This window comes from Paraburkholderia sp. GAS41, assembly GCF_050436545.1.
Lineage (GTDB): Bacteria > Pseudomonadota > Gammaproteobacteria > Burkholderiales > Burkholderiaceae > Paraburkholderia.
The window spans coordinates 1-115,343 of sequence record NZ_JBNDMK010000026.1; the positions used below are offsets into that span (position 1 = coordinate 1).

Consider the following 115,343-nt stretch of genomic DNA (forward strand, 5'->3'; position numbering starts at 1 on the left):
CTTTCCACGATTTGCCTAGGCTTGAAACTAGTCACAAGACTCCCTCTTATTTTAATGGGTGTCTCGTGTCCTGAGAATCAAGGGGCTACTCCACTCTGGATCAACGTCCACCCAATGCTGCGCAGGTCGATGTCATCAAACAAACGGCCACGTTACAGGCGACAGACGGAGACATCGAAACTCTGCGGTAAAGAAAGCCGCTCACGCTTCTGAAGGAGTGCGAGTCATCCGTATGCCTGTCGCGATCGCGGCGGCAGAACGCGTGCTGGGGAGCGTTTTACTTTCCGACGTCGTTTGCTTAAAAAGGCGATATTCATATGATAATCGGCAGGGAGGCACAAATCCCTATTACCGGCCATCGTGGAGAACGCCGACCCACACGAACCTTTGAGCCAACGTGGCCGGCGTTTGATGTTTAGGGTAAATCGGACGCTTGCTGGCGCCGTCAGCCAACTGCTCGGCCTGATCAGGCCTTCGCGCTGTACTAGGGGCGATCAATCGTGAATGGTCCATTGCGATCGTCACGACTGCCGCCTGAGGAGTGCGGTGAGAGCGACGGTGAGTTGATAGCATCTCCCTTTCTCTTGACAGGGTTTGCAATGGGTCCACCCTAAATATGAGTAATCTTGTATATTGGACGGAATAGTTGCGTGGCTTGATCAACGCCTCGCCATTAACTGTCCGCGTGCTCTCGCAGTTGCAGACAGGTCGAGTGTCTACGCGCATTTGAGTCCGATCGACAACGGTGCTGAGCAACCACGGGGAGCAAGCATGAAGAAGACCGCCGCTCTCTTGTTGATCGTAGGGTGCCACTTTGCAAACGCGGAAGGACCTTCGCAAGTAATTCTTCAGTGCGACGGAGAGCAATGGGGAGAAGGTATTAGCGCCCCCAAAGACGCGTATGTTCCTTCGAGAGAGTCAAACGTGGATGGCGTGTACACCATGCAAGGCGACGCCTTGGTCGAAAGCCTTGGTGGCAAATTTCCCGACCAGCGATATATGCTAAGTAGCGCCACAGGGACGAATTACGTCTTTTCCAGCGACTACACGGTAGCGCGTCGGCAGTACGTTAGCGACTGGCTGGCATCGACCGACGTTGATCCATCGACCGGACCATTTTCCAAGAAGTATCCAAATAGCGTTTGGGGATTGCAGACCGTCACGGTTAACCGCGTGAGCTTGCGATTGGAAGAGGAGTTACTCATGGGGTACGTCCGCTCCCATTACGACCAAAAGTTGAACAGTTTCGTCTATGCGCCGTTTTTGGTTTCAACCCGGTATGCGGCTGGTTGCAAACTAGAAAAGCCTAAGATCTAGCACGGTGGAGAGCCGGACCGCACCGCGCAGGATAAACCGCTAGCGCCAGCGTCGTGCACCGGCAGAGCGCCAAAGGACCGGTAAGTATCCCGATTTCAGGCGAGCTTGTATCGCCAGCTCATGAACGTACACAAGCACTCCGTGTCTGGGAAAAGCGTTCGGCGACTGATGCCATGACGATATAGAGAGTCAAGGATAAGTGAGCGCCTCTTGGCGGGAATACGTATCTCGGTGAGATGCTTGACGGTCGTGGGATTGGTATCGAGCGGGACAAAGGCCTTGGATCGTTGCGAAAACCGGTGGAGTGTGAACCAACCGTGCTGCGCCAGAATGCGTGGATTGTTTAGGCGGGGTTGAAAGGCGCGGGTCACGTCTACCTTGAATGGATCCCTGCTATAGAGGCCCTCTTTTTGCAGAGTGTCCGCCTCAAGCGCGTACACGAATGCGTCGCCGGTTTGTCTGTCTTGACACGCGAACCACAGCACCACAAGTGGATTGCTGGTCCAATCGAGCAAGCGGGTCTTGAGTCCGAAATGTTGCGCGACCACGAGACGATCGAGTTCAGTGGGTTGCTGCATTTCGGGAAAGGAAGCACCCAACAGGCTCAGTTGGCCAAGCACCATACGTTCTTGCTCGGTGGTACCCAGTCCCATGGCACTCCTGATCCATCTGTTGCAGGAACAGGCGGAGGTACTCGTCGGCATTGTGCGCACGGCAGCGCAAGCCGCCAACGACGTGGATGAAACGCTGCTGGCCGGCAGACTGCCAACCCGTTCGATCCTCGGTGGCATTCGCCACGATCTGGTGCGCCTGCAGCGCCTGCTGGCACCTGAACCCGCCGCGCTTTTCCGACGCGTCAATCGGCCGCCGCACTGGGTTGTGGAAGAAGACGCCCAATCGTTCAGACAGTCCGCCGAAGCATTTTCCCTGACGGTGCTTGATATGGCCGGACTTCAGGAGCGCATTAAGTTGCTCGAAGAGGAAATCGCCGACCGGGTCGCCGAGCACACGAACCGCAGCGTGCTGATTCTCACCGCCGTTACGGTTATCGCGCTGCCGGTCAACCTGATCTCCGGTTTGCTGGGTATGAACATAGGTGGCTTGCCGTTGAAATACGACAGCCATGGATTCTGGATCGTCGCTCTTATCGCGCTGCTGTTGACTAGCGTGGCCGCCTGGCTGATTTTCCGCCCACGTAGTGACTGATGCACATCAACTCGCGAACGGCAAAGAAGCGGACGTGGCTCATTTTGCGCGCATAGGCGCCACGCCCCGGCGCGATCGCGCAGAACGTCGGATTGCCGGGCGGGCAGCGCGCTTGAGATCGAGAGGCTGCCTGGCAGCCTTTGGAATAAGCAACCCAAGGTCCGCGGAATGGCCTTCAATAAGCCAGGGTGCGTCGCCCTACGCGCACCCGGCCCCGTATAGCCAGCTGATATTGAGCTAGCTGATCTCCAGGCGCTTCTGTGGCGAAGCCGCCTTCTTCGGCAAGGTCAGCGACAGCACGCCGTCCTGATACTGCGCCGCCGCCGTCGCTTCATCAACATCGCTCGCCAGCGAGAACGACCGGCTGATTGCGCCCGAATAACGCTCGCGTCGCAGGACCCGCTCGCCTTCCTTCAATTCCTTGTTGCGCTCCACCTTCGCGCTAATCGATACAGTGTTGCCGTCGATCTTCACGTCGATGTCCTTTTTATCGACGCCTGGCAGTTCTGCTTTGACCATGTACGCCGTGTCGCTTTCCGTCACATCGAGCTTCATGTCCGCCAGCGGTGCGTCATCGCCCGTTGCGATGCTGCGCAGGGGGCGGAACAAACCATGAAACAGATCCGGTACCGCTTCCATTGAGAACGGCTCATAACGTGTCAAGTTGCTCATCGTAGCTACTCCTCAAAAAGTCCACGATCGCCATGGATGTCACACAGCTTCAAATGACTACTTCATCAACGACTTTAAGTCTCTACGCAGAACGTCCGTTGATATGTATCAATTGCCGCGCGTAAGCGGAGCGGCTCGCAAAACACTGACCTCCATCAATTCCACAAGCCGGAGTCTGCTTATGCTGGAAGTGCCCGCTTGAATCTGCGGAGTCATCTATGCTTACCCGATCAACGGCGTCCATTCACCGGCCGCTCGCCCGCAGGCTCTATTTGGGCGTGGTGCCCGTCGTACGCCTCGGGCGCATTCGTAAGATCGGCGCGCGAGGGACGCCCGTCGAGCATGCGGTCCGGATGAAGCGGTTCGACGAAGGAGAATTGTTTTCGCATCTGCTCACGCGCGACGAACTGGGTGTCGCGCAGATCGACCGGGTGGCCGAACGTCTGGCAGCGTTTCACCGCTGCGCCGCCACGCCCTCACCGCGCAGCATGCTGGGGACGGCAACTTTCGCGCGCACACAGATGGAGACCGTGCTGACGTCGCTCGAGCAGGAAGCCCGCTCGCTCGTGCCCGCTGGTTTGCGTCAGTGGTGCGAAAGAGAAGCGGCGCGGCTTGCCGGGCATTTTGAAGCGCGTCGCGCAGGTGGGTTCGTGCGCGAATGCCACGGTGATTTACACCTCGATAACATCGTGCGCAAAGGAAACGACGCTGTCATGTTCGACTGCATCGAATTCAGCGACGCCTTGCGCTGGATCGACGTCGCTAGCGACCTCGCTTTTCCGCTGATGGACTTGCAGGCACATGGCCGCGACGATCTCGCGTCGGCGCTCCTGAACGGCTGGCTGCAACAGACTGGCGACTTCGGAGCACTCCCGGCGTTGCGTTTCTACATCGTCTACCGGGCGCTGGTGCGGGCGCTTGTCGAAGCGCTGAAGGCACGCGGGCCGTCCGCCGTGAACGGTCTCGCGCGCGCCCGGAACTATGTGGCCTGCGCCGCCGGATCACCACGCCGTGCCCGCTATCGCTTATTCGCGCAATGTGGTCGACTCACACTACGATGCGCTGCTAGCGATTACGCGCCGCGTGCTCGAAGCAGGCTATCCAGTACTCGTGGACGCGACGTTCCTGAAACAGCGGCATCGTGTGTCCTTCACCGAGTTGGCATGCGCGTTCGACGTGCCGGTGTTCCTGCTGGATTTCCACACGCCTGTGCGGCAGCTGGCCGAACGCGTACGCAAACGCGCAATGGACCCAGGGCAGTCGTCTGACGCCAATGCAGTTGTGCTGGTCAGGCAACTCGCGAACGAAGAGCCGCTCACGCCCGACGAACCCGCTTTGACGGTTGCTTTCGATACGGACGTGCCGCGTGGCGCGTTTCAGCGCGCGACGTACTGGAAGCCGCTGTTGATCCGCCGGCACCCAGAAACTCCGGTAGAGCACGCTGTTCGCAGCGATACGACCCATTGGCAGACGAGCGGCTGGGACGCGGTTGGTTACCAGAGCCCCGCGTGATCGACAGGCAAGCGCTTGCACAAATTCGTGCCTGGCGATCCCGTTAGCGGATTGCCAGCACCGCAGCCCCCGTCAGCTTTCCCTCGCGCAGATCGGCGAGCGCCTGGTTGGCCTCACCCAGCGGATAACGCGTCGTTTCTATGTCGAGCGGAATCTCGGCGGCCAGACGCATAAACACAAGGCCGTCTTCCCGCGTGAGATTCGCCACCGACACCACGCGACGCTCGCCCCATAGAAAGTCATAGGGAAAAGACGGGATGTCGCTCATGTGAATTCCGCCGCACACCACAATGCCGCCTTTCACCACTGCCTTCAGGGCGATCGGCACGAGCCCGCCGACTGGAGCGAATAGCAGCGCGGCGTCGAGTTCGTCCGGCGCCGCTTCGTTGCTGCTGCCGGCCCACGTGGCGCCGAGCCGCAGCGCGAGCTGTTGAGCCGCCACGTCGCCGTCACGCGTGAAGGCATAAACTGTGCGCCCCTGATGAAGCGCGACCTGGGCGACGATATGCGCGGCTGCACCAAAGCCGTAGATGCCAATCCGTTGCGCGTCGCCTGCCATGGCCAGAGTCCGATAGCCGATGAGTCCCGCGCACAGCAGCGGCGCCGCTTCCACGTCCGAATATCGGTCAGGCAGATGAAAGCAGTAACGGTTGTCTGCAACCGTGAGCTCGGCGTAACCGCCATCGATCGTATACCCGGTAAATCCCGGTTCATCGCACAGATTCTCGCGACCGGAGAGACAGTAACGGCAGTGGCCGCAGGTATGGCCTACCCATGGCACGCCGACCCGTTCCCCCACACTGAAGCCGCTCACTCCCGGCCCCACTGCCGCAACAGTGCCGACGATTTCATGCCCCGGGATCACCGGCCGCTTCGGATGGGGCAGTTCGTAGTCAATCAGATGCAGGTCGGTACGGCAAATACCGCATGCGTGGACATCGATCAGCAACTGGCCCGCAGCCGGCACAGGATCAGGAAGCAGCACGTCGCGCAGTGGCCCTCCGGTGTCATCGAATACCATTGCGCGCATCTCACCCCTCCCTTGCGTGACGGTTGGCGTTGGCACAGTTGTGGGAGGCGGTCTGCCTCACTTTGTCGGTTACGCACTTGATCGCAATCACCTGAATATAGTCGCGAACACGCGCACCGGCCGACAGACGACTGATTTCATCGCCTACCATACGTGCCAGATCGCCTTCGCTCAGTGCCGTCCCTTGTGCGATCTCAAGCAGCGGAACCAACAGTTTATCGCGAAGCATGACGGAACTCCCGGTGGGAAAAGATACGGCGCGCAGATCACTCGCAGAAACGGATATAGCCGCTATGCAACAGGACCGGCTTGCCGCCGAGTTCACCCAGCATCCGCTGCGCGGCGTGTTCGATCGCACCCCGATGGGCCTCGAACGCACCGATCAGGTCGTCTTCGCGCAGCGATGCAGCGCTGAAATGATCTTCCAGCGCTTCAGCCGTGATCGCGCACCGGATCCGTTCACCATTGATCATGGCAGGGAACACCAGAACGGGATCCGGCCCGCCATACTGCGGGCGCTCCTGAGGAAAAGTGATGTTCATCATGTCGTACCTCGGTTCGTATGCGGTCCTATGCTCACCTGCCCGGCAAGGCCGAGCGACCGCGCAATGGAGGTGTTACTACATTGCTGGCAAAGCCATGGGAAATTCAATGTAACTCCTGACTGCCTTGGCCCCATGCACGCTCTCCGCTGCGACACAGATTGCACGTCGTTCTTCCTCCGACTGGACAACGGCCCACAAATGCACGATACCTTGCTTGACAATCACATTCTGACTGGGCTGCGCCCAACGACGATTGCTGCGTTCGCCAGGTGCTGCAACCACAACCGCTGGGGTCATCACGTCGATGGCATGCATAAGTCTCTCCTTAAGGAAATATGGTGACCGTCACTGCACTTCACCTACTACCCCGCGAAAACCTATCTCGGCACGCCTGATCTGATCCGCGCATATTCCGTAAGTCCACGCCGGGTCGCCATTACTCGCGTACATGCCGCGACACATGCCCTTCAGCCGGACTGTCGTCGTGCCGCTCACATCGGTGCTTCGCTCGGCCCAGAAATAGGCAATGCCCGATTCGTGGGGCACTTCGGTCTCGATGAGCGAATCGTTGAGGCGGCTGATCGGCGTTCTCGAGTAAAGATGCACATAAAGCCGGGTGCTGTTCCATATCTGATCGGACGCCGCGCGTGAACTACAGGTCACCCAGGCCTGTTCTCGCGCCTCTTCAAGCTGCGTTTCGGTATTCCGGAACGCAATCATCTGGCTTGCCGTGGTACAGGCCGCAAGACTGACCGTCATCAGCAGGAATAGCGCCTTGATCAAGTCGACCGGCAGGCGGATGCATTTCATATCAGCTCGCTTAGCGCCCAAATTGGTTGGATCGAGTTTCGCGCTGACAGTCGTCGACGCAGCAAGGATTTCCGGGAAAACAGGCGGACTGGAAGCATAAACCGGCTGCGGAATAGCCCTGGTCTTTTAGCGCGTGTCAGCGACCTATATGACCGCACAGGTGGCGCTCGCCTGCGTATATCGTGGAAACCAGTCTATGTCCAGGTTCGTCGCCCGAATTGACCAAGATCAACCGCACCGCGTATGAATGGCATCGGTTCGTCGGTAACGCGGATGGGCCACCTTCTTGATCTGACTCGATAGCACCAATAGCGCCTCTCGCGAATAGCTTACCTATCGGCAGCGGCTCGCGGCAAAGCTCAACCGACTCGTAAAGATAAGAGGCTGCCGCGCGTGAGTCGATTGACTCAGATCAATCACGACGGCCATCGGAAAGCTACAGTCCTCTACGAAAACCATTGCTGGTGCGCAAAATTCAGATCGAAGCGCCGCAACAAGGTGTGTCGAAGCCATCCACTGAAACACCTCGCCGCCGGCGCCCTGCGTCCCGTGAAGGTTGTCGCACCGGAAGTGCGTTCTACGCCAGGAGCGACCGCGTCGACGCAGCCGTTTCATCGTAAGCCACGCGCCGTAGAACCCTGAGGAACCTGAAATGGACGCCCGCTCCACGCCGGCTATCGTTGAAAATCCCACGCTTATGGACAGGACTGCGGTATCCGCCGCCACCGAATCCTTCCGCGCGCGCGATCATGCGAAAGAAGCCATGATCGCGCGCATGGCCGGGGGCCTGTCGCCCGCGTCGCTGCGAGCAGCGCTTGCCGACTGGCTCATTCATCTCGCGGCGGCGCCCGGCAAGCAACTTGAACTGGCTTCGCTCTGCGCGCAGAACGCGCAGCGCATCACTGAATGCATGGTTCATTCCAGCTATTGCAATCAAATGACCTCATCTGGTCGCGCATCGTCCACGTCTATTTGCTGGGCGAGCGCGCACCGATGATCGACCTGATGGCATGGAACGCAGATACCACGCGCATGCCGTACCGGATGCATTCCGAGTACCTGCGCCGCCTCTTCCTGAACAACGATCTGGCATGCGGCCGGTACGAAGTCGACGGCCGTCCGGTATCGATCCGCAACATTCGCGCGCCGCTGTTCGTGGTTTCGACGGAGCGTGACCATATCGCGCCGTGGCATTCGGTCTACAAGATCCACACGCTGTCGGATACAGAGATTACATTCGTCCTCACCAGTGGCGGCCACAATGCCGGGATCGTCAGCGAGCCTGGGCACGCACATCGCTATTTCTGGATCCATCGCACCGCCGCGGACGATCTGCGCGTGAGCGCTGACGAATGGCTTGCTGCGAGTGCATCGCAGCAAGGCTCATGGTGGCCCGCGTGGACCGACTGGCTGAAGGCTCATTCAAGCCCGCAGCGCGTCGCGCCGCCCGTTGCCGCGTCCGATGCGCGCGGGGGGCCACTCGGCGATGCGCCCGGCACCTATGTCTTCCAGCACTGAGGGGCTCACATGAACGACATCCTGTTGCGCAATCGAACCTTCGACCAGCTTGAAATCGGCGAGTCCGCTTCGCTCGTCAGGCTAGCCGAGCAAACCGACGTCGACCTGTTTGCGGCCATGTCAGGCGATGTCAATCCGGCCCATACCGACGCCGTCTTTGCATCGGGCGATCTGTTCGGGCACGTGGTCGTGCAGGGGATGTGGACAGCCAGCCTCATTTCGGCCGTGCTCGGCACGAAACTGCCAGGTCCCGGCACCATCTACCTCGATCAGAATCTGCAGTTCAAGCGTCCGGTCGTGCCAGGCGATGTCATCACCACCACGGTTACCGTGAAGGAGAAACGCGTCGAGAAGCACATCGTCCTGCTCGATACACGCTGCGCCAACCAGAAGGGACAGGAGGTGCTGCTCGGCACCGCCACCGTGATCGCGCCGAGTACGCCGGTTGCCTGGCCGCAAACACTCCGTCCGGATATCGCGGTGCGCCGTCACGACCGGTATGAGGCATTCATCCGCAACGCCCGATCAAGTCCCGCGCTACGCACGGCGATTGTGCATCCGTGTTCGGTGGATGCGATCAGGGCCGCCATCGAGGCACGTGACGAAGGCTTGCTCGATCCGCTGCTGATTGGGCCGGAAGCCAGGATCCGTGCCGCCGCTGAGGCTGCTCACATCAGCCTCGAAGGTGTAACGATCGAAGCCGTCGAGCACAGCCATGCAGCTGCTGCGCGCGCGGTCGAACTGGGCGCCGCCGGTAAGGTCGACGCGTTGATGAAAGGCAGCCTCCACACTGACGAACTGCTTTCCGCAGTGGTTGCATCATCGTCGAACCTGCGAACCGGACGAAGGATCAGTCACGCGTATGCGATGGACGTCCCGGCGTATTCGAAGCCGCTGATCGTCACCGACGCGGCCATCAACATTGCACCGTCGCTGGAACAGAAACGCGATATCTGCCAGAACGCGATCGACCTTTTGCATGTGCTGGCCGTTGAAGTGCCGCGCGTCGCCGTGCTGGCCGCCGAGGAAACGGTCAGCCCCAGAATGCCGACGACACTCGACGCCGCCGCACTCACAGTGATGGCCGCGCGCGGACAAATCACCGGTGCGCTGGTCGACGGGCCGCTCGCCTTCGACAATGCGATCAGTATGGCCGCAGCACAAGTCAAGGGCATCAACTCGCCCGTGGCCGGTCAGGCTGACATCCTGCTTGTCCCCGATCTGGAAGCCGGCAACATGCTGGCCAAGCAATTGATGTACTTCGCCGGCGCCGACGGCGCCGGCGTTGTGCTTGGCGCGCGTATTCCCATCATCCTGACCAGCCGTGCCGACACCCTGCGAGGGCGTCTGGCCTCTGCAGCCCTTGCCAAGCTGATGGCGGCACATAACCGGCGACGGCTTGTCCGATCATGAGCACCCCGGTGCCGCTTACGTTCAAACCAGGCTCGTCCAGGTTGGGCTTTTGCCATCGCCGCTGATCGGGAGCTTATCCCCTGAAGATATCGAACGGCTCGATCATCAGGACCTTCCGCACGCCGATATAGCTGGAGATGGCGGCAGTCAGCACAACCATGCCTTGCGCTGCATGCCGAAGACAAAGGCACCCACCAGCCCCGCCAGGATGCCGAGAATCGAAAGGGCAAAAATGATCCTGGTTCCCATTCTGTGCCCTTGTCGAGACCGGTGATGCGCCCGTCTTCCATATGGATGATCCGGTCAGCGTATTCGTTGATGTGCGCATCATGCGCCACGATGACGATGCAACGATTCTGATGCGGGATATTCTCCTTGACGAAGGCGATGATCATCCTTCCTGTGTCGCCGTCGAGCGACGCGGTGAGTTCGTCGAGAATCAGGATCTGCGCACCGCTCACGATCGCACGCGCGATCGCCACACGCTGCTGTTCGTCCCCTGAGAGCTTGACTGGCAATATCTCCCTGCGGTTTTTCAGGCCGACTTAAGTCAATCAGGGGCATAGGAATCATTCCCTCGCGGGATCCCCTGAAATCTATGAGCTGGCGTCGCCCCGAAAGTAAAACGCCCAGCGATACACGACGAGAAGTTGTATATATGCTGGATCGCGCAACGACGCTCGACGCCGCCGTGCGGGCCCTTGCACTTGCGCTCGAGGCTCCGAACGAGGACGCGAGATTTGCACTTAAAGGCATCGAGTACAAGGCATTGCGCGACAAGCACGGCTTTACCGTCACGCTTCACGGCCTCACGCTTTTCGCCCGTATACGAACACGTGCTGGACCGATCCGGCGAATGTCCCGATCTCTTCGCACGGATTCATCTGTGCCTGCCAGATGATGGCGGGAAGGCGGGTGAGCCCATCATCAATCTTCTGATCGCAGACACCGGCGATTATTCGGACGATGGCAGCACAAGGTTGGGCTACAGCACTTTCGATGTCACCGGCAAACCCAGCGATCTCAACCGATATCGGCTTTCGGTCTCCATTGCGCAAGCCTTGCAGGCTACTTTGCCAGTGCTCTCTACGGTAGACGGCGCGCTTTCCTCTGCGAAGACCGAACACAGTCCAGCGCCAACGGAACCACTGCGCGCCGCAAGAACGCTTCCGCAACGCTGCCCAGCAACGATCGCGCTATCCCATGCCGGCCTTGAGTGCCCATCACCATCAGGCCGGCACCCTGGCGTTGCACGCAACGCGCGAGGCAGTGAGGGATATCGTCCGCTGCATCCTTGGTCTCCTCGATTTCCGTGTCACCGGGCACGCCACGCTCAGCCATAGCGCGGCGCGCCTCCTCGAGGGCAACGCGGCCGTCTTCACGCAGCACTTTACGAAGCTCGTCCGGATCGAAGTAGCCCGCGTACCGGGACATGCACCAAGGATGGACGACATAAACCACGTGAAGCCGCGCTTGCGTGAGCTGAGCAAATTCGAGCGCCTCGTACAGCGCCCATCTGGATGAGTCACTGCCATCCAGAGCCACGACAATTTTCTGATACATGACCTGGTCCTCACAGACGTTGCAGGCAGCCCTCTCGACGGCTCGATGCTGCTTGCCGTGGCGCAGGTAACTGGAGCGGCGCCTTTCACACTCGCATCGAGCCGCGCAACGAGCCGAAATCGGTGCGAGGCTGCCGCGTCGTCGTCCCCGCAGCAGGACCGAACTCAGGCCGCTCGTGCACAGCCAGGATGCGCGCCTCAACGTCATGCGGGAAGACATTCAGGCTGGCGTTATATCGGTCAACTGCCTCGTCGTACGCCTGTCGTGCGACGTTGATCTGCCTGTCGACGCCCCCCAGTTGCCTCGCCAGCGACCGGAAGCGGGGATCTTTGTGAAAGCGCCTGTCATTGCCGGACTCGACCAGAAGACCTGATAGCGCGTCGCCCAATTGTCGTTGTGCGATCTTAAACCGCTCGAATGCGACCCGATCAACCATCGTTTCCGGCGCTGTCCGGATGCAGTCCAGGTCGGCTTGCGCGTCCATCACTGCCGCGACCAGTGCATCGGTTCGATTCGACACGGGCTGTACCAGCGTGATCAGTTCCCTCGCGAGCTCGGCACGCTTCTGGTAATGCTGAAGAACCTCCTTCAGAGCCGCGCTTACCTCTGCATCGTCCGCCGGCACAAAGCGAGGCAGGCAGCCACCGAGCAAAGCGACGGCCACGAGCGACATGACAGCCCATGCGATAGCTTTCCTCATGTCTTAACCTCGATGCGAGTCGGCACAGTCAGGTCTCTCGCTGCAGACCACATCAGGGTCGTAGTAACCGGCGCACGGAGAAGCGCACCAGGGATTGACGATATAGACGGGATGAAGTCGCCCTGAGAAAGCGCAGCGACGCAGAGGCGCTTCGTGCCAGACCTTTTATATTCCCGGCATCACCGGATAAGGTTCCGTATGGTCTTCCACCCGCTTCACGCCGGGAATGCTCTCTGCCGCAACGCGAACGGCCTCGACTGCCTCCATCGAGTGAAAGATGCCCCACAGGTGCACAACGCCGTCGTTCACGACAATGTTGCGTCCGGCGAAGGCCCATTTGTGGCCGGCCAGCTCGCCCATCAGCGTCGCACGGATATCCGCATCCGAGAGGACCTCGTCCGCCACCGGCTCTTCGGGAATACTGGCCAATGCCTGAACCAGATTGGCACGGCTCACGATACCGACAAGCCGACCCGCCCTGGTCACGGGAACCCGCTTGATATGCCGTTTTTCCAGAATGCCGGCCACTTCGCCCAGAGGCGTGTCTTCGCTCACGGAAACGACTTCGACAGTCATCACGTCTCTAACTTTCGGCGCATGTGTCTTGATGTAGTCCCTGGCGTCATCAGTCGACGAAAAAAGCTCAAGCCACGACGAACGCTGATGTGCGTCGGTGCCGAGTTCTACCCGGCGCAGCAGATCGCCTTCGCTGATCATGCCTGCGACGCGCCCTCCCGCATCTATAACCGGCGCGCCGCTGATTCGTTTATCGACAAAAATTCTGGCAACTTCGCGCACGGTCATGTCAGGCATGACGGATATCACGTTGCTGGTCATTACATCGGATGCACGCATGGCTAGTCTCCTGAACGGTCTCGTTCCTGATTTCCCGACGAGGCCAGATCGTCGCTACACTGCGCTGGCAGGTAGTGCAGTCGCTTGCCATATCGTAGGCGCGAGGCGCCGTGACATTCGACAGGCGATCTGGCTTCGTGTGTATTCAGGTTATGCGCGGAAGCGGTCCTGCCATTTGACATGGATCATTCACGCGGCTAAACCGATAGCGTCTTCGACATCTTGAGCTGCACCCAGACCATGCCTTCGCGCAACCCGGCGAGCACCGCGTCACACTCGGACGGGAAAATTCTGCTGTGTGTGAACGCGTGTTTGAAAACGCCCTCAGGCGTATTGTGGCTAAGCTGGATCACGCAGTCGAAGCCGCCGTCTACCCGATGTGCAACCGCCGACACCGACCAATCGCTGTCGCAGACGTTACCCGAAAGTGCCATGAGTCACTCCTGTTTGCCCGGCCGCGCGAAGCCCAAGCCGCCCTAACGAGGCGCGCCTGGCCCCTTGCGGCAAGTTAGCCAACCGTCAGATCGTCGACGACCGCATGCACCCCCGGCGCCGACCATGCCGCCCCGCGCACGGCCGACCGCTCGGCGAGGGAATCGACCTTACCCGTCAGCGTTACCGTGCCTTCATGTACCTTGATAGTGATGTGTTTTGCCTCGCGTTCGGCATGACGCTGGAGCGCCTCGCTAATCTGCTTGCCGATATCCTGCGCGGCGGCGTCACCGCCGATACGCATCATGTTCGACACGCCCGTCACACCACGCATGTGCGAAACGGTCCGCGTGGCGACATGGCTGTGATAGGCACAATCCACCTCGCCGCTCAACGTCACCCAGCCCTTCTCCACCTGAACCTTGACAACGTCTTCATACAGACCGACGGTCCAGCGCAAAATGGTACGAACGGCATTGGCGATGTCCTCATCGGTCCGTACGTCCGCATGCTGCAAGCGGATGTCCATCTCTACCACGACCGCTTTCACGCCGGCCACCCGTTGTGCAGCCTTTTCCGCCGCGAGTTTCTCAGCGTAGCTGGTTGGGTGCCCGGACAGCGTCACCACACGGTCACGCACTTCAACCCCGATATCCGTGATATCAACTGCCGGATCCCAGACGAGTTCGTCCTCGACCTGCCGTTTCAACTCCGTGTCCGACTTCATTGCCTGCTCCTTGATGGGTTGCAAAGGCTTCTAAAAATACGGCCGCGCCTCTGCGTGCAGCCGCCGGCGTGACGCGGCACCGAAGCGACGCGGCCTAGGCGAACTCAATGATGACCTTCAGCGCATGCGTCTCGGCCGCGCGGCTGAACGTGTCGTACGCGCTGGCGACATCCTCGAGCTGGAAGCGGTGTGTAATGAGTTTCGCCGGATCGATGCGGCCGGCCCGAACGGTCTTTAGCAGCATCGGCGTGCTGACGGTATCGACGAGGCGCGTCGTAATTGCGATGTTGCGATCCCACAGCGTTTCGAGGTGCAGATCGGCCTTGACGCCGTGCACGCCGACATTCGCGATCACGCCGCCGGATGCGACTATCGCCTCGCACAGCTCGAACGTTGCGGGTATGCCAACCGCCTCGATCGCACAATCGACCCCCGTCTGCTCCGTCAGCTTCATCACTTCGGAAACCGGATCGGCGCGGCCAATGTCGATACATGCAGTCGCGCCGAAGCGGCGCGCGACTTCAAGACGGTTCGGATCACGATCGATCATCACAATCTGTGCGGGCGAATAGAACTGGGCGGTCAGCAACGCTGCAAGGCCGATCGGTCCCGCCCCGACGATCGCCACCGTGCTGCCAGGCTGCACCTTGCCATTCAGAACACCACACTCGAAACCGGTTGGAAGGATGTCCGACAGCATCACCAGTGCCTCTTCGTCGGCACCGGCGGGAATCGGGTACAGGCTGGTGTCGGCGTGCGGAATACGCACATATTCGGCCTGAGTGCCATCGATCCTGTTACCGAGAATCCAGCCGCCGGTAGTGCAGTGTGAATACATGCCCCGCCGGCAATAATCGCATTTGCCGCACGACGAAATGCACGAGATCAACACCCGATCGCCCGGCTTGAACGACGAGACCGCCGAGCCGACCTGCTGCACGACTCCGACTCCCTCATGGCCGAGTACGCGCCCCGGCTCGCAGGTCGGCACATCGCCTTTCAGAATGTGCAGATCGGTGCCGCAAATCGTCGTGCGTGTCATCTTGATGATGGCATCGGTAGGCGCAACGAGCTGCGGAACGGGCCGTTCATCGAGTGATTTCTTGCCGGGACCGTGATACACAAGCGCTTTCACGTACTGCCTCCGTTAATCGAAACGAGCATGCTGTATGACAGACTTTAAGAGAGCGAATGCTGCATGTGCCGATGGTGTCTCCCAATCGCATCATCGTGCGGATTTCCACAGTCATCGCATATGCATGCCGCCGTTGATCGCGAAATCTGCACCCGTGACGAAAGCCGCGTCGTCCGAACAGAGAAACGCGACGAGCGCCGCGATCTCATCGGGCTGGCCGAGTCGGCCAACTGGAATTTGCGGCAATATTTTTGTGTCCATGACGTCCGTGGGAATCGTGGCGATCATCGCAGTCGCCAGATAGCCGGGCGACACCGTATTGACCGTCACTCCATGTTTCGCGACCTCTAGCGCAAGCGACATCGTGAAGCCGTGAATGCCAGCCTTGGCCGCCGCATAATTGGTCTGACCGAATGCGCCGCGAGCGCCGTTCACCGAACCGATATTGACGACACGTCCGAACCGTTGCTCGACCATTCCCTTTAGCAATGGCTTGGTCATATTGAATAGCGAATCGAGATCGGTGCGCAGCACCGCGTCCCAATCGTCCTTGTTCATCTTGGCGAAGGTCGAATCGCGCGTGATACCTGCATTGTTGATAAGAACATCGATCGTGCCAAACTCGTTGAGCACACGTTCGGCGCAATGCGCGCATGAGTCGAAGTCGGTCACGTCCGCCTCGTATGCCTGAAAGCGACGTCCCGCGTCGCGTTCATGCATGAGCCAGGTGGCAACGTGATCGTTGCGCTCGGAATGCGACATGGCAACGACCATGCCGGCATCATGCAAGCGCCGACTGATGGCGGCGCCGAGCCCGCCCATTCCGCCGGTGACAAAGGCGACTCGCTTAGCCGACATGGTGTTCTCCTTGCGTTGAAGTTCATTCAATCTACGCGACGCTCCCAGAGACCGATTGATGTGTATCAAGCGTGCGGCGCTCCGCGGCACATGTTGAAAGTGAACGGCTACCACGCCTGCCAGAACGACATTCAGGCACCGGTCCAGGTCTCCCTGATCAGCAACACGGGACACGTCGACTGCCGTACGAAACGCTCCGCGACACTGCCGATCACCATGCGTCGCATGCCGCGCCGCCCATGCGTGCCCATCACGACAAGGTCGGCGCGGAGCTGATCGGCGCAGCGAGCGAGGCAAGTAGCAACGTCCTCGCCGATACCTTGCGTCTCGATGATCTCGGAATCACCCGTCACAGCGAGCTCCTGCATCTTTGCGCAAGCCTTGTCGAGGAACCCGCGTCCGACCTGCCGCGCCGTGTCGGTCAGCAGATGCGGATCGCAGGCACCCGCGAACGTGAACGCCGCCGACTGGTCCAGCACATGGACCGCCGTCAGCTTGCCGCCCGACAGCCTGGCGATCCGGATGGCTTCGTTCACCGCATACTTCGACGCTTCACTGCCGTCCACCGCCACCAGAATATTTGCGTACATGACTCCCCTCCTCATTGAGGCGACAGGAAAGACAGGCATAGCGCCGCAACGGACACAAGCTTTCCTGACGCCGTGATTAACCCGGGCGTCGGTCGAGTTTCCGCTCAGCGACATCGAATGCGGTCCGGACCGCTATGTTCGGATCGGCATTCAGGCAATGCTCGATCGGGACGAGTTCTCCGTTACGCATGATCAGGTCAAGCCGTGCGTCGAAAACCGGATGGCGAATCCCGGCAGCGGGCGCGCTGGCTCCGGCAACTCCCGACCGTTCACGAATGGCCTCGATCGCCAGGTGACAACCCGCGATAGACCTGCTGAACCGTTCGAGGCGCACCAGTTGGGTAGCCGCCTCGCCCTCGATCTGCGACGTCCCGGCAAAGCCGAGATACACGATTTGCATGCCGACACCCATCTCTGTTCTCCCAGACATGCCGCGATTTCTCTGGTGAGGCCGGCCTCTTTCGCGACTACAGGAAGATCGGCGGTACATCGTTGCCGGCAATGTCCGGCGGCGCTGTTGATTCCACGGCTTCTTTGCGGAACTTCAGTTTAGTTCGTCGGATGTGCGCGGCCGGTCGGGCTTGCAACTCTTCGCAATCAGGTCGCCCCGATAGCCACGTATGCCTGACGGCATGATTGAATGATCGGCGCGAACGGCGCGTGACAATTGACTTGTGTCAACGCATTGCTAGCTGCACACCGGGCTGCCACATGTTCCGAGCCTTCGGCTGGCAAACGGCAAACAGCGTAAGCTAGCAGGGCTACGCTGTCCCGCCGGTCATCGGTGACTTACAACGTTCGTCTGGAGATGCCGGTGGATTTCGAATCGAACGATGCGAAGCGCAAAACTGGCACGCCAAACGACTCCGACGTCCTAGTGGAGGATCGCTATCAGTTACTGATCGATGCTGTACAGGATTACGCGATTTTCATGCTCGGTCCGGCGGGCCGTGTAGCGAGCGGGAACAACGGCGCCCGCAAGATCAAAGGGTATTCCGCCGACGAAATCGTCAGGCGCCATTTTTCGCTCTTCTATACGCCGGAAGACGTCGCCGCGGACAAGCCGGGCCGTGAACTGACCCTTGCTGCGGCGCGCGGCAGGGCGGAAGATCAGGGCTGGCGCGTACGCCAGGACGGATCGCGTTTCTGGGCGGACGTCACGATCACCGCAGTCTATGACCCGTCCGGCGCGTTACTCGGCTTTGCCAAGGTCACGCGCGATATGACCGAACGCGTGCGGCTTGCCGAACTCGAGCATGCCATCGAGCTATCCGCGCAGATTCAGAGTACGCGCGAAGACGAGCAAAAACGCATCGCCCGCGAATTACACGACGATCTGGGCCAGCAACTCACGGCGCTAAAAATGGGCATTGCGGCGTTGGAAGGACAACTGACAGCCAGCAACGAGAGCCCTGCCGCGCTCGCCGCAACGGGCGACCTGCAACGGCAGATCGACACCATGATGGCATCGCTGTGGCGGATCGCCTCCAACTTGCGCCCGCCGATGCTGGACGACCTCGGTCTGGCCGCTGCGCTTGAGTGGCTTGCTGACGACTTCACGCATCGCTACGACGTGAAGACCACCGTTCAGGTTCACGTTGACGATGCCACACTCACGGAATCTGCCTCCACCGCGATTTTCCGCATCGTGCAGGAAGCGCTGACAAACGTGGCGAGGCATGCCCACGCAAACGAAGTGCGGATTGCCATTTACGCGGGCGCGGATACCTGCACGGTACGCATTGAAGATGACGGCCACGGCGCCGAGATCGACGGCGAGCGCAAACCACGCTCGTTTGCGGCTCAGATGCACCATCCAGGCCAGCGAAACGGCGAAGCCGGCCACCATGCATACGTATAACGCCCGGCCCATCTGATGAAGCATGGGCGAGTCAACGGCCAGTTCGAGATAAAAGGCGGGAATGGCGAGCAGGCTGGAGCCAAACAGGATCCACTGCAACCACCGCCATGTGCGCACCGACCGTGCGTCGTCATGCGGATCGACACCACCCAAGCCGGCTACGCGAAAACCATCGTTCATCTCGCCAACGCCTCCGAGGTTACAACGCTCAATTGCGACGCCAATCCCGTCCGGCCCCCGTTCATGACATCGCCGCTTCGGTAATCGGAAAAACGCCACCTGCTGCTCCAGCGTATGAGTTCGGCCCCGGCGGACTTTGATACGGATCATAAGGTTTCGAGATGTGCCGACACACAGCCTGCAAACGCCAGCAGCACGCGAACCAGGTCGCGCGATGTAAGGCAATCGGGCACGCCCTGATGACCGCTGCTTGATCCAACTCAATCCGATCGCCGGCGCCGCGGGTATGTTGGATCGATGTCCGGTGTGCACATTCGGGCAGCCCGCGACATTCGGTTGGCGACGAACATGAAAAGGAACATCGACGTGCAAAACTCTGACCCGATTCCCGAACGGTCCCTCACCGCTGAAGTTGATAGCTACGATGCAGAGGACGGCAAGTTCTACCTCGTCGGTGGCGGCATCGCTTCATTAGCGGCGGCGGCCTTCCTTATCCGCGATGGGCACGTACGCGGTTGCGACATCACGATTCTGGAAGCGCTCGACAAACCTGGCGGTAGCCTCGACGGCTCGGGTTCGGCGGAAAGCGGCTACATCGTGCGCGGCGGCCGCATGCTCGAAAGCAAGTATTTGCGCACCTATGATCTTTTCTCATCGATACCGGCGCTGGACGGCAGCAAAAGCGTCACGCAGGAAATATTCGAATGGAACGAAACCATCAGCACCTCGTCCAGGTCGCGGCTCGTCAGAAACGGAAAACGCGAAGACACGCCCTCTTACGGGCTGGATGAACATGACCTGCTGACGCTGGGCCGCCTGTCGATCGAACCAGAAGTGATGCTCGGCAACAGCCGCATTTCCGATCATTTCGATGTGTCTTTCTTCGAAACCAATTTCTGGTTGATGTGGTGTACGACGTTCGCGTTCCAGCCGTGGCATAGCGCGGTCGAGTTCCGGCGCTATCTCCTGCGCTTCGCCCATATGTGCTCCGGATTCAACCAGTTGCACGGCATCATGCGCACGGTCTACAACCAGTACGATTCGATGATCCTGCCACTGCGCCGCTGGCTGGACGAGCATGGCATTGCGTTCCGGCCGAACACTCAGGTGACCGATCTGCTGTTCGACGAAAGCGGCGCGGAGAACCGCGTCCGCGGCATTGTCTGTGAAACCGCGCATCAGCGCCTCGAGATACCGGTCGCGACAGCAGACAAGGTCATCGTCACACTAGGATCGATGACCGCCGGCTCCAGCCTGGGCAGTATGGATCACCCCGCGCCTTTGACTACCGTCGACAGCACGGGCGCCTGGCCCTTGTGGAAGACGATCGCCGCGGGCCGGCCCGAATTCGGTCACCCGTCCGTTTTCGCGGATCATATCGACGCGTCGAAGTGGCTGTCGTTCACGGTCACCTTGCGCGACCCGGCGCTGTTTCGGCGGATCCGCGACCTGACCGGCAATATGCCGGGTGAAGGCGGCCTGATTACCTTTCCCGAGTCAAGTTGGCTCGCGTCCATCGTTTTGCCGCATCAGCCGCATTTCATCGGTCAGCCTGCGGACGTGCAGGTGCTGTGGGGCTACGGATTGCGGGTCGACCAGCCCGGCGATTTCGTCGGGAAGCCCATGTCGGCATGCACCGGCCGCGAAATTCTGATCGAAATTCTTGGTCATTTGCGGATCGAAGCAGACGCAGCGCGCATTCTCGAACACGCCAACTGCATTCCCTGCCTGATGCCGTTCATCACGAGCCAGTTCATGCCACGCAGCCAGGGCGACCGGCCGCATGTGAGCCCTGACGGCTGGCAAAATCTTGCGTTCACGGGGCAGTTCTGCGAGCTGCCCGACGATGTTGTCTTCACCGTCGAATACTCGGTTCGTTCAGCGCAGAACGCGGTGTACGCGTTACTCGGACTCGATCTTGCCGCGCCAGACGTCTACAAAGGCCAGCACGATCCGCGAATCGTGTACAAGGCGTTTTCAGCGTTGCGTGATCGCTAGCGTTCGCTACCCTGCTTCCCGCTAGCATCGTGTGGCCCAGGTGCGCCGCTCTCGAAGAAAACCGCGTCAACGTCTTTCAGCGAGGTCATGCAGTGGACATCGACGGATCGCCGCAAATCAAAGGCCTTCGTGCGCTTCTTGGGCGTCTGAAGGAGCATCCGCTGGCACGCGTCGGTCCGGGTCTCATCACCGGTGTCGCCGATGACGATCCGAGCGGCATCGCCACCTATTCGCAGGCAGGCGCGCAGTTCGGCCTGAACATGCTCTGGACGATGCCGCTCGCCTTCCCGTTGATGGCAGCCGTCCAGGCGATGTGCGCGAACCTTGGCCGGGTAACCGGAAAAGGACTCGCCGCCAACATCAAGAGCGCATTTCCGCCGGTCGTGCTTCAGGGTGTCGTGTTGTTGCTGCTCGTCGCCAATGTCCTGAATATCGCTGCCGACGTCGCCGCCATGGGTGAAGTCGCGGAACTCGTGAGCGGCATCGACCGCCATCTGATGACGGCCTGCTTCGTGTCCGGAACACTGCTGTTGCAGGTATTCGTCCCCTACCACCGGTATGTCTTCTTTCTAAAGTGGCTGACCTTCTCGCTGCTCGCCTATGCCGCCGTGCTATTCACGGTTCACGTGCCGTGGAGCGAAGTCGCGCTGCGCACGCTATGGCCGCACCTTACGCTGAACGCCAACGCGGCGGCGGTGATCGTTGGCGTGTTCGGCACGACGATCAGCCCTTACCTCTTTTTCTGGCAGGCGTCCGAAGAGGTCGAGGAGATGCAGGCGCATGGCGGCAGCGCCGCGCTAGTGAATGACGCGGGCGCGGCGCCCACAGAGCTTCGCCGCATTCGCTGGGACACCTGGACCGGCATGTTCTATTCGGACGTCACGGCTTTTTTCATCATTCTGGCGACCGCTGTCACGCTGCATGTGGCCGGTGTGACCGACATCACCACCGCAGCGCAAGCCGCGAGCGCGCTGCGGCCGCTTGCCGGTAATTTTGCCTACATCCTTTTTGCGCTGGGTATCCTCGGTGTCGGCCTGATCGGCGTGCCGGTGCTCGCCGGCTCCGGCGCTTATGCGCTCTCCGAGGCGATGGGATGGCGCGAAGGTCTGGAGCGTAAGGTCCGAGATGCACGCGGTTTCTACGCCATCATCGCCGTCAGCGTGCTGGCGGCACTCGCCATCCAGTATTCGCCGATCAGTCCGATGAAGGCTTTGTTCTGGAGCGCGGTCATCAACGGCGTCGTGGCCGTGCCGTTGATGGTCGTGATTCTGATCCTCGTGTCCAGAAAGTCGGTCATGGGCGCGTTCACCGCCAGCCGGCCGCTCGTCGTTCTCGGCTCGATCGCTACGCTGGTGATGGGCGTGGCCGCTGTCCTGATGCTGCTGCCGTCTTAGACAGTCCGATCGCCTTTGCTTCCCTTCCAGAACTATTCAAACGCCGGCCCCGGCACCCGCCGCGAGCTCCACGATATCGGCCGTGATCTCGTCCTGACGAACCTGCCGGTAGCGTTGCGTAAGGTCGGCAAGGGTCTCCTTCACATTGGCGCGCGCGGCCAGCATCGCGCGCACGCGTGCCTCGATTTCGGCGAGTTTTCCGCTCATGGCGTGTTCGCGCTGCTTGCCGTGCCGCTAGCGGCTGCTGGCGCGAACTGCTGCACCAGTTCGCTAACTGCAGCAACCAGCACCGCTTGAACGTCGGCGCTCAATGGCATGCGCGAGGACCGCGAAAAGCCCGCCGCGATCTGGCTTTGCAGGCGCTGGCTCGCCAGAGGTCCGGCCAGTTGCGTTCGCACTTGCACGACAATTTCGCTCGGCACTGAATCGAACACCCCTTCCGCCAATGCTGACAATTAGAGCGATCTCTTCGAGCGTGCTTAGCGTGCTTAGCGCGCTGAAGCGCGGCTGCGCGATCAACGCACGGATACGTTCCCCGCGGGCTATCTTGCCGGCGACATGCGCATCCGTCAGCCCACCGAAGCGGCTGAACATCTCCAGCTCCAGAAACTGCGCGTAATCGAGGCGCAGCGCATCGACGAGAAGTACACCCGTTTCGACGGGCTCACTGACCAGATCGCGCTCGATGTCTTTCCCGGCCGGCTCAATGGGGCCGAAGGTCGAGGCGGCGTGCGAGTTCGTCTCGCGCACTGGCCGGCCGGCAGTCATCGGCTCGCTCGATCACATCGAGGCGATGGCAAACGGCACGGCAGGTACGCGCGTCGTGTGCGCGTAAACAACGTTTGGCGATCGGGTAACCCGTGATCGAACCGGTTAATGCGGCGCTCGAATCGAGCGTCCGCTATCTCGCCGCCTATCTGGCTGGGCGTCGCATTCCCGTCCGGATGAAGTATCACGCGCTACCGCGCCGTTGATCTTGATCAACGCCGGCAACGACCCGGCTCCTAGACTCAGATCACGCGTTCAAGCGCCACTCACCCACTTCTGGAGCACTGCAATGACTTACAAGACCATCGTCGTTCACCTGGATACAAGTGAGCGCGCGCACCCCAGGCTCGAATTCGCCCTGCGGCTCGCCAAGCAGTTCGGCGCCCATCTGACCGGCGTGTTTGCCGTGTTCACGCCCGATCCGCGCTCGCTCTACGTTATGGCCGGAACCGCCGAATACTACGGTGCGCACGAACAGTTGCGCGCGGAACGCCGCGGCGCGCTCGAACGGCTCTTTCGTGCGGAATTGAGCCGTGCGGGAGTTGCCGGCGAGTGGATCGCTGTCGACGCCCCGGCTAGCCTCGCCGTGCCGCAGCGCGGCCGGTGCGCAGACCTGATCATTGCCAGCCAGGACGACCCGCACGATCCGGAATCGTACGTCGGCGATTTTTTCCCTGAAAACCTGATCATGTCCGCAGGCCGGCCGGTGTTGCTGGTGCCGTACGCCAGCAACGTCACGTCATCCGGCGCGCACCTGATGGTCGCCTGGGACGGTAGCCGCGAAGCCACCCGCGCGGTACACGATGCACTGCCGTTCATGCGCGCGGCGAAGACCACCACGGTCGTCACCGTCAACGGCGAGCGGAGCGAGCCGCGCGTGCGCATTCCGGGCGCGGATATCGCCACGCTCATCGCGCGGCACGGCGTGAACGTCGAGGTCAAGGATATTGAGGTCGGCCGCGATGCCTCGATCGGGGACGCGCTGTTGTCACAGGTATCCGCGATCGGCGCGGATCTGCTCGTGACGGGTGCTTACGGACACGCCCGCTGGCAGGAACTGGTGATGGGCGGCGCGACCCGCACGATCCTTAGATCAATGACCGTGCCGGTACTGATGTCGCATTGATGAACCGGAACGTCGAGTCAGTTCCATTCAGGAGAGAATTCACCATGTATCAACAGATTCTGGTTGCCGTCGACGGCAGTGAAGCGTCCGGACGCGCCCTGGACGCAGCCTTGCAACTCGCGCGCGATTCCGGCGCAAAATTACAACCCCTGTTTGTCGTAGACGTCCCGTTGATGTCATACGACGTACCCGGTTACGACCCTTCCTACGTCCGCACGGCGCTGCTCGAGGAAGGCGCGCAGGTGATCGAGGACGCAGTGGCGAGCATGAAGCGGGCCGGTGTGGAGGGCACGCCACGCATCGCCGAAACCGACCTGGCGGGCGACGACATCGCCCATTGCATACTGCACGCGGCAAGCGATTTCAAGGCCGACCTGGTGGTCATGGGCACGCATGGACGGCGGGGTTTCCAAAGGCTGGTGCTTGGCAGTGTCGCAGAACGTTTCCTGCGCATCGCGCAGTGTGCGGTGCTGATGATCTCGGCACACAGCGCCAAACCTGTGGCAAGCGACGCCCATGTAGCTGAACCGATCAGGGAGCCGTCATGACCTGCAAAACCCTGCTGGTGCATCTCGACGACAGCATCCATAGCACCGCGAGGATCGAGTTCGCACTTGAACTGGCCGGCCGGCACAACGCGCATCTGATCGGCCTGTATGTGGTTTGTCAGGATCTGACGCAGCCGATGTTTCTCCACGGCGAACGCGCACTGGTCGCGATTCGCGAAGCGCAACACGAGGCCAATCTTAAAGACGTGCAGGCGCGCTTTCTGGCGGCGGCCGAACGGGCCGGGCGCGGTGTGGAATGGCGGGCGCCGGGCGGGCCGGCGGTGGAAGCAGCGGTCTTGCACGCACGCCACGCCGACCACCTGATCCTCGGTCAGGATGATCCCGACGATCCCTCATCCTATATCGCACGCCACTTTGTCGAGGACGTGTTGATGAGCTCGGGCCGCCCTGCCATTGTGCTGCCCTATGCCGGGGCCGTCCGTTCGTTTGCCGAAAACGTGCTGATCGCGTGGGACGGCAGCCGAGAGAGCGCCCGGGCGATGGCCGACGCCTTGCCGCTGATCAAACGCGCGAAATTCGTCACCGTGATGACCCTGCAGCGTCACCCGGACAGTGAAGCCTCAGCCGGCATCGACGTCGCCGCCTGGCTTGAACGGCACGACATCCAGGCGGGATTCGCGGCCGCGCCCAAGGTGGCCGGGGTCCCCACGGGTGCGCTGCTGTTGAACATGCTGGCCGATCATCATATCGATCTAGTGGTGATGGGTGCATATGGGCATACGCGCGTGCAGGAACGGCTGCTCGGCGGCGTCACACGGACCATGCTTCAGTCGATGACCGTGCCGGTGCTGATGTCGCACTGATCTGGCAATTCAGGAATTGCGCGAAAAAAGCCCTCGCACAAATTAAAGCGCCCGGTTTTCAGGGCGCTTCTTTTTTTGGCGCCTCGGCCCCCGGCACGGCTCCCATCGCGAGGTGACTGCATACTGGCACGATCCGTGCAAACCGCGCACAATGGGCGACGCATACGTTGTTCCGGCAGGCCGCAGTTAACAAAAATCACCGTGATTTTTCCCGATCCGCGCCGCGCTTGCGCCATCAGTCAGCGCGGCGGATTGCCTACCATCCAATGAGGCGCACATGCCCTCTCGCGGTAGCACGCCATTCGCTAGAAAATCGCCTTTATCCACGCGGGTTGTCCCGCCTGAGCGGCGTCCCATGCTTGCCGCGACGGTCACATTCGCTGTCGTTATTGTGACCGCGCTCGGTGCATGGCGCTGGGTCGGCGAGCACTCATTGCGCGCCGCCAACAGCCGCTTTGAACAGAATACAGTGCATATCACCGCTGATCTGCAGCGCGAGTTCGCCTCCGGCGAATCACTGCTGCGCGGCGCGCGCGGCATGCTCTCAGTCGCGCCGGCGGCCGATGCCGACGCCTGGCGCCGATATGTCGCACAACTCGATCTGGACGAAGCGTCGTCGGTGGTGCGCTCACTTGGCTATGCCGATGTTGACGCCGCGGCTATCGCCCGCCTGACGGGCGGCGCCGCTAACGCTGCCGGACCAGCCGCCGCGCCACAACCGGTCGCGCCGGTGATCCAGATGGCGCCGGCCGCCGTCGATGCGATGCCTGTCGGCTACGACCTGGCTAGCGCTCCCGCGAGCCGGGCGGCGTTGCTACACGCCATCGATACAGGAGCAAGCGCGCTCGACGCGGACGCAGCGCCGTTCGGCGATACCGGCTCGAGCCCTCACCCTCGTCTCTACGTCTATTTTCCAGTGTATTCGGACACCGGATTGCCGTCGACCCCACAAGCGCGCCGCGCGGGCATCAAACGGCTGCTGATAGCGGCGCTCGACACCAGCCGTGTATTCGACAACGCCCTCGCCCGGCAACGGCGCATTGATTTGCAGGTATTTAGCGGAACCCCTGCTACGCTGCGTTATTCGTCCGCCGCAGCGGACGATGACCTGATGGAGACGGGTCCTGTCTTCCGTAAAACCGATACCTTGCGCGTCGGCGGCGCACCGATCACGCTGTCGTACACCGCGAGCGGCCGCTATCTGCGAGCCGAGGACGAATTCGCAGAAACCGCGGTGCTGATAGCCGGCGTTGCGGCAGCGTGCCTGCTCAGTGCCATGGCTTTCCTGATTGCTAACGAACGCGGCGGCGGATCGATAGCGACGAGCAAGGCGCGCAGCCAGTCGACCCTGAACGAGGCACGCATGATGGGGATCATTCGCTCGTCGATGGAAGCCATCATTACCGTCGACGAACGGCAGAACATCGTCATTTTCAATCCAATGGCCGAGCAGGTTTTCGGATGCACCGCAATGGAAGCGGTCGGCGCCTCCCTGTCGCGCTTCATTCCAGAGCGCTTTCGCGCGGGACACGCGCGGCATGTCGAACAGTTCGGCGTAACCGGCGTTTCCGACCGCCAGATGGGCAAGCAACGCGTGCTGTTCGGCTTACGGAGCAACGGCGAAGAGTTTCCTATTGAAGCGTCGATCTCACAGATCCGCGATGGCGATGGCAAGCTGTACACAGTTATGCTGCGCGACATCACTGAGCGGGTAAAAGCGGAAAATGCGCAGCGGCAATCGCGCGAGGAACTACGCGAGCTCTCGGCGAATCTGCAGAAGGTTCGCGAGGAAGAAAAAACCCGCATCGCACGCGAGCTGCACGACGACCTTGGGCAGCAATTGACTGCCCTCAAGATGGACATTTCGTCGGTCGAACAGGAGCTCGAAACCACTGCTGAACCGCGCCTGCTGCAGCAACTGCGTGGGATGCGCCGGTTGATCGATGCGACGGTCGCGTCAGTGCGCCGGATCGCTGCCGATCTGCGCCCGGTCATGCTCGACGATCTCGGTCTGATTCCTGCGATCGAATGGCTCGCCAATGACTTTACAAACCGCTACGGCATCGATGTGGAGCGCCGGATCGAAGTCGGCGACACCAGCTTTACGCCAAATGGCGCGACGACGATATTTCGTATCGTCCAGGAGGCGTTGACCAATGTCGCCCGGCATGCGGAAGCGACGCTCGTCACGCTGACTGTGCGCATCGAAGGAGGTGCTTGCGTGTTGCAAATCGCGGATAACGGTCACGGCGCGAACCGCTCGCCCACCTCCGCCGAGAAATCATTTGGCCTGCTCGGTATCCGCGAACGTGCACATATGCTGGGCGGCACGGTCGACATCCACAGTTCCAATGGCAACGGCTTTGCGCTGACCGTCACCTTTCCGGTCACGGCGGTGCAACAGCAGGAGATGCAAACATGATTCGAGTGCTGATAGCCGACGACCATGCCCTCGTACGCGATGGCCTGCGGCATATCCTGCAAAACGCGAGTGGCTTCGAAGTGGTCGGCGAGGCCAATGATGGCATCAGCACGATCGCGCTGACCCGCTCGAACGCTGCCGACGTGCTCGTACTCGATCTGTCGATGCCGGGCAGAAACGGCGTCGAACTGATCAAGCAGATCAAGGAGGAAAAGCCGGCACTGCGGATCCTCGTGCTCACCATGCACGCGGAGCAGCAGTACGCGGTACGCGCTTTCAAGGCGGGCGCATCAGGGTATCTAACCAAGGAAAGTGCCAGCGCCGAGCTGGTCTCCGCCGTCACCAAAGTCGCATCCGGAGGTGTTTACGTGAGCCTCGCGATGGCCGAGCGATTTGCGCAGAGCCTGAACGAGCCTGCCGATACATTGCCGCATCAACGCCTGTCCGACCGTGAATTCGATGTGTTCCGCCGCATCGCCACGGGCCAGACCCTGACCGAAATCGCTGCGGAGTTGTGTGTCAGCAGCAAGACGGTGAGCACCTACAAAACGCGCATCCTCGAAAAAATGCAGATGCCGCACGAAGCCGCGCTGGTGCGTTACGCGCTGCGCCACAAGCTGCTCGGAGAAGACGACGAAATCTAGATCGGTATCCGGGACGGCGCGCAGGCCGTCGGGTTAGCGCCAATCGTCACATCAATTCGTCGCTCACGCGGCTACATCTACTTCCGCATTTACCGTGTGTAGGAAATCCCCTACACGTCTTCGCGCTCGCCTACCTGAAGTTCGTTCGCCGCCGATTTTTAATTGAGACAGCGCGGCCGATACTTCGAGCCATGAACTCCAGCCCGTCCCAGCAAACACTGCGCGTTTTCCTCGTGGAAGACACGATCCCGATCAGACAACGGATGGCGGCCCGCTTCGGCGCCATCGACGGCGTCGAGATTGTCGGCGAAGCCGAAGAATCCGATGCCGCGCTCGCCGGTATCGACGCCACCGGAACCGATGTCGTGGTCGCGGATTTTCGCCTGACCGGCGGCACCGGCATGGAACTGCTGCAGAGCATCGCGCGCAGCACGTCGCCGGTAATCACGATCGTACTGACGAATCATTCGAGCGCGGCCTTCAGGCAGGCGTGCCTCGCGGCCGGCGCTCGGTACTTCTTCGACAAGACGAGTGAATTCGATCTTGCATGCAACACGATCAAGCGGATTGCCCACGAGCACAGCGCACGTGGCCTCAACTACACAGGAGCACACCATGTCTGACGTCGCCGAATACAGTGAAATCATGCCGCTGCAGCGCGTCCCACTGCCGGCGTCAGGCCATTCCCCGCTCGCGCCGTCAGTACCGGCCCGCCCCGCCACGCGCTGCTCGACCTGCTCGATGCTCTCGATCTGCATGCCACAAGGCTTGACGCCGGCCGAACTGGAGCGCATGGAGTCGCTGATGTGCGTTTCGCGCACCATCAAACAGGGTGAATCGCTATACCGCGCCAACGATTCGTTCCAGAGTATCTATGCGGTCCGCGCCGGTTCGTTCAAGACCGTCGTCATGCATCGCGACGGTCGCGAACAGGTCACCGGTTTTCATCTGGCCGGCGATTCACTCGGCCTCGACGGCGTATGTTCAGGCAAACACAGCTGCGACGCGATCGCCATCGAGGACAGCAACGTCTGCATCATCCCGTTCCATTTGCTCGAAGTCATGTGCCGCGAGGTGAAGGTCGTGCAACAGCACGTCCATCGCCTGATGGGCGGTGAGATCGTTCGCGAGGCGACACTGATGATGCTGCTCGGCACGATGTCCGCCGAGCAGCGGGTCGCCGCATTCCTGCTGAACCTGTCAGGAAGGCTCAAAACACGCGGCTACTCCCCGGCCACGTTCAATCTGCGCATGACACGGGAGGAGATCGGCAGCTATCTTGGGATGAAACTCGAAACCGTCAGCCGCATGTTTTCGAAATTTCAGAAGGACGGCCTTGTCGATACGCACGGCAAACAGATCAGGATTCTCGACCTCGAAGGCCTCGCGCGTGTGTAGCGCCAGACGAAAAGGAGGAGACCCTAAATGAACGCACTTCCCCAGAACAGCGCCTGGTCCATCGACGAACATCAATTCGACCCGAATGCCGGCATCGAAGAAAAACTGCGGTTTGCACTGCGATACGCGGTGCTGGCGCCATCCAACCATAATACGCAACCGTGGCATTTCATTGTCGACGGTGACCGCGTCACGCTATGCGCGGACCGGATGCGGGCACTATTCGACGCCATGCCGCGGCGCGTCACGACCCGTGAAACCTTCGCTGACGAACCCGTCCCTGTCGAGCTTCAGTTGCGGCTCGAGGAAGCCGGCGCCGCCGAGGGTGCCGACATTGTCTGCGTCGGAAACGCGGCCATCCGCGAGCGCCTCGCCACGTTGATCACTGAAGCCGATCACGCGCAATTCAAGAATCCGCGCTTCAGGCGCGAACTCGCGAGCTGGATCCATCCGAAACGCAGCCAGGATGGCATGCCAGCGTTGTCGCCGGGCATGCGCGCCCTACTCGATCTCGCGGTGCCCCTGGTAGGTTCCGTGATTCGCACGTTCGACCTGGGCGGCGGCATGGCAGCCGCCCATCACACGCTGGTCACCGGCTCGCCGTTACTGCTGTGTATCGCCACCGGAGCGGACGATGCCGCAGCGTGGCTGGCGGCAGGTCAGGCGCTTGAACGGGTATTGCTTATCACCGCGGACGAGGGCATCACGGCGTCCTATCTCAATCAGCCGATCGAAGTGGCTTCACTGCGTGACACATTGCGTGCCGCCCTGAATCTGGACGGCGTACCGCAATTGCTGCTGCGTATCGGCCGCGGCCGCCAAATGCCTCATTCGCCGCGGCGACCGCTTGCCGAAATCGTGTCGTAGGAACGAAGCGACCCTCTGACGCCGCTTCGCTCGCAGCAACGGAAGTAGCCGCTGTGGAGCATGACCGGCATGCCGCCTCTACTTCGTCGAGCAAACGAAGCGTTGCCTGTTCGATCGGATAACAATGGGTATCGAACGCAACGTCAAGTGGCATCTTTGGCTGGGCGCCGGAAAGCGAAAGTCTGAGTGCATGACAAAGGCGGTTGATTTGAATCAATCATCGAATATGGCAGCAGCGCACCATGGGGTTTGTGCATTCACCGTCCTGGCCTGCAAAACCTAATTTCGCCTGGCTCGTACGAGGCTGTCATGCAACATCTGTTCAGACCAGGTACCACGCTGCGCGATTCTGCGTGCCCACACCCGGTAACCGCCGTAGCGCCGCAGCGGATCGCACTGCCCGCACCCCAACGCACCGGTGGCATGCCGATCATGGAAACGTTCGGGAGACGCCGAACGACGCGCCGGTTCGCTTCAACCGCGCTTGACGACACGACGCTCAGTAATTTGCTATGGGCAGCCGACGGCAATAACCGGGAGCCGGAAGACGGACGAACTGCGCCTTCAGTATTGGGCCTGCATGAAATCGCGATTGACGCCGCGCTCTCGTGCGGGCTCTACCGATATGATCCGCACCAGCATTGCCTCGATCTGGTCGTCGCCAGTGATGTGCGGGGCCTGACCGGCTATCAGGACTTTGTGGGCGATGCGCCGCTTGATCTCGTATACGTAGCCGATCTCGCACGAATGCACGAAATCGCCGCATCGCAGCGTGAACCGTTTGCATCCGCCAGCGCTGGGGCGATCGTGCAAAACGTCTACCTTTTCTGCGCGAGCGCCGGGTTGGCGGTCGCGGCCCGTGGTTGGCTGAACCGCAGCGCACTCGCCGTTGAAATGCGCTTGCCGCGCGACAGCGTCGCCGTGCTCGCTCAGACGGTAGGTCATTTCAATGTTGCGAACCCCGAGGAAAGTAACTGACCGTGGCGGACGCTCGAACGCAACGCGAAACATCGGCTTGATATGAGTCAATCGCAACGGCGACGGCGACTCTACACTGATCTCAGAACCTGTCCTGGAGTGCGTATTGTGAATGCCCCGCCCCTGCACTATCTCACCGCAAGCACACTTGCGCTGTTGCTGGCAGCAAGCGGCGCAGCGCTTGCCCAGTCAGAGCCGACAGCGCTAGTCGATCAACAGCATTGCATGTTCTGCCATACCCGTGATGCGCCATTTCTCGCGCCTTCGTTTCAGCAGATCGCGGAACGCTATCGCGGCGTGCCAAACGCCAGCGTGATGCTTGAGCACAAGCTGCGGCTCGGCGGCAAGGCCCACTGGGGTGACATGGCCATGCCGCTGCCGGCCGATCGCGGTGGCCCGTTGACGCCCGGAGATGCTCACACGTTAATCCAGTGGGTTTTAAGTCAATAGCGGCCCAGATCGTTTGCCCATGTTCATGTGGCATGTTCGGAGAACCTCATGCGCCTCACCCTCCACCTCGACACATTCGATCGTGTCAATCCAATGGCATTCGCCATCCTGTGGCTCGACAATGAAAAACGCCAATGGTCGCGCGAGGGTCATATGGGGCTCGATTTACCCGAATGGGGCGCCTTGCACGTCGATTGCGGCAACACGCTAATCTGTGGGCCGCACGATTCCACACCCCGCTGCGTCCTCGAAGGACTCGATCTGAACACCGCGTCTGGACCATTCGAGGGTGAAACCGGACACGCACAATGGTGCGCCGACGGCGGCAGATCGCTGATGACGGGCCACTGGCACGTGCAATGTATCGACAACGAGAACACCGAACCCGAAGACGGTATATTCGCCGCCGACGACACCCCTTAAGCGTTGTCAACACGACCAACCGGACGAGGAGCTACCGTGGGAATGAACGCTGATCTGGACGGCGTACGTCATGCGTACGGACTCTGCTTCGTACGCGCGCCATGGGCCTATTTCACGCGTTTGCCGCTCGACCAACAATGGGGCGACGGCTGGGAACGCGTGCCTTATCAACAGCACGCCGCAGCCCCTTATACCGACAGTCCCGAGCAGATCCTGACCGTCGCTTTCGATGGCCCGCTCTACACGCCCGATCGCGGCTACGACGACAAGGAACGCAGCGTCAACGAAATCAATCGCGGCGAGGTGCCATGGCTGCGTACGCAAAGTTTTGTCAGCAATGCACCGATTCACATCATGGCAGGCGTCACACTCGATTCATTTGTGGGGCAGGTCGAACTCGCAGGCGGTCACGTGTTTGCGCCGCTCGGCTGGGGCGCTTTGCGACTCGAACCAGATGTGCGCGCGGCGGCGTCGAATACGCCGACCCCGGCGTGCGGCACGGCCAAAACCTGAAGCGATCCGCGCGAGTTGAAACTGGCTTCAGTCGACCATGATCTACAGCTTGAATGCGAGTCTGAGGATGCCCTGCATGATCGCTTGGGTGAGGATGACGAAACCCGCCGCACGCCTCCCGGCGGCGTGCTAGGAATCGTCGCCCGCTGAAAGGTTAAGCAGCAGGACGAAACAGGCAACGCCGGCAACAAGCCCGGCCGCGCCGAAACGAATGAAGTCCGTGCTATCGAACAACAACCCACGGATTAATCCCGCGAGGCCTGCTAACGCGATAAAGACGGCAACGGTCGCAACGATGATTCTGGATTCTGTCCGGACCATGATTCCTCCCTCTCGGCTCAACGCACGTCGTTTTAGATCGACGTGGCAGTTCGCGAGCCGTCAATGACACATTCATCATCGACCCAATCGAAGTATTGCGATTGATTTGCATCAAGGTCTGGAAGCTCCGCATCACGTGTAGGTGATGCAAGCGCCTTGCAACGTTGAGGGTTAATCCATCAGCAGAAAGGAAACGGCACTCGGTGCAGCTCACCTCTTGATGTGAATCAAGTGCATCGTCGGCCAGACCGTCATAGTTCTTACACACACCCACGCTGAATCATCACCGGCCCCCGTTCCGTCGTATCTGGCTGGCAGCCGTCGCCGTTCTCGCGCCAGCCTCCCCAGACGCATCGGTGTACGCATCATGGCCATCAAGAGCCATCTCAAGTGACCACGCTGTCGATGCGTGGTCCCCGCCATAACCCTATGAGGAGACTATGCATGTCTACCGTCGAACTTAATCAACCCAATTCCACGGCGCCGCAGATCCCAGCGCTCAGGCACGCAACCATCGACGGCATGGAGGCTTACCATGCACTCGTGGCCGAGGCCGAACGCGACTATCCCGCGTTCTGGGCGCGTCTTGCGAGAGAGCATATCGAGTGGCGCCGACCATTCACGAAGGTGCTGAACGAAACCAACGCGCCCTTCTACCAATGGTTTGAAGACGGTGAGTTGAACGCTTCATACAACTGCCTCGATCGCAACCTCACCAACGGTCTTGCCGACAGAACCGCTATCGTGTTCGAGGCAGACGACGGCAAAGTCACGCACATCACGTATCAGGCGCTCTATCACCGCGTGTGCAGACTCGCCAACGCGCTGCGCGCGCGCGGCGTGAAAAAAGGCGACCGGGTAGTGATCTACATGCCGATGTCCGTGGAAGGCGTCGCCGCCATGCTGGCGTGTGCGCGCATCGGCGCGCCGCACTCCGTCGTGTTCGGCGGCTTCTCCGCGAAATCGCTGCATGAACGGATGGTCGATGTCGGCGCGGTGGCCGTGATTACCGCCGACGAACAGGTGCGCGGCGGCAAGACCCTGCCGCTCAAGACTATCGTCGACGAAGCCCTTGCGATGGGCGGCACCGAAGCCGTTAAAACGGTCGTCATCTATCGCCGTACCGGCGGCCGGATTCCCTGGATCGCAGGACGCGACGCATGGCTGCATGAACTCGAACAGGACCAACCCGATACCTGCGAACCGGAATGGGTCAGTGCGGAACACCCGCTGTTCGTGCTGTACACGTCCGGGTCGACCGGCGCGCCCAAAGGCGTGCAGCACAGCACCGGCGGCTATCTGCTGTGGGCCGCCGTAACGATGAAATGGACGTTCGACATCAAGCCGGCCGATGTCTTCTGGTGTACCGCCGACATTGGCTGGATCACCGGTCACACGTACATCTGCTATGGCCCTACCGCAGTCGGCGCAACCCAGGTGATCTTCGAGGGCGTCCCCACCTATCCGAATGCGGGCCGCTTCTGGGACATGATCCAGCGCCACAAGGTCAGCATCTTCTACACGGCGCCGACCGCCATCCGGTCTCTCATCAAAAGCGCCGACGCCAACGCCGCCGTGCATCCAGGCAGTTTCGACCTGAGCAGCCTGCGCATTCTCGGCACTGTCGGCGAACCGATCAACCCCAGCGCATGGAACTGGTATGCCGAACATGTCGGCGGCGGCCGCTGTCCCGTGCTCGACACGTTCTGGCAAACGGAAACGGGCGGTCACATGATCTCGCCGCTGCCGGGCGCCACCCCGCTCGTGCCGGGATCGTGCACGCTGCCGATGCCGGGCATCGACGCAGCGATCGTCGACGAAACCGGCCATGAAGTGGCCAACGGTCAAGGCGGCGTGCTCGTCATCCGCAAGCCGTGGCCTTCGATGATCCGCACGATCTGGGGCAATCCTGAGCGCTTTCGCAACGGTTACTACCCCGAGGAACTCGGCGGCAAGCTGTACCTCGCCGGCGACGGCGCGATTCGTGACCGGGACACGGGCTACTTCACGATCACAGGTCGTATTGATGACGTCCTGAACGTGTCCGGACACCGGATGGGCACGATGGAAATCGAATCGGCACTGGCGGCCAATCCGCTCGTCGCCGAAGCTGCAGTCGTCGGGCGTCCGGATGAAATGTTCGGTGAGGCCATCGTCGCCTTCGTCGTTTTGAAAACGGCGCGGCCAACCGGTGCTGAGGCTAAGCGCATAGCGGACGAATTGCGCGTCTGGGTCGCCAAGGAAATCGGTCCGATCGCGAAACCGAAGGACATCCGGTTCGGCGACGCCATGCCCAAGACGCGCTCCGGCAAGGTCGTGCGCCGCTTGTTGCGCTCAGTCGCGAAAGGCGAATCGATTACACAAGACACGTCGACCGTCGAAAACCCCGCCGTGATTTCACAGTTCGCCGATTCGATCTGAACGGTCCGGCGGTGCGCCTCGTTGGCGCTCCGGCGTTCAGACGCTTGATCCTGTTGTGGCCGATGCGTGGCGCCTGTCTTAAGGACGGCCACGCAATCGACCTCTACCTCTTTCTGAATGAGGAATTCATCATGAATATCAAAGCCCCTAATCCGGCTGCACTCGGCCTGGCCGGTTTTGCCCTGACGACCTGGCTGCTCAGTATGATTAATGCCGGCTGGTTCAGCGGCACTGCGATGGGTATGGTGCTCGTCGTCGCTTTCGCTTATGGCGGCACAGCGCAGATGCTAGCCGGACTCATGGAAATACCGCGCGGCAATACATTTGGCGCGACGGCCTTTCTGAGCTATGGTGCGTTCTGGTGGTCGTTCGCCCTCTTCGTGCTGTTCCTGCACGGTACTGTGCCTGCGGCGTTCATCGGGTGGTATCTGTTCCTGTGGGGCGTGTTCACGCTTTATATGTGGGTCGCCACATGGCGTGCGCCGCGCGCGTTGCAACTGGTGTTTCTATCTTTGTGGGTGACTTTCTTCGTGCTTGCGGCGAGCGAATGGACCGGCCTTGAATGGCTGCACCATGCCGGAGGTTACCTCGGCCTGGTGACGGCGCTGCTGGCGTTCTATCTGTCCGCGGCGGAAATCATTAACGAGGCACACGGACGCACGGTGCTGCCGGTGGGAACCGTCGTTCAGGAAATCGATGTGACCGTGACGGTCACCGAGGGACTGCGCGGGGCCTGAAACAGGCGGCGGCCGGCGTGCCGCCGCTCACACGGATAAAAATTGGCATGCCAATCAACTATCTTCGAGGATTCACGAAACCTGAGCGCAGCGACGCGGCGAATCTCCGCCTCGGACGATCGCTAGCCTTCGTCGCCGGTGCGGCCAACGCCGGCGGATTCCTCGCGGTGGGACAGTACACATCTCACATGTCCGGCATTGTGTCGTCACTCGCTGACAACCTCACGCTCGGCGAAATCAATGCAGTCGTTGCGGGATTGAGTTCGCTGTTGTCATTCCTTTTCGGAGCCGCCACCTCTGCAATTCTGATCAACTGGGGGCGTCGCCGGCAAATGCACAGCCTCTATGCGATGCCGTTGATGCTCGAGGCTACGCTGCTCCTCTGCTTTGGCCTGATCGGCACGAATCTCGAGACCCATCGCCTGCTCTTCGTGCCGGTGACCGTTTGTCTTCTGTGCTATGTGATGGGTCTGCAGAACGCGATGATCACAAAGATCTCAAAGGCGGAGATCCGCACGACGCACGTCACCGGTCTCGTGACCGATATCGGCATCGAACTCGGCAAGTTTTTTTACTGGAACCTTGGAGACGTCGGAGCAACAACCGGGGGCGCAGTCCGTGCAGATCGCCAGAAACTCCGACTTCTCGGATCACTATTATTGTCGTTCCTCTCGGGCGGCCTGGCAGGCGCCATAGGCTTCAAGCATTTGGGGTTTATGGCGACCATTCCCCTTGCTATCGTGCTGCTTACTCTCGCCGCTGTTCCGGTCGTCGACGATATGCTCGCGCAGCGCCGATAGCACATTTTTTCGCAATGCCGCTACGTCGCGCCGCATTGATCGATAGGGGGCGCGGCCCGATTGCCAGTTACTGGTCAACGGATATTTCTGGTGTGCCCAAGTGAATAACGCCCCGGTTGCGGCCAGACGGTAAGCCCGTGCGGTTCCGCGCCAACCGGAATGGATTTGACCGAGCCGGTCGTCGTTTCGATCGCGTACACAACGTCATCGAAGCGACCGGACAGCCACAGCATCGTGCCATCCGCGCTGACATTACCCATGTCGGGACTGCCGCCGCCAGGAATCGGCCAGTTCGCGACGACCTTGCGCGTTGCGAAGTCGATCACCGACACGCTGCCCTTGCCATGTTTCGGTCCGTGCACGCGATTGGAGCCACGGTTGGACACATAGAGCCGAGTGCCGTCGCGGCTCGGGTACAGGCCGTGCGTACCAACGCCGGTCTTGATGAAGCCAACCTTGGTGAAGCTGTCGCCGTCGATCACGTAGACGCCGTCGGCCATCATGTCGGCGACATAGAACACCTTGCCGTCCGGCGCGATGCGGATGTCATGTGGCATGCCCTTCCGGTCGAGTTCGAGGTAGGCCACGACCTTGCGGTTGACGAGATCGATCTTGGCCAGCTTGCCGCCGAACTCGCAGGTAAAGAGCGCGTACTTGCCGTCGATCGAGAAATCGGCGTGATTGATGCCTTTGCACTGGGGCGCTTCAAGACTCGATTTCAGCGCCATCGTGTGCGCATCGCGAAAGTCCAGTCGCGCGTGTGCTTCGGCCACCACGATCGCCTCTTTGCCGTCCGGTGTGAAGTACAGGTTGTACGGATCGTCGACCATGATCGCCTTGCCGGGATGGCCGGTCTTCGGATCGATCGGGGTCAGGCTGCCGTCGGGGCGGCCTTCGGCGTTGTTGGCCACCCACAGCGTCTGCAGATCCCATGCAGGGACGACGTGCTGTGGACTGAATCCGACGTGAAACCTGTCGACCACCTTCAGCGTGGCCGAATCGATCACGTAGACGTCGTTCGAACGCAGGTTCGGCACATAGACGCGCGGTAGCGCGCCGGCGACCGCGGCGCTCAAGTTGCAACGACCGTATCACGAACCAGCAGCACCGGGCAGGTCGAGAACCGAAGGAACCGCTCAGCGACGCTGCCTAGCTTCATGCGTTGCATTCCGCGACGTCCGTGGGTGCCCATCACGACAAGGTCCACGTCGTGCCCCTGTACGTAACGCAGCAAGCAGCTGGCGACGTCTTCGCTGATGTTGTCCGTCTCGGCGATAGCGACCTTGCACGCCACGTTGCCCTCCGCCGCCTCTTCATACGCATTCGCCTGGATTCGATCGCCTTCAGCGCGTAGTGCGTCGACCATCGCAAACTGGTCGTAACTGGCCGAATAGGCAAACATCGCGAAACGGTCGAGCACGTACACCACCGTCATCGCGCCGTCGGTCAGCTTCGCCATGCGGATAGCTTCCTTTAACGCATCCTTCGACGCGTTGCTGCCATCAAGTGCCACCAGGATATCTTTGTACATGACCACCCTCTCCGGTTAGTCGATTACGAATTCGCCCCCGATGGCGAATCAATCGCGCTGCCGGGAGCGACGCGAATACGCGCCCTACCTGCACTGAAAGCGATCACAAATTCATCATCTGCGTTTCCCCTCGCGCCTGGATTGATTTGTATCAATGGCGTGCACGCCGTCGCTGGCGTACCTGGTCGCGAACCCGACGTTTCGCGGATGCGGCAGCGCATTTCACCAGCATTGATTCAAATCAAGCCGCTTACGCGTATCGGGATGAATATGCGTAATCTCGCAGCGCGTGAGCAGCAACGGCTAATCGGGGTTGATCGACCGCCCCGCCACGGCGCAACCACGAAGGCGAAGAGGCTCTGCCGGCGCGCGATTACCGCCCCCCTGGCGCAGGATTTACTTATTGCTGTACCCACAGTTGTACCCGCACGACCCCGGCGAAGCGACCGGGACTGACCAGCAGGAGGAGACAATGCGCGATGATGTCGGTCACGCCGTAACGCCAATGGCGACTCGTGAGGCCGGATGGCTCACGCCGTCGATTCAGAAATCCCACGAACGCTCCGAAACGTTCGGCTTGAGCGCCGCGATGCGGCCAGATTACGACGTGCTGCCGGCGGCCGAACTCACATTGAAACTCGAGCAAAGCCGCATCCTGAGCGCGCATGCGACGCCTGTGATGGAAACGCTGCACGAGCAGATCGTCAACACACAGAGCATGATTGTGCTGACCGACGCCGAAGGGCTGATTCTTCACTCGATCGGCGACGACGATTTTCTCCGGCGAGCCGAAAAAGTCGCGCTGCGTCCAGGTGCGAACTGGGCGGAAGACCGGCAAGGCACCAACGCAATCGGCACAGCGCTCGCCGAGCGTTGTCCGACAGTCGTGCATGGCGAACAGCACTATCTGGCTGCCAATCGCTTTCTCACCTGTTCCAGCGTGCCGATTCTCGATCCCTACGGCGATCTGATCGGCGTGCTCGACGTCACCGGCGACCATCGCAGCTATCACCAGCACACCCTGGCGCTGGCAAAGATGTCCGTCCAGATGATCGAGAATCATCTGTTTACCAATACCTTTCGCGAGACGCTGCAAATTGCCTTTCACGGCCGGCCCGAATTTCTCGGCACCTTGATGGAAGGCATCGTTGCGTTTACCTGCGATGGCCGCTTCCTCTCGGCCAATCGTAGTGCGCAATTTCAACTGGGATTGCCGCTCACCAGCTTGCGCGCGCATACCCTGTCCTCGCTATTCGGCCTCACCAGCGCGCAACTGATCGACCGTCTGCGCGTCAGCCGGGACCAGCATCTGTCGCTGAACCTGAGCAACGGCGCGGTGGTATGCGCGCACGTCGAGTTCCGGCGTGCCACGCGCACCAATGATGCGTGGCCGCCGGAGGAGCATCGCGAGTCACGACCCGCACAACGCGTGGCGGCCCCTCCCCCAGCCGCAAGCGCCCTGTCGAAACTTAGCTATCTGGACACCGGCGACCCGCAGATCGCGGCGGTCATCGCCAAAGTCCGCAAGGTAATCGGCAAGGACATCCCGATCCTGATCACCGGCGAGACCGGCACCGGCAAGGAACTGCTCGCCCAGGCGATCCACAACGACTCGCCGCGCCGCTCGGGTGCGTTCGTTGCGGTCAACTGCGCGTCGATACCGGAAACGCTGATCGAATCCGAGTTGTTCGGCTATGAAGAAGGCGCCTTCAGCGGTGCGCGGCGCAAAGGCGCCGTCGGCAAATTGCTTCAGGCCAACGGCGGCACGCTATTTCTCGACGAGATTGGCGACATGCCCTATCCGCTGCAAGTGCGGTTGCTACGCGTGCTGCAGGAGCGCCTCATCAATCCGCTGGGTTCCTCGAAGTCAATACCGGTCGATATCGCCATCATTTGCGCAACTCACCGCGACCTGCGCGACATGATCGTGCAGAACCGGTTTCGCGAGGACCTGTATTACCGCCTGAACGGACTGGTAGTGAAATTGCCGCCGCTGCGCGAGCGCACGGATCTGTCCACCGTGATCCAGAAGATGCTGCAATCCGCATCATCCGAAAGCGCGGATGGGCAACGATTGAGCGTCGCAGACGAGGTGATGGCGCTGTTCGAGCAATGCGCGTGGCCCGGCAATTTTCGCCAGCTCAGCAATCTTCTGCGAACCGCCGCCGCCATGGTCGATGCGGACGGTCAGCTCCGGCGCGAGCATTTGCCCGACGATTTCTTCGACGACGTCCGCGGCACTGCCGCCGCGCCTGTGAGCATCACGGAAACCTTACCGCTATCAAGCGGGCGGCTGGAGGACGTCGCCGCCAACGCCATCGCCAAGGCGGTTGCGCAACATGGCGGCAACGTGTCGGCTGCCGCCCGCGCCCTCGGCGTCTCGCGCAATACGATCTACCGCAAACTGCCGCCGCAGGGTATGGACAACGAGGACGACGCTGTCTGACCGCCTGCGGCACAGGTGCTCCAATTTGCAACAGCGGTGTCCTCGAACTGAACAGTGCGTTGTTTCACGCGCTGGACTAGTTAGTCAGTTTCCCTCAGCAAAACGTGAGTCGGTGTCCAACGACGCTTTCGTTCAGGACGCAAAACGCCAATCGTGCGTCGGTTGTACCGTTCGCACCACGTGACACGCCCGGCATAGACCTTGCATTTGATCAATATGACCGCTTCCTCAATGCGGTTTCTCAATCACATGTCGTATCCCAGGAGACAACCATGCAATGGACCACCCCCGCCTATACCGATCTGCGCTTCGGCTTTGAAATCACGATGTACATCGCCAATCGCTGAAGCAACGATGAAGCGCCGCCCGCCCATCGCAGCATGTCAGTGTGCGCGGCGGCGCCCGGAGCATGGCTCATGAAGATCAAAATTCCAGGTTCGGGTGCAGGCGGCGGACTGCCGCAATGGAACTGCAACTGTATGAACTGTAACCGGGCCCGTTACCAGACTGGCAATCCGATTCTCGACCCACATTCCCCCGAGCATGCCGTGATACGCGCACGCGGTATCGAAGTGGCACGCGACGGAATGCAATTCCAGGTATAGCCATGAACGCCCCGCTGCCTACCGCTGTTACCCACGCCTCCCCCTGGTCGCCGAACGAATTCGAAGCGCGTCTACGCGCACTCGGCGCGCACTATCATATTCATCATCCGTTCAATCTACGGATGAACAGCGGCCAGTGTTCGCCTGAGCAGATTCGCGGCTGGGTTGCCAACCGCTTCTATTACCAGATCAACATCCCCCTGAAAGATGCCGCGATTCTGTCCAATTGCGAGGACCGGCAGACGCGCCGCCTCTGGATCGAGCGGCTGCACGACCACGACGGCTACGGCGACAACCCCGGCGGTATTGAAGCATGGGCGCATCTCGCCGACGCGGTCGGCATCGAGCGCAAGGCATTGTGGTCGCTTGAGCACGTGCAGCCCGGTGTGCGCTTCGCAGTGGACGCCTATGTCAATTTCGCCCGCCGGGCGCCGTGGCAGGAGGCGGTCTGCTCTTCGCTCACGGAGATGTTCGCGCCGCAGATTCACCGGGAACGTCTGGCCGGCTGGCCCGACCTGTATCCATGGATCGACGCGCAGGGATTGCAGTACTTCCGCAGCCGTATTCCGCTTGCCCAGCGCGATGTCGAGCACGGGCTCGACGTCACGCTCAGTCACTTCAAGACCCCCGACGCCCAACGGCGTGCCCTCAACATCCTGCGCTTCAAGCTAGACATTCTCTGGTCGATGCTCGATGCCATCGAAAAGGCGTACCCGGTATGAACGCCCCACACCCTGATCACTACGCCAACCTGAGGCCGCATCTGCGCGCGATGTTTCGCCTGCAATGGGAAGATGCGCAGGATGCCTACGTATTGCTGTATCCGGAAGGCATGGTCAAGCTCAATCCGAGTGCAGGCGAAATTCTCGCGCGCTGCGATGGAACCCGGGAACTGGACGACATCATCGACGAACTGGAAGACCTGTTCAGCGCGTCAGATCTTGCCGCCGATGTATACCGCTTTATCGACCATGCGCGGCAACGCGGCTGGCTGGATTGACATGGATACGACGATCGACTTTCCAGGTACTCGCCCTTCCCCGCCATTGTGGTTACTAGCTGAACTCACTTACCGCTGTCCGTTGCACTGCGCGTTCTGCTACAACCCCGTCGACTTCGCCAGTCACGGTGCAGAGCTCGATACCGACACCTGGCGAGATGTGATCACGCAGGCGCGCCGCATGGGCGCAGCGCAGATTGGCTTCTCCGGCGGTGAGCCACTGGTGCGTGACGATCTCGAAACGCTGGTCGAGCACGCGCGTGGCTTGGGCTTCTATACCAATCTGATTACCTCAGGTGTCGGGCTCGACGAGACACGCATCGCCCGTCTGAAAGAGGCCGGGCTGGACCATATCCAGCTCTCCTTCCAGGACTCGACGCGTGAGCTGAACGATTTCGTGTCCAGTACGAAGACCTTCGAGTTGAAACATCGCGTAGCTCGCCTGATCAAGGCGCACGGCTATCCGATGGTGCTCAATTGCGTGCTGCATCGCTATAACCTGCCGCATGTCGGGCAGATCATCGACATGGCGCTCGAGATGGGCGCCGACTATCTCGAACTGGCGAACACACAGTACTACGGTTGGGCGATGCTCAATCGCGACCAGTTGATGCCGACCAGCGAACAATTGCGGGAGGCCGAGGCGACAGTCAATCAGTACCGTGAACGCGTCGGCGATCGTTGCAGGATTCTGTTCGTGGTCCCCGATTATTTCGAGGTCCGGCCGAAGGCCTGCATGAACGGGTGGGGTTCAGTGTTTCTCGGCATCGCACCGGACGGCACCGCGCTGCCATGCCATGCGGCACGCGCGCTACCGGGTCTGGATCTGCCTCGCGTGCAGGACGCTTCGTTGGCGGATATCTGGCACCACAGTCATGCGTTCAATGCGTTTCGTGGTAGTGACTGGATGCGCGAGCCGTGCAGGAGCTGCGACGAGCGCGAAACCGATCATGGCGGCTGCCGCTGCCAGGCATATCTGCTGACCGGAGACGCCGCGGCTACGGACCCGGTGTGCACGAAGTCAGCGCATCATGGGCAAATCGAGCAGGTGGTGATGCTGGCGCGGCGGCCGGCACCTGACGACCACGTCCAGCCGCTGATTTTCCGCAGCAGGGATAACTCGTTGCGCCTGGGATGATTTCGCAGGATGTTGCGGCTTTGAGGCTTCGAGAAAGCCCGGTGATTCCCGTGAATGACGGAGAATCACCGGGCTATTTTTATCGCGCCAATCAAGACCGTTGAAGCTGTCGAGATTATTGCGAAGTACCCGCGTTGAGCGGCGTCTTCGACGCCTTGGCGTTGTCGTCCGTCAGCTTCGTGGCGCCGGCGCTATAGCCGTTCGAATACAGCAGGAACGCCATAATGTCAGCGTAGTCTTGCGGTTTCATCTTGCCGGGGCGGTCCGCCGGCATATTGTTTGTCATGTATCCGTACACCCCGCCGATGGTCAGTTTCGCGTTTGCCGCCGGTGCAAAGGCAGGACCGCGCAACGCAGGTGCATTCAAACCTTGCAGGCCGGGACCGTGGCACTTGGCGCACGCACTCGAGTACAGGGTTTTGCCATGCGCCACCTGCGTGCGGTCAAAGCCAGGGGCGTCGCCCGCTGCGCTTGCATCGACCTTGATGAGGCGGCCCTGCTGCGACCCGCGACTGCCGGCCAGCATCATTCGCCGCATCGTATCGCTGCGGCCGGGGCCGTCTCGATAGGCAAATTCGGCGGCGGGCGAACGGGCTGCCTGAGCCGCCCCGGGTAGTGTCCAGTTGCGGGTCAACGCCGCAAGCCTGCCGTTCGACGCCATCTTCTCCAGCGCTGCGTCGATGCGCGGTTGCAACGCCGCGCCGTTCTTGCCAAATGCGAATACCAGATGCCAGTCCTCATACGGTGAAACCGTACTGGTAATCCGGAAGTGCTGCTGCGGATGCTTGATCGTATATGCCACCACAGCCGGATACCAGACGATTGCACGTTGCGCGTGTCCACTTGCCAGGGCATCGACAGTGAGTGCCGCCGTGTTCTCCAGATCGAGCCTGACGTTAGGTTGTTGCACGGCGATAAGCTGCGCGGGGGTCGCATAGGTTGCCGCGACGACCTCCTCGCCGCTGGACGGCGTTGACGATTCGCCGGTGGTGACGCTCACGTAGCCGGAGTGCAGATAGCCGCGCGAGAAAGTCAGCTTGCTGCCGGACCCGTCGGCGACGCTCGAGCGCGGAAAGCCGGCGATGACGTCGCATTTACGCGCAAGCGCCTTGTTGAGTTCTTTCAGCGATACGCCGTCGTCGTCACTCCCGCCGAATCCCCCGGGTGCGCGCGACAATGCAATGCCCGCCGTGTGAAAGGCTTCGCGCGTCACGGCCTCGTCAAGCACCGTCGATGGACTGCCGGGAAACGTGCAAACGCGCACACCCGCGTTAGCGAGACCTGGCGTGATTGTGCCCGTAGCCAGCAGCATACCGGCGAGAGCGAACGAATTGAGTCGAGTTTTCATAATCCTGCTTCCGGGAAAGACCAGGCCACCGCGGCTGGACGGCCTGCGCAAATGTCACGCTGGGCAAACCGTCGTGGCAGCCTGGTGAACATCAGGCGTGGTTGAGCGCAAACACATACAGCGTGCCGCCGCGTGGGACCTTCTCCGCAGCTTTCGCCATCGGCCCACCCCAAATCGGGTTAGCACCGCCGTAACCGGCAAGAATGGCGACATACTCCTGGCCGTCGACTTCGAATACCGACGGTTGAGCAACGATCCCGCTGGCCAGTTTCGGGCTCTGCCACAACACTTTGCCGGTCGCCTCATCGAATGCATACAGGTGGCCGTCGAGCGAACCGCTAAAGGCGAGGCCACCCGCAGTGGTCGCTACGCCACCATTCCACGGCAGTTTGCTCCAGTGACTCCAGACTTTCTTGCCGGTGTTGACGTCGATCGCCTGGAGCTCTCCATAACCCTTGCTGCCCGGCTCCGGTTTGATCTCGAACCCTTCGCCAAGGTACGGCAGGCCCTCCATGTAGTTCACCGATTTGCCGGAGAGCGACATGCACGCGTGCAAAGCAGGAACGATCGCGAGATGCTTGTCCGGGTCGTATGAAACCGACCACCAGTTCTTGCCCCCGAGGAAACTCGGACAGGTTTCGATCGTCGTGCCGGCCTTCGGATATTTCGACGCATCCTGGATCGGCGAGCCATCCGCCGTATAGCCGGTGACCGACGATGCAGTGACAAAGGGTTTCGCGTAGATCAGCTTGCCGTTCGTGCGATCAATCGCGTGGAAAAAGCCGTTACGGTCCGCATGGATAATGGCGTCGTAATCTTTGTCCTGGTACTTGATCGTGGCAAGCACCGGCGTATTGACGCCGTCGTAGTCCCATGTGTCATGTTTCGTGTACTGGTAATGCCATTTGAGATTGCCGGTCTTGGGGTCGAGTGCGAGCAGCGAGTCGGAATACAGGTTGTCTCCTGGCCGCAGATCGGCAAGCCACGGCCCTGGGTTGCCAACGCCCCAGTAAAGCGTTTTCGATGCGGCGTCATAGGTGCCCGTCAGCCAGGCCGGCGCACCGCCATGTTCCTGCATGCCGTTCGGCCATGAATCGCCTCCCTTCTCGCCAGCCGCGGGTACCGTAAAGCGCTTCCAGATCACGTTGCCATCGTCGGGATTCAATGCAGCGATGAAGCCGCGCGCGCCGTACTCTCCGCCCGCACTGCCCACCACCAACGCACCGTCGAGCGCGAGAGGCGCAAGCGAGAACGCGTAACCCAACCCCGGCTCGAACATCTGCTTGCGCCAGACAAGCGCACCTGTCTTTGCGTCGAGCGCGACGACGTCGCCGCTCAGCATCGCAACGTAAACGTTCTTGCCGTACAACGCTACGCCGCGGTTAATCACGTCACAACACGCCGTCTTGAATGATTCAGCGCCGAGCTTGGGTTCGAATTTCCAGAGTTGCTTGCCGGTTGCGGCGTCGAATGCATACACGTTGTCCTTCGGCGTGGTGACGAACAGGTAGCGGCCATTTACAATCGGAGTCGCTTCGAAACCCTGCTGCAGATCCGCCGGAAACTTGTAGCTCCACACCTGTTTGAGGTTCTTGACGTTAGCAGCGTCGATCTGCTTGAGCGGTGAATGCGCCTGACCGTTATAGGTGCGGTAATACGTAAGCCAACCGGGGTCGCTCTGTGCATCCGTCAAACGTTCGTAGGTGACGGCGGGATAGTCGTCGGCTACTGCGACCGACCCCAGTATCAGACTGACGGCGGCGGCCACACCCATCACAAGCGCCTTAGGCCGCGTCGCCGAAGTTAAACGTGCTTTCATCCTTGTCTCCTATTGAGTTGTCGACGCGAGGCCGTGCGGCGGCGCCATCGTCTAGTGAATGCAGACTGGCTGCTGACCATTCAAGGCAAGTCGCGTGCCATTGGCAGTGGTGTTGCCGCGAGCCGTCGCGGATCATAAGGACGGGCGCTGCTATGCGATTGCGCGGTCATCGCGGAGTGACAACCGGTGTTGCACGCTGGCGCAGTCGAGCGAGGAAGTGTTGCTAAAAATGACAGTTGCCACACGGACGTAGCAAGCGGCACGTGGAGGCGATCCACTCGCGGCGACGTATGCGTCGTGCGTGGTGGTCGGCATCTGAGTTCGCCTGACGCCTGCCGCGACGCAAACAGGACCGAATGGCACGCTTCTCGCTGAATGCCCCACACGATGAAGGGTGTCAGCACGGCAGATACGTCGAGCCAACGCGGGCGGTCTCCATCGACACCAGTCACACAATCATTGGAGGAGTCAGGCATGAACCACGCAGATATGCAGTTTCTCGACGTCGAATTTCCGTACGCGCGGCAGTACGCCAATTTCATTGGCGGCCAATGGATTCCGCCGGTACACGGCGAATACTTCGACAATGTATCGCCCATCACCGGCGAAGCCTTCACGTCGATCCCACGCTCGACAGAAGAAGATATCGAACTTGCCCTCGACGCCGCCCATCGCGCCCGCAAAGCCTGGGCCGATACGGCGCCAGCCGTGCGCGCGACGATCCTGAACCGTATTGCAGACCGCATGGAGCAGAACCTCTCGCGCATCGCGTTCGCCGAATCGATCGACAATGGCAAGCCGATCCGCGAAACGCTCGCCGCCGACATCCCGCTCGCGATCGACCACTTCCGCTATTTCGCCGGTTGCATTCGCTCACAGGAAGGGACACTCTCCGAGATCGATGCCGATACCGTGGCTTATCATTTCCACGAGCCGCTCGGTGTGGTCGGCCAGATCATTCCGTGGAACTTCCCGATTCTGATGGCGGTGTGGAAGATCGCGCCCGCGCTGGCCGCGGGAAACTGCATCGTGCTCAAACCAGCCGAGCAAACACCTGCGTCGATCCTGGTGTTGATGGAACTGATCCAGGACCTGCTGCCGCCAGGTGTGCTGAACGTAGTCAACGGTTTTGGCCTCGAAGCCGGCAAGCCGCTCGCGTCGAGCAAGCGCATCGCGAAGATTGCCTTCACGGGTGAGACATCCACGGGCCGTCTGATCATGCAGTACGCGAGCCAGAACATCATTCCCGTGACGCTCGAACTCGGTGGCAAGAGCCCGAACATTTTCTTCGCCGATGTGATGGATCGCGACGACGGCTACTTCGACAAAGCGCTCGAAGGTTTCGCGATGTTTGCGTTAAATCAGGGTGAAGTGTGCACGTGCCCATCGCGTGTACTGATCGACGAGAAAATCTACGACCGCTTCATGGAGCGTGCCCTGAAGCGCGTCGCCGCAATCAGGCAGGGGCATCCGCTCGACACGAAGACAATGATCGGCGCCCAGGCTTCGGCGGAACAGCTCGAAAAAATCCTTTCGTACGTCGATCTCGGCAAGCAGGAAGGCGCTGAGTGTCTGATCGGCGGTGAACGCAATACGCTCGGCGGCGAACTGAGCAAAGGCTACTACGTGAAGCCAACTGTTTTCCGTGGCCACAACAAAATGCGTATCTTCCAGGAAGAAATCTTCGGTCCGGTGGTGTCAGTGACGACATTCAAGAACGAAGAGGAAGCGCTCGAAATTGCCAACGATACACTGTACGGTCTGGGCGCCGGTGTATGGACTCGCGACGGGACACGTGCCTATCGCTTCGGCCGGGAAATCCAGGCAGGCCGCGTATGGACGAATTGCTATCACGCCTATCCAGCGCATGCGGCATTCGGTGGCTACAAGCAGTCCGGTATTGGTCGCGAAACCCACAAGATGATGCTCGACCACTATCAGCAAACCAAGAATCTGCTCGTCAGCTATAGCGAGCAGCCGCTGGGTTTCTTCTAACCCGCTACGTACGGATCTGGAGCGGTGTGGGACCCGCTCCGGACAAGCGGCTTATATACGCCGCAGCGCGCGTCTCCGCTTTACTTCCACGCATAGCGCAATCCAACCCATACGCCACGCGGCGCACCCACACCGAGAAACTGTTCGTTAGTCACCGGATCGGGCGAGAACGAATGGCCGGGGCCATTGAAAAAATTCTGCCCGAGGATGCCGAAGTCGGCGTAGCGTTGTCGAACAGATTGTTCACATGCGCGAATAGCTGCAATAGGTCGTATCTAGATCGACGATCGCATAGCCCGCGATACGCCCATTACTGTCCTGATTGTTCTCGTCACCACGGGCGAATATCGAGCTGCGATAGAGTATGTTTGCTCCTACACTCCATTTCGCGGTAGCCGCATAATCCAGACGCAACTTCAGTGTGTTTTCCGGAATGCCAGGAATACGGTCGCCCGGGTGCATCGTAATGTTGCCTTGGGCGGTAGCGCTCGAGTGGCTCGCGCTTTGCTCGACAAAGCTGCTTTGACAGGTTGCGCGCAGATAGGTATAGCCTGCGTTCACAGTAAGCGGACCTGTCTGCGTACGTGCGTTGATTTCGAATCCTTGCCGTCTTGTAGTGCCGACGTTCTGGAAGTATCCGGTCGAGGTCGCTGCCCCATTACTGCTGACAAACACAATGTCATCGTGAAGATCGGTGCGGAACAATGCCGCGCTCCAGTGAATTGCCGACGATAGCGTTCCGCGGGCGCCCGTCTCAAACGCGCGCGATACGACTGGCTTTAAAGCAGGGTCGGCAATAAAATCGTTCGGCAGCGAACAGGGCGCAGCCGGGTCGGCGCAGGCCAGCTCGATAGCGGTCGGCGTACGCGTGCCCTCGCTGTAGTTAGCATAAGCGGTCAATCAGGGCACCGGGTTATAGGTGATGCCTAGCGCAGGATTGATCCGCGAAAAACTGTGCGAGCCATTCAACAACGGCTGCATGCCGCTGCGATCCTCGATGTCGACGCTAGCGTGGTTGTAGCGCGCGGAGGCCGTCAGCGCAATCGTGCGAGTTAACGAAAGCGTGTCGGTGACGAACACACCGAGATTGCTGTTACGGGTCGATGCATCGGTTTCCAGATTGAAGCCGCTGGTCCCGACTGTCTGGCGATCTGAGGCAAACTGAGCATTCTGCGTGTACTAGGCGAAGCCGGTGTTCGCAAAATCGCCGCTGAGACCGGCCGTCAACTGGTTCTCCATCCCCGCGACTTTGCCGGTAACGCTCAATTGCAGTGCAAATCCATAACTGTCCTGGGAGATCACAGAGTGCGAGTTTTGCGCAGGTGCCACTGCGCAAGTACCGTGGGCCATAGCAAGCATGCCCGCTATGGCGGCGGCGATGCGCGTGCGCCGCCAACCGTCGCGATGCGACTTCATGTGTCTCCTCCGTCGTGACGCGCATCGGCTTCATGGCCGTACGCGGTGTGTTCTTTGATTGCGGTTTCCGATGTACCCACTTCAAAGCAACATCGATGCCGGACATCGACGCAATGCGATGCCATGTCGAACGCTGTACCGCGTTTGTCTTCGCTCACGTGACCCCTGTGTCGATTTGGTACAGGCAGTGCTCCAAACGGGGGCACCTAAGACAGACCCTCGGAGCGCGCCCGATCTAAACAAACGGCGCACGCGCGTCCTCACGACCGGCACGCATGTTGCGATCCGAATGGCAATCAGAATCTGGGGGTGGCACGCATGATTACTTCAGCGCTGAAAGGTGCAAACGCGGCGCGACGCAGGCCGCGTAGCCTGCAATGCGCGGCGGCAAACCCGCCGGCGCGCATTGCAGCGTGCCGACTGCCGCCGTACACCACGGGCGCTTTCAACGACCTCCGGGGAGCGCGCGCGCATGCCGTTGCGCTAGTCGTGCTTGCCGTCCATTGCACGGTGGCGCTCCAGGTTTGGCGTATGTCGGTGGAAAAGCAGGAATACACGGCGCCGCATGTGCTCGACCTGCAATTCGACGTTGGGGCTGCCGCGCCGCCACCGGCTGCGATTTCAACGCTATCCGCAAACCGTGCCGCCCACCTGCCGTCGGCTATGACATCACGCGTGTCACCGCCTTCGACCTTGACACTCCGCGCAAGAGACATGGCTACCCCGAGAAACACTACTCAGGCTGCGCCATCGAAACCGCTCGCGAAGATCGCGCCGAGCAACCCATTGAAGTCGCGGCCTGCGCCCGCCGCTACGACTCCACCACCGATAGCCACAGACGCCGGTCCCGAACCACGCAATACATCGACCTCGACATCACCGGAGTCCCAACCGACGTCCGAGCCGCTCACTGAACCCAGCTTCGGCGCTGCTTACCTGCGCAATCCTGCGCCGATCTACCCCGGGGTGGCTCAACAACGCGGCTGGCAAGGCACCGTCATGCTTAAGGTTCACGTGCTGGCTAGCGGCCGGCCAGACCACGTCGGACTCGCGTCGTCGAGCGGCCACGAGTCGCTCGATGACGCCGCACTCGAAGCCGTCACCAACTGGCGCTTTGCGCCGGCTCGCCGTGGCGCTCAGCCGGTCGATGGATGGGTCCAGGTACCCATCGAATTCAAACTTGGAACCTGACTATGAACATCTCTGACTTCGCCACTCAGCTCATTGTCGACGCTTCGCTTTGCTTGCTCGCAGCCTGTTCGTTACTGACCTGGTGGCTGATTTTATACAAAGGCTGCGCGTACTGGCATCTTGCTTCGGAGAACCGGCGCTTCACAGCGCTTTTCTGGAGTGCCGCCGAGCGCGATCCGTCGGGCATACCAGGCAGCCCGTCACACGCTTCGGAGTGTCCGAAGGCGCGCGTGGCGCGCGCCGGCTTCGCCGCATGGTCGCGCACCGCCCCAGCGGAGACGGCAGTGGCCAATGCGGAATTCGTGGCCTGGGACCGCCACGAACTGCTCGATCGCTTCCTGAACCAGCAGATCCAGAGAGAAAGGCGCGCACTTGAGCGCGGCTTGACGCTGCTTGCATCGATTGCCAGTAGCGCGCCGTTTATCGGCCTGTTCGGCACTGTGTTCGGCATTATCCATGCACTGCACGCAGTCGCTGTGGGCAGCGCGAGCGGGATCGAAGGGGTCGCCGGCCCGGTCGGGCAAGCACTGACTGCGACGGGAATCGGGATCGCCGTCGCCATCCCCGCAGCACTGGCCTATAACCTCTTTGTGCGCCGCGTTCACATCTCGATTGCCGATCTCGAGGACTACGCTGCGGATCTCGTCAACGTTGCACAACGCAACGGTTTTCGCGCGGTGGCAGGCGCTCATCGGGCGGAGGTACTCACATGATTTCCCGTTCGAACGCAAAAGACACGGACCAACCGCTCGCTGAAATCAACATCACGCCTCTTGTCGACGTCATGCTGGTCCTCGTCGTGATTCTGCTGGTCATGGCTCCGATGTTGACCAGAACGCTGCATATCGTTCTGCCAAAGGTTGCAGCCAGCGCGCCCGAAGTGCGAGATCACGCAGTGACAGTCAGCCTCGACGCACACGGCAAGCTCAGGATCGACGGCCGCGACATCGCCGCGGACCAGCTGGAGCCCACGCTCAGGCGCATTGCGGCGAGGGATGACCGGACCGTGGTGAATCTGCGTTCCGATCAAAGCCAACCATTCGGTGCTGTCGCGAATCTGCTCGCCATGATCGGCCATGCAGGCATCGCGCACGTCGCAGTCGTAACGGCGAACGTAGTGTCACGGAATTGACGTAGCGCGATCCTGCGCTTCATGTCCCTTTTTATGCCTTTGACTTGGATCAACGGAGTTGCCCACCAGGTGTTTATAGTCAACGCGAAAACGGGAGACGAGCCGGCTAAAGCGGGCGCTCCTCGGTTCAACGCTCTCTAACAAAAAAAATGGCATTGAGCGCCCGGTAAAACACTGCTTTCTCCCCAAACACAGGGAGCAGTCGTCACGCGACGCGGCCTGGCAAAAAATTTCAGATGCGGTCATATCATGCCCGGCAAGACATTCATTCTCGATTCGATTCTTGCGACGCCGGCACCGAACAACGGCGACGTCACGGTCGCCGTTCGTTCATCACTGCTGTCGACACTGGTTGAAAACATACGGCCGCTCGTCATGTCGGGAGGCGCAAGCAGTTTCATTGCGCTCGTAGCCGTGATCCGTCTGCATCAGGCGTGGGCCGCGCTATGGCTCGTGACGGATATTGGCCTCCTGCTAACACGGCTCGGGATTGCTCGTGCTTACATCGTGCGGAGCCGCACGGATGCGGTTCACCCAGGTCCATGGGCTGTCCGATACGTGCCGCCATCGCTACTGGCCTGCCTGCTGTTTGGCCTCGGTACGATGGGCTGCATCCTGTCCCATGACGGCGAACTGACGGCGCTCGCCGTCATGGTGACGGCTGGGATTCTAGGCGGAATAGCGTCAAGAAATGCGGCCTTGTCCCGCCTGGCGATCGCGCAGATTTGTCTGGGGGCGATTCCTATTGGGCTGGGCGGGCTGCTCGCGTCCCGTAGCGCAATGTGGATTCTGGTGCCACCGCTTTGCCTGTATGTTGCCGCGATGACGTCGGTGGTCAGGCGCCACTATGCGATGCGTTGTTGCCCTGATGACAGCCGAACAAAGGCACGCAGAACTTGCGGCCCAATTCGATGCGGCGTTGGCCTATATGCCACACGGGCTGTGCACCATCGACAGCGCCGCGACGGTGACCATTGCCAATCGCCGAACCGCAGAGCTTTTCGGCGCCCCTGTCGAGATGCTTCAGCCTAATGTCCCGCTATCTACGCTCATTGACCACCTATAGTTCGGGAAGAGCAACGACAGCTGCCCGCGTTAGCGCTTTTGCTCGATCGCTGCCCGATCGGACACTATTGCGGTCCTATTCAATGAGACCCAGGGGCGATGAGGACGTTGCGCGCACGAGCAGATGGCGATGAATCATACGACTCGTCTCGTGGTGGCTCTGCAAGCCTGCTCGACCGAACGCGCTGACGGTATTCCTGCGGGGTTATATCAAGCCGCCTCTTAAAAATCTCCCGCATGTGATTGCCACTACGGAATCCACATCGAAACGCCACTGTTTTTAACGGTAGGTCAGTCTCCTCCAGCACCTTGCGCGAAAAATCAACCCGCATTTGCTCCACGAAAGCCGACGGCGTCACACATGCGTTTTTTGCGAAGATACGAGAGAAAGTTCGCCGACTTACCGCCACGGCGTCAGCCAACTGTTCAATGGAGAACTGCTCACTGATATGGTCAGTGACATAGCGCAGTACCCTCGCGACGACGGTCTTTTCCTTCGGGGCAACTGCCAGATAGGGGCTGCATTGCGACTGCCCCCCCTCACGACGGATGTACAGGACAAGCTGCTTTGCAATGCTTCGCGCCATCTCGTGGCCCCAGTCCTCCGCCACTAACGCAAGACAGAGGTCGACACCGGCTGTGACGCCTGCAGACGTGAACAGAGCACCGTCGCGAACGAAAACCTTATCTGGCTGGACGCAAGCCCGTGGAAACTGATCAGCTAGACGATCGACATCATGCCAGTGGGCTGTCACCTTTTTGTCATCCAGTAATCCCGCATGACCCAGGATGAAAGCACCATTGCAAACCGAGCCGAAACGCTGGCAACCCGTCGCCTTCTCGTGGAGCCATTGCGAAAAACTGGGCGCGGGGCGTAGATCGGGGAGCTTTGGGCCGCCTGCAACGAGGAGCAGGTCAGGTTGCTCGCTGCAATGCAAGTAGTCGCTGCCGACGTTGAGTTCCAGGCCGTTGGAGCACCGAACGCTTCCTGAACGCATGCCAACAAGGGTGATTTCGTATTGTTGATCCCGGTCAAGGAAATTGTTCGCCTCGGCGAAAACATCCATCGGTCCCGCAACGTCTAGCGCCAGTACCCCGTCGAACACAACGATGGCCAACTTCATACTCTGGACTTCTTTTCGATATTGAGATTCACTGACATGGCGTCACTTCGTCGAATTGAATCGTGTTGCAATCTTCCACTCCTTTGGGTTTCTGTAGATGTGCAATACCCGGTGCAGATATATCTGCAGGGTCAGGTATATAAAGTATCGAAGTCTGACGTCGTCAATTTCAGGTTCGAAGAAGCCAGATGCATGACTGTTTCTTCACTTTGAGCGCCTCGCGATCATCCAGATGGCGGTCGCGAATATTGCCAGCTGACCTGGTCGCCGACGGGCCAACTGCAAAGGGTGTCTCGCAAGCCTCACTCAACGACCTGCACTCTGACCGCCGCCGACATGCAGGATCTCTCGCGTGACGAACGGCGCCAAATCAAGCAACAGAATAGCGTTGGCGATGTCTCTCATCTCCCCCATGCGGCTCATCGGATGGAAGGCACCAAGCATTTCATGGGCTTCCGGCAGGTTCATTCGCGTTTTGATGATCCGAGGCGTTACCGCATTCACGCGAATACCTTTCTTCGCGTACTCAATTGCCAGCGACTTCGTGGCAGCGTTCAGGCTACCCTTTGTCAGGGTCGCCAGTACCGAATAGATGCCACTGATCGCAGCGTCCACGATGGTGGTGGTCACGCTAACCACATGGCCGCTCGAACGCTTGTCCATTTCGGCAACGGCGAGTGGCGTGATGTTAAATAAACTAGCCATATTCGCGTTCATTACAGTGGCGTAGTCTTTCTTGGTGTTTTCCGTGAAAGGCATTGCCAATGCAAATGCCGGTGTTGTTCACCGGCGTAGAACCGGCCGAACTTCGCGACGCCTTCAGAAATCACGCGTTGCGCGGTTTCTGGATCGCCGATGTCGTCGGCGACAGTCAGGATATTCGGATCGTCCGACGGCTTGATCGACCGTGCCGTCGCCACGAGGCGGTAGTCGAGCTTGCGAGATGCCTTGACGACGTCGGCTCCTATCGACGTCGATGTGGGCGCATTGCGCCAGCTTTCGAATACACGTGCCGGACAAAAAGTCTTGCGTACGCGAAGGAACGGCAAATCAGCTGAAAGAATTGTCATACCGCTTTGCGTAGTGACATGTCGCGATGGTCTGGCCGACACTGCGCGGGGGATTTCCTGTGCTGTCCGTGAGAGCGACCTGGCACCAAAATCAGCCTTGCGCTTGCTATGGTTTCCGAGAATCAATTTCTAAATCCAGTCAGGCCTACCGCCTCATGCCTTCTTGAACCGAATAGTGATTCATTTGCCGCGATGGCGGTAGAATGGCTACATAACTTTCAGTTATTCCCCCTTCAAATGAATGACAAGCTGTCGACCCTTCAGCTATTTGTACGGGTTGCGTACACATCGAGTTTCACCAAAGCGGGCCGGGAACTCGGCTTAAGCCAACCGTCGGCATCGCGGCGCATTTCGGAACTTGAGGAGGAAGTCGGCGCCGCGCTATTCGTGAGAAGCACGCGAGCCGTCACGCTCACGGACGCGGGTGCCGATTACCTCACCCGCGTTGAAACGATTCTCTCCGCCCTTGATGAAGCAGACCATATTGCGCGAGGAACTGCGGAACTGCGGGGCCATCTACGCGTTGCCATGTCGACCAGTTTCGGGGTTCGCGAGGTTATCCCGCGGATAGGCCCGTTCATGAGCGCGCATCCGGCTTTGCACGTTGACTTGCGAATGGCGGACGGCCGACAGGATCTGATCGCTGAAGGCGTGGATGTGGCGTTCCGCTTTGGACAGTTGAAGGACTCGAATGCCACCGCCACGATGCTCGGGCGTTGCGCCCGGATGCTGGTCGCCTCCCCTGATTATCTGGCTAGGACGGGAACGCCGGTCGAGCCGGGCGATCTGGCCGACCATACGTTCATCATGGCCCCGTCGGGTGCCGACGTGCGAGGATGGACATTTGAGAAGGGGGGACGTCAAATCGTGGGCCGTGGAGAGGGACGTCTTACCATCTCCATGAACGAAGGGACCATGGCTGCGGCCGTTGCCGGCCTGGGGATTCTGGCAACAGGGTTCTGGGCGTGCCGTGCCGAGCTGTCCGATGGCCGGCTCATCCCTTTGTTGTCGGACTGGGCGCCCAAGCCAATTGAAGTCCACGCCGTTTATCCCGCTGCCCGGGCCGCCCGGCCGGGCGCTCGAGCGCTTGTTGCTTATCTTGTCAATGAACTGAAAGCGATCTCGGTCTAGCGATAGATTTTGCCGCCAAACCAGAGCCTTGCTTGCCAGCTCGCGAGCTGCAAGCAAGTTTTCTACGATAGCCGATCGCTGGGTTTGCGTATTCGAGCCGTTCAGCACATCACCTTCGGTTTTCGTGCGCTGGGCGGCCTGATCGATGACGGTGAATCGCGCGGAGATAAAGAAGCTCGCTGAAGAATGGACGAAAACCATGAACATTCGCGCAATCAACAGCAACGCCAAAGTGAGCGAGCTCTCCGGGGAAATCAGCAGAAAGTTGAGATTGCGAAGTCGCTGTTTCTGGTGTCACGTCGTCGAGGAATTTAACGGCAACGAGACGACTGACGAGAAAATTATGTATGCCGCCGTGTATTACGTTTCAAAGCGTGTCAACGGCGACGCGAACTTTTGGCCGATTAATCGTCCTGAATGGAGACGATGTTATGCAGTTGAATCGAAGGGATATATCTCAAAGGTTCGAGCAGATTCCGCTGTCGAAAGTTCACCTTGGAATGCTGGCCGTGGTTGCACTGATGATGTTCTTCGACGGCGATGACCGCCTGATGTCAGGGCTCGCTATACCGTCGCTCAAGCAGATAGGCTTGGCTGGATTCTACGACCACGTCCGCATTCCTGTCTCTTCCGCTACTTACTGCAGCGATAGGTTCGGTTGCAGCAGGATTCATCGGTGACAGGGTGGGAAGAAAGGTCCTGTTCAATATGAATGTCATTGGCTACAGCGCACGGAGTGCTGCATGTGGCTTCGCATGGAACCCCGAAGTGCTGATTGTGCTCAGCACGCTCACCATGTTCGTACTTGGGTATGCAGGTTGGCACCGGCTAACGTCGCAGACCCCGAAACTGGTCGACAGGGCAACACGTAGATGGCCCCGCAGCTCCGCCGTTTCGCCGTTCCTCGCGCAGCTTGGTCTGCTTCATCAAGGGCGGAGAGAATCACTTCAACGCGGGTGAGGTAATCGGCACCCGCGTCCGTCAACGTGACGGCCCGCATGCTTCTCACGAATAGTGCAGCGCCGACTTCCTCCTCAAGTTCAGAAATGCGCCGCGATGCCGACGGTTGGCTTAAGCCCAGTTCCCGGCCCGTTTTGGTGAAACTCGATGTGCGGGCAACCCATACCAACAGCTGGAGGGTCGATAGTTTTTTCACTCATCCGCATGGCGAATAACTAAAAGTTATCCTGCCATTCTACCGCTCTCAGGCCAAATGAATCACTATTCCGTTCGGGCAAGGATGAGGCGATAAACAGAGCCATGGGCTCAATCCGCGTCACACCAAACAACTACGTTTTTCTGGAGTAAAGCATGGGCACGTCACAAAAGGTTGTCGTCGTTACCGGGGCATCGCAAGGTATTGGTGCTGACCTCGTCAAGGCATTTCGCAAACTCGACTACCGCGTCGTTGCAACGGCGCGTTCGATCAAACCGTCGGAAGATCCGAACATCCTGGCCGTCGTCGGCGATATCGGCGATCGCGCAACCGCTCAACGCGTCATTTCCGAAGGCGTCGCAAAGTTCGGCCGGATCGACACGCTGGTGAACAACGCCGGGATTTACATCGGGAAGCCTTTTACCGAAAACACCGCTGAAGACTACGCCGCTGTGATGAACGTAAATATGGCGGGCTTTTTTTACATCACGCAACTCGCCATCGCCGAAATGGAAAAGCGTTCGAGTGGCCACGTGGTTAGCGTGACCGCCAGCATCGGTGACAATGCGATCAGCGGCATCTATTCGGTACTAGCAGCTTTGACGAAGGGTGGTGTGAACTCGGCGACGAAGTCGCTGGCGATCGAGTACGCGAAGAAAGGCATTCGCGTCAATGCTGTCGCGCCAGGCGTCATCAAGACGCCGATGCACGCGCCGGAAACCCACGAAATGCTCGGCGGCTTCCATCCGCTCGGGCGTATCGGCGAGATGAACGATATCGCCGACGCAATCCTCTTCCTCGATTCGGCGCCGTTCGTCACGGGAGAAATCCTGCACGTCGACGGCGGCCAGAGCGCTGGTCGCTAAGCACCGGGACTCCGCGGGCGTGCCATGACATTTCATGCAAGGACGAACCGTGACGTCTCAAGCGCTATTCACCCGTAGCCGAGTCTAACTTGTCGCGCGTTTCATCTCCCTTCTGCAACAGGTCGGGGATGTGACGACGAGCACCCAGGTCGAGCAATGGTTGAATGCAAAATATGGCGCGCTAAGGATGACTCGTGCCAAAAGCTGACGCGATTACATCGCGTCGGCGAGCAGGGCGCCCTGACGGAATTCAGGCCAGCATTTCTTCGCGTGTCCGCAGGAAACAATATGCATATGACTTCAAAACCGGCGACGCATCAGCCGTCACTGGCGGTGCTGTTGGCAAGCAGCTTCGCGTTCATCATCGTCCAACTGGACGTTACCATCGTCAACGTGGCGCTACCCAGGATGGGCGCGGAGTTGGGCGCTGAAGTCAGTGCTCTTCAGTGGGTGGTCGACGCCTACACGCTGGGCTTTGCCGCCTTTCTGTTGTCGGCCGGCGTGATGGGCGAGAAATTCGGCTCCAAGCGCGTGTTTCTGACCGGTTTCGGGCTATTCACGCTGGCGTCCGTCGCCTGCGCCGCGGCGCCGTCTGTCATGGCACTGAACATGGCCCGCGCGGTGCAAGGCGTGGGCGCGGCGCTGCTCCTGCCCAGTTCGCTGGCCATCCTCAATTTCACCTATGCCCACGATAAAAAGATGCTTGCCAAGGCCATCGGCTGGTGGACAGCGGCTGGTGGTGTGTCGATCGCGGCCGGTCCGGTGATCGGAGGCTTGTTATTGTCGACGGCGGGCTGGCGCAGCATCTTCTGGGTTAACGTGCCGATTTGCGTGGCCGGCTTCGTGCTGACCTACTACGTCGTGCCGCGCATGCCGAGCAAGGAACCGTCCCGCCACTTCGACCTGCCGGGCCAACTGCTGTCGGTGCTCGCGCTGATCGGCTTTATTGGCGCGGTGATCGAAGCTCATGCGCTGGGCTTTTCCAGCCTGGAGGTACGCGGCGGCTTTGTGCTGGCCTTCGTGGCCGGCGCGGCATTCCTGATGGTCCAGAGTCGCGTGCGGGCGCCGATGCTGCCGCTGACGCTGTTCCATAGCATGCGTTTTTCGGGCGCCGTGATATTTGGCGTACTGGCTAACTTCACCTATTACGGCGTGATCTTCGTGCTCAGCTTCTACCTGCAAAAAGTACTTGGCTATTCCGTGTTCGAGACCGGCCTGACCTTTGTGCCGCTGACGGGGACCGCTATCATTTCCAACATTGCCGGTGGGCGCTTGTCCGCGCATACCGGACTGCGCTTGCTGATGGTGGTGGGTAGCCTGATCGGTAGCACTGGGTACGCCCTGCTTGGCACGTTCGGCATCGCGGACCACGCGACCTTCCTCGATATGCTGCCGGGCCTGGCGCTGGTCCCGATCGGCATGGGACTGGCTGTGCCGGCGATGACGACGTCCATACTATCGAGCGTCGAGCGTCACCAGGCGGGGACCGCGTCGGCCGTGCTAAACACGGCACGCCAGGTGGGCGGCGCGACGGGCGTCGCCATCTTCGGCGCCATAGTCGCCAGTGGCACGGGCGTGGGCACCATGAGTGGTGTGCGCAGCGCAATGGCAATCTCTGCCCTGCTCTTGCTGGCGTCGTCCGCCATCGCGTTCTGGAGCCGGGCTGGTTTGGCGCCGGCGGCAAAGGCCAGTTGAACCGACATTGCCACCGCTGGCCAGCGACTCCCGTCACGCATCATGCCATTCCGACAACCTCGGCTGCCGTAGACCGGCATATTAGTGTCACCGCCTCAGTTGGTGCTAGAACCCAACACTTTAAAAAAGGCAGCCACATGGCTAACAAAGCTGTGCTGTTTTCGGAAGTGACTGCCGGCGCGAGCTGGGAGGACGAATTTAACCATTGGGACGACACCGAGCATGTTCCACCCCATATGCAGGCACCGGGTTTCATCCATGCGCAGCGCTATCGCAACGTAGACAGCCCCGCTTATCTAGCGGCCTACGATCTGGAAGACAAGGGCGTGTTCGTGACGCCGAAGTACAAGCGAAGCAAAGCGAGCCTGGATGAAACAACTCGCCGCATACTGGCAGATGTCACGGACTTCACGCGCTACATCGGTGAGGAAATCGGCTGCTGGAGAGGCTCAGCGCGCACAACGTATTCCCGAATGAGGCCCCATTCGTCTACACGGCATTCTTCACTGTGCATCCTGCACGCGTCGAAGAGTTCGCCGCTGTATGAGGCAGATCACATTCCGACTTTACTCAAGTGCTCCGAATGGCTCGCCGCACGACGGTTCCGGATCGTGGAAGCGGAGCCCCAGCCGTCCACGCATCTTGCCTTGCATTATCTTGCTACCCCAGAAGCTCTTCAAGCTGCCGCACGAGAACAGGCTCGCCGTTCCCCGTGGCGTATGCGGCTCGCTCAGGAAAATTGGTTCAAGGGTCATCACGCAATGTTCAGAAGCATCGGGATACCGTTCGTTGCGATCCGATAAGTGTACGGGCCGCGTGCGAGTTGCGTCGGGTGGACATAAGAGTTCGGTGCCTCGAGTCTGAGCTGCTGCTCACGACGCGCTGAATTGAAGTCGCCTGTCGCCACGATCCTGGTCGAGGAAAGGACTGCACCCATCACGGACGATTTTCAGAATCAACTGTTGAGATTGATGGCTATCTCGACGCCGACACACGCTCTCTTGCGCAAACGTACTCATGATTCAAAATAGCATTTTGAAGGGCACTAATTTAATGCCGAGGGCCTCCGATTTCAAGAAGACTGGGATGATCAGCTTGGGGATAAAAATTTATGAAAAAATCTTAGATATACAGCCAAGGAATATTGACGTGCTTCGGCAATTCGCTATTTTCTCCATTGAAACGGAGAACTATAATTTGGCGTTAGAGATTCTAGCAAGGGCATCGTCAATAGACCGCCGCAGTGCAACTATTTTTTACTTGCTTGGTTGCGCCCAGCATGCACTTGGACAGCATAAACGGGCCATCTTGAGCTATAAACGAGCCATATTTATAAAGCCCGATTTTTCAGATGCCTTCAATAATTGTGGGGTCGTACTTGAAAATATCGGAAAAATCGATCTCGCGCTGGACAGTTACAGGCGCGCTTTCATCCTGCACAGTGAATCTGCACTAGCTTGCTGTAACATCGCCAATATTCTGCTGAACTGTGACGACCCCCTGTTAGCGAACGCATGGTATGACCGTGCCATTAAACTCAAGGCTGATTATCCGGAAGCCCATAGAGGACAAGCCGACGCTTTTTCTGCTATGAAAATGTATGAATTCGCTCTCGACAGTTATGATACGGCCATTGCGCTGTGGCCAAATTATGCGGAAGCCTACTGCAACCGCGGTATTGCATTGAATAATTTGAAGGAGCATGACGCCGCCATCAAATCGTTCGATAAGGCTATCGAAATTCGGCCTCTATATGCAGATGCATGGTGCAACAAGGGTGTGATTTTAGGGGCGCTAGGCCGTTACCAAGAGGCGCTCACTGCGTATGATCGGGTCAAGGAAATCGATCCAGCCCATACAGAAGGCAATTTCAATCGAGCGCTCTGCCATCTTCTGCTTGGCAAACTGGAAGAAGGATGGCGAGGGTACGAGGCGCGATGGAGCTTACCCAGATTTTCCGGGGCGCGAAAGTTTGGCGTCGGACGAAAATGGACAGGGAAAGAATCGTTGCACCGTAAAACGATTTTGGTTTATGAAGAGCAAGGCTTTGGTGACACTATCCAGTTTTGTCGATATGTTCCCCTACTCCTCGATCGCGGTGCACGTGTGATTTTCCAAGTTCGAAAGTCGCTTGTGCGTTTGATGGAAAGTCTGGACGGCGCACCAACGATTTTGACTGCTGGGAACGATGTTCCGCACTTTGATTGGCAAATCTCGACGATGAGCTTGCCCGAAGCGTTCGGGACAGTTCTGGAGAATATACCGTCGCAAACTCCTTACCTGCATGCGAACTACCGGGATCAGTTGGAATGGGCATCTCGAATCGGGAGCAAGGCGAAGCTGCGTGTGGGTTTGGTGTGGGCAGGCAGCCCCCCACCCGCTGCATCCGGCTTTTCTGGCGACGGCAAATCGATAAGTCTGTCGTGTTTTGAGCCCTTCGGCGCACTGGCTTGCGAGTTTGTTAGTCTACAAAAGGGCGACGCCGAGGACGAGATCCGGCTCCTGGAGTCTCAGGGTTGGCAAGGTCCAAGGTTGATCAATTTCGCCGATGCTATTTCCGACTTCGCAGATACGGCGGCCCTGATCATGCAGCTTGACCTGGTGATCAGTGTCGACACTGGCGTGGCCCATCTTGCGGGTTCCTTAGGGAAGCCCGTCTGGCTGCTCAATCGCTTTGACACTTGTTGGCGCTGGTTTCTCGAACGCCACGATAGCCCTTGGTATCCTTCCATGCGCCTATTTCGACAGTCCACCGCAGGAGATTGGGCTGGTGTGCTTTCACAGGTCTACGCCGAGCTTAGAATCCTCCATCGACTCGCCACGGCTCAGTCGGACTTTTTTGGCGATGATGTCGAAACGATTGGTTGAAGGAAGCGTGGCTAGAAAAGACGCGGCCGAGTATAAACTCCCAATTCAAGGGCACTCGTTTGGAACTATGACACGCCTTATCATTGATGAACAAGGCAGGCAAAACGCAGTCGTTTCGACTCCTACATGTTCAACGAAAATGCAGCGACGAGAACAACAACAGCATTCGGATTCATTGTACACGGCCATGTTCTGGACGAGTTCCTCTCGTAGCTCAACAACTTCAATTGGGCGGCAATGCGACGGGCGCGATCGACGGCCAGACGGTCCGTTACCCTGACTCAAGCCGACGGTTCGAATGTCCAAGTGAAACCGTGAGCCAACGTCCGTAGATGGCCGCGTGCTGCCCGATGCGGTCGGCATACGTCGGCCGCAATATTCCTTGGCCACCGTCGGTGGGCGTGCGTCGAAGGCCTCATATCAAGAGCGAAGTGACGACTTTATTTCGCGTCCGGCAAACCCATACTGAGTATGGCTCACCACGCTATCGGGGCGCACGAAGTCCCCAGTTGACGACTTTATAGTCGCAACGTTGCCATCTTTAACATGTTCTACGCTACGCGCCCGATGCGCGGCCATTCTGACAGCCGCGCATCGGCCAACACGGTCAGGCGGCCTGACCCGCGCCAAGGTCAGCACCTGTCGTCGGATCGGAACTTGTATCCGACGCCGTTCTCGATGCCATTGCCTGAAGCACCTTCACATCCCCTTTCGACACATTGACCGTGGCGCTCCCGTCTCCGCCATCCACCGCCGGCTCCGGAGAGTCAACGAACTGCCAGCCCGGACCTTCGTTCCATGGCCCGCGCGTCACATCATCACCTTGCGACATTTTGTAGTACACGCTGGTGTATTCCGGCACGCCGGGAAGCTTGCCCTGCGGAAAGTTTGGCTGAATCGAATGTAACGCTTTCTCGAACGATTTCTGATGAGCGATTTCTCGCGTCATCAGAAACCCGAGCGTTTCCTTGATACCCGGGTCATCTGTGACGTTGATGAGCCGTTCATAGACAATCTTCGCGCGAGCCTCGGCGGCGATATTCGAACGCAGGTCGGCCGTCGGATCGCCAATCGTGTCGACATACGCGGCGCACCACGGCACACCGGCCGAATTCGTCAAGGCTGGCCCACCGCCGTAAAGCAGTGCCGTGGTATGCGAGTCGTTGCCCCCCCCAGTCATCGCGCGGTACAACTCTGCCTCGGCCTCAACGGCTTCGGCCAGTTGACCCTTGGCACTTTTGTTCAGCATCGCGACGATCGAGCCCACAATTTCCAGATGACTCAATTCTTCGGTCGCGATATCAAACAACAGATCCTTGCGGCCAGGATCATCCTCGCCGACGGCCTGGGTAAAGTATCGGCAAGCAGCGCCGAGTTCTCCCTGGGGACCACCGAATTGCTCAAGGAGCAGATTCGCAAGGCCTGGATTCGGCGCCGCGACGCGCACAGTGTACTGAAGGCGTTTGTTATGAATGAACACGATCTTTCTCCGGTGATTGGCCGAAGCAATCCCGCACGGTGCAGACGCTGAGCTTTAGTGTCCCTGTACCCGTGCAGAGTCGCACATGACCATCGATCAATCCGGACAGCGGGCCAACCAAATGGTCGTCCGCACCCAACGGTGGGCGCCCGGGTCTCAGAGCGAGCGCTCTGGCGGATGCGCTGCGAGAATGCCGCGCATGGCAACGCGTTGCCGATTCTGATGCAGCATGCACTGTGCCCAGCGAGAAAATTCCGCTGTCTGACCTGCCATGTCGGCTTGCACCATGGCTCCACGGCAAACTAGCGGGTGGCGCGGAACGCCAGGCGAATTCGATTAACCGATCCGTACGTCGGTGGAAAGCCGCTATTTACGTGGACTACCTTCTGCCCTTGTGTAGCGGCACGAGGAGACGCTATTCGCCGCGTGGCAGTCGTACGGCAAGCACGGTTTCGTCATTTTCGGAGCGAACTTCGATCTCGCCTCCATGAGCCTTCGCGATTTCGCGCACGATGTACAGTCCGAGGCCGGGGTGACTGTCATCGTCGTATCCTTCACTTTGATCCATACCGCGCCGCAAAGGCTCAAAAAGCTGCTCCATAGCTGCCGCCCCAATCGCAGCGCCGCTATTCAAGACCGCAATATGAATATCGGTCTCCTTACCGGTCACAATGACCCGCACCGGTGTATTCGATGCCCTGTACTTGACGGCGTTCAGAACGAGATTTCCGACCAATTGCTGCAAACGTGGGCCGTCCCAGACACCATCACATTTCCCCTGTACCGTCAGATCCAGCTGGCGATCAGGATGTATCGCGCGAAGCTGGTCCAGTTCGTCGCGAAATACGGCAGCCAGGTCCACATGGGTGGGAGCTATATTGATGCCAAGACCGAGCTTCGTCCGGTTGAAATCGCTGAGATCGTCGAGAAGGGACTGCATGCGGGCGCCGCTTCGGATCAGGCGACTCGCAGCACCCGTCACTCTCTCTCCGGCATTCAACCCGACGAGAGACGATGTGGTCATCTGAATGGTCTGGAGCGGACTGCGCATATCGTGCCCGAGCATTCCGAGAAACAGGTTGCGAGCCTGGTCCACTTGCTTGCTGAAATGAACCGCCCCGTAAATCGTGGAGGCTGGTTGGTTTAAGTTAATACGGGTTCAGCGGCAGCTGTTTCGAGTTGCCGATAGTAGTTTGTATATGAACGTCTCCCGTTTGAGCAAGCTCTCTTGTGCGTAGACGGACAGGATGGGTTGCAGCTGTATATCCGGCCTTGTTGCAGCCAGTTTTCTGCTGCAGGCCCCGATGAAATCCGCTGACTTGCGCCTAATTGCCTCAACGAGCTTTGAGCTCCGCAAACTACTCAGGTTTGGCAAGCTTCGCCGCCATTGCGCGACCATATTGGCATTCAAGCCATGCGCGTGCGCTACCTCGGCGATCGAGCGAACAGGATCGTTCGCTTCTGCCACTACCGTTTCCCGGAACGCCTTCGTGTAGTTCTTTGATCCGCCAAATCGACCGTCTTGTGGATTGCTCGCCGGTGAGTTCCAGGCAGAGCAATCGCCGGCGTGTCGGTGAAGCCAGTGTCATGGAACGGGCGATCGAACTGCGCAGGCGGCTGGACGGTGTCGTCACCCAACTTGCCATGAGCGCGTTGCCCACCCACGTGCAGGTTGCGGCGCAGGAACTCAAGGATGCGACGAAAAGCTACGTGGGTGCGGTTCAGCGCCTGTGAAGCAGCGGCCGGAACCCGAGTGTGGAGCAACCTTATGCAGAGAACGCTGAAGTATCGCGGGTTTGAGATCTGTGTTGATCTCGTGCCCACTTCTGAAGACATGTTTGACGCGTGGCTCCGGATTGAAGGGCCGCCTCAAGTCCTTGCAGTAGCCACGCAAGGCCAGCGTATCAAGGTCCGCGGGGGCCCGTTTTCCGAGCGTTGGGCTTACTTCGTTGCGCAGATCGCTGGCCAGCCCTCAATCGATATCATTCTCGGTCCCGGCGAATAGTTTGACGCCGTCACCCGTGACGAGTGGATCTGCATTTTCCGCGTTGCCGCCCGCGATCGAAAAAAGTACTGGACCTACCTGACAGGGAAACCGTTTCATGGATGAACGCAAGCGCGACAGTATGATTGCCTACCTCCGCCACCGCATGGAGGACTTCGGAATCACCCCGGATGCGCTGGCCGCAACCCTTGCCGCTGAGCCGGCTTCGGGCCGCTACCGCAGCGCGCATGGCGAGAGCTGGAGTGGTGAAGGAGTGATGCCGCAATGGCTGAAGCAGGCGATCAGTGCGGGCCAGTCCATTGTCCACTTCGAGCTGTCATCAGGTGCGGTTTCCGGATCGTCCCTGCAGGCACGCGCGGTTACAGGTGCAGACTGGACAGACGATCCGTTCGCGGGCAGTCCGCTCGCGCGACCGAGTTCCCGTTAGATTTCCGTGAACGTGCACAGGGCAGCAAAAGGCGCCGCCCAGGACGCTCGCGGCGTCAGCCCCTGCTCCACAGAGCCTTGTGTATGCGACGGGGCGTCCCAAGGCTCCCAAAACTGTTATTCTGCCCTTTCCCGACCGTAGCTTGGTCGCAAGTGGTGGACCAACCGTCTGGCGTCTTGCGAGACAGGATTTTGAATGTTCGGTTTTCTTGGCAGGTACTTCTCCAACGATCTGGCGATTGATCTCGGCACCTCAAACACACTGATCTACATGCGCGGCAAGGGCATTGTCCTCGACGAGCCTTCGGTCGTGTCGATCCGTCAGGAAGGCGGCCCAAATGGCAAAAAAACCATTCTGGCGGTCGGCAAGGAAGCCAAACAGATGCTTGGCAAGGTGCCGGGCAACATTGAAGCTATCCGCCCGATGAAGGACGGTGTAATCGCCGACTTCAACATCACCCAGCAGATGATCAAGCAGTTTATCCGGATGGTGCACGCACCGCGCATGTTTGCGCCATCGCCACGCATCATTATCTGCGTCCCATGCGGGTCAACCCAGGTCGAACGACGGGCAATCAAAGAGGCTGCGCACAGTGCGGGTGCGTCGCAGGTCTACCTGATTGAAGAACCGATGGCTGCCGCGACCGGTGCTGGCTTGCCCGTATCTGAGGCGACTGGCTCGATGGTGGTCGATATCGGCGGCGGCACGACCGAAGTCGGCGTAATCTCGCTCGGCGGCATTGTGTACAAAGGTTCGGTGCGCGTCGGCGGCGACAAGTTCGACGAGGCGATCGTCAACTACATCCGCCGCAACTACGGCATGCTGATTGGCGAGCAAACCGCTGAAGCCATCAAGAAGGAAATCGGCTCTGCTTTTCCGGGCTCGGAAGTCAGGGAAATGGAAGTGAAGGGTCGCAACATGTCGGAGGGCATACCGCGCAGCTTCACAGTCTCCAGCAACGAGATCCTCGAGGCGCTCACCGACCCGCTGAACCAGATCGTATCCGCGGTCAAGATCGCCCTCGAACAGACACCGCCGGAACTCGGCGCCGATATCGCCGGGCGTGGCATCATGCTCGCCGGCGGTGGCGCGCTGCTGCGCGACCTGGACCGTCTGCTCGCCGAAGAAACCGCTCTCCCGGTGTTCATTGCGGAAGCCCCGCTGACGTGCGTCGTGCGCGGCTCGGGCATCGCCCTCGAACACATGGACAAATTCAACAGTTTCTTTTCCTACGATTGACGACGGCGTCGCAGTTGCGAAGCGACGGTCTTCGGCAACCATGTCATCAACAAAACAGACTGGTACCAGCCGAAGGGTATACAGTGGGGCAAGACTGGTCGCGCCTCGCGACCACATGCTATGGGATCGACATGTCCGTACAGACCAAACCAGCTTCGACCAATACAGGCGGTTCGAGTGCATACGCCGTTGAGCGCAGGACGCACGCCCTTATCCTCGAAACGGCGGATGTTTTGCGCGCAGAACAGAGACACGCGAGCTTTGCCTTGATCGATTCGAATGCCAGCAAATGGCGTTACACGGTTACAGACGTGAAAGGGTGACCGTGGCACTTCAATTCCCCAATCCCAGCCGTAGCTACGATGCCACGAGGCATTGCGTATGTTTCTGGGGATACGACAATTCGCGCGAAATCACCTTCCAGGTTGACGACGCGATGCTAAGAAATCTGCAACCTGACGCTGGTTCCGACGAGCGGTCGATCCTCGGCGCCTTCGACAAGTTTCGCGAGAAACTCCTCGAAATCGCCAGGAAGCAGTATGTCCACGGTCCTCAGAATCGCTATACGATTTCGTGAGTGGCAGCGCTTTCCAGAGAACTATCACGATATAGGCGGCAAATTTCCGCGATCGGGGCTCCGGCGATCGACGAAACAGGTATCTGATTCCGCGGTCGAGTCTTGGACCCTTTTCCGGACCCCCGATATCGATGCGCTGGATGTTGCCTGGTTCAATCAACGTCTCAGATTGACAGACTACCAGCCAGTCCCGCGGGAAGAACGAACGCCTCATTCCGGCCGATGCCTGTCGCAGCACGCGGCACGCGACCGTCTAAGGCCATTCGCTCACACGCCTTGAATAACCGTCGAACGTCGGTTCCACCCGTACCGGCTTTTCGCTGCGCCTATGTCTTCACCCGGAAACTCCCGTCATTGAACGATCGACAATCCTCTAACGTGCCGCAAAGCGCCGCCATTTGAAGGATTCACTCATGACTTGCACGACCAGGCCATCAACCGGAATTGCCTCGACCGAGCCGCACCACGCAGCGGGATAGGCATGCTGCAGTTTCCCGGCGGCGTGCAATGCCGCCCAAAGCTCGTGAGTCATGCCAGCCTTTCGGCGAAGTGCTTCGCCAGCGTCCAGACGTCCATGCTCGCAACCATATCGCACGAGGCCACCACTCGCCATGTACGTTTCACGCATCGTCAGGCGGCGGAGCGGTTGCCCAGCCTCATGGCACTCGTCTCCAGCGGTTTGCTCCCAATGCTGATGTCGTGAGAACCACAGCACAGGCGTCCCCGTGGGCTCGGCCCCGACTCCACCTGGGATAAGCATTCCGCTTGCGGTAATGTGCTGAAATTTTCGTCCCGTGGTGTAGTGCCATGCCAGCATCATTTGTTTCGGTCCTATGCAAGATAATTGTTCGATGTGTGAATCGTCACGCGACCTGAGCGGCCGACTTCACCTCTTCGCTAACGCCAAAGCAGAGCGAAATCACGAGCTTATGCGACCCCGAATCAAGCGGCACGCGCACCCGTCCATCACGACATTCGACACTCGCGCCGTCAAGCACCGCACATGTCCCACCGGGCTTTTCAGCGGATTCAACGCGGATCTCATAGCGCGTTGATTGCATCGTCACCGTTGCTTCGAACTCCGGCCACGTATCCGGAATACAAGGATTGACCACCAGAAAGTCCCCCTCGCGACAAACCCCAAGAATGCCCTCGACACCCGCCCGGTACATCCATCCAGCGGATCCCGTGTACCACGTCCAGCCACCGCGTCCGGCATGCGGCGCCACGGAATAGACATCGGCGGCAACGACATAGGGCTCGACCTTGTAGCGGTGCACTTCCTCCGGCGTGCGTGCATGATTGACCGGGTTGAGCAGCGAAAACAGCGCGGCGGCGTTGTTGCCATCGCCCATCTTCGTCAACGCGAGGATCGCCCACATCGCTGCGTGGCTATACTGGCCACCGTTTTCACGCAGCCCGGGTGGATAGCCCTTGATGTAGCCTGGATCGTGCAAGGTTTTATCGAACGCAGGCGTGAACAGCAAAGCAAGCCCATCGTCGCGACGGATCAGGTGCTCCTCCAGCGAGGCCATTGCCAGCGCCGCGCGCGCTGGATCTGCCGCGCCTGACAGCACAGCCCACGATTGCGCGATCGAATCGATGCGGCACTCGCCGCTGTCTTTCGAACCAAGCCACGTGCCGTCGTCAAAGGTCGCGCGACGATACCATTCTCCGTCCCACGCCTGGTTTTCCAGCGCGTCGCGCACTGAAGCCGCATGGATGTGCCAGCGTGCAGCGCGGGCAACCGAAGCCGGGCCGCGCAATTCGGCCAGCGGTGCGAACAGTTCAATCGTGCGCAATAGCAGCCAGCCGAGCCAGACGCTTTCTCCCCTGCCCTGCGCGCCGACGCGGTTCATCCCGTCGTTCCAGTCGCCCGTGCCGATCAAAGGCAAGCCATGTTCGCCGGTCAGTTCGATGCATTGATCCAGACCGCGCGCACAGTGTTCGAACAACGATGCCGATTCATCCGCGACCATCGGCTGGAAGAATGCATCGTGTTCGCCGGGCTGCAGGGTCGGTCCATCGAGAAACGGCACGATCCCGTCGAGAATCGCGACGTCGCCCGCGCAGCCAATATACGTCGCCGTCGCGTACGCGAGCCACACACGGTCATCGGAAATCCTCGTGCGCACGCCCTGCCCCGTTTGCGGCAACCACCAATGCTGGAAATCCCCTTCGACAAACTGCCGGGCCGCGGCACGCAACAAATGCCGCCGTGTCTCGTCCGGCTGCGCATGCGTCAACGCCATGCCGTCCTGCAACTGGTCACGAAACCCATACGCACCACTCGCCTGATAGAACGCCGAGCGCGCCCAGATACGGCACGCGAGCGTCTGATACAGCAGCCAGCCGTTCAGCATAAGATCCATCGCGCGGTCGGGCGTCTTCACCTGGACGGTACCGAGCACGTTCTGCCAGTGGCTCGTCACTTCGGCGAGGACAGCGTCGAGATCGGCCTTGCGATAGCGTTCGATCAATGCGCGCGCTTCTTCGACGGACGGACACTGGCCGACGAACGACACCACTTCGACGATCTCGCCCACGCCCAGCTCAATCACGTCCTGCAACGCCGCGCAAGGATCGAGGCCAGCGCCAGTGGCGCCTGACAGCCGTGCGTTGCCGCTCAGTGCGGCGGGTGCCGAGCTGCGGCCGTTACGGCCGAGAAATTCGGTGCGATCCGCTGTCCACGCAGTCTGCCGGCCGCCGAGATCGGCAAACGCGACGCGCCCCGCGAACCCCATGCTCCACGGATTACGCGCCAACATCGCGCCGGTCGTCGAGTCGATCTCCGTCACGATGAAGGGTGCGGATGCGCCGCGCGATGTACCGAGCACCCATTCTGTCCACGCCGTTACCGAGAGGCGGCGGGGTCGCGCGGACAGATTGCGCAACGTCAGGCGGGAAACCTTCAGCGGGTCAGCAAGCGGCACGTATTGCAGCAAGTCGAGCGCGATGCCATTCGCCTCGTGTTCGAAGCGGCTGTAGCCGTGTCCATGACGCGCGACATAGGTGCCGCCATCGCGGATCGGCTGCGCGGTTGCGCCCCACACATCGCCAGTGACTTCGTCGCGCACATAGATGGCTTCACCGGCTGGGTCTTCGACCGGATCGTTCGACCACGGCGTGAGTTGATTCTCGCGGCTGTTTTCGGCCCACGTGTAGCCGCTGCCTTCCGCCGCGACCTGAAAACCGAATCCAGGATTCGCGATCACGTTGATCCACGGCGCGGGCGTCGTTGCACCCGCCACGAGGACCGTAACGTATTCCCGTCCATCTTTATCGAAGCCGCCCAGGCCGTTGAAGAACTCGAGCCTCGACGGAACCGGAGAAATCGCGCGCGGCGGATGAGGCGCCGCAGGCCATGGCGACGACATCGACGGCTTCTGCTGGCGCGACGCCGAGGCCTGGCCACGTGACGGCGGCAAGCGGGCCAGCTGATCGGCGATCGAACCGCGACGCGCGATCAACGCCACGCGCGCGACCGCCTGCAGCAACGCCCGCGCCTCCACGCTCAACAAGTCAGCGCGTAGCGTGAAGACCGCGCCTTGTGCAAGTTCTTCGTCGTAGCGCGGCCGCAACTGGTTGCTGCGCACGGCGGCTTCGATCGCGCCCTGCAACTCCTGGATATACGATGAAGCTTTCTCGTTGATGATGACAAGATCGACGGCCAACCGCTTCATCCGCCAATACTCGTGTGCCCTCAATAACTGCCGGACCTGCGCCATGTCTTCAACGTCGTCGATACGCAGCAGCACAATCGGCCGATCGCCGGAAATCGCGTGCGGCCAGAGTCCCGACTGCACGTCGGCTCCGCGAATGATCGTGTCCGACGGCGCCCTGAAGCGGGCATCGGCGTAAATGACCGGCGCGGCGAGCCGCTGAAAATTCGCCGCCTCTTCGGCTTCCACAGCGAGATGGCGCAACTGCACCTGAGCCTGCGTCCAGGCTAGCGTTTTGGCGCGATCGAACGCGTTGCGGTCATGGTGCTTGTCGACCAGATCCAGCAAAAGCGCCCGCGACTCGGCCACCACCGTCCAGAACGTGACCCGCGCGACCTTTCCCGGCGGCACCAGCACGCGATACCTGAGCGCAAAGATCGGATCGAGTACCGTACCGGTGGTGTTGGTCAGCGGCTGATCGTCGAAGATCGCTGCCGCGGTGCCGGCGTTGCGCCCGCGCCCGAGGAAGCGGGCGCGATCCGATTCGTATTGCGGATCGGCGACGATCTCGCCGTCGACAACCGCGAAATGCGCGGCCCACACCTGTTGTTCGTCGTGCGACCGCGGACGCCGGGTAGCCAGCAGCGCGCCGAATTCTGCAAGGTGCTCCGTCTGGACAAACATCCGCGAGAAGGCTGGATGGGCGTTGTCGGAGGCAGGCGTCGCCAGCACGATTTCGGCATAGGACGTCAGTTCAATCTCTCGCGCGCGGCGTCCGCTGTTCGCCAACGACACGCGGCGCACTTCGCCGTCTGCTTCGCCGGAAACCAGCACGTCCATCGTCGTGGTCAAGGAGCCGTCACGGCGAATGAATTCCGCATGGTCCTCGCCGAACACCACCTCTTCGTACTCGGCCTCGTTGCCCACGGGCTGCGCACCGGCCGACCACACCTGGCCGCTCTGCGCATCGCGCAGGAAGATAAAGGAGCCACAGTCGTCGCGAGTCGCGTCTTCGCGCCAACGGGTCACGGCCAGGTCGCGCCAATGGCTGTAACCGGCGCCGGTCGCCGTCAGCATGACCGCGTAGCGTCCATTCGACAGCAGGTGTGTCACCGGCGCAGCACCGGCCACCGCTGACACTGCGAGGCGCCGTACGGCCGACGGGGCGGCGCCCGCGATGGCTGCCGATGTGCTGACTTCCTCGGCACGCGGATGCCCCACGGCGACATTGCGCGGCATGCGTTCCTGCAACAGCAGTTCGCTCGCCTGAATCATGGGTTCGCGGTGAAAACGCGCACGCATCTGCGCCTCGAGCAACGTGTTTGCGATCGACACGATCGTCATGCCCTGATGGTGTGCCATGAAGTTGCGCACGATTGCCACGTCCGCGTTGTCCGGCAACCGCGAGCGGGTGAAATCGAGTGCATCGTAGAAGCCATAGCGCCCCAGCGCTCCTAACCCGGCGAGTTGCGCATAGTTCTCCCGCGCGGCTTGCGGGTCGACCATCGCGGCCAGTCCCGTTGCATACGGCGCGATCACACGGTTCTCTGAAAGCCCACGCTTGAGTCCCAGTCCGGGGACGCCGAAATTCGAATACTGGTAAGTGAATTCCATATCGCGCGCGTTGTAAGCCGATTCCGAAATGCCCCACGGAATACCTAGCGAGCGCCCATACGAAGCTTGCCGTTCCACCACCAGACGGTTGGTCTGTTCGAGCAGACTGCCGACCGGCGCGCGCATCACCAGCGAGGGCATCAGGTATTCGAACATCGATCCCGACCAGGAGATCAGCGCCGAGCCGTTGCCGACCGGCGTCGCGGCGCGACCGAGGCGGAACCAGTGGCGCGTCGTCACGTCACCCTTTGCGATGGCAAAGAGGCTCGCGAGACGCGCTTCGGACGCGAGCAGGTCGTAGCAGTTCTGGTCGAGGCTGTTGTCGGCTTGCGAATAACCGATCGAGAGCAGCTTGCGTTCCGGATCGAGCAGGAACGCGAAGTCCATGTCGAGCGCCAGCGCTCGCGATGTATCGGCGAGCGAGGTCAAACGTGCCTGCAGAAGACCCGGCGACGCGGCAACCTCGTGCCGGTCGCGGGCGTGCTCGACGAGGCTTTTGCCCAAAGCGTCGACCCAGAACATCAGGTCGGCACAACTGTCGTCTCCACCGGCCGGCACCAGTTCGCGCATTGCCTTCCCGGCCTTCTCTGTCAGCCGCGTGAGCGACGGCGACAGGGCTTCCAGCGTTTGCGGGCCGAGCAACTGCGTCCGGATCTCATCAAGGATCGCAACCAGCTGCCTGCCACGTTCACCGCCCGCGGTGGGCAATGCATCGATGGCTTCGCGCGCGAGCAGCAGGTTATCCACCATGCCGGGCCGCGCGGCCGGCGCAAGCAGGCCATGCTGCCACTCTTCGCACGCGTTGGCGAGGACGATCAGATGGCCGGCCAGATTGCCGCTATCGACCGACGAAACATACGCCGGCGCCAGCACCTGAAGATCGAGCGTGCCGTACCAGTTATAAAAGTGCCCCTTGAAACGCGCGAGCTTGTGCATCGAATCGAACGCCGCTTCGAGCCGTTCGACCGTTTCCGTCGTCCCCGCCCAGCCGAAGTCGCGTGCGGCGACCGCCGACAGCAGATAGAGCCCAAGGTTGGTCGGCGAGGTGCGGTGTGCGACGACCGGTGTCGGATCTTCCTGGAAGTTGTCCGGCGGCAGCATGTTTTCTGCCGGTGTAACGAAGGTCTCGAAGAAACGCCACGTGCGTCGCGCGATGAGACGAAGGCCGCGCGCGTCCCCGTCCGCCATCGTGAAACGCAGCGCGACGGTCGGCGAACGGCTCGACCACAGCGCGAGCGCCGGCGCGGCGAACCATAACAGCGCAAACGGCAGCACGAGCGGCCAGTGCGACGGCGCGAACGCGATCGCGACAGCCGACAGCACGAGACCGAGCGCGACACCGCCTGTCATCTGCCGGTAAAAGCCACGCAGATCGAGACGCGGGCTGCCCTTCGACTGCGCCGCGGTCGTCCATTCGAGCAGCCGGCGATGCGTCACGAACAGCCGCAGCAACGTCCGTACGATCGCATCTCCCATACGCCATGCCTGGTCAGCGAGGAACGCAGTCGACAGACATGTTTGCAAGGCAGCGAACCGCACGTCCGCGGCCAGCACGTCCAGATGATTGCGCAGCCGGACGCCGCTGCGACGCGGCACAACCGCGAACAGCGTGGGCAGGAAAGCGGGAATCGCGAGCGCGCCCAGCATCAGCAGCGCGCCAGCGATCCCGGCGCGGATCGGCATCAGCCAGCAGAGCCCGAAGGCGGCGACTATAAAGGGGCTCAGCACCGAACGACGCAAATTGTCGAGCATCTTGAAGCGGCCGATCGATGGCATCGCGTGCCGGTCCGGGCCACGATGGCCGACGATCCACGGCAGCAATTGCCAGTCGCCGCGCGTCCAGCGATGCTGCCGCTTGCCAATCACGTCGTAACGCGACGGCACTTCCTCGACCACCTCGACATCCGAGGCCAGTCCGGCGCGCGCGAAAACCCCTTCGAACAGGTCATGACTGAGCAGCGTGTTTTCCGGCACGCGTCGATGCAAAGCGGCTTCAAACGCGTCGACGTCATAGATGCCCTTGCCGGTATACGACCCTTCGCCGAACAGGTCCTGATAGACATCGGACACGGCTGCGGCATACGGGTCCATCCCGCCGGGGCCTGAGAAGACGCGCTGATGCAGCGACCCTTCCTGGCCCACCGGCAGCGACGGCGTGACACGCGGCTGCAGAATCGCGTAACCATTGACGACGCGTTGTTCGGCCTCGCTGAAGGTGGGCCGGTTCAACGGATGCGCCATCTTGCCGATCAGCCGCAGCGCGGCGTCACGTGGCAGACGCGTATCGGCGTCGAGCGTGATGACGTAGCGCACGTCGGACGGCACCAGCGGCGCACGGCCGGCGACCGGCATGAAGGTCGTATCGGTCGCACCGCGCAGCAGGCGGTTGAGTTCGTGCAGTTTGCCGCGCTTGCGCTCCCAGCCCATCCATTTGTTCTCGCTCGCGTTGAACACGCGACGGCGGTGCAGCAACAGGAACCGGTTGCCGCCTGGGCCCGGCTCATAACGGCGGTTCAGTGCCTGGATGGCGTCAGCGGCCACGGCGAGCAGATGCGCATCGCCTGGCAGTACTTCCTGATCCGCATCGAGCCCGTCCGCCAGCAACGCGAAGGACAGATCGCCGCCGGCTCCCGCGAGGTGATGCACCTCGAGACGTTCGATCTGTTCGCGCAGATCGGCTTCACTCGTCAGAAGCGTCGGCACGGCAACCAGCGTGCGCAACGACGACGGCACACCGGCAGTCAGTTCGAGACCCGGCAACGTGATCGCGCCGAAGCTCCAGGTCACTGCGCGATTGACGAGCGCCGTTGCGATCTCCGTGACGGGCAGGAATCCGCATACGGCGAAAAGCGCGAATACCAGCGGTTCGAGACCGCTCGGCGCGAGTCGCCACATGGCCCATAACACAAGCGCCAGTATCGTCGCTGCGACCGTCAGGATCGTGCCGACGTAGCCACCGATGCCGAGGCGCGCATTGAACCGCGTGATTCGCAGACGCGGCGGCGGATGGAATCCGATCGTCTGCTCCAGTGCGCGCCGCCCCTCGGCGATCAGGTGATAGCCGGGGTCGCCGGCGCGTTCCCCCTGCGCGGTATCGCCCACTTCCAGGGCTGCCGCCTGCGCCGATTCGAGCGCGAGCCCGGCGACTTCGAGTTCGGTGTACGACGAACCGCGGGCGAGTTGTTCGATCGCGCTGCGATACAGATTGCGCGTCGGAAAATCCATAATGGCAAAGCGGCTGCCCGCGCGCAACCGCGCGTCGACGAGACTCACTCCCTCGAACAGTTCAGCCCAGTCGATGTCGGAAATCAGCCGTATACTGGTGATCACATTGCGCACGGTAACGTTCGATGCGCCCTGTCGCTGCTGTGCGTGCTGCACGACCTCCTCGATGGAGGCGCCTTGAAGCTTGAGCCGCTCTTCCAGCCAACCCAGTGCCGGCATGGTGCGCGGATCCTGTTCGCGGAGGCGCTTAGCGAGTTGTGCCGCGAACAGCTCCGACAACACTCCTTCAGAGCGCGTGGCGATGTCCGCCTCAAGCGCCGAGCGGGCGCCGCCCGCTTCGAGCAGGCGTTCGGTGAGTGCATCGGCGTCAGCACGGGCGCTTCGGCCTGCGGTGATCTGGTCAGTCAGGCGTCGCAGATTCTCGATCAGCACGATCCGCAGTGTGATCGCCACGGCCCACAGTTCACCGATCGTCAGCGGCTGAACCCGTTGATACGCGCTGATGAAACGCCGCAGGATCTGCGGATCGAAGTGGCTGTCGGTATGCGCGACGAACGCCCACGCGAGGCCGAATACGCGCGGATAGCCAGCAAACGGGCCAGCGGCAAGCTTGGGCAACTGACGATAGTATCCGGGCGGCAGGTCGTCGCGGATCTCGCGGATTTGCTCCTCGACGAGGTGGTAATTGTCGAGCAGCCATTCCGCGGCGGGTACCACGCCCCGGCCGCTCTCCAGTTCCGCCGCGCTCGCACGATAGGCCGCGAGCAGGACCTCGGCATTGTCGTCCAGTCGCGTGTGCAGCGATAAAACGGCGGGCGGTGTGTTCGTTATCGTCTGGGCGGCCGCAAGGCTCTCAGCGTGTTGCTCGAGCCGTTCGACACCAAATAGCTCTTCGCGCACCGGCGCGAGGTCAGTCCACGGTGGCGACGGTAAACGATGTCTGGCGACATAGCGAAGGATCGCGTTCATAGGCGCACTTCCCGCGAAATGGATAAGTTCCGTGGAATGAGCCAGACTCGGTAGCGAGCCGTGTTAGCGGCGAGCGCATTGTTTGTCATCGCCGTCGCGCTGGGCAGTTCATCGTGTTGGGACATGATCGGATCTTCCTTCGGAGAGACCGCACCGCGCGAGTCGCGTGCATGCAAGCCTCCGGGGTGTGGCTTGATTAACGGGTGCGGGGGCACGCGCGAGGAACCGTCAGGACGAAAAGGCAGGCGTACCGCTTCTCTGGGCGTGATCTGCCATGACGCGCTCACGGGCAAACCGGTGGCTTCGGTTTGGGGGCGCACCAAAACGTCGGATGGGCGTTGACCAGGCCAGTGCGGTATGAACAAGTGACAGGAGTACCTGCAGAGTCCTGTCGACGTTGTTTCCGGCTGAACACCCGGAAAGTGTGAAGAAGGACACGGATCCGTGCCCCGGGACGTCTGCTATTTCTTCTTTGCCGATGCGCTGACCGAGGCGGCCTTTGGTGTGATCGTCGAGGACACGCCAACTGCGGGAGCGACCACCTTTTTGGGTTGTTTAGGCTTTTTAGCCTCGCGATTACCGCGCGTTGTGCTTTTTGCCATCATGCTTCTCCCGATTTGCCGGTCGCGAAGGCGACAGCCATGTGGCTCAGTGTGGGCGCATATGGCAACTCTGTCGCGATTTATATTTTTTGAGCGCCGAGAGCCGGTGCTCCAGGCGAAGTCGTCCGGTCTACGACAGCGGCAAATGTCTGCTACTGGCTCGGTCGAGTGCGGTTTCGTTCACCGATCCGAAGCAGCCACAAGCGTCCAGTGACACGGACATTCTGGAAACGTTGCGAGACGACCCGTTTCTGTCGCCAACTTCAACCACGAACTTTAGTGAGTACGGGGCAAGCGCACTGCGAACACCGTTTCTGCCTCGTCGGACCATGCGTCGATCTCGCCCCCGTGGGCCCTGGAAATCTCGCGTGCGATGTAGAGTCCCAGCCCCAGGTTGCCGTCGGCGTTATATGAGTCTTCATGGTTCAGGCCCCGCTGAAGCGGATCGAAGATCCGATGCAGAGTCATTTGATCGATGGCCGGTCCCTCGTTCCTGACCTCGAAACGAACGTTCTGCTCGTCGCCGGTCATTACCACTCTCACTGGTGCTTCCGGCGCTCCGTATTTGATCGCATTCAGTACCAGGTTTCCGAGCAACTGCTGCAGACGGCGGCCGTCCCACACACCTCGACAGTCTCCTTTCGCGTCCAGATCGACACGACGGTCCGGGTGAGCTGCCCGCAACTGATCAAGCTCGTCGGCAAACAGTTTGTCGAGGTCGACATCAGTGGGCGAGATACTGATCCCCAAACCCAGCCTGGTACGATTGAAATCCAGCATGTCGTTCAGAAGGGCCTGCATGCGGCCGCCGCTTCGGATCAGGCGGGATGCTGCTACCGATACCTGGTCTCCAGCGTTCAGCGCCGTCAGATACTGGGCCGTCATCAGGATGGTCTGCAGTGGGCTTCGCATATCGTGCCCGAGCATGCCAAGAAAAAGATTGCGGGCCTGATCTACCTGTGAGCTGAAATGCCCGACCGATTCCGCAAGCGCCTGGTCGATGGCCTCGTTGAAGCGGATAACATCATCCGGGTGTGGGGCCTCGGGCCAACATTCGTCAATCCAAAGGCGCAGAATGCTGGCGCGTAGAGCGCGGTACTCGGCAGCTAACTGGTTAATGTCAAACCCGCCTCGGGCCCGTAGTAGGGCGTGCGTCTGCGCAGCAGTCTCCGGTGCTCCGATCAGTGCGGGGGTTCTTCCCATCGACTTTTCGGCTTGCGCTTCCCTGGTCTGGGCGGTCGACAGGTCCTTCGCTACCGCCTGCAGGATCTGTTGCGCGTGGTCGCGCAGAGCGAGAGATTTCATATCCACGGCTGCCGGCAACAGGGTAGCGGCGAACGTCTCCCATTGGACCAGAATCGTCTCCATGTCGCGCAGAATGAAGTCAGCCAATCGCATGCTCGCCCTCAAAGAAGCGTAAAACGTCAGTATGGGGTCTTCCGTGACCTTACATTACCTGAGAATAGCTGCTTTGATTCTATCGGGTCCCAAAATTGCGTGACATGGGGGCAACCTACGGGAATCCAATGTCCACTGCGAAAGCTGGGCGCTTACTCATAGCCGACGACGACCCGAACTTGCTCGCGGCCTACGTCCTGTTCTTCGAGCCTTACGGTTACACCATTCAAACAGCTACGGACGGCCAAGGCGCTTTCGTTGCGTACTGCGCCGGGCGTCCTGACATCGTGATGCTCGATATCCAGATGCCTCATATGGATGGTCGCGCGGTGGCGAGAGAAATCCGGCGGATAAACGGCATCTCCTCACCCTTGCTGCTGGCGGTAACCGCGCTGTGTGCGCCCGCCGACCGGGTCGAATCGCTCATGGCCGGCTTCGATGAGCATTTCGTGAAGCCGGCTCAACTTCCTGCGATTCTGGCTGCGATGGTGTCCCACACAATCATCTGAGCGGCCCGCAAGGCCTGTTATGCCGCTTAGAAGCGGCTTTCCAGCGTTGCTATTCGCGCACGCCCCAGTCCCGCTGAACTGATCATCTCGTCTGATTGGATGGCACGTCCAGGATCACCAGTCCCGCTAGCAGGCGTAGCCGGAGCTGCTTGTCCGGGCCGCTTTTCATCTACCCGCCCTGGTTCGAGATGACAACTTTCAAGGCCCGCGAATGCGCCGCATCGGAGAACGTGGCGTAGGCATCCATAATCCGGTCCAGCGTGAAGCGGTGCGTGACCAGCTTCTTCGGTTCAAGGCGCTTCGACTCCACAGTTGAAAGCAGCATGGGCGTGGTGTACGTATTCACAAGGCCGGTTGTCAACGTGATGTTGTGTGACCAGAGCCGCTCGAGGTGCAGGTCCACCTTCGTGCCATGAACGCCTATGTTCGCGATCGTTCCGCCCGCGCCGACAATGGACTCGCAGATGGCAAATGTCGCCGGAAGACCGACTGCCTCGATGGACACATCCACACCGCGGTTGACTGTCAGCGCCATGACCTGTTCGACGGAATCTCCTGCGCTGCTGTTGACGAGGGCTGTCGCACCGAACTGCTTCGCGACCTCCAGCCGGTTGTCGTCGAGATCGATGACGATAATCTGGGCGGGCGCGTAGAACTGAGCTGTCATCAGTGCGGCTAGACCGACTGGCCCCGCCCCCACGATGGCAACGCTCTGACCCGGCTTGAGCTTGCCGTTGAGTATCCCGCATTCAAAACCCGTCGGCAGGATATCGCTGAGCATCACGAGAGCCTCCTCATCGGCGCCGGCGGGCATGTGATAAAGACTCGAGTCGGCATGGGGGATGAGGACCTTCTCGGCCTGCGTGCCGTCAATGAGATGCCCGAGAAGCCACCCACCTGTCGTGCAATGGGAATACATCTGCCGTCGGCAGAATTCACATTTTCCGCAAGAGCTGATGCATGAAATCAGCACCAGGTCGCCGACCATGAAGTTGGACACGGCGTCGCCGACGGCTTCGATGACGCCGACGCCCTCATGACCCAGCGTCGTGCCGGGTCGCACTTTCGGGACGTCGCCTTTCAGGATGTGCAGGTCTGTGCCACAGATCGTCGTCTTCGTGATTCGCACAATCGCATCCGTCGGCTTCGCGATTGTCGGTTCCGGCTTGTCTTCGAGCGCCTTCTGGTCCGGACCATGGAATACCAGTGCTTTCATGACCACCTCCATTGCCAGCTTAGGACGTTTGACGTTTCACCGCGAACCGCCACACCTGCTGTGAGCGCAGCTACGGCGAAGCTTCGACCGACGATTTGGCTCTGTCTCAAAAAGGTGCATTCGCACGGCTTTAGATGTGCGAAGCTGCAAGGTAACTATGAATCTGATACACCACAGCCGCGCCTTCACCTACTGCGGCCGCGACACGCTTGGTCGAACCCGCGCGAACGTCACCGATTGCGAACACGCCCTCAACGCTCGTCCGCAATGGTGGCGCCGCAAGGCCCGCTTCGGGAAGGTCAGTGCCCGTCAAGACGAACCCTTTGTCGTCCAACGACACGCCGCATGTCTTCAACCAGCTTGAATTCGGTTCGGCGCCAACGAACACGAATAGATGATGTGCCGTGATCGTCCCCTCGATGCCGCCCGCACCGCGGAAATGCACGCGCTCGAGGCGTTCGCCTCCTTCAAGCGCTGTCAGTTCGGTGCGCCTATGAACCGTCACGTTCTCCAGCGCGGCGACACGCTCGATCAGATAGCGCGACATGCTCTTTTCGAGGCTCGAGCTGCGGATGAACATATGGACGTGCTCGGCGTGCGACGCGAGAAAAACAACGGCCTGTCCCGCGGCGTTGCCGCCGCCCACAAGCAGTACCGGCTCTTTGCGGCAAAGCCTCGCCTCGATCGGCGAGGCCCAGGAATAGACGCCGCGGGATTCGAAGTGCGCGAGCCCTTCGACGTCAAGGCGCCGGTACTCTGCGCCGCTCGCGATCACGACGGTACGAGCGGTAATGTGCCGCGCGTCGGCAAGCTCCAGGACGAGCGGGCGCCGGTCGCAGTACAGTCTCTTGACTTCACATGGAATACCGACATGCGCGCCGAACTTTTGCGCCTGGGCGAACGCGCGGCTCGCGAGCGCATGTCCGGTGATCCCGGTCGGAAACCCCAGGTAGTTCTCAATGCGCGAACTCGTACCGGCCTGACCGCCGGGAGCCCGGCCGTCCAACGCCGCCACCGACAGTCCTTCGGATGCGGCATAGACAGCCGCCGCGAGCCCCGCCGGTCCGGCGCCGACGATTGCCACATCGTAGACGTGAGTTGGATCGAACTCGGGAATGAGTCCCAGGCACGATGCCAGTTGACCCTCGTCGGGGTTCCTTAGCATCGTGCCATTGGGGCACAGAACGAGCGGAAAATCGTCGGGCTGCGTAGTCAGCCGCTCGAGCAGCGCGATGGCTTCGGCATCGCTGTCCGCATCGATCGTCGTCTGCGGACAGGCATTGCGGAGAAGGAAGTCCTGCAGGGCAACGAGCCGCGCGTTACCGGGCGGTCCGACGAAAACGACGCCCTGCCCGCGCTCGATGATCAAGGCACGCCTCAGGATCAACGCACGCATGATTTTTTCGCCGAGTTCGGCTTCGCTCATCATCATCGCGGTGAGTCCGTCGGGCCGCAGCAACAGCGCTTCGACATCCTCTACGACGTGCGCGTCGAGTAGCGCGGGCTTGCGCGAGAGCTGTGCTACATCGGAGGTGAACTCGCCATAGCCCGAATGAGTCCGAATCACGCGCTCGCGGCCCAGTCCGTCGCGTCCAACAATGCGAACCCTACCTGAAAGCAGGACGAACACGCCCGGGCTGATGCTTCCGGCGCGGTAGAGCAATTCGCCCAGGCCGAAGTGGCAACGGCTGCCAAAACGCCGCAGTCTGTCGACCTCGACCTGGGTCAGGACCGGAAACATCTGCTGGAAACGCGGATGGTCGCGGACACTCGGATCGTCGGTCAGGTTGCCCTCCTGCGCGCGCTGCGCGTCGTCCAGTGGCTCGAGGACGAACGCGCTGCCCGGTGGTACTGACTCGTTGTCCATCTGAGATTTCCCTCGCAACACTGTGCACTCATGGATCACTGCACGGGAGCCGTGGACGGCGGCGGCGTCACGGCATCAGCCATCAATTTGCGCTCATAGCTGCCATGATCACAACGCAGCTTTCGGTGCCCGGCCCGCGCGACTCCCTGCATCAACGAAGTCATGGTCGACGCGCGTCGACTCCAGCGCGTGACGCCGACAAGGTGATATTCCCGCAATGGCTTCGTACGAATCAGATCGGGAAGGATGCACTGCCTGCACGTCAACGATATCGGCTTCAGGATGGCGTTCAACGCGGCACGTATCTTATATTTGTGCCGGTCTAGGGCAGCGCGCACTGCCGCCCGATATCGATTCGTCGCTCATCGCTAATTCTCCTTCAGCTACAGGGCAGCGGCGCCACCACCTTGTCGACCGTCGGTTCCACCGGCGCGGCGAGAGAACTTATGGCGTGTCCGCCTGGCCCGCGAGCTGGCCAATGTGGTATCCGAGCCGCTCTTCGATATCCCCGGGCTTGTGGAACCCGCGCGCGAGCAGTGCCTTGATGCGTTCTTGCGCGGCAGGCCGCCCCAACGACGCCATGCACGCATCCCACCCGGCGCCGAGCTCGACGTCGGGCGGCAGACTGGTGTTGACGAGACGCTTGGTGTTGGCGATAGCCCACTTGTCAAACCCGGCGATCCGGGTCGCCAGCGTGTCCACGTATGCGTCGAGTTCGGCATCGGGCAGTGCGCGGTTCACGTAGCCGTAGGCCTCAGCCTGGTCGCCTCGGATGTCTTCCGAGCTCAGGAGCACTTCCAGGGCGCGGTTACGGCCGATGAGTTGGGGTAGCCGCGCCATGGGGCCGCCACCGGCGACCATGCCGACGCCCACCTCCCATTGCGAGATGATGGCCTTTTCCCGACTGGCGAAACTCATGTCGCAGGCGAGCGTGATCTCGCTGCCATTGCCGGTCGCCCGTCCACGGATGAGGGCGATGGAGACGATGGGCGCTCGTGTCAGGCGCACGAGGAAGTCCGGCCACTGCGGCAAGCCTGTAGGGCCGGGCGGCATGGCGGTCAGATCCTCGAGCCCGGCGTCAAAGTCTGCGTGATTCAGAAAGTAGCCGTCCACCGCACTGTCAAACACCACCACCCTGACATGCTGGTCGGTTTCGAGCGCGTTGATCAGCTCGTGGAACTGCCCGACCATTGGTGGGCCCATGACGTTGATCGGCGGGTGGTCGATCGTGACACGCCAATACGCCGGGGACTGGCGGGCAACTTTAATCTGAACGGGGTTCGTCGTCGCATTCATCGCAGACTCCTGTCGCCGATAGATGCGCGCGGGCTCCATGGCCCGCGCCGGGATTGGAACTAGGCCTGCATGACCTTGAGCAGTTCCCTGGCAGTCGGGCCAGATGAGGCCGGGTTCTGGCCGGTGATCAGCCGCCCGTCGACAATGGTGAGCACGGCCCAGTTCTCCACCTTTTCAAAGTGGCCGCCCAGACGCTTGAGCTCATCTTCGACGAGGAAGGGCATGACCTTGGTCAGGCCCACGGCTTCCTCCTCATCATTGGTAAAGCAGGTGACGCGCTTGCCCTTGACGAGAGGCTGTCCCTCATAGGTCGCCTTGAGCAGAACACAAGGGCCATGACAGACGGCGGCGACCGGTTTGCCGGCATTGTAGAAATCCTCGATCAAGGCGATCGAGTTCTTGTCATTGGTCAGATCCCACATCGGGCCGTGACCACCGGCATAGAAGATCGTGTCGTAGTCGGCCGCCTTGACGTCGGCAAGCTTGACGCTATTGGCCAACACCTTCTGGGTCGCAGGATCTTTCTTGAAACGCAGCATCGTGTCGGTCTGATTGTCGGGATCGTCGCTTCTGGGATCGATCGGGGGATGGCCACCCTTGGGTGAGGTCACGGTGACCTCTGCACCGGCATCCGTGAACGCATAGTAGGGCGCGGTGAACTCTTCAAGCCAGAAGCCAGTCGGCTTGCCGGTATCTCCAAGCACGTTGTGCGAAGTCAAAACCAACAGGATCTTCATTGCCAATCTCCGTTCATTGGGGCAAATCCATAAACGCGGCATTGCCGGGGAAATGCCCGAAGTGGAAGTCGTTGCCCGGATCGGATGTTCGTTATCCTCAGCTTTCCTGGAAACGGTTCCGCGCAGGTGGGAGCACGGGAGCACCGGGTTACCGGATCACCGGATCACCGGATCACGACAGCGAGGACGCTTTCAATGACGCTTTCAGAATGCCACCGATCGATGGACCTTGTAATGCGCTTGTATTTAACGCCGTTTCCCGGGGCGTGCACCATCGGTCCATGGTATTGGCGGATCATGCGATGGTATGAGTGGGCTTCGCCTTTCGCCTTAGGGGTCTCAGGCGAAGTCGTCGCTAGTGCGGCTCTCGCTTCGTGGCTACGTTGCCATGCTGCTGATGGAATCAATTTGAAAGATTGTGTCTCCGCGTAGGGTGTTTTCAGCTTGCGTTTTCACCTATCTTTTTTCAGCTACCCAAAGTGGTGGAAAGGAAAGCCGCTAATCAACACTTCCAAGGAGCCAGACATGAGCACCATTCCGATGCAGAGCGAACCGGCAGTCGAGATCTCAGACGGCGTCACGTTCGACATGAAGCTCGAGATCGTCATCGTCCCTGTCACGGACGTGGATCGCGCCAGGCGCTATACCGAGTTGGGTTGGCGGCTCGATATGGACTTCAAGGGAGGGGACGACTACCGCGTGATTCAGTTCACGACGCCAGGCTCCAGATGCTCGATCATGTTCGGCGGGAACATGACCGCGGCCGCGCCGGCTACCCCGGTGTCGTCGTATGAGCGGCCACAAGTCTTCGTCTATGTGTAATGTGCGAGAATCGTGTGTCGTTATTGATCATCGAGTGATCTTTTCGCCTCCCAATACTCCCGATACGAATGCCCGTCGCAACGCCTATCCCTGCGCCTCGTATGTCTCCAGCCGATCTGGACGAGCTGATCAGCGCACTCGAGATCCGGGTACTTGGATTGTCCGAATGCCTCGTCAGTCAGGGCTTCGTGCTGGAACTGGACGGCAACGAAGCACCCGGCATCCACTACATCCTGTCCGGCGAAGGCCTGCTGCACATCGCCGGCGCGGAACCGGTACAGCTAAGGCCGCACACGCTGCTAATCGTGCCACCCCGCCACGCGCTGAAGCTCGAAGTACCCGCCAGCAAGGCCGGCATCGCGTCGATCCTGGTTCCCGGGCGTGAACACAAGCGGGTTGTCGATTCGATCAGCCGGTTTCGCGCTGGCACCTCCGAGCCAATGACCGTGATGATCTGCGGTTATTTCAATGCGGCGTTCGGCGCATCGATTAATCTTTTCGAAACCCTGTCGACCCCAATCGTCGAGCACTTCGACGCGTCCGACCGACTCGAGTTCTATCTACGCACCGCGTTCGATGAGCTCGTCGCCCAGGAGATCGGCGCAGGCGCCATGTCCGGCGCGTTGCTGAAACAGGTGATCGTCGCACTCGTGCGCCGCTCGCTAAAAACGAGCACCCTTTGGCTCGAACGCTTTGCGCTGCTCGGCGACCCACAGATCGCACGGGTCTTCGCGGATATGGTCGCGCGCCCCGGCTCGCCACACAGCGTAGCGAGCCTCGCCGACGCCGCATTCCTGAGCCGGTCCGCCTTCATGGCCCGCTTTTCAGCGGCCCTTGGCAAGTCGCCAATGCAGGCGCTGCGCGACATTCGCATGCGGCAGGCGGCCGCTCAGTTGCGCACCGCTGATCTCTCGCTCGATCAGGTCGCGCGTAACGTCGGTTACTCATGCCGTGGGACCTTTGTGCGGGCGTTTCGCGAAGTGTTCGGCACCGGCCCGCTCGAGTATCGATCGAGCGCCGAACACGCCTGAAAAGCCGGACGATTTGCACGCTTTGACGGACTTCGTACGGCGTCCTCCCGTCCATACTGGATAACATCCAACCACGGACAGGAGGTTCGTAATGGCTCTCGAATACATGATCACCGATTCGCCGGTCGGCAAGCTCAAACTCGTTGCGCGCGACACCCAGCTGATCGCCGTCCTGTGGGAGAACGAGCGCAGGAATTGCGTGAAGCTGGGCGAGATGCAACCGGCCGACGACAATCCGGTGCTGCTCGACGCTGAATGGCAACTGCGCGAATTCTTCGCCGGTGAGCGCACGCAGTTCGATCTCGATATCGCGATGGAAGGCACGCCGTTCCAGAAGCGCGTATGGAACGCGCTACTCGACATTCCGTTCGGCGAGCGACGCACCTACCGCGACATCGCGACGCGAATCGGCAACCGTGAGGCAGTACGGGCCGTAGGCGCGGCAATCGGGCGCAATCCGCTTTCGATCGTTACGCCATGCCATCGCGTGGTCGGCTCCTCGGGCAGCTTGACCGGCTTCGCAGGCGGACTCCCGACCAAAGCCCTGCTGCTCGATACGGAAGATCGGGCAGCACGCGGAATTGCCTGAACGCGACAGGCAACGCCCCCTCTCTATCGGCACCAGGTGTCGGCGCGCAAGCGCCGACACCTGGTGCCGATTTATTTTTCTGGATCTCACGACGCCTTTCGCGGATCGACACAAGCGGACTTTCGACGCGGTTTGCCGGACTTTCTGCACTACGTCTGCATCTAGACTTTCTATCAATGCAAACGCAGCCGTACTCGATGCAGACCGCTTCCCTTTTTCGATCAGGAGAATCATCATGACCCGCATTGCACTTCCTACCAACGATCAGATTCCCGCTGCATCACAACCCGTTGTCGACGCTGTGACGAAGCAACTGATGATGACACCCAACCTGTTCCGCATCATGGCGCTAAGCCCGAACGTGCTGAATGGATGGGCCGGCCTGCAGGGCGCGCTCGCGAAGACGCTTGACGCGAAAGTACGCGATGGCATCGCGCTTGCCGTTTCGCAGGTGAACGGTTGCCAGTACTGTCTGTCAGCGCACTCGTATGTGGCAAGCACCCTGGCGAATATCGACGACGACGAAATCCAGCTTAATCGCAGGGGTCAATCCGGCACACCGAAAACCGCGGCAGCCGTGGCGTTTGCGAAGAAGCTCATGGAAACGCACGGCAAGGTCAGCGAAGACGATCTGCGCACCGTACGAGCCGCGGGCTTCACCAATGCCAATATTGTCGAAATCATCGCACTCAGCGCGCAATTCCTGTTGACGAACTTCGTCAACAACGCGTTCGAGACGGAGATCGATTTCCCGGTCGTCGAAGTTGCGATCGGCTGAACCGAAAGTGTCCGGGAGCCCGCAACGGCTCCCAACTGCTAACAGGAGCCCGTCATGTCACGCACCATTACTGAAAAACGCGCCGGCTTTCGCGCACTGCATGCATCTGGCTGCTTCATGCTGCCAAATCCTTGGGACACGGGCAGCGCCCGCTATCTCGCGAGCCTTGGTTTCCAGGCGATTGCGACCACCAGTTCCGGTTTCGCGTGGTCGACCGGTCGCGCAGACAATCACGTGACGCGCGAGATCATTCTTGCGCATCTGCGCGACATGGTTGCGGCAACCGATCTGCCAGTGAACGCCGACTTTGAAAACGGCTTCGGAGATAATCCGGCCGACGTCGCCCAAAGCGTAAAGCTGGCGATTGAAACAGGAGTCGCCGGCCTTTCCATCGAAGACTCCACCGGAAATGCCGAAAGCCCGCTGTTCCCGCTAGAGGTAGCCGTCGAACGGCTGGAAGCGGCACGGCAGGCAATCGACGAGAGCGGCGGTGATACGCTGCTGATTGGTCGCGCGGAAAATTTCTTTGTTGGGGTGCCCGACATGAACGATACGTTGACACGGCTCAAGGCATACGCGGCAGCCGGCGCGGATTGTCTGTACGCCCCCGGTATCCAGACACGCGAACAGATCAAAGCCGTCGTTGCCGCCGTTGCTCCCAGGCCAGTGAACGTGTTGATCGGCTCGCAGTCCACGCTTACGCTGCAGGACCTGGCCGCGCTCGGCGTGCGGCGCGTCAGCGTCGGCGGGGCGCTCGCGCGGGCTGCATGGGGTGGCTTCATGCGGGCAGCGCAATCGCTCGCCGACGGACGCTTCGATGGGTTCGCCGACGCTGCCTCAGGCGCGCAGTTGAATGCGCAATTTCTCGACGGCGCTTAAAGGTCGTGGTCCGCTCGAACTCTGTCTATTTTCAAGGAGAACATCATGGCCCGTGAAATCATTCGTGTAGAACCACTGTCGAGCTGGCTGGAGCGCTGGAAGGCGCCGACATCCGCCGTTACGCGTCACGGCGACACGATCTACGTGTCAGGTTTCCCGCCTTTCGATCCGCAGACCGGCGAAGTACTGGATGCACCGATAGAGCAGCAGACCGAGCGCGTGCTGGAACAACTGAAAATGTGCGTAGAGACGGCGGGGTCGTCGCTCGATCAGGTGCTGAAGTGCAACGTCTACTGCACGTCGGTAACGATGTTCCCGGTCGTCAACGAGATCTACGCGAGATTCTTCGGTACGCAGCCACCGGCACGGATTTTCGTCAACGTGCCGGCGTGGCCTGGACATTTCGACATTGAAATTGATTGCGTCGCAGCGGTATGAGCGACGGTAAAGGGCCGGACGAGTGGACCGCGCTGCTCGATCGCCAGCGTCAACCGAGCCGCTCCGGGCCGCAGGCAAACTGGGGGCGGTGCATTTCCAGTTTGCGCCCTTGGTCGTCAGCAATCCGGACGGCCGCGCGCACGTCGATCACTGCGCTGACTGGAAGGCTTCACTGTCGCTGCGGAATTCCGGCACCGCTCATGCTTTAGCGAAGCGGCGGCCGCTGGAACGCTTCAGAGCGAGCGCTCGCGCCATCTCGTCAACGTCATCGTCGACGAACCTTGGATTGCGGGAACAGCGTGCCCGCTGTATGGGAGGTGACGAACGACGGCCTCGCTATCGTGCGTCTGCACGGCCGGAATCATGAGACGTGGAACGCCAAGGATGCCAAGGCCGCGAGTGATCGCTTCAACTATGACTATAGCGACGAGGAGCTTGCGGAGTTGGCGGAGAAGATTCGAATTATTGCGAGTCAAGTTTCGCGCACGCACGTGATTTTCAACAACAATTACCTATACACGGTAATGTTACCCAGCGTCAGGTGGCTAGCTTTGGACGCTCAACTCCGACGAGGGCCTGCTTCAGGCGGCCTTGCGCCGTACGTGGGTCATTCTTCGACCCGTTTCTGTCGGTCGCCATGCTACGACCCACCTGGCGCATTTCAGAGGCACATCGGCCATTCGCGGAGCGAATTTCCTGACGAGAGAACACGGAAAGCGGGCCCTGGTGGGTTCTTACTCCGCGCGGCGTAACGTTCGGATGAGTTGGTCAAACATCGCTTCCGCCGCAGCCGATTGTTTGGCCTGCTTTGACCGGATGATGACCACCTCTATTTCAGGCAAATCCGGGAGTCCGTGACGGCTGTCGAGCACTTTCAAGCCGGCAGGGAGACTGCATTGCGTTAGCACCGCCACCGCCATGCCGCTCTCTGCGGCAGCCAGTTGTCCAGCGACGTTTGGGCTGTGATAGACGATCCGATACTGACGCCGCTGGGACGAAATAGCCTTGAGCACGGCATCGAGCGGTCGACTCCCTGATTCGTGGACGGCGATGGGCAATGGATTACGGCGCCAGGCCTCATATTGTTCTTTTCCGACCCAGACAAGCTTTTCTCGAAACAGCAACGTCCCTCTGTCAGTGCGATCCCGCGTGGCGACCGCCAGGTCCAGTTCGCCCCGTTCTACTCTGGGAATGAGTGCGGTTGACTGCTCGCAGACCAAAGTGATTTCCACTGCTGGGTAGCGGCTTGAGAAGGTGCGAAGGACTGGCGTGAGATAAGCTGTCGCATAGTCCTCCGGCACGCCCAAACTAATGCGACCGGTGACCTCTGGACCTCGAAGCGCAGTGATGGCCTCGGCGTGTATATCCAGCATTCTCCGCGCGTAGCCCAAAAGCTCAGTACCGGCGGCGGTTAAAAGCATATGACGTGGCCCGCGCAACATCAGCGATTGCCCCACGGCATCCTCGAGTTTCTTCAACTGCATGCTCACAGCGGACTGCGAGCGATAGACCTGCTTCGCGGCAGCCGTGAGCGATCCCGCATCGGCGACGGCGACAAACGCGCGCAGCCAGTCGAGTTGTAGATCGGGAGATCGGGACATGGCGGCCAATCATTTGAAAAACGAATAATAGCGACACGATAAATTCACTTTTCGTGACGGTCAACCCCTTCCACAATTCAGGACATGAAAAGCGCAACGCCTTGGCCGCCTGAACCTGACCTGCTCGCCCCGTCAAGCACCCCGGAGCGGCGAGGCACTGCCTTGATGATCGCGGGTGGGCTAATTCTTGGGACCCTCGGCATTTTCGTCGAAGAAGCCCATCAGGACCCGATGACGACGGTGTTCTTTCGCTGCTTCTTTGGGATGCTGGCCCTTTCGCTGTGGGGCGTGGCAACGGGACGGTTGCACGAACTCAAACTGCGATGGCGGGAGCTGACGGTGGCGCTGGGCGCAGGCGTGCTGATCGTGCTCAATTGGGTTTTGTTCTTTGCCGCCATTCCACGGGTGTCGATTGCAATAGCGACCGTTTTGTTTCACATCCAGCCCTTTTTCGTCATTGGTCTGGGTGCCTGGTGGCTGGACGAGCGCGTATCCAAAGAGCAGGTCATTGCTTGCGTTGTAGCGCTGGCCGGACTTGTACTCGCCACCGGACTCATTGGAAGCAAGGCGAGCTTGATCGCGACAACGTCCTATCAGACCGGCGTCGCTCTGTGCCTCGTGGGTGCCGTCGCCTATGCTGGCTTACCGTTTATCGCGCGCAAGGCGAAGCGCGTGAGTTCGTTTGCGTTATCGTGGTGGCAGAGTGCCGTTGGCGTGCTGCTTACAGCCTGGTGGCCGCTCTGGCATGGACTGCCGCAAACTACGAGTGCGTGGCTTTGGTTAGCCGGGCTAGGAAGCATCCATAGTGGCATTGCGTACGTCGTTCTCTATGCCGGGATGAGCCAGTTGCGCACCAATCGTGTAGCGCTGTTGCAATTCGTCTATCCGCTGACAGCCATTGTCGTGGACCGGGTTGTGTACGGACACCAGCTAACCGCACTACAGACCGTTGGGGTCCTCATCATGGCGGGCGCATTGTGGACCGTTCGCCGCGATAGCTAACGCGTCTGCAAAATGCGCCTGGCGCAGAGAGAAACACGCCGGCTTCTCGCCAGGCAACGGACACCCGGATCGGGCACCGTTCTACTGCAACATCGCTCTTCACTTTAAGGAGTCAACACATGGCAGCATTTGTCGTTGTACAGGAATCGATAGAAAACGAAGCTGTTTTCAATCAATATCGCGCGAAGGCGCCAGCCACGATCGAGGCATATGGCGGCAAGTTCCTCGCGCGTGGCGGCAACCTCGAAGTGATGGAGGGCGAATTGCCGTACAAGCGGCTCATCATCATCGAGTTCCCTACGCGCCAGGACGCGATTGCATGGTACAACTCTCCCGAATACCAGGAAATCCTACCCATGCGACTCTCGAGCAGTAAAGGCATTTTCGCACTGGTGGATGGCGTGTGATTGGAACGCCGAACTGGTTTGGAGAAACCACTTCCCTCTCGCCTCGGCAAGTTCGTTTCTTCGAATGAGGCTGATTGTGGTTACGCCGATTCGGAAAGTTGCAGCTTGACCGGCGGACGTAGTTTCGCGATGCGAAGCACAAAATCCTGGATAGGGCGTCTCTTAACCGATGCAGCGGACATTCGCGCGGCCACGTTGTTCAACGGGGGAGCTTGAGCGGCCGGTCCCCTATGACGTTGGCGTATTCGCGATGGCCGTTGACATGGCGTTCGTCACTCGGAGCCGCGAACATTCGGTTCCAAAAGTCGAACAGGAGTGAATTAGTAACAATCGAAACGCATTCGAACGTTCAGGAAGACGCTGGCGCTTTGCGCGGCCCGTGGCAGAGCTCCCAGCAAAACTCAAGAAATGCCTCGACTGCAGCCGGAGGCAAGCGCCGCGATGGCCGGATAGCGTAAAGCGGAAAGGTCTCGCCCGGCCAGTCCGGGAACAGTTCCACCAGCGCGCCGCTTTCAAGCAGATGCTGCACACCAAGGGCCAAGACCTGAGCCACACCAGCGCCGGCTACACAAGCTTCAACCATCATATCGGCGTCTGTTAGCGTCAGTCGGCCTGTCGTCTCCACCGGCAGGATCTCTTTACCACGGTGAAATTCCCAGCGATACGGTTTGCCCTGCTGTGGATCGATGTACTGGATACAGTCGTGCCCGACAAGTTTTCCGGGCATAGTGGGACGCCCATATTTCTTGATATACACCGGCGACGCCACCGTCAACACGCGAGTCTCGAGCAGCAACCGGGAGGACATGCTCGACGCGGGCTGCGGACCGAACCGCACCGCGGCGTCAATGCCTTCCGCCACCAGGTCGCCCGCATCCGGTAGCTGCACCACCGTTAGGGCGAGGTCCGGATAGCGCTCAGTGAACTCTCCCAATCTCGGCGCCAGTACGTTGCGGGCAAACACCTGATTCAGGCTCACCCGCAGCGTCCCGCGAACCGTCACCGCCGCACCCGACACGACATTGGCCGCGTCCTCGATACCGGAAAGATGTGGTGCCGCAAGTTCATAAAGCCGGGCGCCTTCGCCAGTCAGATGCAGCGCCCGGGTCGTGCGATCCAGCAGCCGTACACCGATGCGTGCTTCGAGCCGCGAGATCGACCGGCTCACGCCTGACGCCGACAATCCAAGCACCTCTCCCGCTCGCGTAAAGCTACCGGTCTCGACGACGGCCGCCAGCACGCTCATCCCTGCCAGCAATCTTCCATCAAAGCTCATTTGCGTCCCGCGTTTGATTCATCTTTGACTTTTAGCATAAATCATTTGATCCACTCCATCTTAATCAAAAGTCGCGAGACGCCTATCTTCCCTTCAACGACGCGTCGCAGTGGCTGCCGTCACCCGAAAGTACGGCTCCGCACCGCCTTCCCGCCGCCATCGATAACCCACCCAAAGGAGCTCACCATGCCTGGCAATGCACACACCATCCTTTTTAAGGGCGGCACCATCGTCACGATGGACCCCGACGTTCCCAATCTCGCAACCGGCGACGTGCTGGTCGAGGGCGACCGCATCATGGCCGTCGGCGCCAACCTGAAATCCGCTGACGCCGAAGTCATCGATGCCGCCGGAAGCATCGTGCTGCCCGGCCTGGTCGATGCACATCACCATGCATGGCTCGGCGTCATGCGCCGGATGATGCCCGACGTCAACGATCTCTTCGCCTACATCGATGTCGTCGCCGAGACGCTGGGCTCGCAATATCGTCCGCTCGACATGTATCTGAGTACCCGCCTGACTGCGGTCGCTTCGCTCGACGCCGGCATTACGACCATCATCGACGCTTGCCACAGCTCGCGCAGCCCCGAGCACACCGATGCCGCACTCGAAGCGCTCGACTCGGCCGGCATCCGGGCGCTGCACATGGTTGGCGCGGCAATGGACAAGAAGGCGTCCAATGCCCATCTGCCGCAGGATCTCGAACGTCTCGCACTTGACTGGAACGCCGGGACGGGCCGGGTGCGGGTTGGCCTCTTCGGTCAGCTCAATCTCGACTGGTGGAAAGTCGCTCGCCGGCTCGACATGCAGATCCTGACCGAGTTCATCGGCGATCTCGCCAGGCTCGGCCCCGAATTCGCCGAGCCTGGGGTACTGGGCGCGCACAACATCTTCAATCACTGCACACGTGTCCCGCAGGAAACATGGAAGCTGTTCGCGGATGCGGGCGTGAACGTCACCGTTAATCCCCGTTCGGATGCGCTGTTCGGTTTCGACGACGACAGCTTCGCCTATCAGCAGGCGATCGATCACGGCCTCGCGCCGGCGCTCGGCATCGACCTCGACACTGCCTTCGGCAGCGATCTGTTTGGTGAGATGCACGCCCTGTTCGGGCATCAGCGCGCAGCCATGCGGTATCGCCGCTTCCGCGGCGAGGCCGACGCCCCCGCACCGATCTCAGTCGAGGCGGTGCTGCAAGCCGCGACGATCAATGGCGCCCGCGCCGCCGGTCTGGAACGTTCGATCGGCTCGCTGACTCCGGGCAAGCAGGCCGACATCATCATGGTGCGCACCAACGGCGTCGCGGTCTTTCCGGTGAACAACGTCATCGGCACCGTTGTCCAGGCTGTCGAACGCTCCGATGTCGACACCGTCATGGTTGACGGCCAGTTGCGCAAGCGTGCCGGCAAGCTGATCGACGTCGATCTGGCAAAACTGTCGGCCGAAGTGACCGCCTCCCGTGACTACCTGCTCGACGCGAGCGGCTACCGGACCGAACTCTTCGGGAAGTCCGCTGCCTCGCTAAACACTACTGCCTGAGCGTGTTCGGCCGCTCTTTGCGGAGCGGCCTTCTCTCACGATTGCCAATCTGGAGTTAATCATGCCATCGCTTACCGTGAAGACGATAGGCCAGGCCGAGGCCACACCGGCTCATCTGGCTCGTCCCTCCATCGCTGTCATCGCAATGCTGTTCTGCGGGTATCTCGCCGTCGGTCTGCCGCTTCCGGTCATTCCGCTCTTCGTCCATGACAAGCTGGGTTTTAGCAACCTCGTCGTCGGACTCGTGATCGGAATTCAGTTCCTCGCCACTGTACTGACCCGCGGCTACGCCGGTCACGTGACCGACCACCATGGCGGCAAACGCTCGGCGCTGCAGGGCGCTGCATTTTGCGCCCTTGGCGGCCTGCTGTATCTGGTCTCCGCGACCCAGGGTCTCTCGCCGGTGGTCAGTCTTGCCATCGTTATTGCAGGGCGTCTGGTGGCTGGTCTTGGAGAGAGTCAGTTCGTCACCGGCTGTGTGTCCTGGTCGATCGCCTCGGTGGGCCCGCAACGCGCCGGAATGTCGATGTCCTGGACTGGCATCGCGATGTTCGCTGCGCTGGCGATCGGTGCGCCCGTCGGCATGAGCCTCTATCAGCAATTGGGCCTCCAGGCCGCGATGACGGCCTGCATCGCCGCACCGCTGCTGGCTGCCTGTATCGCATTGGGTGCAACCTCGTACGTATCGCCGGCCGGCCAGCGACTGCCGTTCTATCGTGTGATCAGTCAGATCTGGCGAGAAGGCCTGGGCTTGATGTTGCAAGGCGTCGGGCTATCCGGGCTGACTGCATTTGCTTCGCTTTACTTCGCGATGCGTGGCTGGAGCGATGCCGGACTCGTCATGACTGCGTTCGGCGTCGGCTTTATCCTGATGCGGCTGGTGTTCGGCCATCTGCCGGATCGCATCGGCGGCTACCGTGTGGCTCTATGGTCGCTTGGCATCGAAGCTGTCGGCCAGGCGGTACTGTGGGCAGCGCCGTACGAGATCGTGGCACTCGCGGGTGCGTTTGTCACCGGTCTTGGCTGCGCGCTGGTGTTTCCGGCCCTTGGTGTCGAGGCGCTCAAACGCGTGCTGCCCGCGAATCGGGGCAGTGCGATGGGCGCTTTTGTTGCCTTCCTCGACATTGCCTATGGCATTGCCGGGCCCACGGCAGGGCTCGTTGCCGGCCATTTCGGCTACGCCTCGGTCTACCTGTTCGGTGCGGTAAGCGCGATTGTTGGAGCAGTTCTCGTCCTGATCAGCCGCCGCTCCGCATGTTGAGCATCCCATCCCTGCGTATTCCAGGCAAAACCTTCCCCGGAACCGGCAACAGCTATGTCGCCGGTTCGCCAATCAGTACAGGAGAATTCACATGGCACGCATATTCATTTCCGGTTCGTCCACAGGCCTCGGCTTCATGGCCGCGGAGCTGCTTGTGACACAAGGACACCAGGTTGTCCTGCATGCCAGGAACGCCGCCCGCGCGGAAGTTGCCCGGCGAGCGTTACCCAAGGCCGAGGCCGTAGTCGTGGGCGACCTTGAAACCATCGCCGGGGCCAAGGCGCTTGCTGCGTGCGTCAACGAACTCGGCCGCTTCGATGCGGTCATCCACAATGCCGCCGTCGGCTACCGCGAAGGCCAGCGCCTCACCACCGACGGTCTGCCGCACGTCTTCGCGACTAACACATTGTCCGCCTATATTCTGACCGCGCTGATCGAGAAGCCGGAGCGGCTCGTCTATCTGAGCTCGGGAATGCACCACCACGCCGACGCCAATCTCGACGACCTCCTCTGGCGCAAACGTCGCTGGAACGGATCCGCGGCCTATGCCGAGAGCAAACTGCATGATGCAATGTTGGCATTCGCGATCGCCCGTCGCTGGCCCGATGTTTTTTCTAATGCGCTTGAACCCGGCTGGGTACCTACCCGGATGGGCGGTCCCGGTGCGCCCGACGACATGGATCAGGCACATCGCACCCAAGCCTGGCTCGCGACCAGTGACGATCCGGAAGCTCAGGTGACCGGCGAGTACTTTTATCACCTGCGGCCGCTCGCTCCAAACCCGCAGGCGGAGGACGCTATCCTCCAGCACCGGCTCATCGCACTATGCGAGAAACTCTCCAATGTCCATTTGCTGGCGTAAGCGTCAGTGGCCGGTCGTGGACGACAACTTCGACCGATAGAGCAACGTTTCCTCTTGCAAATTGAACGGCCGCTTGCCGACGCGGAGTCGACCTCCAAACGTCCGGTCGATGGCTCTGGCGAATGACGCTCTATGGCCGAGCCCGGGCCGACGGCGAGCGCACCAAATCGACCCAGAACGGCCATCCGACCCGGCGCGCGTCCAATGGCCGGTTCCAGATCTGATGAGTCGGTGGATACGGCGGCTTAAAAAAGGAGATCGGCCAGCAAGATCGTTCGCGGCGTCTGGCACCGGGAGCGCCCCAAGAGTATCGACGAGCGCTCCCGTGTCGACATTGAGTTCTGCGCATGGGGCGGCTCGACGGCTTCGGCTCGCCGTAAGCTGCATATGCCAGGTACATCGCCAGATGTGCAACGATCATGGCACCTGCGTCACCACGCGCGGTGCAAATGCAAGTAGCATCGCATTGCACGCCTCGCGTGGCAGTTCCGATCAGGTATCGTGCGTAAGGTTGCCTTGAGTCTCGGGTATAACGAACGCACCGATCAGGTAAAGTACACTCACGGCAGCCAGACACACGGCCAGCACGATCGGCAGATCAGCCGGTGTGCGAGCAAGAACAGAAACCAGCGTAGGCATCATGCCGCCAATCGCGAAGCCCATATTCCACGAAAGGCCGGTGCCCGATGCCCGGATTGCGGTCGGAAAACGTTCATTGAGGAAGATGAGGATCGGCGCGTAACTGGCGCTTCCCAACGCACTCAGCAGCACCGCGCAGGCGCCGATCATGACGACGTCGCCTGTCCGCGCCATCGCGATGAAGAGCAGCGGGAAGCAAACGAGCCGCGCCACGCCGAGCCAGATGAAACTACGCTTGCGCCCAATGAGCGTGCTCAGATGCCCTGCCGCCGTCGATGCGACGATCACGGCCACGCTCGATATCATGAGAATCAGACCCGCAACGCTGCTGGGCGTCTGATTCACGACCTTGAGGAAGGTGGGCAGGAACCCCGAGGTCAGATAGTAGCCGCTCCCGCCGCCGATCGTGAGCAGCAGGTTCACGAGCAGAATCGCGCGATACTGCTTCGAAAACAGCAGTCGAACGGGCGACGTGACCGGCTTTTGTTCATCGCGAGCCGCGACAGGCGCGGCCTTGCGCTTTCCAGCAGCAAGCACAGCCCACACGGGAGACTCCTCAAGGCTGTTGAACACGAATACGCCCAGAAACGAACTCACAATGCCGGCGAAGAACATGCATCGCCATCCCCATACTTCGAATTGCGAACCGGGAAACGCCGCCGACACCGCCAGATAGACCAGCGAAGCCAGCAGCGCGCCAAGTCCCGCGCCGCCTCCGCCGACGAATCCGGAGACGGCCCCTCGATACTTCGAGCTCACCGTCTCCGTACCGATGGTATGCGTCGATGCGACCACACCGCCGACAAACACGCCCTGAACCAGACGCAGCACCAGAAAAAGAACCGGCGCGACGACACCCGCCTGTTGAACGGTCGGCAGCAATCCGAATGCCGCAGTCGAGAGGCCCACGCCTACGACGGAAATGATCATCGATCGCTTGCGCCCATGCTGGTCGGCCAACGATCCGAAAATGGCGGAGCCGAGCGGCCGCATCAACAGGGTGACAGCAAAGGACGCATAAACCGCCGCGAGCGAGAGCATCGAGTTCGTCGATGGAAAGAAGAGCTTCCCGATCACGGGCGCGACAAACAGCACGACGAAAAGGTCGAACAGGTCCAGCGCCCAGCCAAGACATGAGGCGGTGACGGCTGCGAGAACCTGCCTGCTGCCCACACGGGTGACCATGCTGTCATTTCTCAACACTTCTTCCATGACGATCTCCATTCACTGTTCAATTTAATTAGGAATACGATATTTACAATCGTGACTTGTTTTTATTTTTTCGCGTGCGAATCAAATCGGCTTGTTGGCGTCCTCCGCGTTCGCCACGCCATTCTCGTGTACGTATTCGCCACTAGATAGCTTGCGCCTCAGGATCTTTCCCACCGGCGACTTTGGTATCGCATCCACGAAGATGTATTCGCGCGGCCGTTTGAAATTGACCAGATCCGATGTCCGGCAAAAGTCGTCGAGTGCCATCCCGTCGACCGCGCATGAGCGCTTGATGAAAGCCACCACTTTCTGGCCCCAACGCTCGTCCTTCAGGCCGACGACCGCTACCTCATCTACCGCAGGATGCAACGAGAGAATCGATTCGATGTCGACGGGAGAGATGTTCTCGCCACCGCTGATGATCATGTCGTCGACGCGGCCCGTCACATAGAGATCCCCCTCCGCGTCCAGATAGCCCGTGTCGCCCGTGAAGTACCAGCCATTCCTGATCGCTTTGGCATCTGCATCGGGACGCTTCCAGTAGCCTTCGAAGGCTTCGTCTCCTGCCAGTTCGGCGATGATCTGCCCTTCCTCATCCGTGCACGCCAATGCATCGGGACTCGATGCGTCGAGGTCGATCACTCGCAAGCGCGTGTTGAGGCCTGCGCGCCCAGCACTGCCCGGCTTTCGCGTCGCATCCTGATCGACACTGAAGGTATACACCTCGGACGAGCCATAGTGATTCACAAACAGGTCGGGCTTGAATGCGGCCGCGCAGCGCTTGAGCAAGCCATCGTTCATGGGCGCGCCGGCAAAGCCGAGCTTCGTGATCGAACCCGTGTCCGTTTGTGCAAATTCAGGCGCCGCGAGCAGATCGTGATACAGCGTCGGCACCAGATAGAGACAGGTGATTCCGTACTTCGCGATGGAATGCAGCGCAAAGGAAGCGTTCCAGCGGCGCACGCATACAAATGCACCGTCGACCATCGCCATCGCAATCAATGAGCGCACGCCCATCGTGTGATAGAGGGGCATCACGCCGAGTGTGTGTTCACCGCGCCGATACAGGTTCTGCGCGACATGCGCGAGGGCCGCCGCGCGCTCATGACGATGCCGGCGCGGAACGCCCTTGGCCAAACCTGTCGTGCCGGAGGTGTAGAGCATCACCGAGTAATCGTCGGCCGATGCGGCTGGCTGCAGCGCGAGTGCGGCAGCCTCCTGTTCGGGCTTCGCTACCAGCGCCTCGAAGCTGCAGGTCGCGCCGCCGGCCTGATCGAGACCGATGCGAATCGTCGTTTGGGCGGCTTCGCTTGTGATGACCGCATCGGCCGATGCGGGTTCGTAGATCACGACCCTGGCGCCTGCGTCGGCAATCGTGTGGTCGAGCTCTTCCGGTTTGGTGCGCCAGTTGACAGGCACGATCACGATGCCGGCGAACTGACAGGCCCAATGCAGCGTCGCCATTTCCCAGCGGTTCTGAAGCACGACAATCAACCTGTCGCCGCGTTCGAGCCCGGCGTTCCGCAGACCCGCAGCGACGCGGCCGATTTGCGCATACCACTGTGAATACGTCAGTTCCACATCGCCATCGACGATCGCGAGCGCATTCGGGCTACGCTCGACTGCCTGCAGAAATGTCCGACCCAAGTCAAGCATGGCTCACCTCCTTTGCGTTCTCGTTATCACGTCGCAAGGCGGCCACTTCCAGTACGGCCTTCACAATGGGGGTATAGCCAGTACATCGGCAGATGTGTCCCGACAACATTTCTCGCACCTGTTCCTCGCTCGGATTCGTTACGCGTTGCAGATAGTCGGCACACGACATCAGGATGCCCGCAGTGCAGAACCCGCACTGAAGCGCGTGGTGCCGCTGGAAGGCCGCTTGCAGATCACTGAGCGTACTGCCAGAGGACAGCCCCTCGACGGTATCGATACGCCGGCCGTCCGCCTGCACAGCGAGCATCAGGCAGGAACGCGATGCCACGCCGTCGACATGAACCGTACACGCGCCACATACGCCGTGCTCGCAGCCGACATGGGTTCCGGTCGCCCCGAGTTCGTGTCGGATGAAATCGGAAAGCAGCTCGCGCGGTTCGCATGCGCCGCTTCGCGACATCCCGTTCAGATTCACCGTCACGCTGTACAGCGCTTCTGCTTGATGCGCATCGTGCAGCGGATTACTGTCCTTTCCTTTTCTCACATTGCCTCCTGTATCACTTTCCATCCGAGATGCCGAACGAGATGCCTGCGATGACTCGCGCTCACATGCGCGTCGTCCTGCGCGCCCAGCTTCCACGCAAAGTCGTTGAGTGCCGCGCGCAGATCGTCGCCGGTCAGTCTGGGAAGTTGTTCGACGACGGGCCGGTCGGCCACACCGCCCACGCCAATGCGAATCGAGTCGTCGGTGACGACCGCCGCGCATGCCACCAGTGCAAAGTCTCCATGTCTCGCCGAGAACTCCGTGAACGCGAAGCGCTCGCCCGGTTTCCTGAGCGGGAAGCGCACCGCCTCGACGAGTTCGTCTGGCTCGCGGGCGGTCATCAGCATTCCTTGGAAGAACGCGTCGGCGGGCAGAAGCCGCTTCTTCTTTTTCGAGCGCAGCATCACGTCTCCGCCAAGCGTCGCGAGTACGAGCGGCAGTTCGGCGCTCGGATCGGCATGCGCGACCGACCCGCATACGGTGCCCCGGTTCCTGATCTGGAAGTGCGAGATGTAGGGAAAGGTGTGGCGCAGCAGCGGCACTTCCTGCTCGAGTGTTTTGCGCCACTCCACGCTGCCCTGTGTCGCGGCGGCCTTGACGACGAGGTAACCGCCCGCCGTATCGACTTCGACGACATTCAGATCATCCGTGCGTGATACGTCGACGATCCAGCGCGGCTGCGACAGCCGCATGTTGAGGACGGCCATCAACGATTGGCCGCCGGCCATGATGCGGGCATCCGCGCCGCCGTGATGCAGCGCCTCGAGCGCATGCTGCATGCTTTCTGCACGCAGATAACTGAATTGCGATGGCTTCATGCTTTCCTCGGGAACCGGGCCAGCAGCTTCCGCAACCAGGAGCCGCCACCACCGACGGGCTTGCCCGCGGCCTGCCTGCCGAGCGATTCGAAGAGCTGGGTCAGCACCACCTTGGCGGCGCCTTCCAGCATCCGGCTACCGACGGCCGCAACCTTGCCTGAGACCTGTGCTTCGTAGTCATACGTCAGCAACGTGCCTTTGGGCGTTGGCGTGAGTTCGACGAGTCCCTCGCCCTTCGCCGTACCGAGCGGCGAAATACCTGCGCCCGCGAGCCGAAGCCTGCGCGGTGCTTCGATATCGGAGAGCCCGATCCTCGCCTCGAACCGCGCCTTGATCATGCCGACGCCGACCGTGACATCCGCGCGATACTGATTCGCGCCTGTCGCTTCGAGCGCATTGCAGCCGGGCACCACCCTGGCGAGTGCAACCGGGTCCATGAGAACCGCGAATACCGCCTCAGGCGTTGCCGCCAGCTCGACCGTGCCTTGCGCCGTGAGCGCCTTTCCTCCGCCAGCCGTCTTTTTCTTTGGAGCCGCCTCGCGATACTCGGGCCGCGACGGCTCTGGATCGTCGATGCCGATGAACGCGAGCACCTTCGCGGGAGTGAGCGGTAGCCGCACATCCTCGACGCCCAACGCGTCGGCGACTGCATTGCCGATGCACGGCGGCGTGCTCATGTTGTTGCCCTCGCCGAGCCCCTTCGCCCCCAGTGGCGTAAATGGCGACGGCGTTTCGAGATGCACGATCAACGGATCCGGGACTTCGCAGGTCGTGGGCATCAGGTAATCCGCGAGCGTGCCCGACTGGAAGCTGCCGTCTGCGCCGTACCTGAATTCCTCCAGCAGCGCTGCGCCGAGTCCCTGTGCAAAGGCGCCGCGAATCTGCCCGTCCGCCAGCGCCGGGTTCAGCAATGTGCCGGCATCGTGCGCCGTCACATAGCGGTCGATCCGGACACGGCCAGTCAGGCGATCGATCTCCACGCCGCACATGTCGAATGCGAAGCCGTAGCATGCCGATGTATTGATCCGGTCCTGCTCGTCGGGCGGCTCCATGTTCGGAGGCGTCCAGAAAACCGTTTCGCGCAGGCCGGGTTCCTCACCTTCAGGCAGGAGCGCGGGCGCCCAGTGCGGTGCGTTGCTCGCGGCGCGATTGAAGGGCAACGCCCTCTTTTTGTCGCCCATGGGCACGATGCCGCCGCCTTCAAACGTGATCTGCTCCGGCGCGCAGCCGAACTGCTTCGCGACGATGCGCGCAAGCTTGTCTCTCACGCGCATGGCCGCCAGATGAACGGTTCCCGCCACGGCCCCGGCAAAGCGGCTTGAGTAGTTGCCCGACGCCACCGACCACGCATCCTTGTGCGTGTCGAATTCGACGTTGACGACGATGTCGCCCGGATCGAGCCCAAGCACGTCGGCCACGACCTGCGCGCACACGGTCATGTGCCCCTGTCCGGCGGGCGTCGACGCCACCGTGACGACCACGCCGCCCAACAGGTCGACGCTCACGGTCGCACTGGAGATCGCGCCGCTCTTCGGGCCGGCCTTGCGCCGTGCCTCCACGGGAAGCACGGTCGAGATATAGCCCATGTTCGAGACGGAAGGCTCGATGATCGCCGCGAAGCCGATGCCATAAAGCCGCCCCTCGCTGCGCGCGGCTTTGCGTCGTGCGACCAGCTCGTCATAGCCGCCGTCCGACAGCGCGCGTCTCAGCGCTTCCTGATAGTTGCCCGAATCGTAGAGCGCGCCCGATGGCGTGCGATACGGAAACGCATCGGCGGGGATGAAGTTGCGACGGTAGACATCCAGAATATCGAGCTTCAGTTCGATCGAAATGCGCTGCAGGAGCCGCTCTAGCGCAAAGTAGACCTGCGGGCCGCCGAAACCGCGCACGAGGCCGGTTGGCGTTCTGGTGGTCAGCGCCACGCGGTTGCGCACGAGCAGATTGGGAATCGCATACGCGCCCGTGAGGCACCCGTGCATCCGATAGAAGGTCGCCGGCTCCGGCGCACGCAGATAACCGCCGCAGTCCTCGATCTGATCGTAGGAAAGCGCCGTGATGAGGCCATCGCTCTCGACAGCGGCCTCGATCTTCGTCAGACGCGCCGTTGCCGATGTGGCGGCACTCAGATGCTCGAGCCGGTCCTCGACCCACTTGACCGGCGCACCCGCCTTGCGTGACGCGAGACACATCAGCACCACGTAGGGGAATACCGCCTGCTTGACGCCGAAGCTGCCTCCCGAGTCGCGCGGCGCCTTGTGCCGCAACCGGTTGGCGGGAATCTTGAGCGCCATGGACATGACAGCGTGCAACGAGAAAGGCCCCATGAAGTTCGATGTGACCTCATACCCTTCGTTGCCCGCCAGACACTCCGCGACCACCACCGCGCATTCGATCGGCGTGCAGGTGTTGCGCGGATAGTGCGCTTCGAGCGTCACCCGATGCGGTGCCTTCGCGAAGGCCGCTTCGGGGTCGCCGTAGCGGAAATGCCGGTCGCTTACCACGTTCGTTCCAACCTTCGTGTGAAGGATGGGCGCATCGTCGGCAATGGCTGCCTCGATTGAAGTGACGGGCGGCAACGGCGCGTATTCGACCTTGATATGCTCGAGCCCATCCTCGGCCAGTGCCCGCGATTCCGCGACGACCACTGCCACAGGTTCGCCGCTGTATCGCACGCGGTCGATCGCAAGTGCCCAATGCTCCATCGGTGACTTGACGCCGACGACGAACGGTTGAGACCACTCGCGCACATCATCGCCGGTCAGTACGGCGTGCACGCCTTTCTGCGCAAGCGCAGCCGTCACATCGATGCCTGTTATCTCCGCGTGTGGATGAGGAGACCTGAGAACGGCCGCATGCAGGGTGCCGGGCTTCACAGCGATATCGTCGCCGTAGCGACCACGTCCCGTCAGGATCGCTGCATCTTCGAGGCGCTCCATCGGCCGACCGACATGACGACGTGATCGCCGGTCGTCGCTCGATGCATCGACTGTGGATTCTGGACGAGCTTCCTGTTCGACCAGGAGCCCGGTTTCGGTTTCGCTCACGCGTGTCTCCTGCATGGATGAATAACGCTATGGACCGTTCGGTGCGACCCATGAAGTCAGAGGCGTACGACATCTGTCCGTACATCCGCGTAATGCCTTCTTGCCATCTGGTACGGGGCAAATCAGCATGCTTCGTTAACTACAATGTAATGCCGGTTATGCGGAATCGCTTTACCCGGTGATCGTGCGATTTACCCTGCAGTCTGATGCTTTTCGATGAGCCTCTTTCGATTCAAGCGGCAGCAGTCGCCATCAAATCGAGCTCGCGCGTTTCGCGCATCGAATGTCGCTGGAGGATGGGGACGTTGCGGCGAATGGCCGTCATTTCCGCAATGATGGACACTGCGATTTCCGGAGGAGTCAGAGCGCCGATATAGAGGCCAACGGGTGCATGAAGTCGCGCTATCTGCTGTTCGCTCAGGTCGAAGAGCCTGAGACGTGCCTTGCGTCGTTCGCTGTTTGCTCGCGAGCCAACGGCACCAACGTAGAAAGCATCGGAAGTCAGTGCCTCCAGCAGCGCCATATCGTCGAGCTTCGGATCGTGTGTCAGGGTGACAATCGCCGTATTGCAGTCGACGCCGATGCGCAGCAACAGATCGTCCGGCATTTCGCGGCTGAACTCGGTACGGGGCACATTCCAGACGGTCTGATACTCCTCTCGCGGATCGCACACAATGACCGCGTGTCCCAGCGGAACGGCTAGCCTGGCGACATACTCAGCGAGCTGACTGGCGCCGATCAACACGACGCGCAATTGCGGGCCGTGTATCGACTGTAGATAGCGGCCATCGAACGTGCTGGGGCACAATGCATCCAGCTGTTCCAGCGTTACTTTCCCGGTCAGCACGTCGAGTGTACGCATCACGGTCTTGCCGTTTAACGTACTGTCCAGCACGTCGAGCAACCTCGACTGCGGACAGACAGGCTCGACGACAAGTTCCAGCGTACCGCCGCAAGGGAGACCGAACCGATGTGCTTCGTCGGCGGTTACGCCATATCGGAGGACTTCGGGTCTGCGTTCCGAAAGCGAGCCTTTTCTCGCGCGCTCGGCGAGATCATCCTCGATGCAACCGCCGGAAACCGATCCCTTTATCGCGCCGTCCTCACGAACGGCCAGCATCGAACCGATGGGACGAGGCGCGGAACCCCACGTTCGCACGACCGTGACGAGAAAAACAACCGCGCCGCGATGTTGCCATTTTAGCGCCGTACTCAGCACTTCTACATCAACACTGTCCACTTTCGTCTCCGTTCGATGCGACAGGACACGCGCTCACTGCGCGGGACGAACTCGACCTGCGGCTTGAGCTGAAAAACAGGGATCAGGCACCAGGAATCAAAAACGGGCGCCTATATCTCCACCTCGCCGCGATCGTCGTAAAGTTCGACGACGCGGCGATATTCGCTCGGCGTGATGCCGAGATGCTGGCGGAAAAATCGGGTGAAATGCCCTGGGGCTGAGAAGCCGAGATCGTATGAGATATCCGTCAGCGAAGCTTTCCCTGACGCCAGATCCCTGATGGCACTCTCCATGCGCAACACATTGAGATATACATTCGGCGTGACGCCGGTGCAGCGATGGAATAAAGCGAAGAAATGTGCGCGTGACAAGCCACAGTGTTCCGCGAGCCGGTTCATATCCGGTTCACCGCCCGTGTTGTCGCGAAGCCAGGCGATCGCCTTGCGAATGCGCGGATCGCTTGGTCGGCGGCTGGCGAATTCCATTTGCCGTGACAGATCTCGCCAGCTTCGGTCCGGATCGATAACCGAAATCATGAGTTCGCACAGAAGCCCTTCGAGTCTCCCGGAGGCGATGCTGTCGGACCACCACATTTCCAGCGCCAGTTCCTCCGATAGTTTTCGCGCCTGCGCCGACATCGGCACACAGGGCCGCGGGAAGAACTGCGGGTGCCCGACGCCGCCCAACGGATGCTGGATCTGCGCGAGCCAGTCTGGTTCGATGTACATCGCCAGGATGACGGTATGCTGCTCCACGTTTCCGTTGTGCTTGTATGCGTGCGATTCCCACGGGTTGACGAGTACCGCTGTATCGGCGGATAGCGGCTGCATCTCGTCCTGCACCGCGAAGAATGTATCCGGGCCCGCCGCCTTGATCAGCAAATGACAGTGGTGATGTGCATGTTGAACGAGCGGCGCATCCATATCCAGCAATGCGACGCGCCCAAATCTGCCCTGATAGATTTTTATCGCGCTTGACACTTCCGCCTCTTACGAAACACGTCTCAACCGATGGGCGCCCTTGTGCTCCCGGTACTCACACTCGGCTTTTGCGCGGCTGGACCGCGGTTGTCAGTCGGGCAACGCAGACAAGCTTGCCATCTTCATCTTCCACCCGCACGCTCCAGATGTGCGTCTGCCGTCCGAGATGAATGGGACTGGACGTCGCCTCGACCATTCGCCCTTGTTTTACGGTGCGAACGTGATTCGCGTTGATCTCGAGACCCAGGCTGACGAACTCGGGAGCAACGCACATCTGACTGGAGAGGCTGCCGACCGTCTCGACAAGCGCCAGCGACGCTCCGCCATGCAGGAAACCCAGGCGTTGCGCCGTTTGCGTACGCACCGGCAAACGGGCACGAAGAAAATTCTCTCCGATCGAACAGAACTCGATGCCGAGATGTTCGACCAGCGTGCCGCGCGTAAGAGCGTGCAACTGCTCGAGGGTCCAGGAACCGTGCCATACCGGCCGCGAGGTGTCCGCATGTCCCATCGCCAGTCCTCAACGTCCCACGAAAGTGGGCTTGCGCTTTTCATGAAACGCCTCGACGCCCTCGCGGAAATCTTCCGAACTGCGAAGCCGGCTGTAGCTGTGTCCTTCCAGTTCGATCGCAATCGAAAGCGGAGCGTCCTCTGTGTCGTTCAGCAGCTTTTTCGCGGTGCGCTGAGCGAGCGGAGAGAACACGACCAGCTCGCGAACGAGCGCGTCAGTAGCCGTCTCCAGGTCGGTATCAGCGACACAGTCCGTCGCAATGCCCCAATCGTACGCCTGTTCGCCAGGGATGCGGCGCGACCGCATGACGATATCCTTGGTCCGGCCGATGCCAACCATCTTCTGCAGACGCGCCGACCCGCCCGAGCCGGGGATTTGTCCGAGCTTCTGTTCGGGTAGCGCGTAGAGCGTCGTTTGCGTTGCGATGCGGAAATCGCAGGCTAGCGACAACTCGAAGCCCACGCCGAAGCAGTAGCCGCGATTCGCGGCAATCACGGGCTTGCTGCAACGAGCCGGCGAGGCGATGTTCCAGGCGAGCTTCGACACATGCTCCGGCGATGACTCGATGAACCCTTTGATGTCGCCGCCGCTCGAAAAGTGCTCCCCTACCGCACGCACGACGATGACACGCACGCGGGGGTCGTCATCCAGCGCCTCGAACACCCTACTGAGTTGTTCGCGCTGCAGCATCGACACGATATTGAAAGGGGGGCGATCAAGAATAATGTCTGCGCGCGAATCTGCTTCGCGAATTTCGACCCGAAAGCCATTCAGTTCTGCAAGCAGCTTTTGCGCTTTGTGAACGAGCTGGTTCATGAATGTTCCTCTTTTCCGGCTAGATTTATCAGGGTTTCCATGGATCCGGCACCGATAGTTCAGACCATGGCATCAGTACAAACTGTCTTCGCTCAGACCTTCCGATCAGGTAAGACGATTTCGAAATGCGTCGCGACCGACTTATCGTTTGGCAAAGGCGAACCTCGGGGGGCGGCGTTGTAACGTTGATTCAAGTATCGAGTAATGGCTGCCCTCCCGCTTACCCGCGATTCCAGCCACTTACCCAGAAGTCTGATTTTCCGCATGGCACGGACGGGTCTCCATTCACACAGTTTGCCTCGCTGCAATGCCATTCGACTTCCATTCGCCGAGTGGTCGTGCATGGTCGACGCATGCCTAGTTGTATCCAAGAACTGCGACGTGCGCGACATCGGGACGCTCTTCGACGGTCGATGCCAGCTCTGCGATCGGGGAATACAGCACGTTGCGATACGGGTTGAAGAATTTCGAAGCTTCCTTTAGCTCCTGATTTCTTGAGCCCATCTTGCGATTCGTCATTTCACTTGTTTCGAGAAAATCAAACATGTTTTTCCTCATGTAGATAATGCCCTGCGAGCATCACGCCTGTTTCTGAATGACCCTGGCGTTGGTTGTAGTTGGCGCACCAACCCGAACGCTTATAAAACGTGATTGCTGAATTCCCACTTGATTGGCACACGACTTACGAGTCGATCAAGACGCTGTCCCCCCCCTCGAATACACTATTGCCAAGCCCAAGTATCGGACAATGCAGAACTGCAAGGCTTACCTATTATTCTTCTCAGTTACCGTGGAGTCTGAACTTCTCGACATGCAGGCATCCAGAATCGCGTTGGCCATTAGCGGGCCATCCACAAGAACGTGCTTACGCTGACCGAAATCAACCCGGTCGGTCTAGTCAGTCGCCGTGGACAAGCGGCTCCCTGCTTTCGATGTCTCGTCGAGTGAGTCCGTTCCTTTGCACAGCTGCCTGCCGCGACTTCTCGATGACCTCATGACCTCGAGCCCCCTCGAGCCTGTGCATTGAAGGCGTCAAATAACGTGAAGGGACAAACGTTCTCAGTTGTCGTTGAAGCCGAACCTATCGCTTCTGCTTCAGGCAACGTCAAACTGCGAGCGCCTGATGGCTTCTTCGCCGTCGTGCAAACCACAACTCACCAAGGCACGCCCATCACGCCGGTACGCCTTTCCGAATTCGGCAAGCGCCCATCGCTAGCGAGGCTGAAGCGCTTATAAGCGGCCATACGGCTGGTCAGCGATTGATTGAAGATTTGATGAAGGCGAGTGAAACCTTGCATCATGCTTGTAATGAGCTGGCTCCGACAATCTGGGTTTCGTCGGGGCCGGGTCGCTCCTCTTCTGAGCCGTCCGCCTAAAGAAAGTTGTTGTGATCTTCGTCGCCCCCTTACCTGCCGCCGGTACTCGCCCGTCCCAGCGTCTCAAACGGGAGTTGAACGGCCGCTCGAGTGACCGCGCGCCGACCACCGACACTTGCCCGTCGTCCAGCACGCGTGCCCTAAATGTGGAACGGCCCCGTCGAAACCCGGACACGAGGTAACGCTTAAATTTTAAGGTAGTCTTCCGTCTATGTTTAAGCCTAGCTCCAATGTAGAACCCATCGAGGTTCTGACCCAGCCGGAACAGCGCCGGCGACGCTCTGTCCAGGAGAAACTTGCGATAGTGCGCGAGACCTTCGAACCCGGAGCGACCGTTTCCGGGGTAGCCCGTCGCCATCAGGTGAATGCGAACCAGGTGTTTGCCTGGCGCAAGCTGTATCAGGATGGCAGCCAGTCAGCCGTGAGTGCTGGCGAACAGGTGGTGCCAGCGTCCGACCTGGTTGAAGCGATGAAACAGATTCGCGAACTCCAGCGGTTGCTGGGCACGAAGACGATGGAAGTGGAAATCCTCCGCGAAGCAGTGGAGTACGGCCGCGCAAAAAAATTGGTTGCGCTCACCATTGCTGCCGGGGGACGACCGATGAAGACGCTCTGTGAAGTCCTGGGTGTGTCGCGCTCAAATCTTGCGGTCAAATCGAAGCGCGCTGCTGAGTGGGTCGACCAGCGCAAGATGCCTGCCATGGACGACATGCCGCTGGTCACCGAGCTTCAAAGGCTGCTTGCCGACCTGCCCACCTACGGCTATCGGCGTGTGGGCGCTGTTGCGGCGAACCCGGGACGCGCAGGCCCAACCTCGCGTTAATGCAAAACGGGTTTATCGGGTCATGCGAACCCGCGGCCTGCTACTCGAACGCCGGCCTCGTCATGCCCAATCTACGCGCCGGCATGACGGCAAGGCCATCGGAAAATAGGAAAAGGTGGTTTGTCCGCGTATCAAGGAAGAGTTCGATGAAAGCTGCGAGCATCGATAGCCTGAGAAGGGTGAGCATCCTCAAACCTCAGATTTTGTTGGGCGTGGGACTTGTAGCCCCGATGGCCGGGGTCATGATTGTTGGCAATGTTGTCCCGGTTGTGGTCGCTATGGCATTGCTTGTCGGCGCCCCTCTCATTGCTGCGCTTGTGACTTTGTCGCGGCACAGGCGCGCCGACAGGGGACATAATAGGCAGCAGGCAATGGCTTTCGAATATCAGTTTCGACACTTGCGGAGGTGCGGGAACCCGCGCTCGCTGTTTTTTTGTCTGGTGCCCTGAAAGCCGTGCTTCGAAGCTCAGTGATTGAACGGCGCGGGTGGTTGCCGCACGATGATTTTTAGCGGACGTCCAGGCATTTTGGATTCCGCGATAACCGTGATCCGCAGGCGCTCGGACCAGGCACGTTCGGCGAGGGTCTTTATTTCGCTGCTGCGGCTGAAGTAGCGGTGCTCGCCTTCATCGGTTTCGAGAATGAAGCCCTCGAAGTCCCCGAAGTGGTCGAACATCAGCCCGCCAATCTTGCCGGTTCGGTCCTCGCATTGTTCGTGGTGGTGATGTTGCGGGCAGTGACTCTGACCTTGCATGCCAGGCTGGCTAGCGCCATGGTCGCCAATGCTTTCGGCGTTTAAAGTCGCGTCCTGGCTCACGAGGGTCCAGTCCGATGGTCGCAGCCGCATGGTCGCGCCTGCCGGGAGCGTCAGGTTGTGATTCGCGACGAGGGGCGTGTCACCTTTCGCGGCATAGACATCGACCAGGCAGGTGACAGTCGCGCCCGGGTTGTACAGCCACAATTCCCGTCCACTGTCGTTCAGGCCTGCGCTGAGCGCGTTGCCGGGCGCCAGCGAAAGTTTCTTGAGACCGAATGCTTTCTTCGCGCAGCGATCGTTGCCCGGCCATCCGGCGACGATGATTTCGAATTCGCGTGCCGCCGCCTTCGCATCCGCGGTTAAGGTAACCGTTTGCGATGCGCTGCCGGCCTCTGCGATGCGGATCTCGTCGAGTGCGTCGGTGGCTGTCGCGCAGACGACGTCGGTCGACATACGTGGAGCGCTCAGATTCCACCGATACGGCGACGAGCGTACACTGGCGATCCGCCAGGTCAACGCGTTCTGAGGTTGCACCGGAGCGAAGAGACGCGTTTGCGTTGCTTCCAAGACCAACTGCGATTTTGGAGCGACCTGGCGCGATCCGGGCTGCGGCCAGCGCATCGCAGGAGCGGGCCGGCGGATGCTGTAGATCTCGTACGGCGGCACTGCTTCTCCATGCTCAAGGGTCAGCGCGGCGCCGTGAGAGGTCGGCACGAATCCCATGTCGGGAATACGCGTGCGAGGGTTGCGGTTGATCTCGCGCTGCGGCGCAACGGCAGACAGGCCCGCGCGCATCGGCGCCAGGGTTTGCGTGAAGTAGGTGCGTCCTGCTTCATCGGTGATCTGCTGCGTCTCGCCGTCGCCGCTGAAGATGACGACCATGAGGCCCTGCAGCAGACCGAGGATGAAGTCACCGGCCATCGCCGGTTCATAGTTCAGCAGGCTATACGGTGCGCAGAAAATGCGGCCGTCCGAACCCTTCGACCCGCTCCAGTTACCACCTGCGCCCGTGAACGTCCACGTGTTGTCGAACGGCGCGATCCGTATCTCGCAGTCGGCATCGTTGTCGGCCGTGCTGTCGGGCGTCGCGTTCGGGTTCGCAATCCGTATGATCCACACCTGACTCGAGAGCGGCTGCGAGGCGATGGCCTCGTCTGTTGCCTCGATCGGCGGCGCGCCGTCGAAGCTCACGAGCCAATCGTACGGCACGACGGCGTGTCCATCCTGCGACAGGGCGCTCGGGGCAAGCATGACAATCGGCCAGTCGCCGCTAGCATAGGCGTCGCGGCTGGACTTGAAGGCGAGCACGGCATCTTGGATGTCGTTCGCGGCCTCCATGCCGATGAACCAGTTGATGAAGTCAGCGCCGACCTGATAGCCCATTTTGACATTCACGCGGTCGATGACAGCCGTGTCGTTCGCGTTCGCAGGGTCGGGGTCGACGCCCAGCTTATCGTGGCTGTACGT

Annotated in this window: 104 protein-coding genes and 13 pseudogenes (1 of these 117 running past the window's edge); 63 read left to right on the forward strand and 54 right to left on the reverse strand. The window is 60.4% G+C overall.

The window, feature by feature from the left end; translation table 11 throughout:
- Positions 1-771 precede the first annotated feature (771 nt).
- Positions 772-1,317 (forward strand): hypothetical protein, encoded by a 546-nt coding sequence (locus P3T43_RS28240; protein WP_429284303.1) that lies wholly within the window; start codon positions 772-774, stop codon positions 1,315-1,317.
- A 95-nt stretch (positions 1,318-1,412) separates the two neighbouring features.
- On the opposite strand, the gene P3T43_RS28245 is transcribed toward P3T43_RS28240, so the two are convergent.
- The gene (locus tag P3T43_RS28245) at positions 1,413-2,078 is read right to left on the reverse strand and encodes an FRG domain-containing protein (protein ID WP_429284391.1); all 666 of its coding nucleotides are present in this window, start codon (positions 2,076-2,078) and stop codon (positions 1,413-1,415) included.
- Here P3T43_RS28245 and P3T43_RS28250 point away from each other — a divergent pair.
- On the forward strand, positions 1,969-2,523 hold the full coding sequence (locus P3T43_RS28250) for a CorA family divalent cation transporter (RefSeq protein ID WP_429284304.1): 555 nt from the start codon (positions 1,969-1,971) through the stop codon (positions 2,521-2,523). The two genes, P3T43_RS28245 and P3T43_RS28250, sit on opposite strands and share 110 nt — an antisense overlap.
- A gap of 237 nt (positions 2,524-2,760) precedes the next feature.
- Here the strand turns inward: P3T43_RS28250 and P3T43_RS28255 are convergent, their stop codons facing one another.
- Positions 2,761-3,195 carry an Hsp20/alpha crystallin family protein gene (locus tag P3T43_RS28255; protein ID WP_429284305.1) on the reverse strand — a complete coding sequence of 145 codons (435 nt, stop codon included), beginning with the start codon at positions 3,193-3,195 and terminating at the stop codon, positions 2,761-2,763.
- 353 nt (positions 3,196-3,548) lie between these two features.
- On the opposite strand from P3T43_RS28255, the pseudogene P3T43_RS28260 reads away from it, so the two are divergent.
- A pseudogene (locus P3T43_RS28260) lies at positions 3,549-4,004 on the forward strand (phosphotransferase); the annotation flags it as partial.
- Positions 4,005-4,176: 172 nt separating this feature from the next.
- Positions 4,177-4,707 carry an AAA family ATPase gene (locus P3T43_RS28265; RefSeq protein ID WP_429284306.1) on the forward strand — a complete coding sequence of 177 codons (531 nt, stop codon included), beginning with the start codon at positions 4,177-4,179 and terminating at the stop codon, positions 4,705-4,707.
- A 43-nt stretch (positions 4,708-4,750) separates the two neighbouring features.
- Here P3T43_RS28265 and P3T43_RS28270 read toward each other — a convergent pair whose 3' ends face one another.
- From P3T43_RS28270 to P3T43_RS28290, 5 genes are all read right to left on the reverse strand, one after another.
- Complete coding sequence (locus P3T43_RS28270; protein WP_429284307.1) at positions 4,751-5,737, reverse strand: zinc-dependent alcohol dehydrogenase family protein; 987 nt, start codon at positions 5,735-5,737, stop codon at positions 4,751-4,753.
- A gap of 1 nt (position 5,738) precedes the next feature.
- On the reverse strand, positions 5,739-5,966 hold the full coding sequence (locus P3T43_RS28275) for a DUF3562 domain-containing protein (protein WP_429284308.1): 228 nt from the start codon (positions 5,964-5,966) through the stop codon (positions 5,739-5,741).
- A gap of 37 nt (positions 5,967-6,003) precedes the next feature.
- Positions 6,004-6,279: a DUF1488 domain-containing protein gene (locus P3T43_RS28280; protein WP_429284392.1), complete on the reverse strand. Its 276-nt coding sequence runs from the start codon at positions 6,277-6,279 to the stop codon at positions 6,004-6,006.
- 78 nt (positions 6,280-6,357) lie between these two features.
- A complete protein-coding gene (locus P3T43_RS28285) occupies positions 6,358-6,597 on the reverse strand; it encodes a BON domain-containing protein (protein WP_429284309.1) in 240 nt (79 codons plus the stop codon).
- A gap of 30 nt (positions 6,598-6,627) precedes the next feature.
- Complete coding sequence (locus tag P3T43_RS28290) at positions 6,628-7,092, reverse strand: hypothetical protein (protein ID WP_429284310.1); 465 nt, start codon at positions 7,090-7,092, stop codon at positions 6,628-6,630.
- 697 nt (positions 7,093-7,789) lie between these two features.
- Between P3T43_RS28290 and P3T43_RS28295 the strand changes: the two genes are divergently transcribed.
- The 3 genes and pseudogenes from P3T43_RS28295 to P3T43_RS28305 all read left to right on the forward strand — a co-directional run bounded on the left by P3T43_RS28295 (position 7,790) and on the right by P3T43_RS28305 (position 10,023).
- Positions 7,790-8,089, forward strand: a complete 300-nt coding sequence (locus P3T43_RS28295) for a poly-beta-hydroxybutyrate polymerase N-terminal domain-containing protein (protein ID WP_429284393.1) — start codon at positions 7,790-7,792, stop codon at positions 8,087-8,089.
- Positions 7,999-8,610: pseudogene (locus P3T43_RS28300) on the forward strand (poly-beta-hydroxybutyrate polymerase); the annotation flags it as partial. The gene P3T43_RS28295 and the pseudogene P3T43_RS28300, both read left to right, overlap by 91 nt.
- 9 nt (positions 8,611-8,619) lie before the next feature.
- A complete protein-coding gene (locus tag P3T43_RS28305) occupies positions 8,620-10,023 on the forward strand; it encodes a bifunctional enoyl-CoA hydratase/phosphate acetyltransferase (protein ID WP_429284311.1) in 1,404 nt (467 codons plus the stop codon).
- Positions 10,024-10,277: 254 nt separating this feature from the next.
- Here the strand turns inward: P3T43_RS28305 and P3T43_RS28310 are convergent.
- The 10 genes and pseudogenes from P3T43_RS28310 to P3T43_RS28355 form a co-directional block, all read right to left on the reverse strand.
- Positions 10,278-10,568: pseudogene (locus tag P3T43_RS28310) on the reverse strand (ATP-binding cassette domain-containing protein); the annotation flags it as partial.
- A gap of 541 nt (positions 10,569-11,109) precedes the next feature.
- Positions 11,110-11,586, reverse strand: a complete 477-nt coding sequence (locus P3T43_RS28315; RefSeq protein ID WP_429284312.1) for a universal stress protein — start codon at positions 11,584-11,586, stop codon at positions 11,110-11,112.
- Positions 11,587-11,671: 85 nt separating this feature from the next.
- Positions 11,672-12,259 carry a LemA family protein gene (locus P3T43_RS28320; RefSeq protein ID WP_429284313.1) on the reverse strand — a complete coding sequence of 196 codons (588 nt, stop codon included), beginning with the start codon at positions 12,257-12,259 and terminating at the stop codon, positions 11,672-11,674.
- A 192-nt stretch (positions 12,260-12,451) separates the two neighbouring features.
- Positions 12,452-13,141 carry a CBS domain-containing protein gene (locus P3T43_RS28325; protein ID WP_429284314.1) on the reverse strand — a complete coding sequence of 230 codons (690 nt, stop codon included), beginning with the start codon at positions 13,139-13,141 and terminating at the stop codon, positions 12,452-12,454.
- A 197-nt stretch (positions 13,142-13,338) separates the two neighbouring features.
- Positions 13,339-13,575 carry a UDP-glucose 4-epimerase gene (locus P3T43_RS28330; protein ID WP_429284315.1) on the reverse strand — a complete coding sequence of 79 codons (237 nt, stop codon included), beginning with the start codon at positions 13,573-13,575 and terminating at the stop codon, positions 13,339-13,341.
- 74 nt (positions 13,576-13,649) lie between these two features.
- Positions 13,650-14,300, reverse strand: a complete 651-nt coding sequence (locus P3T43_RS28335; RefSeq protein ID WP_429284316.1) for a BON domain-containing protein — start codon at positions 14,298-14,300, stop codon at positions 13,650-13,652.
- Positions 14,301-14,394: 94 nt separating this feature from the next.
- Positions 14,395-15,435 carry a zinc-dependent alcohol dehydrogenase family protein gene (locus tag P3T43_RS28340; RefSeq protein WP_429284317.1) on the reverse strand — a complete coding sequence of 347 codons (1,041 nt, stop codon included), beginning with the start codon at positions 15,433-15,435 and terminating at the stop codon, positions 14,395-14,397.
- A 111-nt stretch (positions 15,436-15,546) separates the two neighbouring features.
- Positions 15,547-16,293, reverse strand: coding sequence for a beta-ketoacyl-ACP reductase (locus P3T43_RS28345; protein WP_429284318.1), 747 nt, complete (start codon positions 16,291-16,293; stop codon positions 15,547-15,549).
- Positions 16,294-16,424: 131 nt separating this feature from the next.
- The gene (locus P3T43_RS28350) at positions 16,425-16,883 is read right to left on the reverse strand and encodes a universal stress protein (RefSeq protein ID WP_429284319.1); all 459 of its coding nucleotides are present in this window, start codon (positions 16,881-16,883) and stop codon (positions 16,425-16,427) included.
- Between the two features lie 76 nt (positions 16,884-16,959).
- Complete coding sequence (locus tag P3T43_RS28355) at positions 16,960-17,295, reverse strand: hypothetical protein (RefSeq protein WP_429284320.1); 336 nt, start codon at positions 17,293-17,295, stop codon at positions 16,960-16,962.
- A 402-nt stretch (positions 17,296-17,697) separates the two neighbouring features.
- Between P3T43_RS28355 and P3T43_RS28360 the strand changes: the two genes are divergently transcribed.
- From P3T43_RS28360 to P3T43_RS28370, 3 genes are all read left to right on the forward strand, one after another.
- Entirely contained in the window at positions 17,698-18,744 is a 1,047-nt protein-coding gene (locus tag P3T43_RS28360) for a PAS domain-containing sensor histidine kinase (RefSeq protein ID WP_429284321.1), read from the forward strand.
- Positions 18,745-19,308: 564 nt separating this feature from the next.
- Positions 19,309-20,922 (forward strand): oleate hydratase, encoded by a 1,614-nt coding sequence (locus P3T43_RS28365; RefSeq protein ID WP_429284394.1) that lies wholly within the window; start codon positions 19,309-19,311, stop codon positions 20,920-20,922.
- A 92-nt stretch (positions 20,923-21,014) separates the two neighbouring features.
- Positions 21,015-22,316, forward strand: a complete 1,302-nt coding sequence (locus tag P3T43_RS28370) for an NRAMP family divalent metal transporter (protein WP_429284322.1) — start codon at positions 21,015-21,017, stop codon at positions 22,314-22,316.
- Positions 22,317-22,352: 36 nt separating this feature from the next.
- On the opposite strand, the pseudogene P3T43_RS28375 reads toward P3T43_RS28370, so the two are convergent.
- Positions 22,353-22,532 (reverse strand): annotated as a pseudogene (locus P3T43_RS28375) (F0F1 ATP synthase subunit gamma); the annotation flags it as partial.
- Positions 22,520-22,946 (reverse strand): annotated as a pseudogene (locus tag P3T43_RS28380) (F0F1 ATP synthase subunit alpha); the annotation flags it as partial. The pseudogenes P3T43_RS28375 and P3T43_RS28380, both read right to left, overlap by 13 nt.
- Positions 22,947-22,995: 49 nt before the next feature.
- Here P3T43_RS28380 and P3T43_RS28385 point away from each other — a divergent pair.
- The 13 genes and pseudogenes from P3T43_RS28385 to P3T43_RS28445 form a co-directional block, all read left to right on the forward strand.
- Positions 22,996-23,151: pseudogene (locus P3T43_RS28385) on the forward strand (carbamate kinase); the annotation flags it as partial.
- A 222-nt stretch (positions 23,152-23,373) separates the two neighbouring features.
- A complete protein-coding gene (locus tag P3T43_RS28390) occupies positions 23,374-24,210 on the forward strand; it encodes a universal stress protein (RefSeq protein WP_429284323.1) in 837 nt (278 codons plus the stop codon).
- Positions 24,211-24,254: 44 nt separating this feature from the next.
- The gene (locus P3T43_RS28395) at positions 24,255-24,758 is read left to right on the forward strand and encodes a universal stress protein (RefSeq protein ID WP_429284395.1); all 504 of its coding nucleotides are present in this window, start codon (positions 24,255-24,257) and stop codon (positions 24,756-24,758) included.
- Positions 24,755-25,582, forward strand: a complete 828-nt coding sequence (locus tag P3T43_RS28400) for a universal stress protein (protein ID WP_429284324.1) — start codon at positions 24,755-24,757, stop codon at positions 25,580-25,582. The genes P3T43_RS28395 and P3T43_RS28400 overlap by 4 nt, the downstream gene beginning before the upstream one ends.
- 355 nt (positions 25,583-25,937) lie before the next feature.
- On the forward strand, positions 25,938-28,004 hold the full coding sequence (locus tag P3T43_RS28405; protein WP_429284325.1) for a sensor histidine kinase: 2,067 nt from the start codon (positions 25,938-25,940) through the stop codon (positions 28,002-28,004).
- Positions 28,001-28,648: a response regulator gene (locus P3T43_RS28410; protein ID WP_429284326.1), complete on the forward strand. Its 648-nt coding sequence runs from the start codon at positions 28,001-28,003 to the stop codon at positions 28,646-28,648. Before P3T43_RS28405 ends, P3T43_RS28410 begins: the two co-directional genes overlap by 4 nt.
- Before the next feature lie 191 nt (positions 28,649-28,839).
- The gene (locus P3T43_RS28415) at positions 28,840-29,271 is read left to right on the forward strand and encodes a response regulator (RefSeq protein WP_429284327.1); all 432 of its coding nucleotides are present in this window, start codon (positions 28,840-28,842) and stop codon (positions 29,269-29,271) included.
- The gene (locus P3T43_RS28420) at positions 29,264-30,046 is read left to right on the forward strand and encodes a helix-turn-helix domain-containing protein (protein WP_429284328.1); all 783 of its coding nucleotides are present in this window, start codon (positions 29,264-29,266) and stop codon (positions 30,044-30,046) included. The genes P3T43_RS28415 and P3T43_RS28420 overlap by 8 nt, the downstream gene beginning before the upstream one ends.
- A gap of 27 nt (positions 30,047-30,073) precedes the next feature.
- Positions 30,074-30,913, forward strand: a complete 840-nt coding sequence (locus P3T43_RS28425) for a nitroreductase family protein (protein ID WP_429284329.1) — start codon at positions 30,074-30,076, stop codon at positions 30,911-30,913.
- Between the two features lie 309 nt (positions 30,914-31,222).
- Positions 31,223-31,891: a nitroreductase family protein gene (locus P3T43_RS28430; RefSeq protein ID WP_429284330.1), complete on the forward strand. Its 669-nt coding sequence runs from the start codon at positions 31,223-31,225 to the stop codon at positions 31,889-31,891.
- 156 nt (positions 31,892-32,047) lie between these two features.
- Positions 32,048-32,341, forward strand: coding sequence for a c-type cytochrome (locus tag P3T43_RS28435; RefSeq protein WP_429284396.1), 294 nt, complete (start codon positions 32,048-32,050; stop codon positions 32,339-32,341).
- 48 nt (positions 32,342-32,389) lie between these two features.
- On the forward strand, positions 32,390-32,764 hold the full coding sequence (locus tag P3T43_RS28440; protein ID WP_429284331.1) for a DUF3564 domain-containing protein: 375 nt from the start codon (positions 32,390-32,392) through the stop codon (positions 32,762-32,764).
- A 42-nt stretch (positions 32,765-32,806) separates the two neighbouring features.
- Entirely contained in the window at positions 32,807-33,277 is a 471-nt protein-coding gene (locus tag P3T43_RS28445; RefSeq protein ID WP_429284332.1) for a hypothetical protein, read from the forward strand.
- 129 nt (positions 33,278-33,406) lie between these two features.
- Here P3T43_RS28445 and P3T43_RS28450 read toward each other — a convergent pair whose 3' ends face one another.
- Positions 33,407-33,598 (reverse strand): DUF2964 family protein, encoded by a 192-nt coding sequence (locus P3T43_RS28450; RefSeq protein WP_429284333.1) that lies wholly within the window; start codon positions 33,596-33,598, stop codon positions 33,407-33,409.
- Between the two features lie 444 nt (positions 33,599-34,042).
- On the opposite strand from P3T43_RS28450, the gene acs reads away from it, so the two are divergent.
- The 3 genes from acs (at position 34,043) to P3T43_RS28465 (ending at position 37,556) form a co-directional block, all read left to right on the forward strand.
- A complete protein-coding gene (gene acs, locus P3T43_RS28455; RefSeq protein ID WP_429284334.1) occupies positions 34,043-36,019 on the forward strand; it encodes an acetate--CoA ligase in 1,977 nt (658 codons plus the stop codon).
- Positions 36,020-36,150: 131 nt separating this feature from the next.
- Entirely contained in the window at positions 36,151-36,756 is a 606-nt protein-coding gene (locus tag P3T43_RS28460) for an acetate uptake transporter (protein ID WP_429284335.1), read from the forward strand.
- A 47-nt stretch (positions 36,757-36,803) separates the two neighbouring features.
- A complete protein-coding gene (locus P3T43_RS28465) occupies positions 36,804-37,556 on the forward strand; it encodes a YoaK family protein (protein WP_054037486.1) in 753 nt (250 codons plus the stop codon).
- Positions 37,557-37,630: 74 nt separating this feature from the next.
- Here the strand turns inward: P3T43_RS28465 and P3T43_RS28470 are convergent, their stop codons facing one another.
- Both P3T43_RS28470 and P3T43_RS28475 read right to left on the reverse strand, forming a co-directional pair.
- On the reverse strand, positions 37,631-38,632 hold the full coding sequence (locus P3T43_RS28470) for a YncE family protein (RefSeq protein ID WP_429284336.1): 1,002 nt from the start codon (positions 38,630-38,632) through the stop codon (positions 37,631-37,633).
- Complete coding sequence (locus tag P3T43_RS28475; protein ID WP_429284337.1) at positions 38,629-39,087, reverse strand: universal stress protein; 459 nt, start codon at positions 39,085-39,087, stop codon at positions 38,629-38,631. The genes P3T43_RS28470 and P3T43_RS28475 overlap by 4 nt, the downstream gene beginning before the upstream one ends.
- Before the next feature lie 472 nt (positions 39,088-39,559).
- On the opposite strand from P3T43_RS28475, the gene P3T43_RS28480 reads away from it, so the two are divergent.
- From P3T43_RS28480 to pqqE, 6 genes and pseudogenes are all read left to right on the forward strand, one after another.
- The gene (locus tag P3T43_RS28480; protein WP_429284338.1) at positions 39,560-41,533 is read left to right on the forward strand and encodes a sigma-54-dependent Fis family transcriptional regulator; all 1,974 of its coding nucleotides are present in this window, start codon (positions 39,560-39,562) and stop codon (positions 41,531-41,533) included.
- A 272-nt stretch (positions 41,534-41,805) separates the two neighbouring features.
- The gene (gene pqqA / locus P3T43_RS28485; protein ID WP_006410019.1) at positions 41,806-41,880 is read left to right on the forward strand and encodes a pyrroloquinoline quinone precursor peptide PqqA; all 75 of its coding nucleotides are present in this window, start codon (positions 41,806-41,808) and stop codon (positions 41,878-41,880) included.
- A 69-nt stretch (positions 41,881-41,949) separates the two neighbouring features.
- Positions 41,950-42,042: pseudogene (locus tag P3T43_RS28490) on the forward strand (pyrroloquinoline quinone biosynthesis protein PqqB); the annotation flags it as partial.
- A gap of 98 nt (positions 42,043-42,140) precedes the next feature.
- Positions 42,141-42,860 (forward strand): pyrroloquinoline-quinone synthase PqqC, encoded by a 720-nt coding sequence (gene pqqC, locus P3T43_RS28495; RefSeq protein WP_429284339.1) that lies wholly within the window; start codon positions 42,141-42,143, stop codon positions 42,858-42,860.
- Entirely contained in the window at positions 42,857-43,138 is a 282-nt protein-coding gene (pqqD, locus tag P3T43_RS28500) for a pyrroloquinoline quinone biosynthesis peptide chaperone PqqD (RefSeq protein WP_429284340.1), read from the forward strand. Before pqqC ends, pqqD begins: the two co-directional genes overlap by 4 nt.
- A 1-nt stretch (position 43,139) precedes the next feature.
- Positions 43,140-44,276 (forward strand): pyrroloquinoline quinone biosynthesis protein PqqE, encoded by a 1,137-nt coding sequence (gene pqqE / locus P3T43_RS28505; protein WP_429284341.1) that lies wholly within the window; start codon positions 43,140-43,142, stop codon positions 44,274-44,276.
- A gap of 115 nt (positions 44,277-44,391) precedes the next feature.
- Here the strand turns inward: pqqE and P3T43_RS28510 are convergent, their stop codons facing one another.
- Together P3T43_RS28510 and P3T43_RS28515 are read right to left on the reverse strand one after the other, a co-directional pair.
- The gene (locus P3T43_RS28510) at positions 44,392-45,624 is read right to left on the reverse strand and encodes a c-type cytochrome (RefSeq protein ID WP_429284342.1); all 1,233 of its coding nucleotides are present in this window, start codon (positions 45,622-45,624) and stop codon (positions 44,392-44,394) included.
- Positions 45,625-45,715: 91 nt separating this feature from the next.
- Positions 45,716-47,443 carry a methanol/ethanol family PQQ-dependent dehydrogenase gene (locus P3T43_RS28515; RefSeq protein WP_429284343.1) on the reverse strand — a complete coding sequence of 576 codons (1,728 nt, stop codon included), beginning with the start codon at positions 47,441-47,443 and terminating at the stop codon, positions 45,716-45,718.
- A gap of 474 nt (positions 47,444-47,917) precedes the next feature.
- Between P3T43_RS28515 and adh the strand changes: the two genes are divergently transcribed.
- Positions 47,918-49,438, forward strand: coding sequence for an aldehyde dehydrogenase (gene adh / locus P3T43_RS28520; protein WP_429284344.1), 1,521 nt, complete (start codon positions 47,918-47,920; stop codon positions 49,436-49,438).
- A 243-nt stretch (positions 49,439-49,681) separates the two neighbouring features.
- Here adh and P3T43_RS28525 read toward each other — a convergent pair.
- The 3 genes and pseudogenes from P3T43_RS28525 to P3T43_RS28535 all read right to left on the reverse strand — a co-directional run bounded on the left by P3T43_RS28525 (position 49,682) and on the right by P3T43_RS28535 (position 51,765).
- Positions 49,682-50,557: pseudogene (locus tag P3T43_RS28525) on the reverse strand (TonB-dependent receptor).
- A 60-nt stretch (positions 50,558-50,617) separates the two neighbouring features.
- Positions 50,618-50,854, reverse strand: coding sequence for a hypothetical protein (locus P3T43_RS28530; protein ID WP_429284345.1), 237 nt, complete (start codon positions 50,852-50,854; stop codon positions 50,618-50,620).
- Between the two features lie 737 nt (positions 50,855-51,591).
- Positions 51,592-51,765, reverse strand: coding sequence for a hypothetical protein (locus P3T43_RS28535; protein ID WP_429284404.1), 174 nt, complete (start codon positions 51,763-51,765; stop codon positions 51,592-51,594).
- A gap of 43 nt (positions 51,766-51,808) precedes the next feature.
- On the opposite strand from P3T43_RS28535, the gene P3T43_RS28540 reads away from it, so the two are divergent.
- Genes P3T43_RS28540 through P3T43_RS28550 form a run of 3 tightly spaced genes read left to right on the forward strand, consistent with a single transcriptional unit; the run spans position 51,809 to position 53,177 of the window.
- The gene (locus tag P3T43_RS28540) at positions 51,809-52,045 is read left to right on the forward strand and encodes an energy transducer TonB (protein WP_429284397.1); all 237 of its coding nucleotides are present in this window, start codon (positions 51,809-51,811) and stop codon (positions 52,043-52,045) included.
- Between the two features lie 2 nt (positions 52,046-52,047).
- Entirely contained in the window at positions 52,048-52,758 is a 711-nt protein-coding gene (locus P3T43_RS28545; RefSeq protein WP_429284346.1) for a MotA/TolQ/ExbB proton channel family protein, read from the forward strand.
- A complete protein-coding gene (locus P3T43_RS28550) occupies positions 52,755-53,177 on the forward strand; it encodes an ExbD/TolR family protein (RefSeq protein WP_429284347.1) in 423 nt (140 codons plus the stop codon). Before P3T43_RS28545 ends, P3T43_RS28550 begins: the two co-directional genes overlap by 4 nt.
- A gap of 242 nt (positions 53,178-53,419) precedes the next feature.
- Here P3T43_RS28550 and P3T43_RS28555 read toward each other — a convergent pair whose 3' ends face one another.
- Positions 53,420-53,578, reverse strand: coding sequence for a hypothetical protein (locus P3T43_RS28555; protein WP_429284348.1), 159 nt, complete (start codon positions 53,576-53,578; stop codon positions 53,420-53,422).
- Between the two features lie 527 nt (positions 53,579-54,105).
- On the opposite strand from P3T43_RS28555, the gene P3T43_RS28560 reads away from it, so the two are divergent.
- Positions 54,106-54,243, forward strand: coding sequence for a PAS-domain containing protein (locus P3T43_RS28560; protein WP_429284398.1), 138 nt, complete (start codon positions 54,106-54,108; stop codon positions 54,241-54,243).
- 79 nt (positions 54,244-54,322) lie between these two features.
- Here P3T43_RS28560 and P3T43_RS28565 read toward each other — a convergent pair whose 3' ends face one another.
- Together P3T43_RS28565 and P3T43_RS28570 are read right to left on the reverse strand one after the other, a co-directional pair.
- Positions 54,323-55,366, reverse strand: coding sequence for a GlxA family transcriptional regulator (locus tag P3T43_RS28565; RefSeq protein ID WP_429284349.1), 1,044 nt, complete (start codon positions 55,364-55,366; stop codon positions 54,323-54,325).
- Positions 55,367-55,672: 306 nt separating this feature from the next.
- Positions 55,673-56,334, reverse strand: a pseudogene (locus P3T43_RS28570) (SDR family NAD(P)-dependent oxidoreductase).
- Positions 56,335-56,673: 339 nt separating this feature from the next.
- Here P3T43_RS28570 and P3T43_RS28575 point away from each other — a divergent pair.
- The 3 genes from P3T43_RS28575 (at position 56,674) to P3T43_RS28585 (ending at position 58,527) form a co-directional block, all read left to right on the forward strand.
- Positions 56,674-57,567 (forward strand): LysR substrate-binding domain-containing protein, encoded by an 894-nt coding sequence (locus P3T43_RS28575; protein ID WP_429284350.1) that lies wholly within the window; start codon positions 56,674-56,676, stop codon positions 57,565-57,567.
- A 431-nt stretch (positions 57,568-57,998) separates the two neighbouring features.
- Complete coding sequence (locus P3T43_RS28580) at positions 57,999-58,247, forward strand: hypothetical protein (RefSeq protein WP_429284351.1); 249 nt, start codon at positions 57,999-58,001, stop codon at positions 58,245-58,247.
- Complete coding sequence (locus P3T43_RS28585) at positions 58,216-58,527, forward strand: hypothetical protein (protein WP_429284399.1); 312 nt, start codon at positions 58,216-58,218, stop codon at positions 58,525-58,527. Before P3T43_RS28580 ends, P3T43_RS28585 begins: the two co-directional genes overlap by 32 nt.
- 70 nt (positions 58,528-58,597) lie before the next feature.
- On the opposite strand, the pseudogene P3T43_RS28590 reads toward P3T43_RS28585, so the two are convergent.
- Positions 58,598-58,723 (reverse strand): annotated as a pseudogene (locus P3T43_RS28590) (helix-turn-helix domain-containing protein); the annotation flags it as partial.
- A 155-nt stretch (positions 58,724-58,878) separates the two neighbouring features.
- Between P3T43_RS28590 and P3T43_RS28595 the strand changes: the two are divergent.
- The 4 genes from P3T43_RS28595 (at position 58,879) to P3T43_RS28610 (ending at position 64,152) form a co-directional block, all read left to right on the forward strand.
- Positions 58,879-59,589, forward strand: a complete 711-nt coding sequence (locus P3T43_RS28595; protein ID WP_429284352.1) for an SDR family NAD(P)-dependent oxidoreductase — start codon at positions 58,879-58,881, stop codon at positions 59,587-59,589.
- A 156-nt stretch (positions 59,590-59,745) separates the two neighbouring features.
- On the forward strand, positions 59,746-61,284 hold the full coding sequence (locus P3T43_RS28600) for an MFS transporter (protein WP_429284353.1): 1,539 nt from the start codon (positions 59,746-59,748) through the stop codon (positions 61,282-61,284).
- Positions 61,285-61,421: 137 nt separating this feature from the next.
- A complete protein-coding gene (locus tag P3T43_RS28605; protein WP_429284354.1) occupies positions 61,422-62,087 on the forward strand; it encodes a hypothetical protein in 666 nt (221 codons plus the stop codon).
- Between the two features lie 214 nt (positions 62,088-62,301).
- Positions 62,302-64,152: a tetratricopeptide repeat protein gene (locus P3T43_RS28610; protein WP_429284355.1), complete on the forward strand. Its 1,851-nt coding sequence runs from the start codon at positions 62,302-62,304 to the stop codon at positions 64,150-64,152.
- Positions 64,153-64,759: 607 nt separating this feature from the next.
- Here the strand turns inward: P3T43_RS28610 and P3T43_RS28615 are convergent.
- The 3 genes and pseudogenes from P3T43_RS28615 to P3T43_RS28625 all read right to left on the reverse strand — a co-directional run.
- Positions 64,760-65,632, reverse strand: coding sequence for a manganese catalase family protein (locus P3T43_RS28615; RefSeq protein WP_429284356.1), 873 nt, complete (start codon positions 65,630-65,632; stop codon positions 64,760-64,762).
- A gap of 415 nt (positions 65,633-66,047) precedes the next feature.
- Positions 66,048-66,740, reverse strand: a pseudogene (locus tag P3T43_RS28620) (sensor histidine kinase); the annotation flags it as partial.
- Between the two features lie 51 nt (positions 66,741-66,791).
- A pseudogene (locus P3T43_RS28625) lies at positions 66,792-67,121 on the reverse strand (transposase); the annotation flags it as partial.
- A gap of 50 nt (positions 67,122-67,171) precedes the next feature.
- Between P3T43_RS28625 and P3T43_RS28630 the strand changes: the two are divergent.
- The 5 genes from P3T43_RS28630 (at position 67,172) to P3T43_RS28650 (ending at position 69,880) form a co-directional block, all read left to right on the forward strand.
- Positions 67,172-67,366 carry a hypothetical protein gene (locus tag P3T43_RS28630; protein ID WP_429284357.1) on the forward strand — a complete coding sequence of 65 codons (195 nt, stop codon included), beginning with the start codon at positions 67,172-67,174 and terminating at the stop codon, positions 67,364-67,366.
- A 34-nt stretch (positions 67,367-67,400) separates the two neighbouring features.
- Positions 67,401-67,637, forward strand: a complete 237-nt coding sequence (locus P3T43_RS28635; RefSeq protein WP_429284358.1) for a hypothetical protein — start codon at positions 67,401-67,403, stop codon at positions 67,635-67,637.
- A gap of 97 nt (positions 67,638-67,734) precedes the next feature.
- Entirely contained in the window at positions 67,735-68,064 is a 330-nt protein-coding gene (locus tag P3T43_RS28640) for an H-NS histone family protein (RefSeq protein ID WP_429284359.1), read from the forward strand.
- A gap of 195 nt (positions 68,065-68,259) precedes the next feature.
- Positions 68,260-69,303 carry a rod shape-determining protein gene (locus P3T43_RS28645; RefSeq protein ID WP_429284360.1) on the forward strand — a complete coding sequence of 348 codons (1,044 nt, stop codon included), beginning with the start codon at positions 68,260-68,262 and terminating at the stop codon, positions 69,301-69,303.
- 325 nt (positions 69,304-69,628) lie between these two features.
- Positions 69,629-69,880, forward strand: coding sequence for a DUF1488 domain-containing protein (locus P3T43_RS28650; protein WP_429284361.1), 252 nt, complete (start codon positions 69,629-69,631; stop codon positions 69,878-69,880).
- Between the two features lie 373 nt (positions 69,881-70,253).
- Here the strand turns inward: P3T43_RS28650 and P3T43_RS28655 are convergent, their stop codons facing one another.
- From P3T43_RS28655 to P3T43_RS28665, 3 genes are all read right to left on the reverse strand, one after another.
- Entirely contained in the window at positions 70,254-70,412 is a 159-nt protein-coding gene (locus tag P3T43_RS28655) for a hypothetical protein (protein ID WP_429284362.1), read from the reverse strand.
- Between the two features lie 331 nt (positions 70,413-70,743).
- Entirely contained in the window at positions 70,744-79,350 is an 8,607-nt protein-coding gene (locus P3T43_RS28660) for a GH36-type glycosyl hydrolase domain-containing protein (RefSeq protein ID WP_429284363.1), read from the reverse strand.
- An 878-nt stretch (positions 79,351-80,228) separates the two neighbouring features.
- Entirely contained in the window at positions 80,229-81,350 is a 1,122-nt protein-coding gene (locus tag P3T43_RS28665) for an ATP-binding protein (protein WP_429284364.1), read from the reverse strand.
- A 128-nt stretch (positions 81,351-81,478) separates the two neighbouring features.
- Here P3T43_RS28665 and P3T43_RS28670 point away from each other — a divergent pair, with 128 nt between their 5' ends.
- Positions 81,479-81,859, forward strand: coding sequence for a response regulator (locus P3T43_RS28670; RefSeq protein WP_429284400.1), 381 nt, complete (start codon positions 81,479-81,481; stop codon positions 81,857-81,859).
- Between the two features lie 169 nt (positions 81,860-82,028).
- Here P3T43_RS28670 and P3T43_RS28675 read toward each other — a convergent pair whose 3' ends face one another.
- From P3T43_RS28675 to P3T43_RS28690, 4 genes are all read right to left on the reverse strand, one after another.
- Positions 82,029-83,075 carry a zinc-dependent alcohol dehydrogenase family protein gene (locus P3T43_RS28675; RefSeq protein ID WP_429284365.1) on the reverse strand — a complete coding sequence of 349 codons (1,047 nt, stop codon included), beginning with the start codon at positions 83,073-83,075 and terminating at the stop codon, positions 82,029-82,031.
- Positions 83,076-83,205: 130 nt separating this feature from the next.
- A complete protein-coding gene (locus P3T43_RS28680; RefSeq protein WP_429284366.1) occupies positions 83,206-84,942 on the reverse strand; it encodes an FAD-dependent oxidoreductase in 1,737 nt (578 codons plus the stop codon).
- A 444-nt stretch (positions 84,943-85,386) separates the two neighbouring features.
- Positions 85,387-86,238 carry an enoyl-CoA hydratase/isomerase family protein gene (locus tag P3T43_RS28685; RefSeq protein WP_429284367.1) on the reverse strand — a complete coding sequence of 284 codons (852 nt, stop codon included), beginning with the start codon at positions 86,236-86,238 and terminating at the stop codon, positions 85,387-85,389.
- Positions 86,239-86,297: 59 nt separating this feature from the next.
- A complete protein-coding gene (locus tag P3T43_RS28690) occupies positions 86,298-86,975 on the reverse strand; it encodes a type 1 glutamine amidotransferase domain-containing protein (protein ID WP_429284368.1) in 678 nt (225 codons plus the stop codon).
- A gap of 525 nt (positions 86,976-87,500) precedes the next feature.
- Between P3T43_RS28690 and P3T43_RS28695 the strand changes: the two genes are divergently transcribed.
- The 7 genes from P3T43_RS28695 (at position 87,501) to P3T43_RS28725 (ending at position 92,264) form a co-directional block, all read left to right on the forward strand.
- Entirely contained in the window at positions 87,501-87,797 is a 297-nt protein-coding gene (locus P3T43_RS28695) for a hypothetical protein (protein WP_429284369.1), read from the forward strand.
- A gap of 101 nt (positions 87,798-87,898) precedes the next feature.
- Entirely contained in the window at positions 87,899-88,828 is a 930-nt protein-coding gene (locus tag P3T43_RS28700) for an AraC family transcriptional regulator (RefSeq protein ID WP_429284370.1), read from the forward strand.
- 91 nt (positions 88,829-88,919) lie between these two features.
- On the forward strand, positions 88,920-89,417 hold the full coding sequence (locus P3T43_RS28705; RefSeq protein ID WP_429284371.1) for a methylated-DNA--[protein]-cysteine S-methyltransferase: 498 nt from the start codon (positions 88,920-88,922) through the stop codon (positions 89,415-89,417).
- A gap of 235 nt (positions 89,418-89,652) precedes the next feature.
- Positions 89,653-90,195 carry a carboxymuconolactone decarboxylase family protein gene (locus P3T43_RS28710; protein ID WP_429284372.1) on the forward strand — a complete coding sequence of 181 codons (543 nt, stop codon included), beginning with the start codon at positions 89,653-89,655 and terminating at the stop codon, positions 90,193-90,195.
- 54 nt (positions 90,196-90,249) lie between these two features.
- Positions 90,250-91,074 (forward strand): isocitrate lyase/PEP mutase family protein, encoded by an 825-nt coding sequence (locus tag P3T43_RS28715; protein WP_429284373.1) that lies wholly within the window; start codon positions 90,250-90,252, stop codon positions 91,072-91,074.
- Between the two features lie 45 nt (positions 91,075-91,119).
- A complete protein-coding gene (locus P3T43_RS28720; RefSeq protein ID WP_211608160.1) occupies positions 91,120-91,512 on the forward strand; it encodes a RidA family protein in 393 nt (130 codons plus the stop codon).
- A 341-nt stretch (positions 91,513-91,853) separates the two neighbouring features.
- Positions 91,854-92,264, forward strand: a complete 411-nt coding sequence (locus P3T43_RS28725; protein ID WP_429284401.1) for a DUF72 domain-containing protein — start codon at positions 91,854-91,856, stop codon at positions 92,262-92,264.
- Here P3T43_RS28725 and P3T43_RS28730 read toward each other — a convergent pair.
- Positions 92,247-93,113 (reverse strand): LysR family transcriptional regulator, encoded by an 867-nt coding sequence (locus P3T43_RS28730; RefSeq protein ID WP_429284374.1) that lies wholly within the window; start codon positions 93,111-93,113, stop codon positions 92,247-92,249. The two genes, P3T43_RS28725 and P3T43_RS28730, sit on opposite strands and share 18 nt — an antisense overlap.
- Positions 93,114-93,197: 84 nt before the next feature.
- Between P3T43_RS28730 and P3T43_RS28735 the strand changes: the two genes are divergently transcribed.
- Both P3T43_RS28735 and P3T43_RS28740 read left to right on the forward strand, forming a co-directional pair.
- Positions 93,198-94,115: a DMT family transporter gene (locus P3T43_RS28735; RefSeq protein WP_429284375.1), complete on the forward strand. Its 918-nt coding sequence runs from the start codon at positions 93,198-93,200 to the stop codon at positions 94,113-94,115.
- A gap of 119 nt (positions 94,116-94,234) precedes the next feature.
- On the forward strand, positions 94,235-94,522 hold the full coding sequence (locus tag P3T43_RS28740) for a DUF1330 domain-containing protein (RefSeq protein ID WP_429284376.1): 288 nt from the start codon (positions 94,235-94,237) through the stop codon (positions 94,520-94,522).
- 349 nt (positions 94,523-94,871) lie between these two features.
- On the opposite strand, the gene P3T43_RS28745 is transcribed toward P3T43_RS28740, so the two are convergent.
- Positions 94,872-95,798 (reverse strand): LysR family transcriptional regulator, encoded by a 927-nt coding sequence (locus tag P3T43_RS28745; RefSeq protein WP_429284377.1) that lies wholly within the window; start codon positions 95,796-95,798, stop codon positions 94,872-94,874.
- 186 nt (positions 95,799-95,984) lie between these two features.
- On the opposite strand from P3T43_RS28745, the gene P3T43_RS28750 reads away from it, so the two are divergent.
- The 3 genes from P3T43_RS28750 (at position 95,985) to P3T43_RS28760 (ending at position 99,460) form a co-directional block, all read left to right on the forward strand.
- The gene (locus P3T43_RS28750; protein ID WP_429284378.1) at positions 95,985-97,337 is read left to right on the forward strand and encodes an amidohydrolase family protein; all 1,353 of its coding nucleotides are present in this window, start codon (positions 95,985-95,987) and stop codon (positions 97,335-97,337) included.
- 61 nt (positions 97,338-97,398) lie between these two features.
- The gene (locus P3T43_RS28755; RefSeq protein ID WP_429284379.1) at positions 97,399-98,598 is read left to right on the forward strand and encodes an arabinose transporter; all 1,200 of its coding nucleotides are present in this window, start codon (positions 97,399-97,401) and stop codon (positions 98,596-98,598) included.
- Positions 98,599-98,689: 91 nt separating this feature from the next.
- Positions 98,690-99,460 (forward strand): SDR family NAD(P)-dependent oxidoreductase, encoded by a 771-nt coding sequence (locus P3T43_RS28760; RefSeq protein ID WP_429284380.1) that lies wholly within the window; start codon positions 98,690-98,692, stop codon positions 99,458-99,460.
- A gap of 492 nt (positions 99,461-99,952) precedes the next feature.
- Here the strand turns inward: P3T43_RS28760 and P3T43_RS28765 are convergent, their stop codons facing one another.
- The 10 genes from P3T43_RS28765 to P3T43_RS28810 form a co-directional block, all read right to left on the reverse strand.
- Complete coding sequence (locus tag P3T43_RS28765) at positions 99,953-101,311, reverse strand: MFS transporter (protein WP_429284381.1); 1,359 nt, start codon at positions 101,309-101,311, stop codon at positions 99,953-99,955.
- Positions 101,312-101,392: 81 nt separating this feature from the next.
- Positions 101,393-102,967 (reverse strand): AMP-binding protein, encoded by a 1,575-nt coding sequence (locus P3T43_RS28770; RefSeq protein ID WP_429284382.1) that lies wholly within the window; start codon positions 102,965-102,967, stop codon positions 101,393-101,395.
- Positions 102,960-103,427, reverse strand: a complete 468-nt coding sequence (locus tag P3T43_RS28775) for a (2Fe-2S)-binding protein (RefSeq protein WP_429284402.1) — start codon at positions 103,425-103,427, stop codon at positions 102,960-102,962. Before P3T43_RS28775 ends, P3T43_RS28770 begins: the two co-directional genes overlap by 8 nt.
- 80 nt (positions 103,428-103,507) lie before the next feature.
- On the reverse strand, positions 103,508-104,329 hold the full coding sequence (locus tag P3T43_RS28780; protein ID WP_429284383.1) for an FAD binding domain-containing protein: 822 nt from the start codon (positions 104,327-104,329) through the stop codon (positions 103,508-103,510).
- Complete coding sequence (locus tag P3T43_RS28785; RefSeq protein WP_429284403.1) at positions 104,326-107,349, reverse strand: xanthine dehydrogenase family protein molybdopterin-binding subunit; 3,024 nt, start codon at positions 107,347-107,349, stop codon at positions 104,326-104,328. Before P3T43_RS28785 ends, P3T43_RS28780 begins: the two co-directional genes overlap by 4 nt.
- A 256-nt stretch (positions 107,350-107,605) precedes the next feature.
- Positions 107,606-108,613 carry an XdhC family protein gene (locus P3T43_RS28790; protein WP_429284384.1) on the reverse strand — a complete coding sequence of 336 codons (1,008 nt, stop codon included), beginning with the start codon at positions 108,611-108,613 and terminating at the stop codon, positions 107,606-107,608.
- 110 nt (positions 108,614-108,723) lie between these two features.
- Positions 108,724-109,536, reverse strand: a complete 813-nt coding sequence (locus tag P3T43_RS28795) for an AraC family transcriptional regulator (protein ID WP_429284385.1) — start codon at positions 109,534-109,536, stop codon at positions 108,724-108,726.
- A 112-nt stretch (positions 109,537-109,648) separates the two neighbouring features.
- Positions 109,649-110,104 (reverse strand): PaaI family thioesterase, encoded by a 456-nt coding sequence (locus P3T43_RS28800; RefSeq protein ID WP_429284386.1) that lies wholly within the window; start codon positions 110,102-110,104, stop codon positions 109,649-109,651.
- 9 nt (positions 110,105-110,113) lie between these two features.
- A complete protein-coding gene (locus P3T43_RS28805; RefSeq protein ID WP_429284387.1) occupies positions 110,114-110,920 on the reverse strand; it encodes an enoyl-CoA hydratase/isomerase family protein in 807 nt (268 codons plus the stop codon).
- Between the two features lie 357 nt (positions 110,921-111,277).
- Positions 111,278-111,466 carry a hypothetical protein gene (locus tag P3T43_RS28810; protein WP_429284388.1) on the reverse strand — a complete coding sequence of 63 codons (189 nt, stop codon included), beginning with the start codon at positions 111,464-111,466 and terminating at the stop codon, positions 111,278-111,280.
- A gap of 1,071 nt (positions 111,467-112,537) precedes the next feature.
- On the opposite strand from P3T43_RS28810, the pseudogene P3T43_RS28815 reads away from it, so the two are divergent.
- Positions 112,538-113,213 (forward strand): annotated as a pseudogene (locus tag P3T43_RS28815) (transposase); the annotation flags it as partial.
- 372 nt (positions 113,214-113,585) lie between these two features.
- Here the strand turns inward: P3T43_RS28815 and P3T43_RS28820 are convergent.
- Positions 113,586-115,343, reverse strand: the 3' portion of a protein-coding gene (locus P3T43_RS28820) for a hypothetical protein (RefSeq protein ID WP_429284389.1). 1,587 nt of this gene lie beyond the right edge of the window; the window shows 1,758 of its 3,345 coding nt (coding positions 1,588-3,345); its start codon lies off the right edge, out of view; the stop codon is at positions 113,586-113,588.

Coding starts and splice junctions, on each gene's coding strand:
- P3T43_RS28240 (WP_429284303.1), top strand. CDS start 772: ATGAAGAAGACCGCCGCTCTCTTGTTGATCGTAGGGTGCCACTTTGCA.
- P3T43_RS28250 (WP_429284304.1), top strand. CDS start 1,969: ATGGCACTCCTGATCCATCTGTTGCAGGAACAGGCGGAGGTACTCGTC.
- P3T43_RS28255 (WP_429284305.1), bottom strand. CDS start 3,195: ATGAGCAACTTGACACGTTATGAGCCGTTCTCAATGGAAGCGGTACCG.
- P3T43_RS28265 (WP_429284306.1), top strand. CDS start 4,177: ATGTGGCCTGCGCCGCCGGATCACCACGCCGTGCCCGCTATCGCTTAT.
- P3T43_RS28270 (WP_429284307.1), bottom strand. CDS start 5,737: ATGCGCGCAATGGTATTCGATGACACCGGAGGGCCACTGCGCGACGTG.
- P3T43_RS28275 (WP_429284308.1), bottom strand. CDS start 5,966: ATGCTTCGCGATAAACTGTTGGTTCCGCTGCTTGAGATCGCACAAGGG.
- P3T43_RS28280 (WP_429284392.1), bottom strand. CDS start 6,279: ATGAACATCACTTTTCCTCAGGAGCGCCCGCAGTATGGCGGGCCGGAT.
- P3T43_RS28285 (WP_429284309.1), bottom strand. CDS start 6,597: ATGCATGCCATCGACGTGATGACCCCAGCGGTTGTGGTTGCAGCACCT.
- P3T43_RS28290 (WP_429284310.1), bottom strand. CDS start 7,092: ATGAAATGCATCCGCCTGCCGGTCGACTTGATCAAGGCGCTATTCCTG.
- P3T43_RS28295 (WP_429284393.1), top strand. CDS start 7,790: ATGGACAGGACTGCGGTATCCGCCGCCACCGAATCCTTCCGCGCGCGC.
- P3T43_RS28305 (WP_429284311.1), top strand. CDS start 8,620: ATGAACGACATCCTGTTGCGCAATCGAACCTTCGACCAGCTTGAAATC.
- P3T43_RS28315 (WP_429284312.1), bottom strand. CDS start 11,586: ATGTATCAGAAAATTGTCGTGGCTCTGGATGGCAGTGACTCATCCAGA.
- P3T43_RS28320 (WP_429284313.1), bottom strand. CDS start 12,259: ATGTCGCTCGTGGCCGTCGCTTTGCTCGGTGGCTGCCTGCCTCGCTTT.
- P3T43_RS28325 (WP_429284314.1), bottom strand. CDS start 13,141: ATGCGTGCATCCGATGTAATGACCAGCAACGTGATATCCGTCATGCCT.
- P3T43_RS28330 (WP_429284315.1), bottom strand. CDS start 13,575: ATGGCACTTTCGGGTAACGTCTGCGACAGCGATTGGTCGGTGTCGGCG.
- P3T43_RS28335 (WP_429284316.1), bottom strand. CDS start 14,300: ATGAAGTCGGACACGGAGTTGAAACGGCAGGTCGAGGACGAACTCGTC.
- P3T43_RS28345 (WP_429284318.1), bottom strand. CDS start 16,293: ATGTCGGCTAAGCGAGTCGCCTTTGTCACCGGCGGAATGGGCGGGCTC.
- P3T43_RS28350 (WP_429284319.1), bottom strand. CDS start 16,883: ATGTACGCAAATATTCTGGTGGCGGTGGACGGCAGTGAAGCGTCGAAG.
- P3T43_RS28355 (WP_429284320.1), bottom strand. CDS start 17,295: ATGGGTGTCGGCATGCAAATCGTGTATCTCGGCTTTGCCGGGACGTCG.
- P3T43_RS28390 (WP_429284323.1), top strand. CDS start 23,374: ATGACTTACAAGACCATCGTCGTTCACCTGGATACAAGTGAGCGCGCG.
- P3T43_RS28395 (WP_429284395.1), top strand. CDS start 24,255: ATGTATCAACAGATTCTGGTTGCCGTCGACGGCAGTGAAGCGTCCGGA.
- P3T43_RS28400 (WP_429284324.1), top strand. CDS start 24,755: ATGACCTGCAAAACCCTGCTGGTGCATCTCGACGACAGCATCCATAGC.
- P3T43_RS28405 (WP_429284325.1), top strand. CDS start 25,938: ATGCTTGCCGCGACGGTCACATTCGCTGTCGTTATTGTGACCGCGCTC.
- P3T43_RS28410 (WP_429284326.1), top strand. CDS start 28,001: ATGATTCGAGTGCTGATAGCCGACGACCATGCCCTCGTACGCGATGGC.
- P3T43_RS28415 (WP_429284327.1), top strand. CDS start 28,840: ATGAACTCCAGCCCGTCCCAGCAAACACTGCGCGTTTTCCTCGTGGAA.
- P3T43_RS28420 (WP_429284328.1), top strand. CDS start 29,264: ATGTCTGACGTCGCCGAATACAGTGAAATCATGCCGCTGCAGCGCGTC.
- P3T43_RS28425 (WP_429284329.1), top strand. CDS start 30,074: ATGAACGCACTTCCCCAGAACAGCGCCTGGTCCATCGACGAACATCAA.
- P3T43_RS28430 (WP_429284330.1), top strand. CDS start 31,223: ATGCAACATCTGTTCAGACCAGGTACCACGCTGCGCGATTCTGCGTGC.
- P3T43_RS28440 (WP_429284331.1), top strand. CDS start 32,390: ATGCGCCTCACCCTCCACCTCGACACATTCGATCGTGTCAATCCAATG.
- P3T43_RS28445 (WP_429284332.1), top strand. CDS start 32,807: ATGAACGCTGATCTGGACGGCGTACGTCATGCGTACGGACTCTGCTTC.
- P3T43_RS28450 (WP_429284333.1), bottom strand. CDS start 33,598: ATGGTCCGGACAGAATCCAGAATCATCGTTGCGACCGTTGCCGTCTTT.
- acs (WP_429284334.1), top strand. CDS start 34,043: ATGTCTACCGTCGAACTTAATCAACCCAATTCCACGGCGCCGCAGATC.
- P3T43_RS28460 (WP_429284335.1), top strand. CDS start 36,151: ATGAATATCAAAGCCCCTAATCCGGCTGCACTCGGCCTGGCCGGTTTT.
- P3T43_RS28465 (WP_054037486.1), top strand. CDS start 36,804: ATGCCAATCAACTATCTTCGAGGATTCACGAAACCTGAGCGCAGCGAC.
- P3T43_RS28475 (WP_429284337.1), bottom strand. CDS start 39,087: ATGTACAAAGATATCCTGGTGGCACTTGATGGCAGCAACGCGTCGAAG.
- P3T43_RS28480 (WP_429284338.1), top strand. CDS start 39,560: ATGCGCGATGATGTCGGTCACGCCGTAACGCCAATGGCGACTCGTGAG.
- pqqC (WP_429284339.1), top strand. CDS start 42,141: ATGAACGCCCCGCTGCCTACCGCTGTTACCCACGCCTCCCCCTGGTCG.
- pqqD (WP_429284340.1), top strand. CDS start 42,857: ATGAACGCCCCACACCCTGATCACTACGCCAACCTGAGGCCGCATCTG.
- pqqE (WP_429284341.1), top strand. CDS start 43,140: ATGGATACGACGATCGACTTTCCAGGTACTCGCCCTTCCCCGCCATTG.
- P3T43_RS28510 (WP_429284342.1), bottom strand. CDS start 45,624: ATGAAAACTCGACTCAATTCGTTCGCTCTCGCCGGTATGCTGCTGGCT.
- P3T43_RS28515 (WP_429284343.1), bottom strand. CDS start 47,443: ATGAAAGCACGTTTAACTTCGGCGACGCGGCCTAAGGCGCTTGTGATG.
- adh (WP_429284344.1), top strand. CDS start 47,918: ATGAACCACGCAGATATGCAGTTTCTCGACGTCGAATTTCCGTACGCG.
- P3T43_RS28530 (WP_429284345.1), bottom strand. CDS start 50,854: ATGAAGTCGCATCGCGACGGTTGGCGGCGCACGCGCATCGCCGCCGCC.
- P3T43_RS28545 (WP_429284346.1), top strand. CDS start 52,048: ATGAACATCTCTGACTTCGCCACTCAGCTCATTGTCGACGCTTCGCTT.
- P3T43_RS28550 (WP_429284347.1), top strand. CDS start 52,755: ATGATTTCCCGTTCGAACGCAAAAGACACGGACCAACCGCTCGCTGAA.
- P3T43_RS28555 (WP_429284348.1), bottom strand. CDS start 53,578: ATGAAACTGCTTGCGCCTCCCGACATGACGAGCGGCCGTATGTTTTCA.
- P3T43_RS28560 (WP_429284398.1), top strand. CDS start 54,106: ATGCCACACGGGCTGTGCACCATCGACAGCGCCGCGACGGTGACCATT.
- P3T43_RS28565 (WP_429284349.1), bottom strand. CDS start 55,366: ATGAAGTTGGCCATCGTTGTGTTCGACGGGGTACTGGCGCTAGACGTT.
- P3T43_RS28575 (WP_429284350.1), top strand. CDS start 56,674: ATGAATGACAAGCTGTCGACCCTTCAGCTATTTGTACGGGTTGCGTAC.
- P3T43_RS28580 (WP_429284351.1), top strand. CDS start 57,999: ATGCAGTTGAATCGAAGGGATATATCTCAAAGGTTCGAGCAGATTCCG.
- P3T43_RS28595 (WP_429284352.1), top strand. CDS start 58,879: ATGGGCACGTCACAAAAGGTTGTCGTCGTTACCGGGGCATCGCAAGGT.
- P3T43_RS28600 (WP_429284353.1), top strand. CDS start 59,746: ATGGTTGAATGCAAAATATGGCGCGCTAAGGATGACTCGTGCCAAAAG.
- P3T43_RS28605 (WP_429284354.1), top strand. CDS start 61,422: ATGGCTAACAAAGCTGTGCTGTTTTCGGAAGTGACTGCCGGCGCGAGC.
- P3T43_RS28610 (WP_429284355.1), top strand. CDS start 62,302: ATGATTCAAAATAGCATTTTGAAGGGCACTAATTTAATGCCGAGGGCC.
- P3T43_RS28635 (WP_429284358.1), top strand. CDS start 67,401: ATGCAGAGAACGCTGAAGTATCGCGGGTTTGAGATCTGTGTTGATCTC.
- P3T43_RS28640 (WP_429284359.1), top strand. CDS start 67,735: ATGGATGAACGCAAGCGCGACAGTATGATTGCCTACCTCCGCCACCGC.
- P3T43_RS28645 (WP_429284360.1), top strand. CDS start 68,260: ATGTTCGGTTTTCTTGGCAGGTACTTCTCCAACGATCTGGCGATTGAT.
- P3T43_RS28655 (WP_429284362.1), bottom strand. CDS start 70,412: ATGACTCACGAGCTTTGGGCGGCATTGCACGCCGCCGGGAAACTGCAG.
- P3T43_RS28660 (WP_429284363.1), bottom strand. CDS start 79,350: ATGAACGCGATCCTTCGCTATGTCGCCAGACATCGTTTACCGTCGCCA.
- P3T43_RS28665 (WP_429284364.1), bottom strand. CDS start 81,350: ATGCGATTGGCTGACTTCATTCTGCGCGACATGGAGACGATTCTGGTC.
- P3T43_RS28670 (WP_429284400.1), top strand. CDS start 81,479: ATGTCCACTGCGAAAGCTGGGCGCTTACTCATAGCCGACGACGACCCG.
- P3T43_RS28675 (WP_429284365.1), bottom strand. CDS start 83,075: ATGAAAGCACTGGTATTCCATGGTCCGGACCAGAAGGCGCTCGAAGAC.
- P3T43_RS28680 (WP_429284366.1), bottom strand. CDS start 84,942: ATGGACAACGAGTCAGTACCACCGGGCAGCGCGTTCGTCCTCGAGCCA.
- P3T43_RS28685 (WP_429284367.1), bottom strand. CDS start 86,238: ATGAATGCGACGACGAACCCCGTTCAGATTAAAGTTGCCCGCCAGTCC.
- P3T43_RS28690 (WP_429284368.1), bottom strand. CDS start 86,975: ATGAAGATCCTGTTGGTTTTGACTTCGCACAACGTGCTTGGAGATACC.
- P3T43_RS28695 (WP_429284369.1), top strand. CDS start 87,501: ATGAGCACCATTCCGATGCAGAGCGAACCGGCAGTCGAGATCTCAGAC.
- P3T43_RS28700 (WP_429284370.1), top strand. CDS start 87,899: ATGTCTCCAGCCGATCTGGACGAGCTGATCAGCGCACTCGAGATCCGG.
- P3T43_RS28705 (WP_429284371.1), top strand. CDS start 88,920: ATGGCTCTCGAATACATGATCACCGATTCGCCGGTCGGCAAGCTCAAA.
- P3T43_RS28710 (WP_429284372.1), top strand. CDS start 89,653: ATGACCCGCATTGCACTTCCTACCAACGATCAGATTCCCGCTGCATCA.
- P3T43_RS28715 (WP_429284373.1), top strand. CDS start 90,250: ATGTCACGCACCATTACTGAAAAACGCGCCGGCTTTCGCGCACTGCAT.
- P3T43_RS28720 (WP_211608160.1), top strand. CDS start 91,120: ATGGCCCGTGAAATCATTCGTGTAGAACCACTGTCGAGCTGGCTGGAG.
- P3T43_RS28730 (WP_429284374.1), bottom strand. CDS start 93,113: ATGTCCCGATCTCCCGATCTACAACTCGACTGGCTGCGCGCGTTTGTC.
- P3T43_RS28735 (WP_429284375.1), top strand. CDS start 93,198: ATGAAAAGCGCAACGCCTTGGCCGCCTGAACCTGACCTGCTCGCCCCG.
- P3T43_RS28740 (WP_429284376.1), top strand. CDS start 94,235: ATGGCAGCATTTGTCGTTGTACAGGAATCGATAGAAAACGAAGCTGTT.
- P3T43_RS28745 (WP_429284377.1), bottom strand. CDS start 95,798: ATGAGCTTTGATGGAAGATTGCTGGCAGGGATGAGCGTGCTGGCGGCC.
- P3T43_RS28750 (WP_429284378.1), top strand. CDS start 95,985: ATGCCTGGCAATGCACACACCATCCTTTTTAAGGGCGGCACCATCGTC.
- P3T43_RS28755 (WP_429284379.1), top strand. CDS start 97,399: ATGCCATCGCTTACCGTGAAGACGATAGGCCAGGCCGAGGCCACACCG.
- P3T43_RS28760 (WP_429284380.1), top strand. CDS start 98,690: ATGGCACGCATATTCATTTCCGGTTCGTCCACAGGCCTCGGCTTCATG.
- P3T43_RS28765 (WP_429284381.1), bottom strand. CDS start 101,311: ATGGAAGAAGTGTTGAGAAATGACAGCATGGTCACCCGTGTGGGCAGC.
- P3T43_RS28770 (WP_429284382.1), bottom strand. CDS start 102,967: ATGCTTGACTTGGGTCGGACATTTCTGCAGGCAGTCGAGCGTAGCCCG.
- P3T43_RS28775 (WP_429284402.1), bottom strand. CDS start 103,427: ATGTCGCGAAGCGGCGCATGCGAACCGCGCGAGCTGCTTTCCGATTTC.
- P3T43_RS28780 (WP_429284383.1), bottom strand. CDS start 104,329: ATGAAGCCATCGCAATTCAGTTATCTGCGTGCAGAAAGCATGCAGCAT.
- P3T43_RS28795 (WP_429284385.1), bottom strand. CDS start 109,536: ATGGATGCGCCGCTCGTTCAACATGCACATCACCACTGTCATTTGCTG.
- P3T43_RS28800 (WP_429284386.1), bottom strand. CDS start 110,104: ATGGGACATGCGGACACCTCGCGGCCGGTATGGCACGGTTCCTGGACC.
- P3T43_RS28805 (WP_429284387.1), bottom strand. CDS start 110,920: ATGAACCAGCTCGTTCACAAAGCGCAAAAGCTGCTTGCAGAACTGAAT.
- P3T43_RS28810 (WP_429284388.1), bottom strand. CDS start 111,466: ATGTTTGATTTTCTCGAAACAAGTGAAATGACGAATCGCAAGATGGGC.